Raw genomic sequence first — 115,343 nt, 5'->3', positions numbered from 1 at the left:
GTAATATTGATGATGAGGTGGATCAGACGGAAGTTCTGGTTCACCAAATTGCCCCTAACAAATATGTGATATATGGTAAAATGCCTCTTGATGAATTTAACGAGCAATTCGGCACCGATCTGGAAATGGAAGATGTTGACACTATTGCCGGCTATATGATTACAAAGTTAGGCATAATACCGGCAAAAGGTGAAAAGTTATCTGTCAAATTGGATAATGGCATGGTATTGACTACTAGAAGAATGATGCGTTCCAGATTAATGACGGTTTTGTTGACTGTGCCAGAAGAAAAACCTAAGAAGAAGGAAGAACAAAATACTTAATGAGTAACGAACTGTTGAATAAAGTAAATAAGAGAAGAACATTTGCTATCATATCGCACCCCGATGCCGGGAAAACTACGATTACGGAGCAAATGCTTCTTTTTGGTGGTGTAATTCGCAGCGCGGGGACAGTTAAAGCCCGCAAAAGTGGTCATTATGCTACTAGTGACTGGATGGAAATTGAAAAGCAACGTGGTATCTCGGTTACCAGCTCCGTCATGCAATTTGAATATCAGGGAAAAAGAATAAACATTCTTGATACCCCGGGACACGAAGATTTTTCGGAAGATACCTATCGCACTTTAATGGCAGTTGACTCAGCAGTCATGGTGATCGATTCAGCTAAAGGTATTGAACCGCAAACCAAAAAATTATTTAAGGTCGTGAAGCAAAGAGGCATTCCTATCTTTACCTTTATGAATAAATTGGACCGTGATGGTCGACCGCCACTTGATTTGATTGCTGAACTGGAAGACTTACTTGGCATCGAAGGTGTGGCTATGAATTGGCCAATTGGTTCAGGTCAAACTTTACAGGGATTATATGATATTGCTCATAATCAGGTTGAAATGTATCGCAAGGATGGTCCTGATCGCTTTTTGCCTCTAGATAAAGACGGTAAACTGCCGGCTAGTGAACCATTTAGTCAGAATCCCCAATTTCAAGATACATTAGGAGAAATTGACTTAATTAAAGAAGCTGGAAATCAATTTGACTTACAAAAAATTGCTCAAGGCGATCAGACACCAGTATTCTTTGGCTCCGCTTTAACTAATTTTGGGGTTGAAACTTTTTTGCAGAGTTTTGTTAAAATGGCTCCTGCACCAGCTGGTCATAAAGTTAACGACACTGAAGACTTAGCTCCTGATAATGAAGAATTTTCCGGTTTTGTGTTTAAAATTCAAGCTAATATGAATCCACACCACCGTGATCGGATTGCCTTTGTGCGTATTGGCAGCGGCGAGTTTAAAAAAGGACTGGATGTAACTTTGGCTCGCACTGGTAAACCAATTCGTCTCAATAATGCTACTGAATTTATGTCTAGTGAGAGAATGCAGGTTTCAGATGCGGTAGCAGGAGATATTGTTGGTTTGTATGATACTGGCAATTTCCAAATAGGTGACAGTATTTATGCTGGCAAACATAAAGTGGTTTATCCGCCACTGCCAGAATTTACTCCTGAACTCTTTGTGCGAGTTACTGCTAAGAACGTAATGAAACAGAAATCATTTCATAAAGGTATGGTTCAATTAGTTCAAGAAGGTGCAATTCAGTTATACCAGAATTATCAGACTGATGAGTATATCTTGGGTGCTGTTGGGCAACTGCAATTTGAGGTCTTTAAATTCAGAATGAAAAATGAATATAATTCTGATGTTGAAATGACTAATATTGGTCACAGAGTAGCACGCTGGATTGACCCTGAGCAGCTAGATCCGGCTATGGCTAACAGTCGAAATCTACTAGTAAAAGACCGTTACGGCCAACCGCTATTCTTGTTTGAAAATCAATTTGCAGAGCGATTTTTCAAGGATAAATATCCAGATGTTAAACTGACTGAAAAACTGTAAACAAAAAACTGGCTTTAAGCCAGTTTTTTTATTTGTCAATATGGATTTCAATTACATGCTGACTTTTATCAAATGTCAACATATATGAAGGATTTTTTTCTTTAACAAGTCGCTTAATAACAAAGTTCGTTTCATCTTTACGAACACGACGATTGTGATTTTCCAAGACAATTCCGATTGCTTTATCACTTTCGGTGTAGATAACGGAGGTATTGCCTAGAGAGTAAACTTTGACATAATTTACGTTGGTCGTATTTAGTTGACTGTGAACTAGGTCCTTATAACTATTGGTTACATCTATTAAATGCATGGATTTCACCCGTTTCTTCTAGTAGTTCTTTTTTTAATTTAAGTATACAACTAAACTAAACTTTTTTCTTTAATAAAAAGCATGATTATTATATTTTGCAATAATCATGCTTAAAAATGACGTCTTTAAATATTAGTTGTGTCATTTGCTGAATTAATAGTGTTCTCATCTTCACTGATAACAATCTTATCTTCAGAAACACTAGCCAGCAAATTCTTCACTGCAGGATGATCAAGTTTATAGTCAGCAACTTTATCTTCAATTTCTTCCTGAATGGTTCTACGCAATGGTCTTGCGCCCATATCAGGACTATATCCTTCATCAACTAATTTCTTTTTAGCATCCTCGGTAACGTTAATTTGCATTCCTTGGTTTTTAACCATGCTGTTTACATCATCAAGCATTAAATTAACAATTTTTATTAAGTCATCCTTAGTCAGTTCGTTGAATTCAATCACATCATCCAACCGGTTTAAAAACTCTGGCTTAAAGAATTGACTCATTGAACTTCTGGCGGAATCTGGTTGATCTGCAGAATTTTCAGCAGTGAAACCAACACTAGTGTTCTTAATGCCTTGACCAGCATTAGAGGTCATGATGATAATTGTATCCTTGAATGATACAGTTCTACCTTGAGAATCAGTTAAGCGGCCATCATCTAAAATCTGTAAGAAAAGATTCATAACAGCTGGATCAGCTTTTTCAATTTCATCAAGTAAAATCAAACTGTATGGGTGACGTCTTACTCGTTCTGTTAGTTGTCCGGCTTCTTCATAACCGACGTAACCAGGTGCTGAACCAATTAACTTGGAAACAGAATATGATTCCATATATTCTGACATATCGAAGCGAATTAAGGCATTTTCTGAACCAAACATTTGCCGAGCCAGTTGTTTAGCTAATTCGGTTTTACCTACACCAGTCGGTCCCACAAAGAGGAAGGAGCCGATTGGTCTACCAGATTTGTTAAAACCGATCCGGTTACGCCGAATTGCACGAGCCAGTTTATCGACTGCTTTATCTTGACCAATAACGTGTGCCTTAAGATTTGGTGCCAAGTTTTGCAACTGGTTTTCTTCTTGCTTTTGTAAGTCACCAACAGGGATGCCAGTTTTTTCTTCAACAATCTTGTTCATGATCTTGCTGGTAATAATAGGAGATTTGTCCGGATCAACCTTCTGATCCTTCATCTTGTTATATTTTTCGATTTGGTCACGGTAGTAGGCAGCTTTTTCATAATCTTCATTCTTGAGGGATTCTTGTTTTAATTTCTGAGCCGCATCAATTCGTTCCTTCATTTTTTCCTTGTCGACGTAAGGAATTGTCAGGTTCATTCTTGAACCTGCTTCATCTAACAAGTCAATGGCTTTATCAGGTAAAAAGCGGTCTTGAATGTAACGCTCAGATAATTCTGCTGCTGCCTTGATAGCATCATCAGTATAGTGAACATGGTGATAATCTTCGTAGCGCTTTTGAATACCCTTTAAAATACGGATTGTTTCTGCAACAGAAGGTTCTTTAACATCAACGGGCTGGAATCTTCTTGCCAGAGCAGAGTCTTTTTCAATTTCCCGGTATTCTTTTAATGTGGTAGCACCAACGAGTTGCAGGTCACCACGAGCAAGAGCGGGTTTAATAATGTTGCCGGCATCCATTCCACCTTCGGCATTGCCTGCACCAACGATTTCGTGAATTTCATCGATAAAGAGAATGATATCATCATGGCCTTGTACTTCTTTAAGTAGTTGCTGCATTCGTTGTTCAAATTGACCCCGAATGCCTGTACCTTGAACTAAAGAAACTACGTTTAGTGATATTATTCTTTTATCTTGCAGCTTGGCCGGGACCGAACCGTCGACAATTTGCTGGGCTAAGCCCTCAACTACAGCAGTCTTACCGACACCGGCTTCACCGATTAGGACAGGATTGTTCTTTGTTCTGCGATTCAAGATTTCAATGACACGAGCAATTTCTTTATCGCGTCCAATAACTGGGTCAATTTTACCTTTTCTTGCTAGAGCAGTAAGATCGGTTCCATACTGATCAAGCAGTGAGCGTCCGCCCCCAGCACCATTGTTGCCATTATTGACGTTTCCTGGATTCCCATTGCCCATTCTGGGGTCCCCTGGATTTCCCGCATTGCCGTTGTAATTAAACAGGTCGCTGAAATCACCAAAGAAGTCGTTATTATCATTGTTCATATTAATATTTCCTTGTTGTTTAAGTTGTTGATAACATTGTCCACATAAATTAATTTCACGACTTTGTCCGTTAACCTTCGCAAAAAGATGAATGGAAGCTGGTCGTTTTTGACAGTTTTGACAAAGCAATTGTATTACCGCCTTTCATATCAGTTTACTAAATTATATAATTAGCACTCGCAATAATCAAGTGCTAAAACCTGAATCTTATTATTTGTAAGTAACGCTAATATGATAAAATATTGGTGCAAGATCAGATGATTGCATAAATTAAATTGACTAAAAAGTGGTGATAATTTTGGATTTTCAAAAAATTCTGGTGCAATTAGCGAATGGCGAACTCGATCACTATGAAGTTGAGCCCAAAAATGCTTTTGAATTTCAAGCAGCATTGAGGTCTTTTGAAAAAAGGCAAAATATTACAGGGAAAGCATTGCGAGGTGGTAAAATAATTTACTCAAAATCAAAATCTGAAGTTTAATGATGTAAACTGTTACATTTATGTTGTCTAATTCACAAAAAAATGATAGTCTAAGTAGGCGAATAGGTATTTATTACCGGTTTGATTTTTTGAATTCAAAGGAGATATATATAATGGAAAAACGCGATTTTCATGTTGTTGCAGAAACAGGTATTCATGCTCGTCCAGCTACATTGCTAGTACAAGCTGCTTCTAAATTTGGTTCAGATATCAATTTGGAATACAATGGTAAGTCAGTTAATTTAAAGTCAATTATGGGTGTTATGTCACTTGGTGTTGGCAAAAATGCTGATGTTACTATCAGTGCTAGTGGCGACGACGAAAAAGATGCAATTAACGCTATTTCAGAGACTATGAAAAAAGAGGGCTTAGCTGAATAATGACCAAGACATTAAAAGGAATTGCTGCTAGTGATGGTATTGCTGTAGCACCAGCTTATCTCTTGGTTGAACCTGATCTTTCATTTTCAAAATCTACAGTTAGCGATGTTGAAAGTGAGTTAGCACGCTATAAGAAGGCAATTTCAGTATCAACTACTGAAGTTGAAAAAATTCGTGATAGTGCAAAGAAGAGTTTAGGTGAAGACGAAGCTCAAGTCTTTGAAGCTCACCTTATGATCTTGAACGATCCTGAATTTACTGGTGCCATTGAAAACGAAATCAAGGAACAAAAAGTTAACAGTGAAGCTGCTCTTGACGAAACTGCCCAAAAGTTTATCAGTATTTTTGAAGGAATGACTGATAACACATATATGCAGCAACGTGCAGCCGATGTGCGCGATGTTTCTAAGAGAATTATGGCTCACTTGCTGGGTAAGGAATTACCAAACCCAGCTGCCATTGATCACGAAGTTATTGTGGTTGCTCATGATTTAACTCCTAGTGATACTGCCCAACTTAATAAAAAATTTGTTAAGGGCTTTGTTACTGATATTGGCGGAAGAACAGCACACTCTGCTATCATGGCGCGTTCACTTGAATTGCCAGCAGTTGTAGGTACTGATTCAATTACCAAGGATGTTGAAAACGGCGACACGATTGCTGTTGACGGTCTAAGCGGTGATGTAGTAGTTAAGCCTACTGACAGTCAAGTTGCTGAATATCAACAAAAGAGTTCTGACTTTTTGCAGCAAAAAGCTGAATGGGAAAAATTAAAGAACGAGCCTTCAGTTACTGCAGACGGTAAAAAGTTTACAATTGCTGCTAATATTGGTACACCAAATGACATGAAGGGTGTAAACGATAATGGTGCTGAAGCTGTTGGTCTTTACAGAACCGAATTCTTATATATGGATTCAAAGGACTTCCCAACTGAGGATGAGCAATTTGAAGCCTATAAGAAAGTCATTGAAGGTATGCATGGTAAGCAGGTAATTATCAGAACCATGGATATTGGTGGTGACAAGCACCTTGATTATTGGGATTTACCAGAAGAAATGAACCCATTCTTGGGTGTGCGTGCCATTAGACTCTCACTTCAAAATGAACAGATTTTCCGGACACAGCTTCGTGCTTTATTGCGTGCATCAGCTTATGGCAAGTTAGGCATTATGTTCCCAATGATTGGTACTCTGAATGAGTTGCGCAAGGCTAAAGCAATTTTGGGTGAAGAAAAAGACAAGTTAGTTACAAAAGGCGTTGAGATTGGTTCGAACTTAGAAGTGGGAATGATGATTGAAGTTCCAGCTGCTGCAGTTTTAGCTGATCAATTTGCTAAAGAAGTTGATTTCTTCTCAATTGGTACTAATGACTTAATTCAATATACAATGGCTGCTGATAGGGGCAATGATAATGTTTCTTACCTTTATCAACCGGCAAACCCATCTGTTTTGCGTTTAATTAAGCACACGATTGATGCAGCACATGAAAACAACATTTGGTGTGGCATGTGCGGCGAAGCTGCCGGAGACAGTACCATGTTTCCAATTTTGCTTTCAATGGGCTTAGACGAGTACTCAATGAGTGCTACTTCAATTTTGCGTATTAGAAGCTTAATGAAGAAGCTCAATACTGCAGATATTAAGGAATTAGCCAATAAAGCTTGTTATGTTTCAGAAACTGCTGAAGAAAATGAGAAATTGGTTAGTGACTTAATGAAGAAAGTAAATAACTAATAATAATAAAAAAAGGATACATTAGCTAAAGATTATGTATTCTTTTTTATTTCTTTATTTTTTCTTGATAAAAAGTTCACAGAATATTCACGTTTAAAAGATACTATAATAATAAAATTAGTTGAAAAAACTACTTACAAAAAGGAAGTAGTATGATATAATTATATAGATACTAATTAAGGGAGCGTGAAATATATGGTAAATTTATATATCTCTCCAAGCTGTACATCTTGTCGTAAAGCGAAGGCCTGGTTAAAGAAGCACGACATTCCTTTTAAGGAAAGAAATATTTTTTCTGAACCGTTAACAAAAGATGAATTGTTGCAAATTTTGCGCATGACTGAAAATGGTACCGAAGAAATTATTTCAACTCGTTCAAGAGCATTTCAGCAACTTAAAGTTAATCTGGATGACATGTCAATTGATCAATTGCTTGATCTGGTAGAAAAGAATCCAAGTTTGTTAAGACGTCCTATTATTATGGATGACCGTCGTTTACAGGTTGGATATAATGAAGATGAGATTAGGCGCTTTTTACCTAGAAAAGTACGCCGTCTCGAACTTGAAGAAATGCAAAAGATAGCTGACTTATAAATCAGGTAAGTTTAAAATAAAAGCGTTGGTTTTTAAACTAACGCTTTTATTTTATGAGTAAAGTACGCTACAATAGAACAAAGCATCTGATGGAGGTGAGAACTCATGCAAGTAGATCATATAAACAAAAATACGATTCGCGTGAGAATAGGTAAACAAGAATTAGCAAATCGTGGTCTTAAAGTTTTGGATTTACTGGGTGATAAAAATAAAATCCAGCATTTCTTTTATTCAATTTTAGATGAAATTGATACGGATCATTCTTTTAGTCAAGATGCACCTGTTACTTTTCAAGTAATGCCTAATAATGGTGGGCTTGATTTACTCATCACTAAAGTTACGGCCAAAGATCAGAATAACCTGGCCCAGTTATTTGATAATGATTTTACTGACAACAGTAAAAAGAGGAATGATGCTCGTAAGTCTTTTCTCGATTTAGCACCTGAGGAAGATGAAAGCGATAAAGACGAATCAACTGGTTCTGCAATTTCTGGTCACCCCAAGGTGAAAAAAGAGTTTTGGAAACTGCAAAAAAAGCAGGCATATAGTTTTAATGACCTTAATCAGGTAGTTGAACTGGCGGATAGTCTTCAAGCAGACGATTTGGCTTCCAGTCTTTATTTTGAACGCGGCAAATTTTACTTAGAGTTAATCTTTACTGATCAAGATTACTTGGAAATAAAGCCGGCTGATGCATGGGCCATTGCAAATGAATATGGTATTAAAGTTAAAGCTAGTGAAATGGCTCGTGTGCGCATTAATGGCAAATGTTTGATAGCGCATGAAGCTTTAGAGAAGCTGCAAGATTATTTTAGTGATATTAATTAAAATGCCAGATAGCAAAATAAAAGGGGGCAGGTAAAATCCTGCCCCTTTTGCGTACTTATTATTAGGTGATGATTATGTACGCGGCATTGTTGAATAATGTTTTAGTTTTAGCTGTAGCAGAAGCTCGGATAAGTGAAAATGAAAGGAATATAGAAAGGCATTATTTTTGTCCTCAGTGTTATCGCGAAGTCCAGCTGATAAATAATAGTAAAACACCTTATTTTAAGCATATACCAAGTGAAGTTAATTTAAGTGGAGAAAATAAAGAGCATGCACAAAGTAAAAGCTTATTGACTACAGCTTTAAGAGCAGCCCATTTTAACGCACGGATGGAAGTTCAATTAGCTAATGGCCAATTACGCGCTGATATCTTAGCAAGCCCGAATTTAGCATTTGAAATTCAATGTGCTCCTCTCAACAAATCTGAATTTCGTCATCGTCATCTTTTATATAGGCAAATAGGCGTGAAAGATATCTGGATAGTGGGAAAGAGACATTTTTTAGGACAATACATCAAAAAATCGCAACTTATCTTTTTTCGAAGGAATAAAACTTGGCATGATTATTATTTGGAAATTAATCCTGATAAGCTAGTTATCAGTTTGAAATATAACGTTTTGCTTGAGCCATTGACTAATAAAATTCATTGGCAAAAACAGAATTTTACTATAAATGCCGAAGGATTAAAAAAGCTGTGGCACTTTAAACCTGCTTTACGTAAATACTATGTTGATTCGGCCAAGCAAAAACAGTATCTAAAAATGCAGCTTATGCAAAAAAGTCTCAATGGCATGAAAATTGCCAACAACTTATATAAAAGACGGCAAACCATTGATGATCTGCCGTCTTGGGTATTTAGCAATTTTCGTAAAATCAATTCTCCAGATAATGCAAGTAAGTTTTTAGATCAGGCGTAAGTGCTTAGCAGGATAATAATCTTTGTCTTCCCTGGTAATACAACCAGTATTTTTAAAAAGGCGAATCAACTTATCATGAGCCAAAATTCCTTCAAGCATTACGCCACTGTAATTGCCGCTTTCATTAAAAATAATAGTTGTAGGAATGTTACAGACATTAAACTGATGGGCAAGTTCCTTATCTTGGCGAATAGAATTGTCTACATAAGGAGCAATCCTGCGATCTGTAATCCGGTCAAAATTTAAATTTAAATCTTGAGCAACTTTTCGCGGTAATTGTTCAGAATATTTATTAAAATCACCGCTGATAGCTTGTTGCAAAGCAACTAAATAGGCTCGAGCCTTTTTGTTGCCATATTCGAACTTAATTGCATGGTAATTTCGTAAAGCTTGAAATGAAGCGATTGTGTACTGCGGGATATCTATTATTCTTTGGCCGCTCTTTTTTCTTCTGATAATATCTTCTTTTATAACTTTTGTATTTATGATAGGAACGAAGTTAAAAGAAGAATTGATATTAAGTTCGGCGATTGCATCTTGAATTAAAACTTCTGTGTTATAGCAGTAAATGCCAACGGGATTGACAAAGAGAAAAATTTCGAACATGATCAGGCTCCTCCAATACTGATTATTTAAAAATCTAATTATCTATCCTTTTTAGAAATTTACTCGTTAAACTACATTTTAGCACTATGCTTGTAAGCGCGTGCAATTTTTGCTTGATTAGTATTAGCAGAATTCTGTGTAAAGTGATATTTCTTTTTTAAGTCTAATAGAACTTGTGCAATTAATTGGGGATTAGTATTTTCAATCTCAATTTCAAAGTCCTCATAATTGTCAGGATAGGTACTATCATCAAATGTTAATTCACAATTTTCAGGCCCATTTGCTAAAATGCGCTTAGTTTTACTAAAAGTTTGCAAGTTTAGTATTAGGTGGTCTGAAAAGCGCTTGTTCAGATAGTCTCCTACGCTATATTTAAAAGAAATTGGCAAATTTTTGCTGCCATTTTTAACCATTGCTTTAGCTTCAGCTAGTTTTAGTTCATCATTAATTTCTATTGCTTCATGAAACTTGTGCTGCACGGGATCATTATTGGGAACTTTGAGTGTTTGCTCTGCATGATCAGCAAAAAGACGAATGCGACAACTGATATGATTTTGTTTTAGCAAACCATCTTTGGTATCAAAATAATAATTTTCCTGTTTAAAACAGCTTTTTGCAGCAAAATCCTGGCAAAGTTTGTGATAGATTGTCTTTGGCAGGATAATTTTTGCTTCAATTTCATTATTCTTCGACATAATAATTCCCCATCCAATTTCAGTGATAGAATTTACTTTTTATTCCATGCTACTAATTAAGAAAGTATAGTTTTTTTATTGACATATTGTCAAAATTGCTGTTTCTGCTTAAATATAAAATAGAAAAAAACTATCAAAGTATAGGCTATACTGAAATTAATAAATTTATCATAATCTTAAAAGCTTTAATATGCAAGAAAAAACTGTATCAAATAAGGGATTATATATGCTGTATAGAAAAAAGTGGCTTCTTTTATTAAAGCTATTAGCCATATGAAATTGCTATCATATAATTTATGTTAAAATGGATATGCTGTTTGAGAAAGGGTTATTTCTATGAATAATGATTGGGATAATTTTTTATGGCCTTATGAAGAGGCCGTCCGAGAATTGAAAGTGAAATTTCGTTCTTTAAGACAAAGTTTTTTAACGAAAGGGGAACATTCCCCGATAGAATTTGTAGTTGGCAGGGTTAAAACTGTCGACTCAATTAAAGAAAAAATGCAAAGGCGTGTAATCAGTTTTGATGTAATTGAAACCGATATGCAGGACATTGCAGGTATTAGGATAGTATGTCAATTTGTCGATGATATTTATAAGGTGGTAGACTTAATACATACACGTGATGATATGGAAGTCATTGAAGAACGTGATTATGTTAAAAACGCCAAACCTTCAGGCTATCGCTCCTATCATATGGTTATTTCTTACACCGTTTATTTGCCAAATGGTCCCAAAAAGTTGCTGGCTGAAATTCAAATCAGAACTTTAGCTATGAACTTTTGGGCTACTGTTGAACACACTCTTAATTATAAATATCAAGGTTCTTATCCAAAAGATATTTCCCAAAGACTAAAATCCACTGCAGAAACAGCATATAAACTTGATGAAGAAATGTCTTTAATAAAAGATGAAGTGCAGGAAGCTCAAAAGGTTTTTACCAAAAACAAGGGTAAGGAAAAATAATGAGAATTACAATTGCCCATAACACCAATCCCGAAACGCTAAAAGTTGTGGCGCACTTGCGAAAACTGTTGGAAGCTAAAGCAGGCATTGTTTTTGATGCTAAATACCCCGATGTTGTCATTACTGTCGGAGGCGATGGTACTTTAATCAATGCTTTTCACCGTTATGAAAACCAGATCAGTTCTATTCGCTTTATTGGCATCCACACTGGGCATTTAGGTTTTTACACTGATTGGCGTGGTCCAGAAGTTGATAAAATGGTAGATGCTTTATTTTTAAGGGAGCCGGAATCTGCCAGTTACCCGCTTTTGGAAGTAGAACTTTTAACCGAAGCGAATGAAAAGAAACATTTTTTGGCCTTAAATGAATCTGCAGTCAAACGGGTATCGCATACATTAGAAGCAAAAGTCTATATTGATGATCAATTATTTGAAAATTTCCGGGGAGATGGCTTATGTATATCAACTCCTACCGGTTCAACTGGTTATAATAAGTCACTTGGTGGTGCTGTGATTCACCCAAGACTTAAAGCCTTGCAAATGGCAGAAATAGCTTCAATTAATAACCGAATTTTCAGATCATTATCTTCGCCAATAGTGTTGGCACCAGAGCAGTGGATTACTGTCATACCTGATGCTGACCACTGCGTTATGACTGTTGATGGCCGTCGCATTAATGTACGCAACGCTAAACAAATTGAATATCGTATTTCTAGTAAGGAAATTCATTTTGATCGTTTTGGGCATACCCATTTTTGGTCCCGTGTTCAGAGCGCCTTTATTGGAGATAAAGATGACACCATTTAAAGTTATTGTACAAGACAAAGTTCCCAAGAAATTAGGAGCTTTTTTACTGAAAAACGGTTTTTCAAAAAGAGCAGTGAATAATGCTAAAAATTCCGGTGGGATGCTTTTAGTAAATCATAAAAGGCGCTTTACCAACTACATTTTACATCAAGGTGATGAAGTGATTTTTATTCCGGGAAAAGAGAGGGTCAATCCCTGGCTAGTCCCCTCAAAGAAGCCGCTAGCGGTTGCACGGGAAACTGCAAATTATTTGGTAGTAAATAAACCAGCTGGCATTTTGTCAATTCCATCTCGTTATGATGACAATGCTTTAGTTAACCAAGTTTTAGGTTATTTTAACAGTAAAAAAGAGGTTGACGTTAAACCGCACATAGTGACGCGACTCGATCGCGATACTTCTGGTCTGGTTCTGGTTGGGAAAAATGCTATTGCTCATGCTCGTTTTAGTCAGATCGATAAAACTCAATTTATTAAAAAATATCATGCAATAGTTCATGGCAATTTTGCGCCGGAAGAATTGACTGGAGTGATAGATCAGCCTATTGGTCGCAAAGGAACCTCAATTGTGCGCAGCATTGATTCCACTGGCAAGAATGCTAAAACTGCTTATAAAGTGATTGCTCAAAAAAGCGGAGCCAGTTTAGTAGAACTGCGCCTATATACAGGTCGAACTCACCAGATTCGCATACATATGCAATATTTGGGTCATCCTTTATTTGGCGATCCTCTATATGGCATTAATGATGAGTTTAAGCGCCAGGCACTCAATTGCTTTTATTTGGGTTTTCCTGATCCATTTACTAAAGACCAGCATACTAGTATTGAAATACCTGATGCACCGGATATGCAAAAATTATGGCATAGCCTTTAATATATCTGTAGAGAAATAAAAGAGTTGTCTTGCGTTAGACAACTCTTTTATTTGTTTTACAAAATTTATTCACTAAAAAGTACGCGAGTACCTTCGGGAACAAAAATATTTTTTTGAACTGGTGTCAAACAACCATTTTCAGCATCTCGTGTATATAAAGTGGCATTATCTGAATTTTGGTTGGTTGCTACCACATATTTTTCATCTTTGTCCCAGTTAAAATCACGAGGAAATTCACCAAAAGTTGAAATTCTTTGACGTAGTTGCAAGGTATGATCATCATTAACTGCAAAAACAGTGATGGTATCATGACCGCGATTGGAAGTGTAAATAAATTTACCATCATGGCTAATTTTTATGGCAGCTGCGCCGTTGTGGTCAGAAAAATCATCAGGAATGGTTGAATAAGTAGCAATATTTTTAAAATTCCAGTGGGCTTCATCTAAGTTAACTAAGTTAATTTTACTTGAAAGCTCACCGACAACATAAAAATAATTACCATCAGGACTAAATACAATATGGCGTGTTCCAAAACCTGGCTCGTTTTGATATTTAGCCAGGTGCTTCAGCTTATTATTTTTGAAGCTGTAAAAATCAACACAGTCGTTGCCCAGGTCACAACTCACTAAATTGCCTTGTGGTGTTTGATCGAAAAAGTGGGGATGAGGGCCATCAGCTTGTTCTGGACAGGGACCAAGAGTATCTGCCGTGTGAGTTACGGAATCTAAAAAGGTCAGTTTACCCTCATCATCATACGAAAATACACTGAGTACAGCTGTATGATAATTTGCAGTGTATAATAGTTTTTTTTCGCGGTTAATTCCAATATAGGCTGGCGAAGAACCTGGGGTTAAATAAGAGTCCTTTTCTGAATATTTGCCCTTAACTAATGCGAAAGAACTGATTCCGCCTTTTTCTCCAGCATTATTAATTGTAAAAATGAGATTGCCATCTTGAACAAAATAAGTAGGTCCACCAACTTGGATTACTTCTTTTGCTGGTCCCATTTGCATTTCCACGCCATTAGCAGCCGGAGTAAGCGGCAGCTCATAAATTCCCGTTGACTTTTTTTTGGTGTATCCGCCAATTAATAATTTCATGCTTGAAAAGCCTCCAATTTCATTTATAATTGTCTCAATAATTAGTATAGCATGACACGCAATTGTAAAAATATTGAATGACTTTATCATTTTAAAAAGTGGTAAAGTATGGTGTCGGTTTTATTAGTATAAAAACAAAAAATTTAAACAAGAGGTATGTTGGAAATGGAAGAAAATAAAATTCGAGAGCTATACGCTAAGAATGATATTTCTGAAGTTTATACTAATCTTCACTCATCTTCGGCAGGCTTAACTTCTGCAGAAGCAACCGCAAGATTGGCAAAATATGGTCGTAACGAAATTAAAAAGTCTGAAGAAGAATCCGAGTGGAAAACTTTCTTTAAGAATTTTATTAGTATGATGGCAATTTTATTGTGGATTTCAGGTGCCGTAGCCATGTTTAGTGGGACGCTTGAATTAGGAATTGCTATTTGGCTGGTCAATATCATCAACGGATTGTTCAGTTTTTGGCAGGAAAGAGCTGCTAAAAGAGCGACAGATGCTTTGAATAATATGTTGCCTACTTATGTTCAAGCAATCCGTGATGGTAAAAAAACACAGATTGATGCCAAAGAACTGGTTCCGGGAGATGTTTTTATTCTTCAGGCCGGCAATGCCATTCCAGCTGATGCCAGGCTGATTACTGCCAGTTCTATGCAGGTTGATCAAAGTGCGTTAAATGGTGAATCTGTGCCAGAATCAAAAACTACAGAATACGCTCCAGGTGAAGGCAGTTATGCGGAAGCAGACTTGGTTTATTCTGGAACAACAGTTGGATCTGGTACTGCTCGCGCTATCGCTTTTGCCACAGGGATGAATACTGAATTTGGTAAAATTGCGCAGCTGACACAAAAGCAAAATAAGGTTGATAGCCCATTGACTCAAGAATTAGATCGGCTGACGAAACAATTATCAATAATTGCAGTTTCAATTGGTGTTTTGTTCTTAATTGCGGCAATCTTTTTCGTCAAATATCCTTTTGCCAAGGCCTTTATCTTTGCGTTAGGTATGATTGTTGCCTTTATTCCTGAAGGATTGCTTCCAACTGTTACTTTAAGCTTAGCTCAAGGAGTTAAGCGCATGGCTAAAAAGCATGCCTTAGTTAAAGAATTGAATTCGGTAGAAACTTTAGGCGAAACCACAGTTATTTGTTCAGATAAAACTGGTACTTTAACTCAGAATCAGATGACTATTCATTACATTTGGACGCCGCAAAATGAATATACGGTTACGGGTAATGGCTATGTTAATAATGGTCAAATTGAACTGAATAATAAGCAGTTATGGTACGAAGAAAATCCTGACTTGCACAAGCTGGTGCAGATAGCTTCTTTAGATAATGATACTGCGGTTCAACCCAGCAAAGTCAAAGGGGGTAAACCCAAAATTTTGGGAACTCCAACTGAAGCTTGTTTAATTATTATGGCTGAAAAAGCAGGCTTTGATCGTCAGAAAGTTCTGGTTAAATATCCTCGTTTACGTGAATTGCCTTTTGACTCTAATCGTAAACGCATGTCAACTATTCATCGCTGGAATGACAGTCAGTATATTATTTTTACTAAGGGGTCTTTCAGTGACGTAATTAAGCAATGTGATCAGATTCAAGTTGACGGTAAGGTTCGCTCTATGACTGAAGATGATAAAAAGCGTGCTGAAAAATACAATGCTGAATATGCTGCCAAGGGTTTCCGCAGTATGGCAATGGCTTACCGCATTGTTGAAAAAGAAAATACTGACGTTACTAAATTAACGATCGAAACGGCTGAACAGCACTTGATATTCGTCGGCTTGACTACGATGAGCGATCCTCCTCGTCCTGAAATTTATAATGCTGTTAAACGGTGTCATCAAGCCAAGATTAAGATTATTATGGTTACCGGTGACTCTAAGCTAACGGCTAAGTCAGTGGCTGTCCAAATTGGTTTGACCTCAGACAAGGCGCGGGTCATATCTGGTGATGAGCTCGAGGATATGAGTGATGCAGATTTGCGAGAAGCGCTAAAAGGAGAAGTGATTTTCGCCCGGGTAGCTCCTGAGCAAAAATATAAGGTTGTTAAGACCTTGCAGGAAAACGGTGAGATTGTTGCCTCTACCGGTGATGGAGTTAATGATGCCCCTGCACTGAAACAAGCTGATATCGGTATTGCAATGGGTCTCACTGGCACAGACGTGGCAAAGGATGCTGCAAATATTATATTGACCGATGATAATTTTGCTTCAATTGTAGCTGCAATTGAAGAAGGACGGGCAGTATATAGCAATATTCGTAAGTTTTTGACTTATATCCTAACTTCAAATGTGCCGGAAGCCTTTCCTTCAATTTTATTCCTGTTTTCAGGAGGGATGATTCCTTTGCCAATGACGGTTATGCAGATTTTGACAGTCGATTTGGGAACGGATATGTTGCCAGCATTAGGACTTGGTGGAGAAGCAGTTGATCCGGATGTTATGAAACAGGCACCACGTAAACGCAATGAGCACTTGCTTAATAGAAGTGTAATTATCAAAGCATTTTTATGGTACGGCCTCATTTCCAGTGCTATTTCGATTGCAGCATACTTCTTCGTTAATTTCCAAAATGGTTGGCCTCACGTACCTTTAGCTGCTAACGGCCCGGTATACATGCGTGCAACCACAATGGTCTTGGGAGCAATCATTTTTACTCAGATTGCAAATGTTTTGAATTGTAGAACAAACAAAGTTTCGTTATTCAAGAAAGGCATCTTTAGTAACCGCAATATCTGGTATGGCATTATCTTTGAAATACTGCTATTTTTGGCTTTAACTGTAACTCCAGGATTGCAACAATTATTTAATACGACGAGATTATTGCCAGTTGACTGGTTATTCCTGTTCTGCTTGCCGATCCCATTAGTGATAATTGATGAAATTAAAAAATGGCTCCTTTACCATCAGAAATAAAGAAGTAACAAATAAAACCGCTTATATATTAGTTAAGCGGTTTTTGTTATGCTAAAATTAAAGCTTAAGGAGAACAAATTATGAAGTGGACAGCAACTATTACAAAAATTGGTAAACAAGCTATAGAGCCTAAGAGCAATATGGTAATTTTATTTGGTGAAAATGTTACAGCTGAACTGGTAGAAGTTTCAATTATTCAAAAATTTGACCCTGATTCGCCGCTTACTGGTTTTACTTTGAAAAAAGGGGACACAATTACAATTGATGGTCAAACATATGTAGCTGATTACGTTGGCGCCATGGTTGTCAGTGATATGAGGGCATTAGGACATGCCACACTTTTCTTTAATCAGCAAAAGTCTAAAAATCCCTTGGCAAATGCTGTGTATCTTACATTAGGTGACAAGCAAACTCTGCCTGAATTTAACGTTGGCGATGATATAATTTACGAACATATTTGATTAGGATGATTTGATGGAAGTAGAGAAAAAACATAAAAAAAGAACCATTTTTCAAAAATGGTTTTTGAATAACCGCTTTAGTATTGCATTACTAAACATTTTGTTGTTCTTCCTTGTAATCTGGTTGTTCAACAAAATTTCGTTTGTCTTAAATCCTGCTAAAGTGTTTGTAAGTGCAATCTTGCCACCACTAATGCTTGCTTTAATTCAATTTTATATCATGAATCCGCTGGTAGACATTTTAGAGCGGAAATTCAAAGTGCCAAGACTGGTTACGATCTTGGGACTATTTCTTCTTGTGGCAATTTTACTAGTGTGGATTGTTAATACTTTATTGCCAATTGTTCAAAGTCAAATTAATTCATTAATTGCACATTGGCCGCATATCTGGAAGGATGCAAGTAATGCTGTGCAGGAAGCACTGAGCAAGCCGCAGTTTCACAGTGTAAAAGGCAATATTAACGATGCTATTAATCGCGCGCAGGATATGCTTTTTAAATCAGGTCATGAAGCCATAAATGCCGCTCTGAGTAACATTTCTTCGGCGATCAGTGTAGTAACTATTATTGTTATGACTTTACTTACGGCACCGTTTATTCTCTTCTTTATGTTAAAAGATGCCCATAATTTGCGGCCCTATTTAACCCAATTTGCGCCTAAGCGCTGGCAAAAGAGTTTTGGTGAACTGCTCTATGATATTAACACCGCTTTAGCTTCGTATATCAGGGGTCAAATCACAGTTGCCTTTTGGGTAGGAATTATGTTTGCCATTGGTTACAGTATAGTAGGCTTACCGTATGGCATTGCACTTGCTGTTTTAAGTGGTTTACTTAACCTGATCCCATATTTTGGTACGTTTATTTCCTTTATTCCTGCAATTGTAATTGCGATCATGCTTTCAGTTCCAATGGTCATTAAAGTTCTGATTGTGTTTGCAATCGAGCAAACAATTGAATCAAGAATTATCAGTCCTCTCGTAATGGGTAATAAGATGGAAATGCATCCGGTAACTACAATCTTATTGTTAATTGGTTCTAGTGCAGTTTGGGGACTTTGGGGTGTCATTTTTGGTATTCCTATTTATGCAATCTTAAAAATTATCATTTTACGTGTTTATAATTATTACCGTAATGTTTCCCAAGTTTTTAGAGAAGATGAAGGCGAAGAAACTACTCAAATTGCTGCGCAAAATGGCGAAAATGCTGATTTAAAAAATAAAGAATAAGATTAGTTTGTTTAGAAGTTTGATGTTGAAGGAGAAAAAGATTGACAAATCATGTAGTGTTATATGAACCATTAATGCCGGCCAATACGGGAAATATTGCGCGAACTTGTGCTGGTACTAATACAGTTCTTGACTTAATTGAGCCCTTAGGTTTTCAAATTGATAATAAAAAAATGAAACGAGCAGGGCTTGATTATTGGGATAAAGTTGATGTGCGGCTTCATGATGATCTTAATGCCTTTTTGAAGCAGTTGGGACCACAGGATGAGCTTTATCTTATTTCTAAGTTTTCTTCCAAAAATTATGCTGAGGTAGATTACACGGATTCTTCCAAAAATTACTACTTCGTATTTGGTAAGGAAACTACTGGCTTACCTGAAACTTTTATGCGAGAATATTACGAACGTAATTTGCGCATACCTATGTCAAATAATATTCGTTGTTACAATTTAGCTAATTCAGTGGCAATAGTTTTGCTTGAAGCATTACGTCAACAAGGTTTTCCTATGCTGGAAACTTCTCATCATTACGAAAATGACAAGTTAAAAGATAACTACAATCGTCCTGAACGCTATGAAAGAAATTTGGGAGGAAATTAAAATGGATTTTGAAAAAGAAACACCGGTGATAGTAAAAAATTTTCACTATGATGTTAATGAAGAACCTGAAACTAAAGATCAAGTTAATTTTGGCCTTAAAAAAGTTGAAAAACAAAATGATGATGGCACAACAGATGCAGGGGTAGATGGTAATTATTTTGACATCACCATCATTTTTGACGTGGCACCTGCTCCCGGAGAATTCTCAGTAAGTGGGATGATTAGCCAAATCGTTCAGATCAAAAATTATTTTGGTGATGGCAGTGATCTTAGTAAGGCTGATTACAAATTGCTTAGTAGACCTTTAGTTGAGTATATTGAAACATTAACTTATCAAGTTACTCAAATTACACTGGATAAACCAGTCAACTTGAACTTCCAAGCTAATTTTTAGTTGTTAATTGGGTAGTATCATGCCAAAAAAGAAAAGGAGAAAAACCACAAAGGCTCGAAAGAAGAATCAGAATACTGGAATTACATGGGCAATTGTCGGACTTTTACAAATTGTTATCTCTGCTTTAGCATTTGCCAAATTTGGAATCCTGGGTAAACAAGTAGCAAATACTTTTCGCCTGGTCTTTGGAGATTCCTATTTGCTCGCAGCTGGTATTTGCATTGTTTTCGGCCTGGTTATGTTGATTTATAATAAGCCGATGCACTTTAACTTCAAACGCAGTTGTGGACTATTTTTTGCTATTTTGGGAATTTTATTAATTCAAAGCAGTATTTATTTTGAACGGGAATTCGTTAATAATGCTTTTATGAATGTCTTTTGGCATGAAATTTCAGCTGAATTCAGTCGCATGGCTGTTACCAAAAATATCGGTGGTGGCGTCATAGGCGCCTTATGCTATCAGATTTTTTACCCCTTACTTGGTCATATAGGACTGCGGGTAATTGCAATTTTATTGATACCGAGTGGTATTTTGATGTTTTTTGATGTTAAATTTTCAACAATTATCAAAAAATTTCAGTCTGTTAGTCAGCTTTTTATTAATAAAAACAAAGCAGCTGGTGGCAAAATCAAAGATAAATACGGCTCTTTCAAAGAGCAACGTGAGCAGAGAAAAAACCAGTTGCATAATCAGGAAGATTCCAATTCAGTGGGTACAAAAGCTCCAGTTTTTCCAGACGTGGATGATTTTACTGTGGATGATAACTCTTCTGAAAGTAACATAGATCAAAACGAAGTAACTGATTTTCCATCTGAAAAAGCAGAATACGGTGATATTCCGGAACACGCTCCTGTTGAGCCGCAAATTCAAGTTGCAAGTCAAAACAATAACGCTAAAGCGCAGCAAAACGATTCTTCTGTTTCATCATTACCTAAATCACATTCTTTTGTTGAAGAAGATAAAAAGATTAAGGAAGAATTAGGAGCAGTAGATCACGGGGAATTAAAATCAAATCAAAAAGTTAGTCCGGATTATCAAAAACCGCCCTTAACATTACTTGATAATATTAAAAATATTGACCAAAGTACTGATAAAGCTCTTATTCGCAAAAATACTCAGACGTTACAATCTACTTTCAAGAGTTTTGGCGTTAACGTTATTATCAAAAAGGCGATACTGGGTCCAACTATTACGCGCTATGAAGTTCAACCGGCTGTTGGTGTTAAAGTCAGTCGCATTGTTAATCTCGCTGACGATTTAGCTCTTGCTCTGGCTGCAAAGGATATTAGAATAGAAGCACCAATCCCAGGGAAACCATATATTGGAATAGAGGTGCCTAATAAGAACACTTCAGTAGTTGCTTTTAAAGATGTAATGCAAAATCAAGGTATCAGAGCCAAAAAAGATCCTATGCAGGTTCCTTTGGGTAAGGACGTCAGTGGACAAACTATTTCGGCTAATTTGACTAAAATGCCTCATCTTTTGATTGCTGGATCAACCGGTTCGGGTAAATCTGTAGCAATTAATACAATTTTAACCAGTATTTTAATGAAAGCATTGCCGGATCAGGTAAAGTTAATCTTGATAGACCCAAAGATGGTGGAGCTTTCTGTTTATAATGGAGTACCTCATTTATTGATACCGGTAGTTACTGATGCAAAATTGGCTGCAAATGCTTTGAGTAAAGCCGTTAAAGAAATGGAACGCCGCTATAAGTTATTTGCTGCAGCTGGGGCCCGTAACATGAGTGAATTTAACGAAAAGGTGCGGCTGAATAATCAAGATAAATCAAAAACGCCGATGAAGCCGTTACCATATATCTTAGTAGTAGTTGATGAACTTAGTGATCTAATGATGGTTGGCGGACGTGACGTTGAAGGAGCAATTGTCCGTTTGGGCCAGATGGCTCGAGCGGCTGGTATTCACATGATTTTGGCCACACAAAGACCGAGTGTTGATGTCATAACCGGTCTAATTAAAGCAAATGTTCCTTCACGGATTTCTTTTGCTGTTTCAAGTGGTATTGATTCACGGACTATTTTAGATCAAACTGGGGCCGAAAAATTACTCGGTCGCGGCGATATGCTATACATGCCTGTTGGTGCTTCAAAGCCTGAACGTATTCAGGGTGCCTATGTTTCGTCACATGAGGTTGAAAATATCATTTCCTGGGTAAAGAAACAGCAGAAACCCGAATATGATAAAGGTATGATTCCACAAAAAGGCCAAGAGAACTCTGAAAATAAAGATGATGAGCCAAAAGATGAATTCTATGATCAAGCAGTGGACTTAGTAAGGCAACAACAAACGGCCAGTGTATCACTCTTGCAAAGAAGATTTCGTATTGGTTATAATCGTGCAGCTAGGATTGTTGATGAAATGGAAGAAAAAGGTATTGTGGGCCCATCTGAAGGTTCAAAGCCTCGCCAAGTTTTATTACCGCCTAAAAAAGAGGGAGATAAAAGCTAATTTTTAAGAAAGTTTATCATGTCGTTTTATTAGTTCAAATTTGTGAAAAAATAATGGTAAAATAAAATTGAATGTGAATACATAACTTGATCTTTTTTGATGATCGATTGGTTATAAGGTCATTTTCAATATTTAAAGTAAAAATAAAATAAAAGGAATGTTTTAATTGCAGCGAGCTCTTGTATTTGGTGCTACAGGTGGCATTGGTCAAGCTATTTGTGTTGAGTTGGCTAATGCTGGTTGGTCTCTTTACATTCATTGCAGTCAAAATTGGCGAAAAGCTTATTCTTTGGCTCAAGGAATGAGTCAAAAATATCCTCAGCAGGATTTTATTCCCATCAAATTAGATTTTCTGGCTGAAAATAATGATTTAAAAGAATTTGTTAATAATTTACTGCCAGTTAACGCGGTGGTATTTGCCCAGGGAATTACCGATTATAATTTTGTTAGTAGTCAAGATACGGCCAAAATTGATGAGATTATGCGCATAAACTTGATTACCCCAATTAAGTTGACAGGACTATTTGAACCTCATTTGATAAAAAATGATTATAGTCGTATTGTTTATTTAGGATCAGTTTACGGTGGTTCAGGTAGTGCTATGGAAGCGGCATACAGTTCTTCCAAATCAGGTCTTGAAGGGTTTGCACAAGCATATGCCCGCGAAGTTGCTTCAGCTAACCTGACGGTTAATGTTGTTGCACCCGGTGCTGTCAATACAGCAATGAATTCCGTGCTTGGCCCTGAAACGATGGAAGAAGTTAAGGGTGAAATACCTGTTGGTCGTTTAGCAGAGGGTAAGGACATTTCTTATTGGGTTAAAACTTTACTTGACGTTCAGTCTGGGTATCTAACTGGTCAGACCATTTATGTTAGTGGCGGCTGGCTTATTTAAATGTAATAATTATATGTAGTATATGTTATACTCAAAGAGTAAATTTAGAATTTGAAGAGGTAACTATGGCAGATATCGGAGATAAATTACGCAGTGCCAGAGAGGCTAAGGGACTTTCAATTGAAGACATTGAAAAAACAACCAAGATTCAAGGTAGATATCTGACTGCAATCGAGCAAAACGATTTTGAAAAACTTCCTGGTGATTTTTACGTTAGAGCCTTCATTAGACAATATGCACAGATAGTTGGTTTAGATGGCAAAAAGTTGCTAAGTGAATACCACGAAGACATACCTAAAGCCGAACCTGAAGAATTTGTCGAAGACTCGATTGACAATAAAAGTGAGGAAGTACGTAAAACTACCAGTAATAAGAAAAAGATTTGGCAGGATTACCTGCCACGAATCATTGTCGGTTTGGGGATAGTTGCAGTAATTTTGGTATGCTACGTTGTATTTGCTCATTTTTCTTCTAGTCGCAATGAAAATAACAACGAAGCTAATGATGTTTCTGTTTCTTCGGATAGTGGTAAACGACACCGCAAAGTTAAGAAAGTTAAAAAGAAGAGAGTCAAGATTAAGGAATTGGCTGCGAATCAGTTTCAGATTATCGGCCTTAAAAATAACCGCAATTTAGTTGTTAGAGCCGGTGATCAAGCAACTACAGTTTCTATTGCAATGAATGGCGTAACTCAAAGTGGTCAGACTTTAACAGCTGGTCAAAAGCATACTTTACGAATTCCAGAAACTGCGCAATCTGTCGTCGTTACATTTAGCAACGCTCTAGGAACATCAGTAACGATTGGTGGCAGAAAAGTACCATATACAGCTCAAAATTCGAGTCTTTCTTTAACCTTTTATATTGGCAAACATCGGAATACTCAAAATACTCAAAGCAACCAACCACATCAAAGTCAAAATAATTCCGGAACTACGAATAATAATTCAGGACAGAGTAATTCGAACCAGCAAAATCAAGAACATAGCCAAACCAATAATTCTAATGGTAATAATGGTGCAAGTTCGAGTACAAATAATGGTCAACAAAATACTCAAAATAATCAAAATTCCCAGAACAATGGTCAATCAAATCATGATAACAATCAATCAAATAACACTGATCATAATAATGATTCTGGCCATTCCGGAGGTACTTCCTCTAGTGGAAATGATGATAAAAAATAGTAACTATTTTTGGAGGAAAAGTTAAGAATGAATTTGCCTAATAAGTTAACGGTTTTTAGAATATTATTGATTCCGGTTTTCATGTTAATTGTTATTTTTGGTGGTGATGCCAGTTTTAAAGTTGCTGGTACTACTGTATATTGGAGATTGGTAATAGCTGCGATTGTATTTGCAGTTGCTTCTGCAACTGATTGGTTTGATGGTCATATTGCCAGATCACGCAACTTGGTTACAAATTTTGGAAAGTTTGCGGACCCTTTGGCTGACAAAATGCTTACTATGACTGCATTTATAATGTTAATTTCTTTAAAACTTGCTCCAGCATGGGTTGTAGCAATAATTGTTTGTCGTGAATTGGCTGTAACTGGATTGCGTTTGATTTTGGCTGAGAATAAAGGGCAAGTTATGGCTGCAGCTATGCCTGGTAAAATCAAAACGACATGTCAAATGCTTTCAATTATCTTTTTGTTAATTGGTGACTTTTATCATATAGGCACCATCTTACTTTATATTGCACTGATTTTTACTATCTATTCTGGCTGGGATTATTTCCACAGTTCATGGGATGTTTTTGAAGGTTCGATGTAAATTAAAGAAAAATTTAGTTTTATTAAAAAGCACTGTAAGGTAGTGCTTTTTTTGTGCTTCTTTTTAATACAAAAAAGAGCATAAAATGGTCAATTGTTGATTATGCTTCATTTACTTGTTAGGATTAAATTAAGGAAATATTGAAAAGGAGGAAAATTTATGGGAGAAAAAATACCAATGGTTGAGTTCAAAGATGTATCCAAGATATATCCTAAAATGAAGAATCCGGCTGTTAACCATATCAGTTTTGAAATAGATAAAGGTGATTTTTGCTGCCTAATTGGCACCTCCGGTTCAGGAAAGACTACCTTAATGCGAATGATTAATCGCATGAACAGCGTAACTAAAGGCGAGGTGCTGGTTAATGGTAAAAACGTTAAAAGTTTTAATCCCGTCAACTTGAGACGTCATATTGGGTATGTTATTCAAAATAATGGTTTGATGCCTCATATGACTATTAGAGAAAACATTATTTTGGTACCCAAGCTATTAAAATGGCCTAAGGAAAAATTAGCTGGTGAAGCGCAAAAGTTAATTCAAATGGCTGAATTGCCGGAATCATATTTAGACAGGTATCCGACTGAGCTATCTGGCGGTCAACAACAAAGAATTGGAGTTGTACGCGCACTGGCAGCAAACCAAAATCTAATATTAATGGATGAGCCTTTTGGTGCATTAGATCCGATAACTCGTGAAAGTTTACAGAATTTGGTACAAAACTTACAAGTGCGATTAGGCAAAACAATTGTTTTTGTCACTCATGACATGGATGAGGCATTAAAGCTTGCAACTAAAGTAGTTGTTTTGCATGATGGGCAGTTGATTCAAGTAGGAACGCCTGAGGAAATTTTACATCATCCCGCAAATGACTATGTTAAAAGTTTGATCGGTGAAGAGCGCCTGTCCGAAGCAAAATATGAAACCGTAAAAGTTAAAAACGTGATGCTAACTAATCCGATTAAGATTGACTTGGGTGCTTCTTTATCTGATGCCTTAACCATGATGAAGGAAAACCGTGTTGATACCCTTTTAGTGGTTGATAACAGCGATCACCTGAAAGGCTATATTTCAATTGATGATTTGCAACGAAATTATTCTAAGGCAAGCAGCGTTAGTGATATCTTGATTACTAAAGTAAGCACAGTTGGTCCGGATGAATATTTACGTGATAACTTTAGTCGTATTATGAGCCGTAACAAGAGTTATATTCCGGTAATTGATTCGGATAATAAATTAGTCGGTATAGTTACTCGTGCAAGTTTGGTTAATGTCGTTTATCAAAAAATATGGGGCGATAAGGGCCACACGCAAAATAATACGGGAAAAGAGGCGAACTAAAATGTCAGCCTTTTTTGCACAACATGGCTCAGAATTATTAGTAAAAACATGGCAACAAATATATATTTCAGCTATTTCACTGGCCTTGGGAATTGTTGTAGCAGTTCCATTAAGTATCATATTAATGAAATTTCCGCGAGTGGCAAAAGTCGTGATTGCTATTGCCAGTATGTTACAGACCATACCTGCTTTGGCTCTGCTTGCGATCATGATTCCATTTTTTGGTGTTGGTAAACTGCCCGCAATTATTGCACTTTTTCTCTATAGTTTAATGCCCATTTTGCGTAACACATATGTGGGTCTGATGGGGGTAAACCCGGACACTATTGATTCAGCACGTGGCTTAGGTATGACTAATCTGCAATTAATTTTGAAAGTTGATATTCCTTTAGCAATGCCTGTAATCATGGCGGGAATAAGACTTTCTGCTATTTATGTTATTGCGTGGGCGACTCTAGCTTCTTATATAGGTGCTGGGGGCCTTGGCGACTTTATCTTTAATGGCCTTAGTTTATATCAGACTGATCTAATTTTTGGTGGTACCATTCCTGTTATCATATTGGCACTTCTAACTGATTATCTCTTGGGTAAGCTTGAACGTAAATTAACACCAAAAGGAATATAAGGAGGTATTCATCATGAAAAAGTATTTTAAAAAGATATTCCTGATGATAACAGCCTTGTTTATTATGTTAACTACTAGTGCTTGTGGCTTGCCTGGACTTTCTGATAGTCAAGGCAGTCAGGAAAATATTAGAATTACGGCACTAACAACTACTGAATCACAAATTATGGCTAATATTGTTGCCCAATTGATTGAACATGAAACTTCATACAAAACTTCAATTGTTAATAATTTGGGTTCTGCTCCTATGCAGCATCAGGCTCTAATTCGTCATGACGCCGATATTCAAGCTGCTGCTTATGATGGTGGTGAATTAACTGCAAATCTTTTATTGCCAGCTATTAAGGATTCCAAAAAGGCAAATGATACAGTCAGACGTGAAGTAAAAAAGAGATGGGATCAAACTTATTTGCATACATATGGCTTCGCTAATAATTATGCTTTTATGGTGAGAGCAAAAGACCAAAAGAAGTACCATCTGTATCAGATTTCTGATTTAAAGAAAGTTAAAGATAAATTTTCTTTCGGTGTAGCATCCGAATGGGTAAATGCTCCAGGAGTCGGTTATCCTGCTTTTCAAACAGCTTACGGATTAACCTTTTCTAAAGCACACCCAATGAATATCGGCTTAGTATATTCTGCACTGAAAAGCGGTAAGATGGATGTTATTCTAGGCTATTCTACTGATGGCCGAATTGATAGCTACAATTTGCACCTGTTGAAGGATGATAAGCATTTCTTTCCGCCATATAATTGTGGCATGCTAATTAATAACTATTTATTAAGAGAGCATCCTGAATTAAAGGCAATTCTGGAAAGATTAGTGGGTAATGTGAGTGTTCATGATATACGTAAAATGAACTTCCAAGTAGATGACAAGCTACTTGAACCCGCTACGGTTGCACGGCAATTTTTAGAAAAACATAATTACTTTAGGGGGGAGAAATAATGTCTCATTTATCTTTATGGCAGCAATTTATTTACTATTATGTCCATAATGGTAGTTATGTATTAGCACAATTTAACCGGACTTTTTTGATTTCAATCTATGGCGTTTTATTTGCAGCTATTATTGGTATACCGGTTGGAATTTTTATTTCGCGCAATGGACATTTAGGAGATTTTGTTGTAGAAATTGCGAATTTTATTCAAACGATTCCTTCGCTTGCCCTTTTGTCTATTGTAATGATTGGTTTGGGCCTAGGCGTTATGACCGTTATTGTCACCGTTACGCTTTATTCACTTTTGCCAATTATTAAGAATACATATACTGGTATGAGGAACGTTAATAAGAATGTCATTGATTCAGGAAAAGGAATGGGAATGACAAAGCTGCAACTACTTTATATGGTGAGATTACCGCTCTCAATGTCTGTTATTATAGCCGGCTTGAAAAACGCTTTGGTCATAGCTATTGGTATCACTTCAATTGGTTCGTTCGTTGGAGCAGGTGGCTTAGGAGACATAATTATTCGCGGCACCAATGCTACTAATGGCAGTGCGATTATACTAGCTGGTGCCCTTCCTACAGCATTGATGGCAATCTTGGCAGATGTGATTTTGAATTTCTTGCAAAAAGTTTTGGAACCCAAAGGCCTTAAAAAATAAATTAAAAGTTTTTTGCATTTTTTTCGTATTTAATAATGTGAATAAAAATAATAAACATTTGTTCGCCTTTTTTCTTGCAAATATACACTAAAGCAAAGTATAATTATTACGTACTAAATTAAAGAAATTTTGATAGAGGAGGACAAGAGTCTTGGCCAAGGATGAAAAACAAGCTGCACTGGAAAATGCGCTTAAGAAAATTGAAAAGAATTTTGGTAAAGGCGCTGTTATGCGTATGGGTGATAAAGCTGACACCAAAATCTCGACCGTTCCCTCAGGTTCGCTTGCTCTTGATGCAGCTCTGGGAGTTGGCGGCTATCCCCGGGGTAGAATAGTAGAAATTTACGGACCAGAATCTTCTGGTAAAACAACGGTTGCATTACATGCAGTAGCTGAAGTGCAAAAAAGAGGTGGTACAGCCGCTTATATCGATGCCGAAAATGCTATGGATCCGGCTTATGCGGAGGCATTAGGTGTTGATGTTGATTCACTTATTTTGTCTCAGCCAAATACTGGTGAAGAAGGTTTACAAATTGCTGATACGTTGATTACAAGTGGTGCAATTGATATTTTAGTTGTTGACTCTGTTGCAGCACTTGTGCCTCAAGCTGAAATTGACGGAGAAATGGGTGACAGTCATGTTGGTCTGCAAGCTCGTTTAATGAGTCAAGCTCTGCGTAAGCTTTCGGGTAACATTAATAAGACCAAAACTATTGCAATTTTTATCAATCAAATTCGTGAAAAAGTTGGAATTATGTTTGGTAATCCTGAAACTACTCCTGGTGGTCGGGCACTGAAGTTTTATGCCACTATTCGTTTGGAAATCAGAAGAGCGGAAAAGATCAAGCAAACCGGTGGAGAAATTACTGGTAACCGTGTAAAAATCAAGGTAGTTAAAAACAAAGTTGCACCGCCTTTTAAAGTTGCTGAAGTTGACATGATGTATGGCAAGGGTATTTCACAGAGTGGTGAACTGTTGGATATGGCGGCCGACAAAGACATTATAGCCAAGGCCGGCTCCTGGTATTCATATCACGATGAACGAATTGGTCAGGGCCGAGAAAATGCTAAGAAGTACCTTGAGGATCACCCTGATGTCTATGACGATGTTCAAAAGCAGGTTCGTCAAGCTTTCGGTATTGATGAAGAATCAGTTGCTGAAAGAGAAGATCCTGAAAAAATAAAAGCCAAGAGAGCCCAAAAGGCTGCTGATACAGAAAAGGAAGCTTCTGCTAAAAAAGAAGCAGACAGCAAAAGCTAATTACGAGGAAATAAACCTTGACCTGTGAAGATGGGTTAAGGTTTTTTCATGTCGTTTGACATAAGTCCCATCGTTCTTTATTATTAATATTGTGTGAATAATCTAAAAAAATAAAAAAGGCGATAGAAATCATGATAAGTAAATTTTTGATTCCCGTCGCGATAGCTATAATTTCAATTATTGTTGGCGTTGTTGTAGGATACTCTATTCGTAAAAGGATCTGGGAGAAAAGGGCTCAGAACGCTCAAAACGATGCCGACCATATTTTAACCGAAGCAAAAGCACGAGTTGACGCTGCTAAAGCTGAAGTCAATGCACAAAAGCAAGCAGCTGATGCTATTAAACAGAGTGCGCAAAACACTAAAAAAGAAAAAATTCTTGAAGCTCAAGAACAAATTCAAGACTATCGACAAAAAGTTGAAGATGAATTAAACGACAAACGTGACAAAATTGCACGCGATCAAAATCGCTTAACCCAACGAGAGGATACTCTTGATCATAAGAACTCTTTGCTAAAAGAAAAAGAGGATGATTTAACTAAAAAAGATGAACAGCTAGAGCAAAAGCAAACAGAATTAGCTGCTAAATTGCAAAAAGCTGATGAACTAGTTGAACAGACTACGCAGAAGCTATACGAAGTGGCCCATTTAGACAAAGAGCAGGCAAAAAAGCTTGTTTTAGATCAATTAGCAGATGAATTAGTTAAAGAACGGGCAGAGTTGATTAGTAATAGTAATCAAGAAGTAAAAGCTAAAGCTGACCATTATGCGCGCAAAATAATTATTGATGCAATTCAAAGTAGCTCGGCAGATACAGTAGCTGAAACAACAGTATCTGTAGTTGATTTGCCTAATGAGGAAATGAAGGGTCGAATTATTGGTCGTGAAGGACGTAATATCAGATCTTTTGAAGCTCTTACTGGAGTTGATCTTATAATTGATGACACTCCAAAAGTTGTAACTTTAAGTGGTTTTGATGCCATCAGGCGTGAAATTGCGAAAAGGGCAATGGAACGTTTGATTAAGGATGGACGCATTCATCCGGCTCGAATAGAGGAAACAGTTGATAAAGCCCGTAAAGAAGTAAACGATGATATTTACGAAGCTGGAGAAAGCGCTCTAATGGAGCTGGGAATTCATAAAATGAATCCAGAACTGGTTAAAATATTGGGTAGACTCAAATACCGGACATCTTATGGTCAAAATGTTTTGGGTCATTCAATTGAAGTTGCAAAATTAGCTGGTACAATGGCTGCAGAGCTTGGATTAAATGAAAAATTAGCCGTTCGCGCGGGATTATTACACGATATTGGAAAAGCAGTCGACCATGACATTGAAGGTTCACACGTAGAAATTGGTGTAGAACTGACAAGGAAGTATCATGAGCCGGATGTGGTTGTTAATGCAATTGCAGCACATCATGGGGATGTGCCTAAGTTATCATTTATTGCTGAATTGGTAGTTGCAGCGGATACCATTTCTTCTGCAAGACCTGGTGCTAGAAGCGAAAGTTTGGAAAATTATATCAGAAGACTTACCGACCTCGAGCAAATAGCAAATAGGTATGACGGTGTCAAACAGGCATACGCTATTCAAGCTGGTCGAGAAGTCCGCGTGATGGTTGAACCTGACAAGATTTCAGATGATCGTATTACAGTTTTAGCACGCGACATTCGCAATCAAATTGAAAAAGAACTTGATTACCCGGGTAATATTAAAATAACAGTTATTCGTGAAAAACGTGCTGTATCAATTGCAAAGTAAATAAAAGGATTGAATGCAAAATTCAATCCTTTTTTGTTTTGTAATATATCTTCAAAATATGGCGTAAATTAACATAAAAAAGCGCAAAAAAACACATTTTGGTAAAATGAAAGGGTATACAATACGGATTGAATGGAGGAACCTGCTATGAATCTAAAAATAACAACTGAATTAAAAGATTTCCTACTAGAATTAGGTTACCCATTTAATTCAATTTCTGGTTTACTTGATTCTAGCGTAATGGACAAATATCTGAATGCAAAGTGGATTAAAAATTCTCATGTATTTGAAATGTTAGACAAAGAAGCAAATGATAAACAGCTGTTGAAGTGTAGTGATGTTCGTAATTTTTACCAATTTGTTCCCCCATATTTTGCAGCTTTGTCAAGCAAAAATGGCTTACAGGCAATTTCCCGCCTAGCAGCTTACCAGCAGCTTATAGGTCCAATTGAAATGGGAACTTTTGAGGAAGGTGAAAAATTAAGAATTCATATTAAATATTTGGACAAATATCGTAAATTTTCACGTTTTAGCCTATTAGTAGATCAAATTTCTTTAGTAAGTCTGATTAGAGCAGGTACAAATAAATGTGTTATACCCGTATCTATTGGGAGCAAATATGAGTATGGATCAAGAATAAATAAATATTTAGGTATTGAAGCTCAAAATAGCTCAGACAATTATTTGGTGTTTAGAAAGCATGATTTAGAGCAGTCATTTGTAACCAAAAATGATGTAATGTGGAATTTCATGGAGCCTGGTTTGAAAAAGTACATAAAAGAATTAAATATAAATCCTCCAATTTCTGCAGTTGTACAAAACACTCTGTTTAAATTGATAGCCGGAGGTAATTTTCAGGTAAAAGACGTAGCAAATAAACTGGGTATTTCATCAAGAACATTACAAAGATGGCTGCAAAATGAAGGCACAACTTTTAAAAAACAGTTAAGTATTGTGCAGAAAATTTTGGCTCAAAATCTACTTCAAGACAGAACTTTAAATACTGCAGAAGTAAGTTTTCTAGTTGGCTTTAATAGTGTTTCTTCGTTCTATAAAGCATTTAAGAAATGGACAGGAGTGACTGTTAAAGAATATAGGCTTCAAGCAATATTAAAAACTAATAGTATAAATGCGGTAATTTAATTAGGAGGAAACAAAATGTTTTTAAAAGATAACGAATCATGGAATGCAACTTATGATGTTGTGGTAATCGGTTTTGGTGGAGCAGGTGCTACAGCAGCACGTTTCGCAGCAGATAAAGGAGCAAAAGTCCTTTTAGTAGATAGTGCACCAGAGGGACATGAAGGTGGTAATACCAGATATTGTGGACAGATTGTTGAAGCAGGTTATGATTATGAAAAGCTAAAAAAGTATTATCAAAAAATGACTGCTCCACTTGATTTAGATGAGCAGGTGCTAGAAACTTTTGTAAAAGGGATGGTAAATTTACCAGATTACTTCGAAAAGTATCTCGGTGGTAAAGCATTCAGCGTTAAAAATAACCCAGGTAACAAAAATGTTGCCATGTTGGCATACATGAGTGCTGAATATCCCGAATTTGAAGGTGCAGATACAAACGATGACTTGTTAGTGCATGATCAAATATTCGATGCTGCTCTTTGGAAGAAATTGCGCCAGAATGTTTTAGATCGCAGCGACATGATTGATGTGCTTTATTCAACGCCAGCAAAGCATTTAATTCAGGATACTGATAAGACGATAATAGGTGTACAGATTAAAAATAAAGGCAAGTTGTTCAACGTCCATGCAAAAAATGGTGTAGTTTTAGCACTTGGTGGATTTGAAAATAACGAACAAATGGTGCAGGATTATTTAGGTGAAACTAATTTATTACCATACGGTACGCTTTATAACAATGGCGATGGCATCAAAATGGCTATAGAAGTTGGTGCAGATTTGTGGCACATGAATAATTATGAACCAGGTGGAACTGTTAATTTAGCTGCTCCCAAAGGCCAAAGAGCTCATAACATTATGGCCTGGAAAGCATTATTTGCCGGTTCACTGATCACAGTTGGCGATGATGGTACACGTTATGTAGCAGAAGACGATCCAACCCGTCATGGTCATCGCTATAATCATGGTATTTGGAGAATCCCTTTAGCCCAAGTGCATCCTCATATGATTTTTGATCAGAATAAATACGATGAACTATTCTCAGCTGAGAATGATGAATTTCAAAAGGAAGCTTTAAACAAAGTGGTTAAGTCAGAAACTATCGCTGACTTAGCTCAAGAAATAAAAGTTGATCCGGCAGTTTTAGAAAATACTTTGAACACGTATAATTTCTTCGTTGATCGTGGAGTTGATTACCAATGTGGACGTAAGCCAGAGTCAATGACCAAAATTTCACTTACGGGTCCATTTTATTCGTTAGCGCAACAACACACCATGTTAAACACCCAGGGTGGCCCACGCCGAAATAAAAATGCTGAAGTATTAGATACAGATCAGAAAGTTTTGCCACACTTATATGCTGCTGGTGAACTGGGTCATATAGGTGCAAATCAATATAATGGCGGGGGTGACATGGCTGACTGCTTAATATTTGGTAAGATAGCTGGAGAAAATGCCGCCAAAATTAAAGATGATCAAGTTGTTTCAGGTGCCAGTGTTAGTGAAAATAATGCTGATACTGCATTTCCTGAATCAGATGTTAAAGAAGAAAGCTATTCAACTGCTGAAAATCAATACATTGGTAAATCTTCAAGTGGCATGGGCAATGAAATCGTAGTGCGAGTAACAGTTGACAGTGATAAGCGTCCAAGCAATATTGAAGTTTTAAAAGAAAGCGAATCACCTGACTACGGTGAAAAAGCAATTAAGGAAATGAAAACAGAAATGCTAGCTAAGAAAACAGCTAACGTAGATGCTGTTTCTGGAGCTTCTGCATCAAGTCGCGCATTTAAAGAAGCTGTAGAATCTGCTTTGAAGCAGGCATAGATTTTAACGAAAGGATAAGAAATGGCAAATTTAAAAGATGGTATTTATCAGGGAAAAGGCTCTGGTAATCGTGGTGAAGTCAAGGTTTCGGTAAAAGTCAAAGACAATAAAATTACGGATATAACAATTGATCAACAAGATGAAACTTCTGGCATAAGCACTGCTGCTTTAAAAAAAGCACCGAAGCTAATTGTTGAGCATCAGTCATATAATATTGACGCAGTCACCGGAGCAACTATTAGTTTTCAAGCTGTACAAAAAGCAGTCAAAGATGCTGTTTCAAAAGCTGGCGATCCCAGTGGTCTTGATAAAAGAGTTGATCTTAGAAATACAGTGAAAAAGGATGATGGTAAGGACTACCGTAACGTCAATCCAGATGATTTGCAATTTGAAGATCATGCTGACGTGTTGGTAATTGGTGCTGGAGCCGCTGGACTTGCAGCTTCCATTACAGCAAGGCAAAAAAGTGCTTCCGTAATATGTTTGGAATATACATCAAGCTATATGCTATCTGATATGACTCTGTCTGGAGGTTATTACAATGCTGGTGGTGGTACTAGCTTGCAAAAAGCGCAAGGTATTAAAGACTCTAAAGACAATTGGAATAATTATTTGAAAGCAGTCGGTCAAGGATACGAAGATGCGGATATGCGTGAAACAATAGTAGAACATGCTGCTGAAGATTATGAATGGCTTGCTGGAGAAGTTGGGGTCAATTTCCAAGAAGTACAAGAAATTGGCAATGAAGAAGCAATGAAAGAATATGCGACTCCGGCAGCAAGGTCTCATTTAACTGTCGAAAAAAGTGGCTATGGTCTTTCAAAGCCACTTTACAATAAGGCAAAAGCAGTTGGCACAAAATTTATTTTTAATATTACAGCTGAGAACTTAATTACTGATGAGAAAAATAATGTAGTTGGTGTACATACTAATAAAGGTAACTACAAAGCTCAAAGCGTTGTTATTGCAACTGCAGGTTTTTCACGCAATAAAGAAATGCTTAAAAGCTTTGCACCAGATTTTGCTGTAGGGGAATCATATGGTTCTATTAGGCAAATGGGTGATGGTATCACAATGGGTGCTGAAATTGGCGCCAAGTTAAAAGATATGTGGATGCCAATAGCAAACTCTATTGGAACTCAATCAGGCGATAATGTTTGTATTGGGCCTTTGTGCACAGCTTGGACAAAACCTTATATTTGGGTTGGAACAGATGCTAAAAGACACTTTAGAGAAGATATGTATTTCGAATACGCTTCTAAGAAAATAGCTGACCTAGATCATGGTTTCGTGTGGCTGATTTTTGATGAAGGAATGGCAAATGAAATGCCAGCTGCCTTTTCTGCCCCAGCTCCTTCACCGCATTTAAAACGCGAAGTAGAAGATGGCTACTTTAAAAAAGCAGATACTATCGCGGAATTAGCAGAGCAAATTAATTTAAACCCTAATGTGTTAGAGAAAACAATTGCTAAATGGAATAATGATGTAAACAATGGTCAAGATACGGAATTTGGTCGCAAAAAAGATTTAACTGCTTTTAAGGCTCCATACTATGCCGCTAAACTTGCGCCATCAACACCGGATATGGCTGGAGGATTGTGCATCAATACTAAAGCAGAAGTTTTGGATAATTTTGATAGAAAAATTAGTAATCTCTTTGCTGCTGGTAGTACGACAGGCGGATGGCGAGGAATGACCTATCCAGGTTGCGGAATGGGTATTACAAACGCTATTGTTTTTGGCAGAATTGCCGGTGAAAGTGCTGCAAAGAATGCTCAAGTAAAAACTGATACTAATTCTGGTGCTTCACAGAATTAGTTTTTGGAGTTAAATATAATTAAAACTGGATACATTTGCATCCAGTTTTTTATTTGGAAATATCTATGATAATCAACCTAATTTGTGCATTTTTGCTCTACCCTGTATAATTAAGACAACTTTAAATGAAAGTAGCCGACTATGTTTAAAATTATTGTTGAATTATTCTTTTTAGTGATTATACAGGCTGCGATCACACCTTTTATTAGGCGATTAGCTTTTGTATTAGGTGCTGTCGACATTCCCAATAAAAGAAGAGTAAATAAAAAACCGATGCCAACCCTAGGGGGGTTGGGTATTTTTGTCACCTTCAATATAGGAGCTTTTATTCTCCTGCGCGATCAGTTTCCAACTCATGAAGCATTTAGTATACTTTTAGGTTCTAGTGTAATTGTCTTGACTGGTATAATCGATGATATTATGGAACTGAAACCAAGACAAAAAATGCTGGGTATTTTTATTGGCGCTCTAGTAATTTATTTTCTTGCCGGTATTAAAATGAATGTTCTCAACCTGCCATTTTTGAATAAACAAATAAATCTGGGATGGTGGAGTCTGCCAATTACCATTTTTTGGATCTTAGCTTTGACTAATGCAGTTGATTTAATTGATGGGCTTGACGGATTGGCTGATGGTGTCTCTATGATTTCACTCATAACGATGGGAATTGTCGGCTATTTCTTTTTGCACACCGGCCAACTCTATATTCCGATCGGCTGTTTTATGCTGGCAGCTTGTTTACTGGGCTTTTTACCATATAACTTTCACCCGGCTAAGATATTTTTAGGCGATACCGGTGCGTTATACATCGGATTTATGATTGCCGTATTTTCTCTAAAAGGCTTGAAGAACGTAACTTTCATTTCATTGCTTGTACCAGTCACTATTCTAGGCGTGCCGATTACCGATACGCTTTATGCTATGATTCGTCGCAAACTTAATAATCGACCCGTTTCCCAAGCTGATAAGCACCATTTGCATCATCAACTAATGAGAATGGGCTTAACCCACAGACAAACGGTTTTAAGCATTTACGCAATATCACTGGTCTTTTCTTTTATTTCCCTGTTATTTTTATTGTCACCAATGTGGGGCATGTGGGTCTTAATTGCTGGTCTGGCAGTTGCACTTGAATTTTTCGTAGAGTCCATTGGACTTTTAGGTGAAAAATATAAACCCTTGCTGAATTTAACCCAAAAATTAATTAATTCACGCAGTAAAAAAGATCCAACAGTTGAGGTATGGCATTTGGGACAAGATAAACCTGAGCAATTAAAAAAGAAGAAAAAAGAATAAATTTTAAACTTGACTCACATTTCACATGTGAGTTTTTTTACTGCTCATGATAGTTGTGTTGAGTGACAGGAACTTCATTATATCTTTGGGGAAGAAGCTCAAATTCTACTTTGCCCGCCAAAATATTGATTAAGTCATTTTCAAGCTGCTTTAACTTATCTTCATCAATAAAAATGAAAATTGTGACTTTCGCTTCATAGTCGATATTATCAATGAAAATCTTTTTTTGATTAAGATAATGCTGAGTTTCGTCAAATTTTTTATAATCGACTTGAAATTTCAAGCCCTGTTGCTGCACGCGCTTAACCACTCCAATAGCTTCAACAGCCTTAGTGACACTGTTGGAATATGCACGGATTAAACCGCCAGCTCCCAGTTTTATCCCACCAAAATAGCGCGTTACTACCACGGTAACGTTTTTCAGATTCATTAATTGAAGTGCCTTTAACTCCGGGACACCTGCGGTTCCGGATGGTTCACCATTATCGCTTGCTTTAACATGCTCGTCGTTTAATCCAATAGTGTAAGCAAAAGTGTTATGGGTAGCATCACGGTATTTTTGGGTAACAGCATTAATTGCTTTTTCGGCCTCTTTAACGGTTAAAGTTCTTATAACAGTGGCAATAAAGCGACTTTTTTTAATTATTAATTCGTGGTCACCGTTTTCCTTAATGGTTAAATAATCTTCTTTTTCGTTTTCGTTCAAAAAAATCAGCCCTTTTTTGCGTATTTATCATTGGAGGACAAAATGGAAAATATTTCTCATCTTGCTGGTCGTCAATGGCTTAGTAGTCAACTGGATTTTAGCACAAAGAAAGGTATAACAAAAATCAAGGCTGTTATCAACGATCGGTGTTCACGCTGCAATGCTAAAGTTTGGGCTAAATTGCCGAATGGTAAAAGATATTGTCGCGAATGTATCGGTTTAGGAAGAGTGGTTGAAGGCGATTATCTTATTCGTAATGAGGAGAAAGTAAACTTTCCCCGCACAAAAAACGGTGGCTTAACTTGGAATGGTAAATTAACAACTCAACAAGAAAAAATTGCTCAGGATTTGGTTCAGAACTATATGAATAAGCAAAATACTTTAGTTCATGCAGTAACCGGTGCTGGTAAAACTGAGATGATGTTTCCTTTGATTGCGCACTGTTTAGCGGAAGGGAAGCGGTGCTGCATAGCCGCACCAAGAATCGATGTAGTTAATGAATTATTTCCCCGCTTGCAGGTGGCATTCACTAAAATTAGAATTGGTAAATATCATGGGCATGAATACCAAGAGCCAGGCTTAGAGCAATTAACCATCTGTACCACCCATCAATTATTAAAATTTTTTCGTGCTTTTGACCTATTGATCATTGATGAAGCTGATTCTTTTCCATATGTGCAGAACCCTGAGCTTAATTTTGCTTCAAAAAATGCGCTTAAGAATAATGGCCAGATGGTCTATCTGACAGCAACACCTACAAAAGATTTATTAAAACTGGTTAAAAAGGGCCAAATTCAGCAATTAAAGTTAAATAGACGTTTTCATGGTTATTCCTTGCCTGTACCAAAAGAAAAACTGTTTTTACGTCCATTTTTAGAAGGTAAACGAATTAATCCAAAACTTGTGCAAGAAATTAGCAAAGTAATTAAGGCTAAGCATCCACTACTTTTATTTTTGCCCAGAATTGATTTGATTAAGCCATATGTTAGCGCACTTAGAAATGAGCCTGAATTTAAGCAAATAACAATAGAGGGTGTACATGCTAATGATGTACAGAGAATTGCAAAAGTTGATAATTTCAGGCGTGGACAAATACAATTGCTTGTTACCACTACTATTTTGGAACGTGGTGTAACCTTTAATCATGTTTGGGTGATTGTAGTTCAAGCAGATGATAAAATTTATAATACTTCTAGTTTGGTCCAAATTGCGGGTAGAGTTGGTCGCTCTAAGACTGATCCAACGGGTTTAATATTATTTTGCTACCAAAAATATACTTCAAGTCTGCGTAATGCTATGAAACAAATTCGTGAGATGAATAAATGAAAAAATGCCTATTATGTGGACAATATTTTATTTCAAAAATGTCATTTTTAAATTTATTTTCCTTGCACCAAAAGGATCGAAAAAGTATTTGTGACCACTGTTTAAAAAAGTTCATTCATGTACCTGAAAAGCATTGCCCAATATGCTCAGGCAGTTCGAAGCAAAATCAGATTTGTTCAGACTGTGTGAATTGGCAAAAAATATACGGCGAAAAGTTGTTAATTAATCACTCTGTGTATTTATATAACAGAGCATTTCATGATTTAATGGTTAACTATAAGCGCTATGGTGACTACATTTTATACGCTGCACTGCAAGAATTGTGTGTTAAAGAACTATCTGAATTTAAAGCTGATGTTTATGTTCCAGTTCCAACTTCTCCTGAGCACATCGCTAAAAGACAATTCGATACAATCACTGCACTGTACGGTAGTCTTGTTCCTTTAACAAACATGCTGGGTAAGAAAGCAGGACTAGGAGCCCAAGGAGAGAAAAATCGGGCTGAAAGATTAACTAGTGAGCAAAGCTTTTTTGTTAAGGAAAACTTTACGATTAATTTTCAAAAATGCACTGTCCTCTTGCTGGATGACATATACACTACTGGCAGAACGCTTTATCATGCTCGAGATGCGCTGGCAAAAATTTTCCCTAATGCGAAAATCAGTAGTTTTACCTTATGTAGATAAAACAAAATTGTTCAGCGCTTTCATGTTTTGTTATAATTTTGCTATAATATAGATAACATAAGACTGCCTCTAGCAGTTGAAAGGAGAATCTCATATGTTAAAGTATAATGTTCGTGGTGAAAATATCGAGGTAACGGATGCTTTAAGAAGTTACGTAGAAAAGCGCCTTAAAAAATTAGAAAAATATTTCGATTTAAATCAAGATATGATTGCTCATGTTAATTTAAAGGTGTATCGTGATCACAAGGCTAAAGTCGAGGTAACTATACCACTACCATACTTAGTATTGAGAGCTGAAGAAACAACTGACGATATGTATCGCAGTATTGATTTTGTTTCTGAAAAATTGGAAAGACAAATTAGAAAATATAAGACACGTGTAAATCGTAAGAGCCGTGAAAAAGGAATTAATGATTTCTTCGTTGAAAGTGCGGAGGAAGATTCAAAAGACAAAGAAAGTAATGAATTTACAATTGTTCGTAATAAACAAATTGGGTTGAAACCAATGAGTCCTGAAGAAGCAATCTTGCAAATGAATATGCTAGAGCATGATTTCTTTGTTTTTCAAGATGGTGAAACCGGCGGTACAAGTGTGGTTTATCGCAGAAATGACGGCCGTTATGGTTTGATTGAGACCAAATAGTAATAATATTATTAAGTAAGGGCCCCACATTTAGTGTGAGGTCTTTGTTTTGTTTATTTTTCATTTAGCGCTAATCATGGTAAAATTATAATGTGTTTTTATACTTTAACTACATATAAGGATCGATTAAATGGTAAACATTTTAAAGAAACTATACAATAACGATAAAAGAGAACTGAAAAAATTTGAAAAAATTGCAGATAAAGTTGAAAGTCATGCAGACGAATACAGTCGGCTTTCAGACGAAGAATTACAGGCAAAAACACCTGAATTTCGTGATAGATTGAAAAATGGTGAAAGCTTAGATTCGCTCTTGCCGGAAGCTTTTGCAGTTTCTCGTGAAGGAGCTAAAAGAGTTTTAGGCCTATACCCATTTCATGTTCAAGTATTAGGTGGTATTGCGCTGCACTACGGTAACATTGCCGAAATGATGACTGGTGAAGGTAAGACCTTAACTGCGACTATGCCTGTTTATCTGAATGCACTAACAGGAAAAGGCGTTCACGTTGTTACCGTTAACGAATACCTGTCCAGTCGTGATGCCGAAGAAATGGGCCAGTTGTACAAATGGTTAGGCTTAACCGTTGGTCTTAATTTGAATGCTATGTCTCCTGATGAAAAGCGTGAAGCATATAATTGTGATGTTACTTATTCCACTAACTCAGAACTAGGCTTTGATTATCTGCGTGATAATATGGTCGTTTACAAGGAGCAAATGGTTCAACGTGAACTTAACTATGCTATTATCGATGAGGTTGACTCAATTTTAATTGATGAGGCCAGAACTCCATTAATTATTTCTGGCGAAGCAGAACAAGCTAATGGTGACTATATTCGTGCTGATCGCTTTGTTAAAACTCTTAAAGAAGACAAAAGTGATGATGATGCGGATGATGATAAGGACTATGGTGATTACAAAATTGACTGGCCAACTAAGACCATTTCTTTAACTAGAACTGGTATTCAAAAAGCTTGTGATCATTTTGGCCTTAAAAACTTGTATGACGTTGAAAATCAGAAATTAGTGCATCACCTTGATCAGGCTTTAAGAGCAAATTACATTATGCTTAAAGACATCGATTATGTTGTGCAAAACGGTGAAGTCCTGATCGTTGATTCTTTCACTGGTCGTGTTATGCAGGGACGGCGCTATTCTGATGGCCTGCACCAGGCTATTGAAGCTAAAGAAGGCGTTAAGATTCAAGAAGAATCCAAGACGCAGGCGACAATTACTTACCAGAACTTCTTTAGAATGTATAAAAAACTTGCCGGTATGACAGGTACTGCTAAAACTGAAGAAGAAGAATTCCGTGAAATTTACAACATGCAGGTAATTACTATCCCGACTAACCGTCCTTTGATCAGGATAGATAATCCGGATATTCTTTATCCTACTTTGTCATCCAAGTTTGCGGCAGTTGTTAATGAAATTAAAGAACGGCACTCAAAAGGTCAACCGGTATTAGTTGGTACCGTTGCGGTTGAAAGTTCTGAAAGACTGAGTAAGTTACTTGACAAAGAAGGAATTCCTCACGCCGTTTTGAATGCTAAAAACCATGCTAAGGAAGCTCAGATTATCATGAACGCCGGTCAACGCGGTGCGGTCACTATTGCGACCAACATGGCTGGCCGTGGTACCGACATTAAATTAGGGCCAGGTGTGAAAGAACTAGGTGGCCTTTCTGTTATAGGTACTGAACGTCATGAGTCTCGTAGAATTGATAACCAGCTCCGTGGACGTTCAGGTCGTCAAGGTGACCCTGGTGTTACTCGTTTCTATCTCTCACTTGAAGATGATTTGATGAAACGCTTTGGTGGCGACAGAGTCAAAGACTTCCTTGACCGTTTGTCTGACAATGATGATGACAAGGTAATTGAGAGTCGCTTGATCACTAGACAAGTTGAGTCTGCTCAAAAACGTGTTGAAGGTAATAACTATGATACCCGTAAGCAAACATTGCAGTATGATGATGTTATGCGTATTCAACGTGAGATTATTTATGGTGAACGGATGCAGGTTATTGGTGAAGAAAAGTCACTTAAGGATGTTTTAATCCCAATGATTCGCCGTACTATTAATAGTCAAGTTGATATGTTTACACAGGGTGATCGTAGTAAATGGCGGCTTGATTCACTGCGTGACTTCATTTCTTCAAGTTTGACGAACGAAGAAGAAACTGATGCAATTGACTTCAAGACAATTACGGTTCCTGACTTAAAGCAAAAGCTGTATGATATCGTTGAAGCCAACTATGAAGAAAAAGAAGCGATTTTGGCTGATCCTTCAGAAATGCTTGAATTTGAAAAAGTAGTTATCTTGCGGGTAGTTGACGATCGCTGGACTGATCATATAGATGCTATGGACCAATTACGGCAATCAATCAGTTTACGTGGCTACGGTCAACTTAATCCGCTGGTAGAATACCAGGATTCTGGCTACAACATGTTTGAAGAAATGGTATCAAATATTGAATTTGACGTGACTCGTTTATTTATGAAAGCTGAAATTAGACAAAATCTTAGTCGTTAATAGTTAAGATGGGAGGAGAAAGCAGCTGCTTTCTCCTTTTTACTGAAATTTTATTAAAAATAAAGGAGCTATTGTAAAATATGGAAATAAGTGACATTCAAAATGAATTGGATAGTTTGAAAAAGCGGTTAGACCACTTTAGGGGGTCTCTTTGACTTAGATTCAATAAACGAAAGTATCATTGTTAATGAAAATAAGATGCAAGAGCCGACTTTTTGGGATGATCAGGAAAAAGCACAAGGTTTGATTAGTGAGACAAATGTGTTGAAAGAAAAACGTGATTCTTTTGTCAAGTTGGAAAAGGATTATCAAAATGAAATAACAGCACTAGAATTACTGCGTGAAGAAGCAGATCAAGATTTACAAAAAGAAGTTGAAACCGATCTGCAAAAATTGCAAACTGAGTTTCATGATTATGAGCTAGATTTACTCTTATCTGGCAAATATGATGATCACAATGCGTTGATTGAAATTCATCCGGGAGCAGGTGGCACTGAGGCGATGGACTGGGGCCAAATGCTCTTGCGGATGTACCAGAGATATGCCGATATTCGCGGCTTTAAATTTGAAATTAGTAATTATGAACCTGGAGAAGAAGCTGGTCTTAAAAGCGTTAGTGCCAAGATTACTGGTAAAAATACCTACGGCCTGATGAAATCGGAAAATGGTGTTCACCGCTTGGTGAGAATTTCTCCCTTCGATTCGGCCAAGAGGAGACATACATCTTTTGCTTCGGTTGAAGTTATTCCGGAAATTGATGAGAGTATTAAGGTGGATATCGATCCTAAAGATCTCCGTGTTGACGTTTACCGGTCGAGTGGTGCAGGCGGCCAGCATATTAATAAAACATCAAGCGCTGTCAGAATCACTCATTTACCGACAGGAATCGTAACTACGTCTCAGGCGCAGCGTTCACAGTTGCAGAATCGGGAAACCGCAATGAATGAACTGCGAGCAAAATTATTTCACCTGGAAGAAGAAAAGAAACGTAAACACAAGCAGGAGCTTAAAGGTGACCAAAAAGAAATTGGCTGGGGCTCACAAATTAGATCTTATGTTTTTCATCCTTATAATTTGGTTAAAGATCTGCGCACAGGCTATGAAACTTCCGATACAAGTGGTGTAATGGATGGCAAGCTGCAACCGTTTGTTTATGCATATTTACAATGGCTTTTGAGCCAGGAAAATCCAGAGTAGGTGATTAGATGAGTTTTTGGGGAATTGTTGGTTTAGTATTATTGGCAGTTGTTATTTTAAGTATTATTTTTGCCATATTTCACATCTTTTTCATGATATTACCGGCAGCCTTAGTAATTATTGGTATTATCTGGTTAATCAATCATTTTACCAAAAATGATGATAATAATGCTGGACACTCTGATCTTAATTCTGGTTCTTATAGCTGGGACAATTGGAATGAAAATAATCAAACTAAACCAAAACGGAAAAAAGTACGCGATGCTAAAACCAAAGATGTCGACAAATAATAAAGGGGCATTTTGAAATGACAAACGCTGTTAAATTAAGAAATTTAATTCGTGATAATAAAATTGTTCATGTTGTGCAGGGAAAACAATATATCAATAATAAGGAGATTGTTGTATCTGATATTTATAGGCCAGGACTGGAGTTAACAGGCTACTTTGACTTTTACCCCCGCCAGCGTATTCAGTTACTTGGGCGTACAGAAATTTCTTATGCCGCTAGACTAGACCACGATAGTTTAGTGCAGGTTTTTAAAAAACTTTGTACCCCTGATACGCCCTGCTTTTTTGTATCGCGTTCTCTGCGAATACCACCGGAACTAGCTCAAGCTGCTGATGAGGCGGAGATTCCTATTCTTTCTTCACCAGAGTCAACTACCTATGTTTCCAGTATTTTGACGGAATATTTAAGAGAGCGACTAGCTGTCCGTGATACGATTCACGGCGTCTTAGTTGAAGTTAAAGGTATGGGCGTGTTACTGACTGGTGATTCAGGTGTTGGGAAATCTGAAACTGCTTTAGGCTTAATTCATCGTGGTCACCGTTTAATAGCTGATGATCGAGTTGATGTTTATCAAAAAGATGTGGAAACCGTGATGGGTGAAGCTCCGGAAATATTAAAACACCTAATGGAAATTCGTGGTATTGGTATCATTAATGTTATGGATCTGTTCGGTGTTGGAGCTGTTAAAAACCGTGAAAGCATCCAGCTGGTTATCAAACTTGTCAATTGGGATAAGAAAGCTAATTATGATCGTTTAGGTTTTGAGGAAAGCAAACGAGATATTTGTAATGTTGAAGTTCCCCAAATCACTATTCCTGTTAAAGTCGGTCGTAACATGGAAGATATTATTGAAATTGCTACTATGAATTTCCGCGCCAAGAGAAGCGGCTATAATGCTACCAAAACTTTTGACAGTAATTTAACGAAATTAATTAAGAAAAACTCTCAAGCAGACACAGCAAAGGATAAGAATAAATGATATTGACCATCAATCCTGTAGCATTTAAATTAGGAAACCTAAGTGTCAAGTGGTATGGCATTATTATGGCTGTCGCAATTATTTTAGCTGTCTCAATGGCAATCTTTGAAGGACGTAAACGTCAAATTGAAAGTGATGACTTCATGGATTTGCTGTTATGGGCTGTTCCTCTTGGATATGTGGGTGCACGCATTTACTATGTTATTTTTGAATGGAATTATTATTCTCAGCACCTTGACGAGATAATTGCTATTTGGAATGGTGGGATAGCTATCTATGGCGGCTTACTGGCCGGATTGGCAGTTTTACTGGTATTTTGTTATAAGAGAATGTTGCCACCATTTCTGATGCTGGACATCATTACGCCAGGAGTAATGGCTGCTCAAATATTAGGCCGCTGGGGTAATTTTATTAATCAAGAAGCTCATGGTGGGCCCACAACCTTGGCGTTTTTACAAAGCTTACACTTACCTGATTTTATTATTAATCAGATGAAAATTGGTGGAGTATACTATCAGCCAACTTTTCTATATGAATCTTTTTTTAATTTGATTGGTTTACTGATAATATTGTTATTAAGACACAGAAAGCATCTGTTTAAACAAGGCGAAATATTTATGCTCTATTTGGCATGGTATTCTGTCGTACGTTTTTTCGTAGAAGGCATGCGGACAGATAGTCTTTACCTTTGGGGATCGATTCGGGTTTCGCAAATGCTTAGTGTAATATTGCTGATAGTGGTTATAGTATTATTTATTTATCGCAGGCGAATTGTTAAACCCAAATGGTATTTAGACGGCAGTGGCTTGAAATACCCTTATAGTCGAGATTAATAATTATTTTAGTGAAAGAGAGTAAAAAATGACAAAAATTGCAGTTTTAGGAGCAGGTTCATGGGGTACGGTTTTAGGATCAATGCTTGCTGATAAAGGATATAATATCGTTCTGTATGGTAATAACGAAAAAGTTAATGACGAAATTAACCAGAATCATACTAATGAGCACTACATGAAAAATTGGCAGGTAAATAAAACGGCTGTTGCGACAGGTGACTTAAATGAAGCTTTAACGGAAGCCGAAATTGTATTATTTGTTTTACCTACTCAAGCTATTCGCAGTGTTGCTCAGAATGTAAGTAAAATTTTAAGACAAACTAATTCAAAGCCGCTTATAGTCACTGCTACGAAAGGTATTGAACCGGGTTCCAAAAAACTGATATCGGAAATTTTAACTGAAGAAATCTATCCGGATGATGAGGATAAAATTGTAGCTATTTCAGGACCTAGCCATGCTGAAAGTGTTGCTCAAAAAGATTTGACTGCCATTTCATGTGCTTCAAGCAGCATGGAAAATGCACAAAAAGTGCAGCGGTTATTTTCAAATGACTATTTCCGTTTATATACCAATAGCGACTTGATTGGTGTTGAAGTAGCTGGTGCGGTTAAAAATGTTATTGCAATCGCGGCTGGGATTTTAGTTGGTAAGCACTATGGTGACGATGCTAAGGCGGCTTTAATGACCCGAGGCTTAGCAGAGATTACACGCCTAGGAGTTAATTATTTTGGTGCCGACCCAATGACTTTTAGTGGTCTTGCAGGAATAGGTGATTTAATTGTTACTTGTACATCAGTCAATTCTCGTAATTGGCGCTGTGGTAAGCAATTAGGTGAGGGCAAGAGTCTTGACTATGTCTTGCAAAATATGGGTCAGGTTGTTGAAGGTGCTACAACAGTAAAGGCTGTGCACGAATTATGCGCAGAAAAGCATATTGATATGCCGATTAGTGAAGCTATCTACCGTGTTTTATACCAAAATTCTAATGTAGATGATGAAATTACCCAGATGATGGGTAGAAGTCCTAAACAGGAGATTAGACTTTAATATGCAAATCGTTGTAATATTTACTTACGAAAAATAAGAAAGTACTGGGGGTAAAACTATGACGGAAAAATATGACGTAATCATTATCGGAGCAGGACCTGGTGGCTTAACTGCTGCTCTTTATGCTTCTCGTGCAAATCTTTCAGTGTTAATGCTTGATCGTGGTTTGTATGGTGGGCAAATGAATAACACCGATGCAATTGATAACTATCCCGGCTTTAGTGAAATTAAAGGACCAGAGTTGGGCGAAAAAATGTACAATTCTGTTATGAAGTTTGGTGCCAAATTTGAATATGGTGATGTTCAAACAGTAACCACTGATGGTGACCTAAAAATAGTTAAAACAGATACTGGCGAGTACAGTGCACCTGCCTTAATTATTGCTACCGGAGCGGATCATCGTCATTTAGGTGTTCCTGGTGAAGATGAATATTCCGGTAAGGGTGTTTCTTATTGCGCGGTTTGTGATGCTGCCTTTTTTAAAGATGAAGATATTGCGGTTATAGGTGGCGGCGACTCGGCTATTGAAGAGGGAATTTACTTAGCACAAAGTGCTAAGTCGGTTACGGTTATTCACCGGCGTGATCAACTACGCGCTCAACCAACTCTGCAAAAACGTGCTTTTGCCAATCCTAAAATGCATTTTATTTGGAATGGCTTAACTCAATCTATTGATGGTGACGGCAATAAGGTTACTGGCGTTACGTATAAAGATAAAGAGACCGGTGAAGAAAAACACTTAAAGACTCGCGGTGTTTTTATTTACGTTGGCGTTATTCCTCAAACTGCTCCTTTTAAAGATTTGGGTGTAACTGATGAGAATGGTTGGATTCCAACAGATGAGCATATGAGAACTAAGGTTGATGGTATTTTTGCCCTGGGTGATGTAAGGGCAAAAGACTTACGCCAAATTGCTAATGCAGTTGGTGACGGCAGTATTGCTGGCCAACAGGCATACAATTATTTGCAAGATTTAAATGATCGGAAAATATAAGGATTACAAAAAGAATTCAGCTTAAATGAATTCTTTTTTTATTTTTACAGATAGCAATAGTGATAAATGCTAGAATATAATTTATGAAAACGAATTAAATGCTAGAAAAAGAGGAACTTTACTGAAATGAAAGCAAGAGAAACATTTCAAAAATGGCAACAGACACAAAATTTGCCCGCTTATTTAAAAGATCAACTGTCTGAACTTGGTCAAAATCCAAATTGGGTTGAAGATGCGTTTGGGCAAGATATTAATTTTGGTACTGCCGGTATGAGAGGCAGGCTAGAGCCGGGAACTAATCGCATCAATTTGTACACTGTTGGCCGTGTAACAGAAGGTTTAGCTCGGTTGATTGATGAAAAAGGTGAGCAAGCTCAAAATAAAGGGGTGGTAATTTCTTTTGATTCACGTTATCACTCTCGTGAATTTGCGGAACATGCGGCGAGAATTTTAGGAAACCATAATATCCATGTTTATCTGTTTGATGATTTAAGACCAACTCCCGAATTGTCATTTGCTGTTAGGTACTTACACGCTGCAGCCGGAATTAATATTACTGCTTCTCATAATGCCAAACAATATAATGGTTACAAGGTTTATGGTGCCGATGGCGCCCAAATGGGTCCTGAAGATGCAGAGCGAGTTTTTGAGTATTCTCAAAGAGTAACAGATATTTTTAACGTTCAAGCAGCGCCAGTAGTGCAACTCCGTGCACGAAAAACTTTACAGCTGATTGGTGAAGACATTGATGAAGCATATTTAGCAGCATTAAAAACAGTAAATGTTAGCCCCGACCTTATCCGGCAAAATGCCGACAAATTAACCATTATTTATACCCCATTGCATGGTACAGGTAAAATGATTTATGATCGCGCATTCAGGCAAGGAGGTTTTACTAATGTAATTCCGGTTCCCAGCCAGGCAATCATTGATCCGGAATTTCCAACAACTAAAAAACCAAATCCGGAATACCGTGATGTTTTTGATCCGGGAATAAAATTAGCAAATGAAAAACAGGCAGACTTAATCATTGCCACGGATCCTGATGCTGATCGAATGGGTGCATGCGTGCGCACTAAAAACGGTGATTTTCAGGTACTAACTGGTAACCAAATTGCCACGCTGATGATTTATTATTTGCTGGTCAATTTAAAAAATAATGGTCAATTAGCCAGCGATTATGAATTAATTACCTCGGTAGTTTCCAGTAGCATGCCGTTTAAAATTGCTCAAGATTTTGGTATTAAAACCAAGTATGTTTTGACGGGTTTCAAGTTTATTGGCGAAGAAATCGATCGCATGAGTAAGATGCATGATGGCAAATTCTTGATGGGCTTTGAAGAAAGCTACGGCTATCTTTTTAAGCCTTTTGCGCGAGATAAAGACGCTATGCAGGGTGCACTAATGTTTGCTGAAGTAGCTTCTTATTATGCTTCGCGCAACATGACTGTACTAGATGGACTCAATGAAATTTGGCAAAAATATGGCACTTCATACGAAATAACCAAAGCTATTGAAATGCCGGGTATTGGTGGACAAAAGAAAATGGCGCTTTTGATGTCAAAATTACGTTCAGAGCATTTAGAAGAAATAAATGGGGTTAAGGTTAACAAAATCCAAGACTTTTTAAAGCAGCAAGAAATTACCGAGAATGGTGTTCAACCATTAGCAGGGCTACCTAAATCCAATGTATTAAAATATTATTTAGCAGATGAAACCTGGCTGGCCTTAAGACCATCTGGTACAGAACCAGTAATTAAAGCCTACGTCGGAGTTAATAAGCCCGATATTGCAACTGCTCATGAGGCGGCTGAAAGTTATCAAAAGGCAATGGCAAAACTGTTAAAATAAGACAAAAAGGATGCGAAAATACGTTCGAGAGAGTAAAATATAATAAGTCAAATAAGAGTTGGGCAATTTTGTCCAACTTTTTCTACGAGGAGTCTTTCGATGATTAAACGACAAGAAGAACGTAAATTTGAACTTGTTTCTAAATTTAATCCAGCAGGCGATCAGCAACAAGCCATTGATAAATTGGCTGCTGGCTTTAAAAAAGGGTATAAAGAACAGATTTTGGAAGGTGCTACCGGTACTGGTAAAACTTTCACTATGGCCAATATTATTGCTAAGTTAAATAAACCCACTTTAGTCATTTCGCATAATAAGACTTTGGTGGGACAGCTATACGGAGAATTTAAAGAGTTTTTCCCACATAATGCCGTTGACTATTTTGTGTCATACTATGATTATTACCAACCTGAAGCATATGTGCCGCAATCAGATACATATATTGAAAAGGACTCAGCAATTAATGATGAAATTGACCAATTACGTCACCAAGCTACCAGTGACTTAATGGAACGAAACGATGTTATTGTCGTAGCGTCAGTTTCGTGCATTTACGGCTTAGGTGACCCGAAAGAATATGCTGCGAGTGTGATTACGGTTCATGAGGGTGAAGAATACAACAGAAACACTTTACTGCGTGATCTAGTCAATATTCAATATGACCGCAATGATATTGACTTTCAACGTGGTCGTTTTCGCGTTCGTGGAGATGTTGTAGAAGTTTTTCCTGCAGGCAACTCTAACCACGCTTATCGGATTGAATTTTTCGGTGATGAAATTGACAGAATTGTAGAAGTTGATGCCTTAACTGGTGAAGTTATTGGTGAAAGAGAGAGTATTTCACTTTTCCCAGCAACGCACTTCATGACCAATGAAGAGCAAATGAGACGGGCTCTTAAGGCCATTTCACAAGAAATGAAAATTCAAGTGAAAAAGTTTGAAGGCGAGGGAAAGTTGCTGGAAGCTGAACGTATTAAGCAACGGACCACTTTTGATATGGAAATGATGGGTGAAGTTGGCTATACCAATGGTATTGAAAACTATTCTCGCCATATGGAAGGAAGAAAAGAAGGAGAACCACCATATACTTTACTTGACTTTTTCCCCGATGATTTTCTCATTCTAATTGATGAGTCTCACGCAACTATGCCGGAAATTAGGGCAATGTACAACGGAGACCGCAACCGTAAAAAGACTTTGATTGATTATGGCTTTCGTTTACCTTCTGCGCTTGACAACAGACCCTTGAAACTGGCTGAATTTGAAAAACACGTTAACCAAATATTATATGTTTCAGCAACCCCGGGAGATTATGAGCTCGAACGGACAAATCATAAGGTCGAACAAATCATCAGACCAACTGGTTTGCTTGATCCTAAAATTGAGGTTAAACCGGTTGAGGGTCAAATTGATGATCTAGTTGCTGAAATTAACGAGCGCATTGAGAAGAATGAACGTGTTTTCGTTACTACATTAACGAAAAAAATGGCTGAGGACTTAACAGATTATTTGAAAGATCTCGGGATTAAAGTGCAATATTTACACTCTGACGTGAAGACACTGGAACGGATGCAAATATTACGTGACTTGCGTACTGGCAAGTATGACGTTTTAATTGGTATTAACTTATTGCGTGAGGGTATTGATGTACCGGAAGTTTCACTTGTTGCAATTCTTGATGCTGATAAAGAAGGCTTTTTACGTGCATACCGGCCGCTAGTGCAAACAATGGGGCGTGCTTCTAGAAACGCTGATGGGGCTGTAATTATGTATGCCGATACAATCACAGATTCAATGCGGGAAGCGATTGATGCTACGCAGAGAAGACGTCAATTACAGATTAAGTTTAATGAAGAGCACGGTATGAAACCAAAAACTATTGTTAAACCGATCAGGGATGTTATTTCTGCCACAAAAGTGGCTGATGAAGATACGCAAACTGATAGTTTTGCTGATTTGAATTTTGACGAATTAACCGTTAAACAAAAGAGAACCATGATTAAAGACTTGCGCAAGCAAATGCAGGAAGCTGCTAAGAAGCTTGATTTCGAAGGCGCTGCAACCTTGCGGGATGCTATCATGGAACTGGAAAGTTCAACTAGAAGTCCAATTAAGAAAAAAGGGAAAGCATTAAATGGTAAATGATAAAATTGTTATTCGGGGTGCGCGTGAACACAATTTAAAAGACATTAACCTGTCAATACCTAAGGATAAATTAGTTGTTATTACCGGCCTGTCGGGTTCTGGCAAAAGTTCTTTGGCTTTTGATACTTTGTATGCCGAAGGGCGTAGAAGATATGTCCAATCACTGTCAAGCTATGCGCGCCAATTTTTAGGACAAATGGATAAGCCAGATGTTGATTCAATCGATGGCTTAAATCCAGCAATCTCAATTGATCAAAAAACGACATCGCATAATCCCAGATCAACTGTGGGCACAGTTACTGAAATAAATGATTATCTCAGACTTTTGTGGGCTCGAGTTGGGCACCCAGTTTGTCCTAACGATGGTACTTTAATTGAAAGACAGTCGGTTGAGCAAATGGTTAACCGCATTTTGGCTTTGCCTGAACGTAGCCGTATTCAAATTTTGGCACCAGTAATTAGAGCTAAAAGAGGAGCACATAAAGAAGTCTTTAAACGGGTACAAAGAGCAGGCTATGTGCGTGTTATTGTTGATGGCGATATGCATGAAATTGGTGAAAAATTTGATTTAGAAAAAAATAAGCGCCATTCAATTGATATCGTGGTTGACCGTTTGATTGTTAAAGAAGGTATTCGGTCACGCCTTTTTGATTCCGTGGAGGCAGCTCTGCGCTTATCGGACGGCTATATGAATGTTGATGTGATCGGCGCAGAAACGATCAACTTTTCAGAATACTATGCTTGTCCTAAATGCGGCTTTACTGTAGGAGAAATGGAACCACGGCTTTTCTCTTTTAATGCACCGTTTGGTGCTTGTCCTGATTGTGACGGCTTAGGCGTTAAGTTATCAGTTGATGAGGACTTGGTTGTTCCGGATCAAAGCAAAACTTTAGCCGAAGGAGCAGTTGCACCTTGGAAAAATTCCAAGTACTACGGGGAAATGCTTGAACAGGCATGTACGGCTTTGAAAATTCCGCTTGATAAACCATTTTCTAAGTTGACTAAGAAGCAAAAAGAGACAATTTTACACGGCTCAACTAAAAAAATTAAGTTTCATGTTACCGGTGATTTCGGAGTTAATGATACGACAGCGCCTTTTGAAGGCGCTATGGAGAATGTTGAAAGACGTTATTATCATCCGATGTCCAAATTCATGCGTGATGTGATGGGCAAATATATGACAGAACTTACTTGCTCAACTTGTCATGGTAAAAGATTAAATCGTAAAGCATTAGCGGTTAAAGTTAATGGCAAGGATATCGCTGAGGCATCGGATTTGGCAATCAGTCATGCCCTTAAATTTTTCAATAATATCAAACTTGATGAGCAGGAATCTGTCATTGCTAAGCCAATACTAAAGGAGGTGCGTGACAGGCTCACTTTCTTAAATAGTGTGGGCCTAGATTATTTGACCTTGTCACGTTCTGCTAATACTCTTTCTGGTGGGGAAGCTCAGAGAATCCGACTTGCGACCCAAATTGGTTCTAATCTTTCTGGGGTCATGTATGTTTTGGATGAGCCGTCAATTGGTTTACATCAGCGTGATAATGACCGGCTGATAGCTGCTTTGAAGCGCATGCGTGATTTAGGTAATTCCTTAATTGTAGTTGAACATGATGACGAGACTATGAGACAAGCCGATTACCTGATCGATATGGGTCCGGGTGCTGGGACTTATGGCGGTGAAGTCATGGCTGCCGGTACGCCTGAAGAAGTTGAACAGAATGAAAAATCTCTAACTGGACAATATATGGCAGGTAAAAAATTTGTACCTGTTCCGTTAAAAAGGCGTAAAGGTAATGGTAAAAAAATTACAATTACCGGTGCAACTGAAAATAATCTCAAGAATTTAAAGGTTGAATTTCCTTTAGGTAAATTAATTGTGGTTACTGGGGTTTCAGGTTCAGGTAAATCAACCTTGGTAAATATGATATTAAAACGTGCTTTAGCACAAAAATTGAATCGAAATCAAACTAAACCTGGCAAATATAAAACTATCAGTGGCTACCAAAACATTGAAAAGATCATTGATATTGATCAAAGTCCGATCGGCCGTACTCCTCGAAGTAATCCCGCTACTTATACCAGTGTTTTTGATGATATTAGAGCTTTATTTGCCCAAACAAATGAAGCCAAACTTCGTGGTTACACTAAGGCGCGCTTTTCTTTTAATGTTAAAGGCGGCCGTTGTGAAGCCTGCCATGGCGATGGCATTATTAAAATAGAAATGAATTTTTTACCGGACGTATATGTTCCGTGTGAAGTTTGTCATGGCAGTCGTTATAATTCTGAAACTCTCGAAGTAACCTATCGCAAGAAAAATATTGCACAGGTTTTAGATATGACAATTAGTGAGGCTTGCTTGTTCTTTAAAAATATTCCTAAAATTGCGCGCAAATTACAAACAATTGTGGATGTCGGTTTAGGTTATGTCAAACTAGGTCAGTCTGCTACTACCTTATCCGGTGGTGAAGCGCAAAGGATGAAGCTTGCTGCGGAGTTGCAGAAGTTATCAACAGGTAAGAACTTTTACATTTTAGATGAGCCGACAACTGGTTTGCATACAGATGATATCAAGCGTTTACTGGAAGTGCTGCAAAGACTCGTTGATCAAGGTAATACAGTTTTGATAATCGAACACAATTTGGATGTGATTAAAAATGCTGATTGGTTAATTGACCTAGGTCCTGAAGGAGGAGAAGGTGGTGGCCAAATAGTTGCCACTGGCACACCAGAGCAGGTAGCACAGGTTAAGGAAAGTTATACCGGTCAGTATTTAAAGCCGGTTCTTATGCGTGACACGTCACTAACAAAAAAGGCTAGTGCAAAAAGTAATTAAATAGTATTAATTGTTTGTGATAAAGTGTAAAATATAGCGCAAGGAGGAATAAAAATGGATAATTTTTCTAGTTACGGACAAAATCGTGGTTTTAATTGGGCCGCATTTATTTCTGGTATTTTAATGGTAATTGCCGGGTTATTTCTATTGCGGCACCCTGGTAAAGCACTACACGCATTTGTCTTGCTGTTTGCTATTGTCTCTATTGTCCAGGGATTTGTTTGGCTGGTATTTTACAGCCGTTTTCGGTATTTTATCCCTTCTAGCTGGTGGTCAATTGTTTCAGGAGTATTGGACATTATCGTTGGAATTTTGTTTCTTTACTCATACGACGCTGCTGGATTAACAATTGCCTACCTTTTTGCTTTTTGGTTCTTATTTGATTCGATTACCGGTATAATTTTTTCATGGCAGATGAGAAGAATTTCTAATTTCTTCTTTTGGCTAAACCTAATATTAAATATACTAGGATTATTGATAGCAATCAGCCTGATGTTTAATCCGGCATTGTCTGCTTTAACACTAATTTGGTTAGTGTCATTCTGGTTATTAATTTTTGGAATTAATCAAATTATTGCAGCTTTTGTTAATCGCTAATAAATAAAAAGTTCATTAGAACTTTTTTTTTACTCAAAAAAGTTAGGAAAAACCTGGTATGGTATAATTTTATTAATAGGGGGGTAGTTTGAAAATGGCTGAGCACAAAAAGCAACTACTGATTATTACAGGAATGAGTGGTGCGGGCAAAACCGTGGCTTCTCATGCTTTGGAAGATATGGGCTATTTTATAGTTGATAATTTGCCTCCATCGCTTTTACCTAGTTTTTGGGAATTAATTGTCAGGTCGGATGATTTTACTAAAGTAGCAGTGGTAATTGATTTACGAGTTAGACGGTTTTATAAAGACTTAGATAATGAGATCAATTCGCTTGAAGATAATGGCAACGCTCAAACTAGAATTGTATTTCTGGATGCTTCCGATAACACTTTAGTAGCCCGTTACAAAGAGACAAGGCGTGTGCCACCATTGGCAAGCAATGGTCGTCTGCTTGACGGTATTTTAGAAGAAAGACGAATTTTAACAGGTATAAAGAATCGAGCTAATGACATTATAGATACCTCTAATTTGTCACCTAAGGAACTAAAGCAGGAGCTGATTAATAGATTTAGTAAACAGCATAAACAGCCATTTTCCATTGAAGTATTATCTTTCGGCTTCAAATACGGTATGCCAATTGATGCAGATATTGTGATGGATGTCAGGTTTTTGCCTAACCCATTTTATATACCTGAATTAAGGCCATTTACGGGACTCGATAAACGGGTTTTTAATTATGTAATGGATAAAAAACAAACCCAAACTTTTTATCAAAAATTTTTAGACTTATTAAAAGTTGCTTTGCCGGGGTATATTAATGAAGGCAAAAGCAAATTAACTATTGCAATTGGGTGTACGGGTGGCCAGCATCGCAGCGTTGCAATTGCACAGCAATTGGCACAGGACTTGGCTGAAGACTATACAGTTGATATTACGCACCGCGAAATTAGTCGTTACACTAGAAAAAGGTGATTTTCATGACATATGCTGAAAAAGTGATTCGTGTAACTAGAAGTAGAAGACCACAGATTGTGGTCATTGGTGGTGGAACTGGGTTGCCAGTTGTTTTGAATGCGCTTAAAGAACAGGAAGCTGAAATAACCGCCATTGTGACGGTATCAGATGATGGTGGTTCTTCAGGATCAATTCGCAACTTTATCAATGTCGTTCCACCAGGTGATATTCGCAATGTGCTGGTTTCTTTAAGTGGAATTTCACAGGAAGAAAAAGATATTTTTCAATATCGGTTTGATTCCTCCGATTCATTTTTTTCAGGGCATGCTATCGGAAACTTAATCATTGCTGCTTTGAATGAGATGCATGGCAATATTTTTGATGCTGTCCAGTCTTTGTCTAAAATGATGCACGTAGATGGACACGTGTATCCTGCCTCTAACGAGCCCTTAACACTTAATGCTGAGTTTGTTGATGGGACCATTCAAGCAGGAGAAAAGGAAATCACTGATAAGGATAAGAGGATAAAACGAGTTTGGGTTACCAATACAAACTCAAATTCTGAACCAAAAGCCGTGTCTAAAGTGCTAAATGCTATTAAAAATGCTGATGCAGTAGTGTTAGGACCCGGAAGCTTGTTTACTTCAATCTTACCTAACCTGATGATACCTAATTTAGGCGAAGCTGTTAGGAAAACTAGTGCAGAAGTAATATATATTTGCAATATTATGACGCAGCTTGGCGAAACCGATCATTTTTCAGACTGTGATCACGTTAAAGTAATTAACGCACATCTTGGTGGTCATTATATTAATACTGCTTTAGTTAATGGTGCCAAAATTGACATGTCTAAGTTTAATCCTAGTGATTACGATGCGTATATTGAGCCGGTAAAAAGAGACTTTAACGGACTGCGCGAGCAGGGCTGTCGGGTGATTACCGATGATTTTATTGACCAGCGTAGCGGATTGGTTTTTCATGACGGTAAGAAGGTAGCAAAAGAGATCATCAACCTGGCATTTGCCGCAATGGCTCGCAGGAAGGAATAACAAATAATGGCCAGCTATGCTAGTAACGTAAAAAAAGAGTTGACTTCGCTGCCTATTCACCAAGAACATGCCAAAGCAGAATTGGCTGCTTTCCTGCGTATGAATGGCGTTTTGAATTTTCATGAGCATAAATTTAGTCTTGATATCACTACTGAAAATCCTGCCATAGCTAGACGTATTTTTTCATTGATAAAAACTGCATATAAGGTTGAACCACAACTGATAGTCTCTCGCAAAATGAAGCTTAAAAAAAATAATCAGTATTTGGTGAGATTACAAAATCACGTGAAAGAAATACTGAATAATTTGGAAATTTTGACCCCAAGCTTGAATTTAATTACTAGCATTCCTAAAAGAATAATGAATTCACGGGAAGGGTCGATGTCATATTTGCGTGGTGCTTTTTTAGCCAGCGGCAGTGTGAATAATCCTAATACGAGTCGGTATCATTTGGAAATTTATTCTATTTATAAAGACCATAATGACGATTTGCTTCATATTATGAATGACCGCTTTAATCTGAATGCTAAAAGTACACCAAGAAGGCGTGGCTATATTGTTTATTTAAAAGAAGCCGAAAAAATTGGTGACTTTTTACATATTGTCGGAGCATTAAGTGCAATGTTGTCTTTTGAAGATTTGCGCATTATGCGGGATATGCGTAATTCTGTTAACAGGTTGGTCAATTGTGATACAGCTAATTTAAAAAAGACGGCTAATGCAGCAGCCAAGCAGGTTGAAGATATTGAGTTGATTGAACGTAAAATTGGGCTAGAAAACATTCCTGAAAAATTGCAGGGATTAGCACGATTGCGACTTGAAGAGCCTGAATTGTCTTTAAAAGAAATAGCGCAACAGGTGCCGGATGGTCCGATTTCAAAATCTGGCGTCAATCATCGTTTTAAAAAAATTCACGATATTGCTGCAAGTTTAGAGCAATAAAAAAGAAACTCATCAATGATGGGTTTCTTTTTTATTGCAGTTTATTGTTACTATTTCTTTTGATTAACCATAATTTCATCGATTAAACCATAGTCTTTAGCTTGCTGTGCGGTCATGTAATTGTCCCGTTCAGTGTCCTTTTGAATCTTTTCTAAAGGCTGACCAGTAGTTTCATGTAAGATCCGGTTAATTTTTTCACGGCTCTTTAAAATTTCATTGGCTGCAATTTGAATATCGGTTTGCTGACCCTGTGCACCACCTAAAGGTTGATGAATCAAAACAGTTGAGTTAGGTAATGCAAAACGTTTACCTTTTGCTCCGCTAGTCAGTAAAATGGAAGCCATAGAAGCTGCCATGCCGATGGCAATAGTTGAAACATCTGATTTAATAAAGTTCATGGTATCCATGATTGCCAAACCAGAAGTAATCACACCACCCGGTGAATTAATGTAAAGTGAAATATCCTTGGTGTTGTCTTGAGCATCAAGAAATAGTAATTGTGCAATAATTGAATTGGCCATATCATCGTTAATTTCGCCGCTAAGCATGATGATTCTGTCTTTCAATAAACGTGAATATATATCATATGCGCGTTCGCCACGTGCAGTTTGTTCAATAACTGTAGGTACAAGCATCTTTCTACCTCCTAAATATAATTAGCACTCTATCAAGTACAGTGCTAATTAAATCACTTACATTACTTGCTGTCAATGAAAGTGTATTAATTTTGTATTCTTTTTAGTGAGAGTTTTATTATATAATTTAAAGGTAAACTAAATATTGGAGGATATATTTTGAAGCTTTATAAGAAAAAATTACCATATTTACTGACATTGGTTGTCGGATTACTAGTTTGTACCGGCTTGTCAACTACATCAGTTGCGGCAGATTCGAATAGCGCTCAACCGCCAGTTCAAGATGACAGCAACAAGTCATCAAGCAACTCAACTGATGTAAATAATGATAATAATGCCACTAATGATCAAACAGGTAAATCTGATCAAACTGGGACAGACGACACCAATACTAAAAAACCTAAGCCTAAGCAAATTGTTACTGGTTTTTCTATGATGACCAAAGTTGCGGGCAACAAAAATTATAAGGTCTGGAAAGAAGTAAATAACGGAAAAGTTAGCACCAAAGTAGCTGACGGCATTAACTTTCGTTATAGTCATATTCAATCGGATCAGTTGATTGAAACTAAAAAGTATCGTTATTGGCGCATTTATGTTAATGGCAGACAAGTAGGGTATGTTAATGAACGTTACTTTGCCAGAAATCAAATTGCGGTTCCTAAGACTATATCTCTAGTGCGCAATGAGTTCTACAACTTCCCTACCAGAGATGCTATTTCTTATATAACTAACAGCATGGGTACAGTAATTGACAACAGTCAAGTAACTGTATCAAAAGATAGCATTAATTGCGGGACTCCTAAGACATATAAAGTTAAATATACTTATGGAGATGCAACTGCTACAGTTAAAATAACTGTTAGAAAGAGTAAAAAAGAAGGGGTGGTCGATGCGAATACCGTTGCCTCCTTCCCAGCGCAACCTGGTACAAATGATTATCAGGCTTGGAAAACTCATTACGGTTCATCATTAAATTATATTAGCCCTACAGAATACACGCCTGAAACCAATAAACATACTTTGACTAGTGGTGATTTGACCTTAAAGACACGGTTATATCAACCAGTCTTATTAAGTGTAGCTGATCCATCAGACGATAATATTAACCGTGTTGGTCACATTCCAGAAGGCGTTACTGTTTCTAAGGGTTGGGCTTATACCAGTCTTTTAAGCCACACAAATTTGGTATCTGGTCACATTGTTGGTTATGATCTGAATACTTTAACTGACCCGTTTGATGCGCAACATTTACTTGATATGTCGCAAAAGAAGTTTAACAATTATGTTAAAAATATCAAGGTAAGTCCCTATATTCCAATTGGCCATGGTCAGGCATTGGGCGCAAGTGATAAATATATTTATGTGTTAAATAATGACAATACATTAAATGACACTAACGACTCTGAAGAATTACTTCAAATTCGTAAGAGTGATTTACAAATTAACAAGATTTGGACAATTAAAACTTGGATTGATGATGGCAAGAGTAATCGCTATTTCCAAAATGGTGTAATAGTATCGGATAAGGATATGTACACTGTTTACCATGACACTGAAAATAATTGTTATGAATACTGGGAATTCACTCGTACTGGAGATAATTGGTATCCAAAATTAGTCGGTAAAACTGATGGCAACTTTGTAAACAATAATTCACCTGTTCAAGGTTTTACTTATGATACCAAGAATAAAAACTTTTACTTGGCATTCAATGACTTAATCTTTAAGATTGGCCGCGATGGCAAATTAAAAGATACTTATTCTTTTGATACCGGTCGTGAAATTGAAGGCTTATCAGTTAGTGATAATAAATTGTATGTAAACCTTGCACAAAGAGCTGAATTATTGGTAAGCATGAATATTAAATAAAATAAATATTTTTAGATGAGAGCTGAAAAGCTCTTATTTTTTTGGTTTAGGAAATGTCGTAAAAAACCTGAAAGTTATCTATTTTAGGAATTTTGCCATATTGTGATTGAGATATTTATTAAAAAAGTAACATAAAAAGACTAACCTAAATCAAATATTGAAAGTTAGTCCATAATTAGAATTTGATTGCTGTCTGAATTTTAAAATTTACATTTATTAGTCTTTTTTTCTTTGTTTTGACAGTTAGGACAAAGGCCGTAGATTTCAACGTGGCTTGATGAAGTGACAAAACCCGTTTGTTTGTCTGCCTCAGTTCTCATCTGCTCTTCAATTCTCCCAAAGTCAGGATAATAAACATCGGCAATTTTACCGCACTTTTTACAGATAATATGAAAGTGTGGTTTTACAAAATAGTCATAGTGCAGAGAATCATCACCATTTTTTATTTCAGTTACGATCCCCGCGTCTACTAATTTGTTGAGATTGTTATAAACAGTTGCACGATAAGCTGGCTCATCTCCACTAATTGCTGTAAAAATTGTGGAAGCAGTGGGATGATTATGATGCGCCATTAAGTATTCAAGTATTTTTAAACGCGGTTTAGTTACTTTTAAGTGATGGCTGCGTAGCAGACTTCCTGCTTCATCAGAAAAATTAGGCATGATTCTCATCTCCTCAATTAATTATAGTGTAGCATTTTTTATGTAAAAAAACCGCCTATTGCTAGGCGGTTAAGTATTATTTAGCTTATTTTTTCTTCTTGTTTTCGTCTGATTGTTGGCATAATTAAACCAAGTAGGAATAATACCACTGGAGTGGCAATATTTAAACAAAGTGTGAATGGATCATTTGAATACATTCCCATTAAACAACAAGCAACTGTAACGGCTAATCCCCAAATTCCGGCAGTATAGGCTAACCACTGATGCTTAGTCATTTGATAGTTATCAGTACCGTTATGGAATTTTTCATGTTGTTTACGCAAAGCTAAGTAGGCAATGAAAACCCATAAATAACGCATTGGCATCACTATCGAATTTAGTTTAACTAATTGTGCCATCACAGTTTGTGCATCAGGCATAACGGCTTGCAATGCAATGATACCGCCAGAAAGAATGACAATCATCCAGATACCGTTAATATAAGCTCCATGTTTATTGACTTTTAATAACTTTTTCGGGATAAAGTCTTTTGCTTCTTTGCCTCCTAAAAGCATTCTCAAAGGAGCATCAATACTAATAACCAGTGCGGAAAATTGTCCAATGACGTTGCACCAGGCATAAATATAGAGGAATAATCCGCCAACGCCATAATATTCACCTAATTTTTGAAAAGCAATGTACGGACCATTTGAAATGTATTCATTCAAATTACCATTAACTACTTTAGGATCAAACATTAATGCTAAAGCAATGGTACCTAAGATGGCAGAAATCATAACCATTCCCGCTAATCCTAGCATAGCTTTAGGGAAATTTTTTGCAGGCTTTTTTAATTTGTTAACGTATGGTGAAATCTTTTCAGCTCCACCTATAGCAAATACCAAAATTGAAAGTGAAGTAAAATACTTTGTATTAAAATCTGGCATAAAGTTTTGCCAATTCCAGTTTATGCTGTTAAAACTAGCATGCGGATTAATCATCGGTGCGGCAAACATCATGATAATAAATAAAATTGACATAATAAACATTGAAGTACCAGCAATTGTTGATAAAGTTTTAATTACCGGAATTCCTCGGCTGGCTACCCAGCAAAAGAACAAAAATACTGCTAGCGTGGCTAGTTGCGTCCAGGCAGTTGGCAAACTATCATACCATTTAGTATTACCAAAAATGCCCCAAGCCATGCCTCTTAAGCCCGTTGTACCTTTACTGGAAATATAAACCACATGTACTGCCCAGAATGTCCAACCAGCATAATAGGCCCATTTAGGTCCGATAGTGGCGTTAATCCAGGAAGCAACGCCACCCTCTGAATCTTTAAAAACTGATCCAAGTTCACCGACCATCAAGGCGTAAGGAATAAAGAAAAGCAGGAAAATAATAATCCAGCTGAAAATTACCTTGGTACCATCAAAGTATATGAATCCGTTAACAACGTTGCCAAAGCTCCACACAATAGAGAAAGCCATAGTGGCCAGCGTTGTCCACATCATCTTTTTAGAATTGTTTGGTGTTTCACCCATGAAACTTCTCCCTTATATAAAAATAACAATTTTTTATTTTAACTTAAATGTTTTTAAAAATCTAATAATAAGTCACTTGAAATTAATAACAAAAATAATTATTGATATATGAATTAAAAAAGTGTAAAACTATTATTATATAGTAGAAGAAGGGGTTGTAAGTTTAATGAAAAGAAAATTTAAAAGTAAGCTGCTGGTTGCTGGGACAATAGCTGCACTTGGCTTATTTGTTGGGAGTAATAATTCTTATATTTCTGCAAAAACTTACCACAAAGCTGTTACTAAAATAGCCGGTAATGGTAATTATGCAGTTTATCATTATGCTTCAAAAATGGGACCATCTGGCAAGTTTACGTCGACTAAATATTTTAAGCACGCACAGATTCAATCTAAACAGTCAATTGCCACTAAGAAAGGCAAGTTTTGGAAGATAATTGTTGACGGGCGTACGGTCGGCTGGGTTAACCAGAACTTTTTTGCCAGAAACAAGATTTCTGTTGCGCAGAACGTAAGTTTAGTGCAAAACAATCAATATTCGTTTAATACTAAAGATGCCATTAATTATGTGACTAATAGTGCTGGTACTGCTGTAGATACCAGCAAGGTAACAGTTTCTAAGTCAAAAATTAGTTCGGGCACTCCTGGTAAGACCACGGTTGACTATAGTTATGGCAAGGCTAAGGCAACAGTCAATGTTACTGTTCGTTCAGAAAAGAATGAGGGTATAGCAAGAGCTGATAAAAAGCCTATGAATGGACCAAAGGAAGTCTCAACTTGGAAAGGTAGTTCCAAATCTTCTTCAAGAAACTGGAACGCAGCGCATCATTATACTTCCGAAACTAGATCTAATACATTTAAGGCTAACGGTTTAACTTTAAAAACCAAGTTGTTCCAACCTCGTTTTGTCAGTCTTGGTTACAATCAATCTGGTGATAAGATGGGACAAGTAGGTGTAATTCCTGAGGGCATTACCGTGAATGGTTCAAACTTTACAGTTGCTCTATTTAATTCAAGTAGTGCACAAAAGGGTCATTTAGTTTCTTATAATTTAAAGCATATTAATAAATTTAAGGCACAAAATTTACAAACATTGAGCTGGTCAACCTTCAAGAAATATGCTTCACATATTAAAGTTAGTCCTTATATCAAATTAGGTCATGGTCAGGCTATCGGCTCATCAGCTAATTACATTTATGTAATTGCTAATAACAACACCTCTAGCAATTCAAGTGCTTCTGAAGAAATTTTACAAATACGTAAGTCAGACATGAAGATCAATCAAATCTGGACCTTTAGAATTTCTAACTATGGTAGTCCTAGATACATTCATAATGCCACCTTTGCCGGTGACAACACAATGTACTGTTTATTTCATAATGGTGGAAACGGCTTTTATGAATACTGGAAAGTAACACGCAACGGTGATTCCTGGACTCCCGTTGAGGTAGGAGCTACTAAAGGTAACTTTGTAAGTAATGGTTCTCCAGTTCAAGGGTTTACCTACGATCAAAGTCATAACCAATTTTATATTGGATTTAATGACTATATCTTCAAGGTTGGTGAAGACGGAACTTATAAGAGCACACACCACCTTCACGTAAGACGCGAAATTGAAGGTTTGTCTGCATCTGGTAATAAACTCTACGTTGAATTTGCACAGCGCGGAGAATTAACAGCCGGTAATACATATTAAAATAATAATGTAAGTCATTGAAATATTTTTCAGTGGCTTTTTTTATTTATAGTAGAAGTTTAATGGCTAAAATAGTTAAGACTTTCTATATTTGAATGTAATTGTTTTTCAAATAAACTTAGTTTCTGTATTATGGTAGGCGATAAGAAAAGTAAAGAATACAAAAAGGAGGATTTTTTGGTTAAAAAAGACTTTATTGATACTTGTACCTTTTCAAAAAATGAAATGCAATACCTGGCTGATTTAGGTCTAAAAATTAAGGAGACTATCAACCATGGCTATTACCCTCAGCTTTTAAAAGGCAAAAGCTTAGGTATGATCTTTGATCAAGTATCTACTAGAACGCGCTGCTCTGCTGAAACAGCAATGACTGAATTAGGAGGACATGCTTTGTATTTAGCTCCAGGGCAGATACAACTAGGAGAAAATGGTCATGAGGGTTTGGCTGATACCAGTCACGCTTTAGGTGACTTAGTTGATATCATTGGAGTGCGAACGGCTAGTCAAGAAGATATTGTGGAAATTGCCCAAAATTCGCATGCACCTGTAGTTAACTTCATGAGCGATGATGACCATCCTACTCAGGCACTGGGAGATTTGATTACCATTAAAGAATTTTTACCGCAAGGTAAAAAATTATCTGATATTAAGCTGGTCTTTGTAGGGGATGCAACGCAAATTACTGTTTCTGCATTATTTTTATGCGCTCAAATGGGAATGCAATTTGTGCAATACGGTCCTAAAGAAAAGCAATTATCTCCAAAATTATTGCGCAAAGCAGAAAAAATTGCGCAGGAAAACGGTGGCACAATTACTCTATCTGATGATGAAAAAGTCTTAGAAAATGCTGATTTTATTTATACTGATGTTTGGTATGGTCTATATGATCAAGAGCTTGATCAAACAGAGTATATGAAAATATTTTATCCTAAGTACCAGGTTAACGCAGAGATGCTAACTAAAACAAACAATTCTGCGGTTAAATTTATGCATTGTTTACCTGCAAACAGAGGGGAAGAAGTGACAGCCTCTGTGCTTAACGGTGAAAAATCAATTGTTTGGCAACAGGCTGCGAACAAAAAGACGGCAATGAGAGCAATATTTACTTATTTACTTAAAGATAAATTAGCTAAAGAAGATTTTTCGAACCAGATTGATAATGAGCTTCAAAGAGATTTAAAAAACATGCTTGAAAAGTAAAATAAAAGAGTAGCTACTGCTAGATTGCGACAGCTACTCTTTTTAAATTAATTCAATGGGTCCCCTGAGAGTCGAACTCAGATTTTAAGAACCGGAATCTTACGTGCGATCCATTACACTAAGGACCCGAATTTGCACAACAACAAGTATAACAGAAAAGAAACAAAAATTGAATTGTTTTTTATTGATACTGACAAAAGAGCTGCAGTTTTGCATGTTTTAGTATCAATATCGACTAATTTATTAAGACTTTCTAATTGCGGCAATTTAACTTGAATTATTTTTGGAGTGTTGCTATACTGTATTTGTCGATTGAGGAATGGCTAAATTGATTAATGTCAATTTACGTTTCTCATATATTTTTAGACAATCTGGGACACCTAATGACAACAAATGGGTCAATTTGGTCCCAGAAGAAGGAGAGAAATTAATGTACTCGGAATTTCCTGTGCTTGAAGCTCTCGTTCCTGACATCTTAAAAGTTTTTCGGCAAAGATATCTTGTTCTTGAGCAAATATCGCTTAATGCACCTGTAGGTCGCAGAAGCGTAGCTCAGTCTTTAGGACTATCTGAAAGAAACGTGCGAACAGAAACTGAGTATCTGCGTGATCGAGGTTTGATTGAGATCAAAAGCTTTGGCATGTTTATGACAGAGAAGGGCAAAAAGATATTGCAAGAGGCGGCACCTCTGATAGATCGGTTGTTTAACGCACGCAAAACAGAAATTGATTTAGCGCGTAAACTCGGTATCGAGCGCACAATTATTGTGCCAGGCGATAGTGATTTACAAGAACTGGTATATGAGAGAATGGGTGAAGAGCTTAATGCAGCTCTTGATTTACTGTTACCCCTAGGACATTCAATTATTACTGTTTTGGGTGGTGAAGCTCTTGCAAAATCGACTAGGAATTTGTCTAAAAGTTTAAGTAAAAATCGACAACTGGAATTTGTGCCAGGTCGTGGGGCTCTGGGTGAAAATGTTGCTATTCAAAGCAATACTATTGTGCAGAAAATGGCTGCTGAAACTGGTGGTAAATATAAAACATTGTATTTACCGGAGCAGATTTCTCAAGCAGCTTACAATTCTTTGATTCGTGAATCTACTTTTACTGACGTGCTGGAAGATATTTCTCAGACGGATGTAGTAATTCATGGAATTGGACTAGCTCACGACATGGCAAGACGCAGAGGATACGATTCAATTCGCTTATCTGAATTGCGTGAAAAAAAAGTAGTCACCGAATGTTTCGGGTGTTTCTTCGATGGCGAAGGGAAGATTGTCGACCGCGTACATCAGGTTGGTTTGCAGTTTGAGAATCTAAATAAAATACCTCACATATTTGCATTTGCTTGTGGTGGCCGCAAGGCTAAAGCAATCAAGGCTTATATGCCAAATGCTCCGCATCAAACCTGGTTAATTACTGATGAAGGAGCCTCAGAGAAGATTTTAAAGGAGAAGTAATTCTCATTTAAAATAAATTGATGTTTACAGTTCTTACATAGTTCTTAAGGAGGACTTTAGAATATGACAGTTAAAATTGGTATTAACGGCTTTGGCCGTATTGGTCGTTTGGCATTCCGTCGGATCATGGATTTAGGCGAAAAGTCAAAGGATATTGAAGTTGTTGCTATTAACGACTTGACTACCCCAGCACTTTTGGCACACTTGCTAAAATATGACTCAACTCATGGTACTTTTGACCACGAAGTTTCAGCTACTGAAGATTCAATCGTTGTAGATGGTAAGAAATACCGCGTATACGCTGAACCACAAGCTCAAAACATTCCTTGGGTTAAGAATGACGGTGTTGACTTTGTTCTTGAATGTACTGGTTTCTACACCAGCAAGGCTAAGTCACAAGCTCACCTTGACGCAGGTGCCAAGAGAGTCTTGATTTCAGCTCCTGCAGGCAATGACTTGAAGACTATTGTTTACTCAGTAAACGATGATACTTTAGATGCAAACGACAAGATCGTTTCAGCTGGTTCATGTACTACTAACTCATTAGCACCAATGGTTGACGCTTTGCAAAAAGAATTTGGCATCAAGGTAGCTACTATGACTACTATCCACGCTTACACTTCAACCCAAATGCTTTTGGACGGACCTGTTCGTGGTGGTAACAAGCGTGCCGCTCGTGCTGCTGCTGTTAACATTATTCCTCACTCAACTGGTGCTGCTAAGGCTATTGGTCTTGTTGTTCCAGAATTGAACGGTAAAGTTAACGGTCACGCACAACGTGTTCCAGTTACTGATGGTTCATTAACTGAATTAGTTTCAATCCTTGACAAGAAAGTTACTGCTGACGAAGTTAACTCAGCATTGAAGAAGTACGAAAGCCCATCATTTGCTTACAACGATGACGAAATCGTTTCAAGTGATGTAGTTGGTATGACAGCTGGTTCAATCTTTGACCCAACTCAAACTATGGTAACTACTGCCGGTGACAATCAATTAGTTAAGACTGTTGCTTGGTATGACAATGAATACTCATTTACTTGCCAAATGGTTCGTACTTTGTTGAAATTTGCTACTCTTTAATCTGTAATATTTGATTACTGTTAAGTGGTGAAAGAGAAGGCGGAGGGAAATTCTTCCTTCCGCCTTTTTTTCAAAATAAAAATAATTAAATTTTCGGAGGATATAGATGGCTAAATTAATTGTTTCTGACCTTGATGTAAAGGGCAAAAAGGTTTTAGTTCGTGTTGATTTTAACGTGCCAATTAAAGATGGTGTGATCGGAGATGACAACAGAATTGTTGCTGCACTTCCTACTATTAACTACATCATTGAAAATGGTGGTAAGGCAATTTTACTCAGTCACTTGGGACGTGTAAAGTCAGATGATGATAAGAAAGAATTGTCATTAAAACCAGTTGCTGACCGTTTAAGCGAACTTTTAAAGAAACCAGTTACCTTTGTTCCAGCTAACGAAGGTAAAGAAGTTGAAGATGCCGTTGCCAAGATGCAAGACGGTGACGTTGCTGTTCTTGAAAACACTCGTTTCCAAGATATTGACAATGACTTTGGCAAACGTGAAAGCAAGAATGATCCTAAGTTAGGTGAATACTGGGCTTCATTAGGTGACATGTATGTTAACGATGCCTTTGGTACTGCTCACAGAAGTCACGCATCCAATGTTGGTATCGCTGAAGCTATGAAGAAAGATGGCAAGCCTGTTGCTGCTGGTTTCTTAATGGAAAAGGAAATCAAGTTTTTAGGTGATGCTGTTGCTAATCCTGTACACCCATTTGTTACCATCTTAGGTGGTGCTAAGGTTTCAGACAAGATCGATGTTATTACTAACCTCATTCCAAAATCTGACCACATTTTAATTGGTGGTGGTATGGCTTATACTTTCTTAGCTGCCCAAGGTCATGAAATTGGTAAATCTTTGTTTGAACCAGATAAAGTTGACCTTGCTAAAAAATTGTTAAAAGACGCTGATGGCAAGATTGTATTACCTGTTGACAATGTCGCAGCAACAGAATTTTCAAACGATGCCGCCCGTAAAGTTGTGGACGATGACATTCCAGAAAACATGATGGGTCTTGATATCGGTCCTAAGACTGTTGCCAAGTTCAAGGATGTTTTAAAAGATGCCAAGACTGTTGTTTGGAATGGACCAATGGGTGCCTTTGAAATGTCCAACTTTGCTGAAGGTACTCTAGAAGTTGGTAAGGCTCTTGCTGATTTAACTGATGCTACTACTATTATCGGTGGTGGTGACTCAACTGCAGCCGCTAAACAACTTGGTATCGCTCCAAAGATCACCCACATTTCAACTGGTGGTGGTGCTTCCTTGCAATATCTTGAGGGTAAAGAATTACCAGGAATTGCCTGCATTTCAGACAAGTAAACTTTAAGAAAGGACATTATTTACATGCGTACACCAATTATTGCTGGTAACTGGAAATTACATATGAATCCTAAGCAAACAACTGAATTTGTTGCTGCTGTAAAGGATAAATTGCCAGAAGCAAGTAAGGTTGAAGCACTAATTTGTGCTCCTGCCGTCGATCTTGAAAGTTTAGCGAACGCAGCTGCTGGCACAAACCTGCGCGTCGGTGCAGAAAATGCTTATTTTGAAGATGAAGGTGCCTTCACTGGTGAAACTTCACCTAAAGTTTTAAAAGAAATGGGCATGAACTATTGTATTATTGGTCACTCCGAACGCCGTGGCTATTTTCACGAAACAGACGAAGACATTAATAAGAAAGCTAAGGCTTTATTTGCTAATGGCGTTACTCCAATTATTTGCTGTGGTGAATCACTTGAGACACGTGAAGCTAACAAGCAAGAAGATTGGGTAGTTAGTCAAATTAAGGCTGCACTTTCCGGTTTGTCAGCTGATCAAGTTGCTAGTTTAGTTATTGCTTATGAACCTATCTGGGCTATTGGTACCGGTAAGACTGCCAGTTCTGACCAGGCTGAAGAAATGTGCAAGACTATTCGTGATACTGTTAAAGATCTGTACAACGAAGAAACTGCTGAGAATGTTAGAATTCAATATGGTGGTTCAGTAAATCCAGGTAATGTTAAGGAATTAATGGCTAAACCTGATATTGATGGTGGTTTAGTCGGTGGTGCTTCACTTAAACCTGATTCATTCTTAGAATTAGTAAATTACCAAGATTAATTTTTAACTGTATATAATAAAAGAGTCTCTGATTTTTCAGAGACTTTTTTTGTTTAATATTTCCACTATCGCTTGCTTTTATCATAATGCGTGTCCATAATAGGGTGAAATAATTCCAATATGGGAGGTAAAGTTTATGAAATTACGTAAAACAATTACTTGGGCAGTTGTTGTGGCTGCTATAGCTGCAGCAAGTGGAATTAGTGTTAATCAGACGAATTTGGTTCAAGCGGCAAATACTGCAAAAAATGCCAAAATTTCTACTAACAAAACAAAATATGGTTTTAAGAGAGACTTTAAGTTTCCTAAATCGTGGCGTGGCAAATGGTATAGTAATACTCATGATAAATTAAGCAAAATGACCGTTAAAAAGAACGGTTTCAATACGCCTTGGACAGGAGAATATGTTGAACTGGTTTCAGCAGGTAAAGTAAAAGGCACCAATAAATACTTGTGGCAAATGCCTCAAAGTTGGTTTACCAAGCATGACAAGATTTTCAAACATTTGGGTAGAATAACCACTAATAAGATTAGCAACAAAAAATGGGTTGTCTTTAGTCCAATAGATGAAAACAATATTGAAATTGGCTTCGCTTTTAGATTAAGGAATGAAAAAGTTGCTGGTAAAACTCAAAAAGTAATATTTGAAGCTAATCCTAAAACCGGTGAAATCGTTGACCAGTTCTTCCGTTCACCAAAATTAGCGCAAAAATATCAACACTATAATTTTAAGGGTGAAACTTATGCACCTTCATTTAATCAATATTAGGTAAAGTAAATATCAGATTTTAAAACTAATTCTCAATTAAGGAATTAGTTTTTTTAATAAATTGAATTACTTTATACAACCAACCAGTTTATAATTATTACTATAAATAAAAACACAATATTATTTTACAGGAGAGAAAAATGGCTAAAAAAATTATTACTATATTTGCATTAGCAGGCTTAGCTATACCTATGACAGTGCCACTTGCAAGTGTTCAACCGAAAACAGTGCAAGCTAAGAAAACCAATAAAAACAAATATGGTTTTGCAAAACAATTTAAATTTCCCAAAACCTGGCGTGGCAAATGGTATAGCAATAACAATTTTACCCCCAATCCAATGAGTATTCATGCGTCTGCGATCAATATGCCTCTAACTAATGATTATTTTAAAGTAATAAAAGTCGGAATGGTCAAAGGCACAAAGAAATATCCTTGGGAAATGCCTTCAGCTTGGCAAGAGGAAAATCAGAGCGTTTTAGGAAAATATTTACGAGTGTCCAGTAAAAAAATGCATGGGAGTAAGTGGATCGTACTAAGTCCGGTACAGGAAAAGACAACTAAAAACGGAAATGCTTTCACAGTTAAGACTGAAAAAATAGCTGGTAAAAAACATAAAGTTTTATTTCAAAGTAATCCAGAAGATGGTTTAGTAACTAACCAATTTTTTAAAACAAAATCTATAACAAATAAGTATAGTGCATTTGAATTTAAAGATATGAAATATAGTAAAGTTAACCCACGTTAATTATTGAAACTGTAGTCGCAACTAATTGTGATTACAGTTTTTAGTTTTAAAAAGGAGAAAAAGTGAAACTATTATTAACAGGAGATAGCATTATTGCTCGCAAAGAAGGTTTAAAACTACCTCGTATTAATAATGCAATAAAAGCAAAAATATCAGATGTTGAGATTGTCAATACTGCAGTTTCTGGAGTAAATTCGGGAGCCTTTTATGCATTACTGCCAGATTTGATCCTAAAAGTTGAACGTTGCAATAAATTGGTATTGCTTTTGGGAACAAACGATATAGCAAAACACAAGCGGGTATCTATCGCTCAATTCAAGAGAAACATGGCTCTTATTATATCTAGCATAATTTGTTTATATTATCCTCAAAATGTAATTTTAATTTCCCCGCCTGCTGTTGATCAAAATAGGCAAAATAAGCGGACCAACCGTGAAATTGCTGTTTATACTGCTGAGCTGATTAAGTTAGCAGAAACTTACAATTTAAATTTTATTAATCTATTCCAAGCTATGATTGATCATGGCAATTTAACAACACTCTGTAAAGGGCAATTGGATGACGGCTTACATTTTGGAAAAGAAGGATATAACCTATTAGCAAATTTAATAGTTAAAAAACTGCAAGAATAGGAATCAAGCTCAGTATTAGAAAAATCCTTGCTATGGAGCTAACTCTAAGGTATACACTTTATTACAAATTAATAAAGGAGTACCAAAATGATAGAAACAACACTAAATAATGGTATATCAATGCCTACTCTAGGTATAGGCGTTTTTCAAATAACTGACCTGACTATGGCTGAAAATGTAGTTGAGGATGCAATCCGAATAGGATATCGTCTAATTGACACAGCTTCATCATATGGTAATGAAGAGGCTGTAGGAAAGGCCATTAAAAACAGTGGAGTTGATAGAACCGATTTGTTTATCACCACTAAATTGTGGGTATCTGATACAGGTTATGATGCAACCAAACGGGCAATTACCACTTCTCTAAGAAAATTACAGCTTGATTATTTAGATCTGTATCTAATATACCAGCCTTATGGTGATGTTTATGGTTCCTGGCGTGCAATGGAAGAAGCATATAAGGCCGGAATTATCAGAGCAATTGGAGTTTCTAATTTTTCACCAGACCGTGTTCTCGATTTAAGTTTGTATAATGATATCCGTCCTGTTGTTGACCAAATTGAAATTAATCCTTGGATGCAAGAAGCAAAAGAAGTTTCTTTCCTCCAAGAAAATAAAATTCAACCCGAAGCTTGGGCACCTTTCGCGGAAGGAAAGCATCATATGTTTACTAATTCACTAATTCGGCAAATAGCTGCAGATCATCATAAAACAACTGGTCAAGTTATCTTACGCTGGTTAGTTCAAAGAGGAATAGTAGTCATTCCAAAATCAATTCATCACGATCGCTTGGTAGAAAACAGTAAAATTTTTGACTTTGAATTAAATCAAACAGAAATGGCACAAATAAAAAATCTGGATAAAAATGAAAGTCAGTTTTTTGATCATCGTGATCCAGCATCAGTGAAAAATATTCATGATTTAATTAGAAACGTAGATTAAAGGAAAACGAATTTTGACAATAAACGAAATCAGTAAAAAATTTAGCTTATCTAAAGATACCTTACGTTACTGGGGAAAAGAAAAGCTGATACCTACTGTTAAAAGAGACAAAAATGGCTATCGCGTGTATGACACAAAAGAGCAAAACTGGGTTTTTTACATTATGGTTTTACGTAAAGCAGGTATGTCTATCAAAAAATTAAAAAAGTTTGTCAATTTATATATGAAAGACTCTTCAACTGCAGAAATACGGAAACATTTGCTAGTTGTGCAACGAAGCCAGCTGAATAAGGAAATTATAAATATTAAAAAAACAGTTAATTATCTTGATTATAAAATTGATCATTTTGATGATCAATTGTTAAGTTTTGAAAAAGAAAAACTGGCATATGAAAAACGCATTTAAGCCTTGCCACGATAAACGCTCTTAAAACTAATTAGTAATTTTAGGAGCGTTTTTGTTATTGATTAGAAGTTAAATTTGGAACAATTACAATTATATCTTGTTTAGCATAATTTAATTTGTTAATATTACTAATAAATTAAAAAATAATTAAAGCTTTTGCTGAAATTATTTTACTGCCATGTGAACTAATAAAGGAGGGCCAAAATGTATCATTATCTCAAAAAACATGCATTTGCAGTTATAACATCTTGTCTATTACTTTTAGTAAATTCTGTATTGCAAGTTTTGGCTGCTACCAAAATGGCCGTACTGGCAAATTATTTAATTGCCAGCAAAATTAGGCCTTTTGTGAGCATGTTGGTAGTGATCTTTTTACTTTGGTTTCTCACGTTTCTTATTTCTTTTCTGGAAAGTTATATTCAAGAAACAGTTATACAAGATATTCTTAGCAATATTCGCAATGACATTGTTACTAGTCTAATTAAACTTTCTCAAAATGAATTTAAACAAAATCCAGTGGATTATTATGAGTCTTACCTGCAAAATGATGTCAATTTAATTCAAAAAGAAGGTCTGAATACCTTTTTTCTAATAGTACGTTTTAGTGGTAATGAAATTTTTGCGTTAATAGCTTTATACCTTTATAGCAATATTCTATTTCTTGCAGCTATTTTATTAGTTTTAGTGATTATATTAGTCCCGCGTTTCTGCAAAAGATTTCTGACAGCAGGGGTTACTAAAATTTCTCAGGCTAACGAAAATTTTTTAAAATTTACTAGTAGCGGTTTACACGGCTATGATACTCTATACGCTTTTAACGCTTTGGGTGAAATCAAGAAGTTAGTCGCGACGGGATCACAAAGTTTAAAGAAGGCAAATGTACATAACACTGTCAGACGTTCCGCTGTGGATATTATTACAGGTGTAATCAATATTGGTAGTCAACTTCTTATTCTAGGTATTACAGGACTTCTTCATTTTCAAGGAAAAATTAGTGCAGGTGCTATTTTGTCCACTGCTGAATTAGCTACTAAGGTTTTTGACTCTGCCGGAATTATTAATCGTTACTTTGCACAATTGCTTTCTACTTCCAGTATTTTTGCTAAATTTAATGAGCTGAAAGGACAAGAGAAAAGTGAAAATGACAATTTTGTTAAAACTAATTTTTCAATGGAGTTTCAGTCACTGGAATTTAAAAATGTCACCTTTTCATATCCTAATGCAAAAGAAAAAATTCTGCATAACTTTTCTTATGTCTTTAAAAAAGGTAATTTTTATAAATTAAATGGGATTTCTGGCCGGGGTAAATCCACGTTACTTAAATTGGCAACGGGTCAACTTACTCCTACTAAAGGCGAAATTTTACTGAATGGGATCAATATTACTGTTATACCCCGTAACGTAATAAACTCAATAATTATCTATCTGCCCCAGACAGTGACAGTGTTTCCTCGCAGTATTAATTATAATATCTTGCTGGGACGAAACTATAATAAAGCAAGTCTAGATAGGGTAAAACAAGATTTTGAAGTTAATGAAAATTGGCATTATAATTCCTTATCTGGCGGTCAAACTCAACGTATTGCGTTAGCTAGACTAATCGATACTAAGGGTAAATTAATTTTACTGGATGAGAGCTTTTCCAGTATTGACTTGAAAACAGCACAAAATTTATTGCAAAAATTATTAAATAGGGTGGAAAGCGTAATTGTTGTTTCACATCGAAGTGCAGAAGTTGCTAACTTTTCCTTCAAAAATTTGCTATTAAAATAATATTTTGTAAACTAGCCTAAAAAAAGCGTTACTAGCAGTTTAGCTAAGCTATCATGCAAGTAGCGCCTTTTTAATTAAAATTAACATTATATTTACGACCAACGGGTGGAAAAGTTGGCAGTCGTAGCGGAGTAGTGTGCCACTGAGTAAAAAGCGTGGCGCATAATAATATAAAGGGTACGTCTTCAGGACGATCAATATCGCAAATTAAAACGACACCCTCATTGCGAATAACAGTCTTAACAGTAGCAACTTTTTTTAGCCCAAAAAGAAATTTATAACTTCCTTTTTTTATACTGCCAGTAACTATGTAGTTTAAGCGAGTAACATAGAAAAGGTTAGCTACCTTATTGTTTAACCGTTTAACTTTGACCAAAGAATGATTAACCACATCAATGGTGTAAGAAGAGATAATGCCATTACCATCAGTGTACAGCCGTCCTATTTCTTTGCCGGTAAACCTTTTTAAGTACAGGGTATGATTAGGATTATCTAAATTACCTTGAATAATATATTCAATTTGGTCTTCTTCATTTGCGACAGGTATTTGACCATATTCCTGTTTCTGAGTTAATTCCAATAAGTAGCGCATTTAAGCACCTCTATTCTTTTGCGTTATTTTTAATAAATTTCCTTAAAATATAAGCAACTCCATTATCATTGTTTGATTTAGTCCGGACTTGTGCTAATTTCTTAATAGCGGGTACTGCATTTGCCATAGCTACTCCTACGCCGGCATCCCTAATCATACTGGCATCATTGAGATTATCCCCAATTGCGGCTACTTCCTCTCTTTTAATACCCTTTTTTCTGGCATAATCTAAAAGGGCAGGGCCTTTCTGTGCTTTAATATCATTAATCTCAATGTTAGCTGCAGAGCTTGATGTCACAACAACACCGTCTACACCCTTGATTTCTTTTTTAACTTTGGTAAAAGCAGCAGGTCCGTGTGCATCAAAGGCAATTATTTTCATAATTTCGGTTTTAGGGTTAGTTAACAATTTGTCAAAGTTTTTTTCCAAGGTCATGCTAAACATAGCATTACTACCAGCCGCTGTTGCAACTGCTTTTTTAAAAGTTACTCCTGGATTCAGGGTCATTAATGCACGAGCCAAGTTAACCACACGTTTACTGATATCACTTGAATATATTTGTTCAGCGGTAACCAATTCAAAATAAATATTGTTTTGTTCAAGAATGTTTGCGATTATACGTGCCTTCTCATTAGTTAATTTATGCTTAATCTGCAAATCATCATTCGCGTCATATACTAATGCACCATTGATATTAATAAAACCCGTTTTTAAGCCATAATCTCTAATAGTTTTCCGTGATTGCCGTGGTGCACGCCCCGTAGCTACTAAAAATTCAATTCCATTTCTTTGTGCTGCACGAATTGCAGACACGTTTTCGTCTGAAATTCTTATATCGCTGTTAAACAGGGTTCCGTCTAAATCACAAGCTACTAATTTAATCACAGATAATTAACTCCTCCTAGTTACAGATCATTTCTTTATCTACCATATTACCATATATGAAGAAATTATTACTTTTTAATTTTAGATGATAAAAAGAGCTAAAATGTATTAAATTTCACCACATCGATAATTAATTTCATGATACCATAAAAGTTAGTGAAAGAGAGGCCTGTTGAAGTAATGAAAAAGTTTATTGGTAACGACTGGGATGAAATATTGGCTCCCATTTTTGCAAGCAAAGAATATCAGCAATTACATGAATTTTTAAAAACAGAATATGCTACAAAGAAAATTTATCCTGATATGTATCATATTTTTACTGCTTTCAAACTAACCTCGTTTGCAAATACAAAAGTTGTGATTTTAGGACAAGATCCATATCACAATCCTGGTCAGGCAACTGGAATGAGTTTTGCGGTTAATCCGGGAGTGAAATTGCCTCCTTCCCTTCAAAATATTTATAAAGAATTATATGATGATGTTGGTTGCCGTCCAGTTAATCACGGTTACTTAAAAAAATGGGCAGATCAGGGAGTATTATTGTTAAATGCTGTTTTGACAGTTCCTTATGGTCATGCTAATGGTCATCAGGGAAAGGGTTGGGAAGCTGTGACCGATGCCGCAATTAAAGCTTTGAGCGATCGTGGTAAAGTAGTCTTTATTTTGTGGGGGCGCTTTGCTCAAAACAAAATCGTTTTAATTGACCAAGACAAAAATTTTGTGATTAAATCAGCTCATCCAAGTCCATATTCAGCTGATAGGGGATTCTTTGGTTCAAGACCGTTTTCGCGTTGCAATGAAGCGCTGAAAAATTTCGAAGAAACCCCAATTGATTGGCAATTACCGGCAAAGGTTACGCAAGCAGATTTAGCATAGGTAGGAGATAAATGAGCGTTTTTGATCTATTAAAAAATAAGGTGCAAAATTCGAAAAAAGTATATCAAATAGTTTTTCCGGAGGGAAACGACTTACGTATTTTAAAAGCAACCAGTCAGTTATCCCTGGCAAATATTATTAAACCTATTTTATTAGGTAATGCCGGAGTAATAACTAATACAATCCGCAAAAACAATTTAGCTTTTAACGAATTAGCAATAGTTGATCCGATTCACTATAAAAGCAAAAAGGCGATGGTCCAGAGCTTTGTAAAGGCACGTAGAAAAAATGTCCCGCAGGCTGATATTGCTGAAATATTAAATGAGCCCAATTATTTTGGTACTATGTTGGTGGAAATGGGTCTGGCCGATGGCATGGTATCTGGAGCAACTCATTCAACCGCTGAAACGGTTAGACCTGCTCTACAATTGATTCATACAACTGAAGGGATGAAACGCGTTTCTGGGAGTTTCATTATGGAACGCCAAGATGAGAAATATATTTTTGCAGACTGTGCTATCAATTTAGAGCCAGATAGTGAAACATTGGCGGAAATTGCCTACCAATCAGTTCAAACCGCCAAAATGATTGATATAAATCCTAAAGTTGCATTTTTGAGTTTTTCAACTAAAGGCTCAGCTAAAGGCGATATGGTTACCAAAGTTAAGAAAGCCGCTGCGCTTTTTCATAAAGAACATCCTGAAATTTCAGCAGATGGTGAACTGCAATTCGATGCCGCTTTTGTGCCGGCTGTGGCGGCTAAAAAGGCTCCTGATTCCGCAATAAAGGGCCAAGCAAATATCTTCATATTTCCTGAACTGCAATCTGGTAATATTTCCTATAAAATTGCTCAGCGTTTGGGCAATTTTGCAGCTATTGGTCCTATTTTGCAGGGATTACAGAAACCTGTTAACGACCTGTCACGCGGTGCCAGTACACAGGACGTTTATAATATCGCAATTTTAACTGCTGCGCAGGCGTTATTAAGGGATGAAAACAATGAAGCTTAGTATTGATTCTGCTCAGAAAATGCAGGAGCTTGGTGCAGCCATTGCTCAGACTGCCCAGGCACATGACTTATTATTGCTAAATGGCGATCTCGGAGCTGGTAAAACGACTTTAACTCAAGGAATTGGCAGGGCTCTAGGAATTAAACGCCCAGTAAAAAGTCCCACTTTTACTATTGTGAGGGAATATCCTGAAGCCAAGCTGCCATTATTTCATATGGATTTTTATCGCTTAGAAAATGATGATTTATCTTCCATCGATTTGACTAACTATTTGTCTGAACCGGGAATAGTGGTAATTGAATGGCCAGACGTAATTCAAAAAGAACTTCCTGAGCAATTTTTACAACTGACCATTAAAAGAGTAGATGATAGCTGGTCTTCAACTAAACGAGTAGTTGAATTTAAGGCAAAGGGTGAAAGATATAAACAATGGGTCAAAAATATTTTGCGGCTTCTAACTTAAAAAGTAGGGTTTTTAAACCCTGCTTTTTTGCTTATATTTGGTAGACCAAACCTTTAAGAGCTTCGTCTCCATACTTTTCATTTTGCGCTATCAAAATACCTGCACAGGCTTCACTATCGCTAAGAGCATTATGATGGTGCCATAATTCCACATTAAGAGCTTTAGAAACTGTATCCAGTTTGTGATTAGGTAGCTTGGGTTCAAATAATTTGCTGGTCTGCAAGGTATCGATGACGAAATAATGCGGTTCAGGAATATCATAGCGAGCTAAGCTTTGACGCATTACATTAGTATCGAACCGAGCATTGTGCGCTGTAACCAACATCCCAGGCTGATAAAGTGCCTTAATTTTAGGCCAGACTTCAGCCATAGTCGGGGCATCCTTAACGTCTTCTGCAGTGATATCGTGGATTTGAATATTGCGTGCATCAAAAGGCATTTGCGGATTAATTACCGTATAAAAGCGATCTACAATTTGGTTGTTGCGAACCATTACCAAGGCCAAAGAGCAGGCACTTTCAGGATGTCTGTTGGCCGTTTCGAAATCCATCGCAATAAAATTCATGTTATCTCCTTTAAATTTTAATTTTAGTATAACATATGATGAAGCTCTTAACTGAATGAGGTAAAATAGAAAAAGATTAGATAAAAGGGGATTTTGGTTTTGAAGTTATCAGATTTAACCAAAAAAGGTTTAGAAATAAAAAAACAGGTTCCACTTAGTAAATACACATTTACGAAAACAGGAGGTCCAGCTGAATTACTTGCTTTTCCTCACAGTGAAAGTGAATTAAGAGATTTAGTAATTACTGCTTATGATAACCAGATTCCCTTAACTGTAATAGGCAATGCTTCTAACTTAATAATACGTGATGGTGGTATTTCAGGTCTGGTTTTAATATTAACCGCGATGAACCAAATTAAGGTTGAAGGTAATCAAGTTGTTGCTCAAGCAGGAGCCACTATTGTGGATACGGCTTTTACAGCTGCACATCATGGCCTAAGTGGGTTAGAATTCGCAGCTGGGATACCAGGAAGTGTTGGTGGTGCAGTTTTCATGAACGCTGGTGCTTATGGAGGTGAAACTAGTAACGTTATTCAAAGTGTCAAGGTGATGACGCGGAAGGGAAAAATAAAGCAATATTCTTTGTCTGAAATGAATTTTTCTTATAGACATTCATTAGTCCAGGATAATGGTGATATCGTTATAGAGGCTGTTTTTGCATTAAAAAGATCTGCCAAAAGTCGTATTTTAGCAGAAATGAATTATCTTAATGCTTTGCGTAAATATAAACAGCCGCTTGAATACCCCTCATGTGGCAGTGTTTTTAAACGACCGGCCGGTCACTATGTTGGTCCAATGATTATTAAGGCAGGATTACAAGGTAAGCAAATTGGTGGCGCTCAAGATTCCACCAAGCACGCCGGATTTATTGTAAATAAGGGTAATGCTACTGCGACTGATTACCTCAATTTAATTCATCTGATACAGGCAAAAATTAAGTCTCAATTTGGTTTGGATTTGCAAACTGAAGTTAGAATAATTGGCGAACCTGATGAATAAACTGCTACAATTATTATGTTCACACATTAGAGAAAGGAGTATTTATGCAAACTAGCGGAGCACATATTTTTACTTGGGGCAACTTATCTACGATTCTTGATGTCCTGATTATCTGGTTTGTAGTTTATCACTTAGTTATTTTAATCAGGGGAACTAAGGCTGTCCAACTAGCCAAGGGAATTGTGCTGATTTTTATCGTGCGTATTATTGCAGGGATACTGCAACTACATACCACGACTTGGCTGATTGACCAAATTGTTTCTTGGTCTGTAGTTGGAATTATTGTGATTTTTCAACCAGAAATTAGACGTGGTCTCGAACATTTAGGACGCCTGCCAATTTTTGGCGGTCGCGAGGACAGTGCTCGAAGCGAATCAATTAAGTTTATTAATGAAATTGACAAAGCTATTCAATATATGTCAAAAAGAAGAATTGGGGCACTCATTACTATCCAGCAAGAAACTGGCCTGGAAGATTATATTGAAACTGGGATCAAGCTTAACGCCGATGTTACAGGAGAATTATTAATTAACATTTTTATTCCTAATACTCCATTACACGATGGTGCCGTGATTATTAACAAGGATCACAAAATTGCAGTGGCAGCAGCTTATTTACCACTTTCAGATAATAGTATGATTCCTAAAAGATTGGGAACCCGTCACCGGGCTGCTGTAGGTATTTCCGAAGTGACAGATGCAATTACCGTCGTTGTCTCCGAGGAAACAGGTGGGGTAACAATTACCCGTAACGGTCGCTTTATGGTCGATATGACTCGGGATGAATATCTAAAATATCTTACTGCTGAATTGGTACCAAAGAAAAATGATAATGATAAATGGTATCAAAAAATTATCCGTAAAATATGGAAATGGGGTGCTGACCGATGAAAGAGTTTTGGAAAAAATCTTGGTTTATCAGGCTGGTTTCCCTTTTAATTGCAGTTTTATTAGTTATTTATGTCAATTCCACCCAAGAAGGATTTTTATCTCAGGGACAAACTGAAAAGACAAAGCAAACTGCTAATAAGACTGAAACTATCAAAGTACCTTTGCAGGTTTCAGTTGATACGGATAAGTATTACGTTGTAGGCTATCCCGAAAGAGTTAGTGTTACTTTGGAAGGGTCTACGGCACTTGTTACTTCTACGATCAATACCCAAAATTTTAGAGCTTACATTGACTTGACGAAAAAAAGCATTGGTAAACATAATGTCAAAATTCATATTAATGGCATTAATAAGCAAATTTCTTATTCAGTCAAGCCGCGAAATATTACTGTTGACATTCAGCGACGTAAGTCAACTACAATGCCTGTACAAATAGAGTATAATAAGGGTGCTGTAGCCCCTGGTTATCAGAGAGGTCATTCAAGTGTTTATCCACAACAGGTGGAGGTAACTGGGGCTCGCTCAGAAGTTGATCAAATCGATCAGATTGTTGCCAGGGTGGTTTTACCTAATGGTATTGATCACACTTATGAGCGCCAGGTAAACCTGATTGCAGTAGATAATAAGGGCAGACAGTTGAATGTAATAATTGATCCTGCAACTGCTAAAGTAACAATACCTATTACAACGGCAAAAAAAGTAGTAAAAGTTCAGCTTGAGCCTGAACATGAAAAAACAAGTAAAATTTACTCATTGACTGCTAAAACTAAATATGTAACTTTATATGGCAATGAAGATGCTCTGGCGAAAGTTAAGCGCTTGAAAGTTCCCATTGATTTAGGTTCTGTTAATGTTTCTGCTACCAAAACTATTACTTTCAATTTACCTGACGGTGTAGTTAAATCGAATCCAAGGCAAATCAATGTTGATATAAAGGTAGAAAATACAAAAGACACACAAAATGTTGATAAATAAGAAAGAAAGGTTGTTTAGTAATGTTAAAATATTTTGGCACTGATGGTGTTCGTGGGGTGGCTAATCAAGATTTATCTTCTGAATTGGCATTTAAACTAGGGCGAGACGGTGGTTACGTCTTAACTAAAAACAAGTCTAAAGAAGAACAGGCCAAAGTTTTGGTTTCTCGTGATACCAGGATTTCTGGCCAGATGTTGGAATATGCCTTAATATCGGGACTTCTTTCTGTTGGAATTGAGGTCTTGGAGGTAGGTGTAATTACTACACCGGGATTATCGTATCTAGTTCGTGCTCAAGGCGCTGATGCAGGTGTTCAAATCTCTGCTTCCCATAATCCTGTGGAAGACAATGGTATTAAGTTCTTTGGCAGCGATGGTTTGAAATTGTCGGACGAAATGGAAGGCGAAATTGAAAAATTGATTGATGCTCCTGAAGATAGTTTACCTCGACCTTCTGCCAAAGGATTGGGTTCTGTTACCGATTTTCATGAAGGTAGTGCCAAATATTTACAGTTTATTGAAAATACTATTCCCGAAGACCTTAGTGGCATTAAGGTTGTGATTGATGGTGCTAATGGTGCCGCCAGCAGCCTAATTTCACGGTTATTTGCTGATTGTGGTGTTGACTTCACTACTATTGCTATTCATCCCGATGGCCTTAACATTAATGATCACGTTGGAGCCACTCATACTGAAAAACTGCAGGAAGAAGTAGTGAAACAGGGCGCACAACTTGGTCTTGCATTTGACGGTGATGCTGATCGTTGTATCGCTGTCGATGAAAATGGTCACGAGGTTGATGGTGACCACATTATGTATATACTCGGCAGCTATATGGAAGATGGTGGTCGTTTGAAAAAAGATACAATCGTTACCACTGTAATGAGTAATCTGGGATTTACTAAAGCTTTGCAAAGGCGTGGCATTAAAAATGTCCGGACTCAGGTAGGCGACCGCTATGTTTCAGAAGAAATGCGTGCGCATGGCTATAATTTAGGTGGAGAACAATCGGGTCACGTGATTATGAGTGATTATCATAATACCGGTGACGGAATGCTAACAGGTTTACATTTGATGTTAGTGATGAAAAGAACTGGCAAAACTCTAACTGAGTTACTAACTGATTTTAAAGAATATCCACAGTGTCTGGTAAATGTTCCGGTAAAAGATAAGAATTCCTGGAAAGAACATCAACCTATTTTAGATATAATAAAAGAGGTTGAAAACGATATGGGTGACGATGGTAGAGTATTAGTGCGACCTTCCGGAACACAGTCACTTTTGCGTGTAATGGCTGAAGGACCAACCCAAGAGGAAACTGATGCCTATGTGAAGAGAATAACTGATGTAGTTGAAAAGGAAATGGGCGTGTAAGTAAAATAAACCCATTGCATTTTTGAGTTAAAAAGCAGGTAAATAATAATAAGACCCCAAAATTGACTTCAATTTTGGGGTCTTATTATACAAACTTTACTCAAAAATATTTGTATTATTCTTTTACGACTTTTTCTGTGTTGGCTGACGTGACATCAGCTGCTGTATTCACTGGCTTTAAATGTTTACCAAAAATATATTTAGCAGTAGAAACTTTTACAAAGTTACAGTTTAACACTGATGAAGGTGAATCTAAAACTTCATAAAACAGCTCTGCTTTTTTATCTTCTGGAACCCATATATATCTTAAACTTGTAACCGAAACCGTATCACCAGGTCTAAATCTTGATTCGTCTCCCAATTCTCCTTTTGTATTATAAAGATATGCGTCATTCACAAATTTTACAGTCATAATATTGGTATACGGTATTAGACTTTGACGAGGCGGTGTTTTAAGGTCGTCTCTTAAAACAAACAAGTTTTTATTGTTTTTTATGCGGTATACTTCTAGAACTACACCATTATCAAGCATATCAATTTTATTCGTACCCGCTAACTCTTCTCTATTACTAAAACGATCAACTACCAGTTTCGTTCCTTTTTTAACATATTTATCGGTAAATTCACCTTTATTATTAACAAGTCTGGCTTTTGTAAAATCTTTATCAGAAGAAAACGGCCAGGAAGCTATTGTAACAGTAACATAATTAGTAACTAGTCTATTTCCATTGATACTGTCAACATTCACAGCTTTAATATACCCACCATGACCGATATTGTAGTATTGCTTCCCCTTAATTGTCTTATATGGTAGATAATACCAGTTCATATCTTCGTCACTAAACGAATAACGCTTAGTATTTGGATCAGATAAGGCTTTAATTTTGCCAACGTATCTTACTAAAGCACCCTTTTTTAGCAGCCCATTCGTTTTAAGATAAGAATATTTTTTCTTACCCTTTTTGTTATAAACACGAGTCTTATGATTTAAGGTTAGCTTGCCTTGCTCAGAATTTACATTTGACGTAGTAGTTTGAGCTTGATCAATATTAGTCGTAGTAGCTGCTATTGATGCTATTGTCAATATTCCAGCTACTAAGCTAATAAACAATTTTTTGTTAATTTTCATTGTAATTACCCCTTTTATCCTTAAATTCTAATAGCTAGCTATTAAATTGTCTATTAAGAATGATAACTTTACGTAAAACAAAAAAGATAGCAAGAAGCCCGCTTTTTTTTGAATAATACTTAAATATCACTTTTGCATTTTACACAACAGCTTAAGCATATGCTTATTTAAATGTATAACTGTTTAACTGGCCTCCATTTAAGATTTTCATCACTTATTTGGGCAAACTTTTGTGTTAGTAATAGTAATTTTACATTATTGTATAGACCAATTTTTAAAATATTGCTTGACCAATTTATTAAAAAAGGCTAATATTCCATACGTAAGTTGAATTAACTAATTAATCCAAATTAATTATTTTTACTAGACCAAAGGAGAAGAATATGTGTGGAATTGTTGGCATAGTTGGAAAGTCTGCTAGAGAAATTGTTTTAAATGGATTATCTAAGCTTGAGTATCGCGGATATGATTCTGCAGGAATTTACCTCAATGATTTGGCAGGAAAAGAATATTTAACTAAAACTGCTGGTCGTATTGAGGACTTGAAGAACAAAATGACTCCAGAAGAGCAGGGTATGATTGGAATTGGTCATACTCGTTGGGCAACACATGGTAAGCCCACTGAAACTAATGCTCATCCCCAATTTGATGAAACTGAACGCTTTTATCTGGTTCATAATGGCGTAATTGAAAATTACCAAGAAATAAAAAAGCAATACTTAAATGATGTTACCTTTAAGTCTGACACTGATACCGAGGTAATAGTTCAATTAGTTAGTAAATTTGCTCGTGAAAAAAATGAAGATGCATTTACGGCTCTAAAACAGACTCTACAAGTGATTAAGGGATCATATGCTCTTTTATTAGTTGACAATCAAAATCCAGATCATATTTTTATTGCTAAAAATAAATCTCCTTTGATGCTGGGACTGGGTAATGGCTTTAATGTTATCGCATCTGATGCCTTATCAGTATTGGATCAAACCAAAACTTTCGTTGATCTACAAGATGGTGAAGTCGGAGACATTACGCAAGATGGGTATCGGCTTGAAACTGTTGCTGGTCAAAAGGTTGATCATCAGCACTATGAGTTAAATATTGATGAAAATGCTGCTTCTAAGGGTACTTATGAATTTTACATGCTTAAAGAAATTTGTGAACAGCCGAGTGTTTTACGGCACTTAGATCAACATTATCTTGATCAAAATGGTGACCCTAAAGTAGATGCTAAAATTATTAATGCTCTATCTCAGACAGATAGACTGTATATCTTTGCTGCTGGTACCAGTTATCATGCGGGCTTAATTGGTAAACAACTTTTTGAAAAGCTGACTAAGATTCCAACTGAAGTAGGATTTGCATCTGAAGCAGGTTACCATTTTCCAATGATGTCAAAACACCCATTCTTTATTTTCTTATCGCAATCAGGTGAAACGGCTGATTCACGCGTTGTCTTGCAACAAGCGATTAGACGTGGTATTCCTAGTCTAACTTTGACGAATGTTCCCAATTCTACTTTAGCGCGCGAAGCTAATTATGCCATGTCACTTGAAGCTGGGCCCGAAATTGCTGTAGCTTCAACTAAAGCTTATACTGCCCAAGTTGCCGTTCAAGCTATAGTTGCCAAGGCATTAGGAGAAAAATTAGGTGTTAAAGATGCTGCAGCTTTTGATTTGAAAAAGAATTTCGCTTTAGCTGCAGAAGGAATTGAACAAGTGATTTCCAGTCAAGCCAAAATAGAGCAACTAGCACAAAAAAATTTAATACCTAGTCGCAATGCATTTTATATTGGCAGGGGTATTGATTATCCGGTCGCTTTGGAAGCTGCCCTTAAACTTAAAGAAGTGTCATATATTCAAACAGAAGGTTTTGCAGCAGCGGAATTAAAGCATGGCACAATTTCATTGATTGAAAAAGGCACACCTGTAATCGCTTTGATTAATGACCCTGTTACGGCAGATTTGATGCGGGGAAACATTCAGGAGGTAATTGCACGTGGAGCAACTGTTATTACTATTGCGCGTAAATCATTAGCTAAACCTAACGATGATATTGTTTTACCTGAAGTTAATTATTATCTTTCGCCACTTGTTAGTGTAGTAGCAGCACAATTATTTGCATATTTTGCGGCTAAAGATAAAGGACTAGATGTTGATAAGCCGCGTAATTTGGCGAAAAGCGTTACTGTAGAATAAACTTTTTGAGTTTCTGTTTTGTTTTAAAAGAGAATATTTTTTGAAAAAGTCGTAAGTAATTACGACTTTTTGTATAATAAAGAAGATAGTGAAAAAGTGTAGGAGGATATTATTTTGGCAATAAAATTGATTGCGGTTGATTTAGATGGTACTTTACTTACCACCTCTAAACAGATTTCACCGGAAACTGAAAGGGTACTGAAACAAGCTGACAGTCAGGGCATTAAGGTGGTTTTAGCCACAGGTCGACCATTGTCTGGTACAATTGAATTTAATAAACAATTAGGTTTACAAGGCGCAAGACAATATGACATTGTTTTCAATGGTGCAGTAATTCAGGATCTGGCGGGAAATATTTTAATGAATGAAGAAATGAACTACCGTGATTTCTCTAATATGCGTCGCTTGCAAAGATTAGCCCATATCAACCTTCATTTTGAAACTCCTGAGTGTTACTGGACATGTGATCGTGATATAGGAGTAAATTTAGCTAGAAATGCTATCTATAATAAAAATGTGATTAAAGTGAGGAAAGCAGAAGAAATACCACAAGATTTTACTTTTAATAAAGTGGGGCTTAGTGTTCTTGATGATGAACGTGAAGTTGATAAATTGTGGAATAATATCCCTCAATGGGCCTTTGCCAAGTATGATATTGTCCGCAGCTTTTCTTCTATTGTTGAAATTAACATTAAAGATGCTTCTAAGGGTAATGCAGTCCAGCAATTAGCCGAGAGACTGAAAATTAAGTCAAGTCAAGTTATGGTTTTTGGCGATCAGGGCAACGATATTTCGATGTTTACTAATCCTGATTTCAAAAAAGTAGCCATGGGTAATGCTGTGGGAATGATCAAAGACAATGCAGATTATGTGACTGCAGATAATGACAATGATGGAATTGCCAAAGCACTAAAAAAGTTTGTTCTGTAGTAAAATAAAACTAGGTTGATTATTATGGTAGAAAAAAATAAAGAACATAATATTTCCGAAGCTGAGTGGGAAGTTATGAGAATAGTGTGGACTTTAGGAGAAATTCACACTGGTGATGTGATTCAGCAACTGCAAGCAAAAAAGGATTGGTCTGAGTCAACTATTAAAACTCTGATGGGTCGCTTAGTCAAAAAGGGTCTGCTAAAAACCCGTAAGGACGGTCGCCGTTTTGTATACTCCGCTACTGTTACGCAGATAGAGATGATGATTCAAGTCACTAATGAAATGATGTGCCACATGTGTGATATGCATAAAGGTAAGGTAATGATAGCAATTCTGAAGGATATGCCTCTTTCTCAAGGTGATATTACCCAGATTGAAAAAGAACTTGCTCTAAAAAAGGAGCATGCTCCTGAAATGGTTAATTGTAACTGTCTGGCTTCGGGTCAACATGTCTGTTAGATTAAACAGTTAATATTTTTTAGGAGGTTAATTAAATGAGAAAATTCGCTAGTATTTTGTTACGGCTAATTTTTGTTGCAGCGGTTGGTGTTTCCGGTTTTCTAATGATAGAGTCCCCGATAACAGTGAATGTGCAAAATGTTCGTGGTCTGGCTCAAACAGTGATCAAAAAGAGTGTTAACAATACAGGTGATTCAAGACTAAAGAGTACATTGAAATTGGCTAAGGACTTTGGTGTTGAAGACAAAATTCTCGAACAATTACCTAAAAAATATCATCATGATATGTCTTATACCAGTTTGTACAATTTAGGTGCAAGTTACCAGGAAAATGGTGAAGTGACGGCTAAAAGTTTATCTTTTCCAGAGAATAATGATGTGCAAAAAGCAGTTAGCAAATTGTTACTAAACAAAATTAACGACGGTTTGAAAGAAAACCAGAATCAGGTTAATCAAAGTATCACTATTTTCCATTATTGCTTTTTTGCCGCAATACTAATTTTTATCCTATCCGCTTTGTTAATATTATTTGGTAAATATTGGGCTGCAATTATTTTGTTAATTGCATCTGTGGGATCCTTTGGAGCATTACAATTCTTAGCTAACCAATTAGTACAATGGCTGGAAAGTAATGTTGCTCAAGGAATTTCGTTAACTGTTTCTCCAGTGCTGTGGGCAGGATTGGCAGTAGGTGTGATAACAGCATTGATTTGGCCATTAGTTTTAAAGCTAACAAAAAAAGAATAAAATATTAATTTTAAAATTAAGCATTACCTAAAAAATTAGGTTAATGCTTATTTATTTTAACGTAACGTAAATACTTATTAAATGTGTGCTAAAATTAATAGTGATTCAAATGTATAAATAAAGGACAAATTAATGTACTACTTTTTAAACAATAGATTAGACGCAAATAGTTCAGGTATAGAGCACGCAGAAGTAAAAAGATTAAAGTTATTTAAACGTAATCATGTTAAAGCAAAGATTGTTATGTCGGAGTTTAATCGCTTTGCACATCGTAATTTACCTTTGTATGGCATGACTGATGATGATTATGTCAATATGTTTGACTTCTTTGCCGGTACGGTAAAGTTTGCTAGTCACGTTGTCACGATAAAAGATTTACCGATACCAAACTTTAATAAGGTGAAAAAAATCAATAATGGTTATGAAGTGTACGAAGATAATCGTAAAACCATGACTATTAATATGTTGCCTAATGGTAGTGTGGACACGATTAAATATTATAACGGAGATGTCAACTGCATTAAGCAGGACTTTTATGATACTCGTGGGTTTAAAAGCCTAACACAAATTTATGATACAGTGGATGGACATTTAGTCTGTGAATTGTTTTTCCGTCCCGACAATACCATATATTACGAGATTTCATATGAAAAAAGACCGAATTCATATCCAGCAACTAACATTCAATTGACTGATATTCAAGGTGTTGTACACTCACTTATGAATAGTGGTCAAGCCTTTACTATTATGCTTGATGAATTAAACCAGCAGGATGGGGATGAAAGGTCAACCTTTATCTCTGATCGCAGTAATATTACCAACGTGCCAATGATTAATATGAAAACGCCTGCCAGAAAAATCGAACATTTTCATAATATTCACTTCAGAGACTACTGGGATCCTACTTCACCTCTTACTTACAACTCAATTTCTAATAACGAATTACTCAGTAAAACCGACTTAGTAGTCACTCCTGGAAAACATCAAGCGGATGACATGCGTGAAAGACTAAGAACGCAAGTGCCGATAGTAGCTATACCTGTGGGAATAGTACCAGATGAGCAGTTACATGCAGAGCATATCCCAATGAGTGAGCGTATAAAAGGGAAAATAATAATTGTAGCTCGTTTATTCCATGAAAAACGAATTGATGACGCGATCAAAGCCTTTAATCAAGCTTATCAAAATAATGATACGCTTACTCTAGATATTTATGGTTATGGCAATGGCGCGGATAATTTCAAAGAAGAAAACATGCTAAAGAAGCTGGTGCGAGATCTCAAGTTGGAAAATGTAGTTCACTTTATGGGTTACACCCAAGATATGGATTATGTCTATGACAATGCTCAACTTTCAATTCTTTCTTCAAGATACGAAGGAGCCCCGCTTTCAATAGTTGAAGCTCAATCACACGGCGTTCCGGTATTTGCATATGATATCAATTATGGTCCAGCAGACTTGATTGCTGATGGTCAGAGCGGTTTTGTCGTGCCAAGTGGTCATATAGATGACTTAGCAGCTAAAATTAGTGAATTCTTTGCTAGTCCAAAATTACGCAGGAAAATGAATGAGGGTGCTTATCAAAATGCTAAGCGCTTTTCCAGTGATAATGTTTGGCGTTACTGGAAAAAATATGTGATTAATACAGATAAATAAATAGCATTTAAAAAGTCACTTTGAAATTCAAGGTGGTTTTTCTTTGCTTTTAATTTATTGCATTTCAAAAAAATGTGAGTTACTATGGTTATTTAGTTAGCTTGCTAACTAAATAACCAGGAGGAATTCGAATGGAAAGAAAATTAGATGCAAAATTAATTTGTTCAATTTTCGCAGCTGGACTGATGTCATTTTCAGGTGTGCTAATTGAAACGGCAGGGAACGTTACTTTTCAAGTTTTAATGAATGATTTTCATGTTAATATGGCCACAGTACAATGGATGACAACGGGCTATTTACTGGTTGCTTCCATTATTATGCCGCTATCGGCATATTTAAAAAGAAACTTTAGTTCGAAAAAGCTGTTTGTAACAGCCGCTTCTTTATTTATTTGCGGATTGGTGATCGACGCAGTTGCTAACCAATTTATTTTTTTAGTTATTGGTCGCGTAATTCAGGGCGCGGGCGCAGGAATAGCTATTCCCTTAATGTTTAATATCATTTTGGAAAGGACACCGCTTGATAAACTCGGCCTCCTTATGGGAATAGGAACAATGATTACTGCTGTAGCTCCAGCTTTAGGACCAAGTTTTGGCGGGTTGGTTGTTAATAATTTAGGCTGGCGTTATATTTTTATCTTTATTATCCCCGTGATGGTAATATCTTTGATCATGGGCTTAACTTCAATAACAAGTCAAACCGAGAGCATTAAGCATACTAGGCTTGATACTACCGGCTTTCTGAGCATTGCTTTAACATTTATTGGTTTAATTTTTGCTTTTAGCAACTTGTCTACAATTTTACAAAAACCGTTCATGTTTGTTTTACCTTTAGCATTAGGAATAATCAGTTTAATCATTTTTATTAGACACTCATTGAATACTACTAATCCACTGATTAATATTCGTGTTTTTAAAAACATCAGATTCACTCAAGGAATTACAGCCTACTTTATTTTCCAGGTAAATACCTTGGGTTTGTCGTTCATCTTGCCTAATTACGTCCAAATTGTCAACCATTCTACTGCGATGACTGCGGGTCTGTTATTACTAATCGGTGGGCTCGTAGGAGCAATTATGTCACCAATTAGTGGCAGGTTGCTTGATAACTATGGACCAAAAAAGCCAATTATGACTGGAGCTGTTTTTGAAATAATTGGTGGCATATTATATTGTTTATTTGCTTCATCGTTAACCTCTGGCAAGATAATCTTGTTTTATACCATTACGATGCTGGGAATAGGTTTAGTAATGGGTGATACTATGACAGCTTCTATTGGTCAACTTGACGAAAAAGAAAGTACTGATGGTAACGGTCTGTTCAATATGGCACAGCAATTTGCTGGTGCGGTTGGCACTGCAGTTATTTCAGCCATCATGCAATTCGTAGAGCAGATGAGTAGTCAAAATTCTACTTCTGGAAAATACATTGATGCCGCACAAGTCGGTCTAATTTTTATTCTAATTATTGTCCTTATTGGTGTATACTTACTTTATCAGGCTACAAAACCAGTAAAAGCAAAGGAATGAAATAATGAAAAGATTAGGATTGGCATTGGAGAGAGTACAAAATACGTTTAACCGCAACGCTGATCACTATGCCAGAAAAATAGGTCTAACTGGAACGCAAATGTTGATTATCGAATACTTATCTTCCTTTGCCCAAAATAAGCCAATTTATCAAAAAGACATTGAGCATGAATTCAATATTAGAAAGTCAACGGCTACCAATGTTTTACATTTAATGGCAGAAAAAGACCTAATTACGAAAAAAGTCGATCCACATGACACTCGATTAAAAGCAATCATCCTAACCCCTAAAGCTGTTAATTTAGAAGAAAAAATTTCTAACTATGTTTTTCAGTCTGAGAATAGTTACGCTGCAATTCTTGGAACTGAAACTAAAAATGAGTTAGTAGAGAATTTACAGAAACTGAATGACGCTATTTCGGAAAAATAGGATAAATTAAAAACTAGTTATTGTTTTGAGGCAATAACTAGTTTTTTCTTAATTTTTATTATCTTTCGTAATTAGGTGCTTTCTTGGTAATTTGCACGTCATGTGGGTGAGATTCTCGTAAACCAGCATTAGTAATTTTGACAAATTGTGCATTTTCTCGTAAGTCAGCAATTGTAGCGGCACCGACATAACCCATGCCTGAGCGCAGACCGCCAATAATCTGGAAGACAATATCAGAAACATCACCTTTATATTCAACGCGTGCTTCTACGCCTTCAGGTACTAACTTGTTAGCCTCGTTTACTCCGCCTTGGAAATATCTGTCTGAAGAGCCATGAGCTTGGGCCATTGCACCGACAGAACCCATTCCGCGATAAGTCTTAAATTTGTGACCGTCACTTTCGAAAATTTCGCCCGGTGCCTCAGTAGTCCCTGAAAGCATGCTACCAAGCATAACAGCATTACCACCAGCAGCTAGAGCCTTAACAATATCACCGGAATACTTCATACCGCCATCGGCAATTATTGGTTTGTGGTATTCTCTAGCAGCTGTAGCCGCATCATAAATTGCAGTAATTTGTGGGACTCCAACACCAGCTACGACACGTGTGGTGCAAATAGAACCCGGCCCAATTCCAACTTTGACAATATCAACACCAGCATCGAAGAGTGCTCTAGCAGCATCACCAGTAGCGATATTGCCGGCAATAAGGGTAATATCAGGGAAATGTGCTCTAATTTCTTTTATCTTACGTAAAACTCCAGCTGAATGACCATGTGCAGTGTCAATGACAATTGCGTCTGCTCCCTTTTCTATAAGTGCTTCAGCCCGTTCAAATGTATCACTGGTAACGCCAATAGCAGCTGCAACCAATAAGTGGTTGTGATCATCAACAGCGGCTTTCGTAATATTACTTGGGACAACAACATTTTTGACATTTGCTACTTCTCCAGCTTGAGCGGTGATTGACATATTTTTATGGATCACTCCTAAGCCGCCTTGCAGTGCAATAGCTATGGCCATTGCACCTTCAGTCACAGTGTCCATTCCCGCACTTATTATAGGAATATTTAGTTTAAGATTAGGTGCCAGTTGAGTATGTAAATCTACTTCATTGGGTAATACGTGGCTTTCGGCTGGAATTAATAAAACATCATCAAAAGTTAGACCTTCTTTAACAAATTTTGTTGTCCAATTTGACATTTAATGCACTCTCCTTTTTAAAATTATTAAAGTTAAATTGATTACACTTTACTAGTGATTTTGATCTTGGTCAAGTTAAAATCAAAAACTATATTGATAAAAGTATAATATTACTTTGAATCTATTTCAACCTTAAAGGCGAACAAATATACCATATTAGTTTATATTGTAAGTAATCAAAACTAATATTCTGTTTATTAACACTTTACATTATTTTATTGGTAGGCATTAGGTATAGAAAATCTTTTTTAAATATCTTGATATTGTTCGGGTTTACAACAAAATCAATAAATAAATTAAATATTATTTAAAAACAATTAAGACTGTGCTAAAATTGAATCTAATGCTGTTGATTAAATATCTATCTAATAATGAGGTTAAACCAATGGCATTGGCAAAGTATGGTGATTTTGTTCAATAAGAGCAATTATTAAAGGACACTTTCCTTTGGTAATTGCCTTTTTGTGCCGGATTTGATAAAAAAATGGAGTTTGAAACATGGTCGAAAATGCAATTGAAGTACATGATCTGTCAAAAAAATATGCGGTGGCCACCAGAGGCGAGACTTGGCATGCTATAGCAAAAAATATTTTTAAGCCAGAAAGAACGGTTGTTAATGCCGTTAAATCCTTAAACTTTAACATTAAACCAGGAGAGAAAGTAGGTTTTATTGGACAAAATGGTGCAGGTAAAACTACTACTATAAAGATGTTAACCGGTACTCTTTTTCCATCTTCAGGTTACTGCAGGGTCAATGGCTTTGATCCTACCAAAAGGACTAATGATTTTAAAAAATCAATTTCGGTAGTGATGGGAAACAGGTCACAACTTTTTCCCGATTTAACTCCCAGAGATTATTTAAAGCTCTTGCAATCAATGTATGATATTTCTGAAACATCTTTTCAAGAAACAGTTAATAATCTAGCTCGAGTATTAAACGTTACAAGAAAGTTAGATACTCAAACACGTAAATTATCACTGGGAGAGAGGATGAAAATTGAATTTTTAGCAGGTGTAGCTACTAGACCCAAGGTGCTCTTTCTAGATGAGCCCACAATAGGGCTTGATGTTTTGGCAAAAAGAGATATCCGTAAATTTCTTTTGCAACTAAATAAAGAAGAAAAACTGACCGTCTTCTTGACTTCCCATGATATGGAAGATATTGCGACTATCTGCGACCGCTTAATAATTGTTAATCACGGAGAAATTATGTGGAATGGTCAAAAACAGGATCTACTAGATAAATTCAGTAGTAATAAGTACATCACATTTGATAAATCAGAAAGTTTTGCTGAGAAGAATATTGAGGGCAAAATAATCAATCAGGATGATTTAACAATTACCATCAAAGTTCCAAATGAAGAAGTTGATGATATGATTGCATTCCTTGCCAAAAACAAACAGGGTTCAAATTATCAAATAAATGAACTGAAACTGGAAGACATTATCTTAGAATTATTTGCCGAGGAGAATCAAAAATGTTAAAAACATACCGTGCAGTAAGTAAAATTTCCCTCAAGTCTATTTTAGCGAATAAAAGCAGTGTGGTGATTTTGCTACTGCAAGCTCTTGTGCCAAGTATAGTAATGTTTTATCTGTGGTCTTTAATATTAAATCACGGGCAAACAGTGGGCGGATTTACTAAAAATCAAATTGTTATTTATTACATTGGCGTTAACTTTATCAATTCCTTTGTCTGGTATGCAATTGATTGGGAATTAAATGATGATATTCATTCGGGTGAATTGTCAAACATTGTTCATCGACCAATAGCAATTGAAAAATATTATTTCGCTAAAATGGTTGGCGACCGATTAGCAAATCTACTTCTGCTGGCTCCAATACTGATAATTGGAATATTATATATTCTAGTAAAAAATTTATTGCAGATATCACTGATAGTGCTGTTGGAATTTGCCTTTAGCATTATTATGTCAGCGGTGCTTTGGTTTCTTTTCTCTTACATCATAGGTAGTGTTGCTTATTGGTTTGATAACCTCTTCTTTGTTTTACTAGTAAAAGAAGTGTTGGTAAACTTGCTGGCTGGTTTTTATTTTCCCTTAGAAATCTTGCCGCCTTTTTTGGTAAAAATAACCAAATGCTTACCTTTTCAGTATTTTAGTTCTTTTCCCATAGATACTTTGGTAAAAGGGCTCTCCCTACAATCTTGGCTTAAAAATACTGGAATTGAGATTGCTTGGGCAGTTATCTTTTATGTAATTGTACAAATAGTTAATAGAAAAGGGCTTCAGAGATATTCTGATGTAATGGGTTAGATATGAAAAATAAATTTAAACTGATCGGTTCTTTAATCAAGATAGCCTTTTTAGAGACTATTAGTTTTAGGCTGGATACTGTATTTGGTATTATTTCCTCAGTACTTTGGTTGGGTATCCCAATTGCTTTCTTTAAAGTAATTTATTTAAATGTTGACACTGTTGGAGGCTGGAGTTTTAAGGAATGCCTCTTATTAGTTGGGGTTTATACTATGCTAGATGGCTTCCTGATGGCCTTCTTAGTCAAATCGATGCCTAAAATGGAAGCTGATATTAGAGAGGGTACGCTTGATTCGGTGCTCCTAAAGCCAATTAATACTAAACTATTTTATTTTTTTAGTTCCATTGAATTTACTCAACTAATAAATTCCGTTTTGGGACTGGTAGTAATTATTTATGCGTGTCAAGGAATAAAAATTAGTCTTATCCAACTAGTTTGTTTCTTATTTTCCTGTGTATTAGGCTGCATATTGTATTATTCATTGTGGTATCTCTGGACAATTTCAGCTTTTTGGTTTCCAACTAATTTTGGCAGAAATGATTTATTTTTAAGTATGATACAAATGAGTCGTTATCCTGCAAGTATTTATCGTGGCCTGGGCAATATAATATTTAATTTTATTTTGCCTTTTGGCCTAGTTGCATGCCCCGCAACAATTATTCTATTAAGGCCAGAAGAATGGCATATTTTGCTACTACAGCTTTTAGTTGCTTTAATATTTGTAGTACTGGATCATGTAATCTGGAATTTAGGCCTCAAGAAGTATGATGGAGCTGGTAGATAGCTAAGTAAACTGTTTTCCATAAAGCTTGCACAGCCGTATAAATTTTTTTAGAATATTCCTGTCAGTTTTTATTTTAAAATATGGGAAAAGGGATAAGCGGTGAAAGACGAACTAGTTACAGTTAGTTTAGATAATGCAGTAGTAAAAAATGCTAAGTTTAATTTGGAAAAATATGGTATTTCAGTTGGTAAATATCTCCAGTTAATGATGCTACTGGCTGCGGAAAATAAAACAGAACTTAAGCAAATAATGCTAGATAAAAATGACCTCACTCAATGGTTAAAGCGATTAGATGCCGATTGATAGTGCTGAAACTTACTGATGTTCTCAGTAAGTTTTTTTTGAGCATTTATGTTTACATTTGTAGATACATAATTTATACTAAATTTAGTTTACAAATGTAGACATTAATAATAAGCTTCATTGGGGAGGAATTATCATGAATAGGATTATTATTTTATGCTTAGGACTCGCACTTATTGCCTTTATCGCATGGTGGTTCTTTGGTAAGCACCAAGTAGTAACAGAAAATGCGTCTGTTAGTTCGAATAAGCAAAGTGTTGATATTGAGGTCAAAGGCGGATATTCTCCAGAAAAAGTTATCTTAAAAAGAGGAATACCGGCTACCTTAAACTTTAAAAGAACTGATTCTTCCAGTTGTTTAGATCATGTTATCTTCTCAGATTTTGGTATAAATCAAAAATTGCCTCAAGGTAAAACAGAGCCGATCAAAATAGATACATCAAAACCTGGCGAATACGAGTGGGCATGCAGTATGAATATGTTTCATGGTAAGGTTATTGTCAAATAGTTAGGGTAAAACAATGAAGATCACAACACGTTTTTGGACGTCGCTAATATTATCACTACCAATGCTAATTGAAATGATCATCCATCCTTTTACTGGCTGGATGTTGCCTGGCGGTGAATGGACCATGTTAATTTTTACTACGATTATTATGGTGATTTCAGCTGGTCCATTTGTTTCCAGTGCCTGGTCTGCGTTTAAAAAACACCATTCAAACATGGACACTCTGGTTGCTTTAGGGACATCAATAACTTATCTTTATAGCATTTATGCCATGTCCACCGGTAAACCCGTATTTTTCGAAAGTGCGGCTTTAGTCATTACTTTTGTTTTACTAGGGCAGGTTTTAGAAGAAAAAATGCGGTCTACTGCTTCAAATGCTATGGGAAAGTTACTTAATTTAGGCGCAAAAGATGCTCTGGTTAAAAAAGGTGATCATTTTGTCAGTACTCCCATCACTCAGGTAGTTAAGGGCGACTTAATTCAAGTGATGCCTGGACAAAAAGTTCCAGTAGATGGCAAAATTGTTTCCGGCAATTCCAGTGTTGACGAATCTATGGTAACTGGTGAAAGCATGCCGGTTAAAAAGATTAGTGGCGACCAAGTTATTGGGGCAACAATTAATCAAACAGGTTCATTTGTAATGGAAGCTCAAAAAGTTGGCAATGATACCATGTTGGCTCAAATAGTGGCTATAGTAAAAAAGGCGCAGAACAGTCATGCGCCAATTCAAAAATTAACCGATAAAGTTGCCAATATTTTTGTTCCTACTGTTTTGATTATTGCAATTCTAACTTTTTTAGTTTGGTATATTTTTCTCGGTAAAAATATTGCAACTGCTTTAGTTTTTGCTGTTGCAGTAATGGTGATTGCCTGTCCTTGTGCTTTGGGTCTGGCTACCCCAACAGCCTTAATGGTAGGAACTGGTCGTGGTGCCAAAATGGGCATTTTAATCAAAAACGGCGAAATTTTAGAGGCTGCAAACAGCATTGATACTATAGTTTTTGATAAAACGGGAACGATTACCAAAGGTCAACCACAAGTAACAGATATTGTTGGTGATAGAAAAATTGTTTTACAATTGGCAGCCAGTTTAGAAAAATTTTCTGAACATCCTCTTGCTCCAGCTGTTTTGGCTGCTGCTAAAAAAGAAAAATTTGCTTTTCTACCAGTGGAAGATTTTAAAGTTAATGAAGGACAAGGTATTAGCGGTATTGTTAACGGAAAAAATATTTTGGTAGGTAGCCCTAAAAATAGGGATGCAGTTCTTATTTCACCAGAGTTCAAATCTAAAGTTGCAGCTTTGACGAATGCCGCTAAAACTGTAGTATCAGTCGTTTTAGATAATAAGGTAATAGGTCTAATTGCAATTCAAGATGCACCTAAAGAAAACGCCAAAAAAGCAATTTCCGATTTACATCAATTAGGACTTAAAACGGTTATGCTCACCGGTGATAATCAGCAGGTAGCTGCCGCGATTGCAAAGCAGGTTGGTATTGATCAGGTAATAGCTGAAGTTTTACCAGTTGATAAAGCTGATACCATTAAAAAGCTGCAGAAAAAGCATCATGTGGCTTTTGTGGGTGATGGGATCAACGATGCGCCAGCTCTAACCCAAGCAGACGTAGGAATTGCCATGGGTTCCGGTACCGATGTCGCCATCGATGCAGGTGGCATCGTATTAATTAAAAACGATTTGGAAGATGTTGTCCGGGCTTTAAAGCTAAGCCGCAAGACTTTTAATAGGATAAAGTTAAATCTGTTCTGGGCTTTCATTTATAATGTACTGGGGATTCCAGTAGCCGCTGGTTTATTTGCAGGTGTGGGTCTCACACTTAGTCCGGAAATAGCAGGATTAGCTATGGCCTTTAGTTCACTATCAGTTGTTATCAGTTCGGTTTTATTAGGAAAAGCCAAAATATAGTATTTTAAAAGTAAAAGGGCAGTTGAATTACATTCAACCGCTCTTTTTTACTGTGTGAACTTTAATAATGATGTTTTCCTTTGGCTAAAACAGGCTTGATTTGAATAATATAAGCAAAAATGCCAATAATAAGCCAAATGAAGGTAATAAATATGCTGTAAATAAGATTCGCATGACCAGTTTTAATATAAGTAACAGGTTCTGCAAAAGGAAATAGTAAAGCAATTGCTTTTAACCAATCAGGATAAGCTGAAATTACCACTAACACTCCTGATATTAATTGGGCTAAACTGCTAAAAATATTCTCCAAAAAATAGGGATCATTCATTTGCCAGGAAATAGCCCAAGATACAAAACCTAAAGCGCAGCCATAAATACATGAAAGTGGTAGCATAAGTAAAGCGCGCTTAATAATGACTAATGGAGCTCCTACCAAGTACAATAGAAAAAGGTTAATTAGTGCTAAAGTGCAGCCTATAATAATGGCAACAAAGCATTTTGTAAGCCAATATCTGAAACTAAAAGGCTTTTTGGCAATTAATTCAAAGTCAATCTTTAAATTTGCATCGGTAATCACAGCAGAACAAAATGTTTCAAGTGCAAGTACTGCCGCATCCATTGCAATGGAGCTAATGGCAACATCCCAATTAAATTGATTAGAATACTGCATATTAATTAATACTAACAGGGCTAGATTAATCATTGGCGTGATGAAAAAGTAGGTCAGCTTTGTCCGCCAATTATTCAGAAATGAAAGGCTCGAGAACTGTGTAGCAAACATTAGATAATTTTCAGAGCTCCTTTCCTTCTTACCAGGTCGTTAATTTTTCTGACAATAACCACAATTAATACAATCCAAAGAAGTAAACTGCAGAAATAAGAAGACCAGTTGAGGCTTTTATTATGGGATAAAGCAGCAATTGGTGACGTGATTGGGATAAACCATTGTGACACATTGGTTAATGGCCCTAAAACGGTATCATTGCCGAATAATCCTGCTAATAGTAATATCGGAGTTCCGATTAAACTCTCATAGACCATTGCGTTTGGTGACAGAGTTAGAAAAGATGAAATTAAGATGCCCATTACTGCACAACCGACCCACATTAGCAAAATTAATAAAATAATGTAGAGAGAAACTGTACCAGTAGCTGCTCCTAAAATTTTTGCCAGAATAAATGCAATCGGAAACGAAAATAGGCCATAGCTGGATGCAGGCAAAAGCAAGGTAATTAACGAAGCTCTTTCATCATACTGGCTGTTTAATAAATAAGGCAGCGTTCCTTTGTAACGTTCAAAACTGATGCAACCGGCAACGGTTGTACAAGAAGTCCACATGCCAAAAATACCGCTTTGGAGCCATATTTGTGTATTATCCAAATTATGTGTAGCGTACGCCATAATATATTGCATTAAGAAGATAGAAGTAGTACTTGTGATCGTCAACCAGACAAAATATTGATCTGAAAGATAATCTTTAACATGAAAGAGGAAGAGACGAATAAAACGCATTTTTATTTCCTCCTTAATTTAGGTGCTAAAGCTAAGTAGGCTTCTTCTAAATTTTTTGGTTTTTGGTTTATCTCTTTTTCAGCTAAGCCAAAAACAGCATTGATGGTGCCGGTAAAAAATACTTTCCCTGCACCTAAAATGACTATCCGTTTAGCCAATTTTTCAACTTCGGACATTGTATGACTGGTTAATAAAATACTTATACCCGAGTCAGACAAATTTTTAATTGTCTTCTGCACACTTTGTGCAATTTCAACATCAAGACCACTTGTGGGTTCATCCAAGAGTAATAAATTAGGATTATTGAGCAAAGAGCGTGCTATATGCAGTCTTTGCGTCATTCCTTTAGAAAATTCTCCCACTTTTTTATTGGCAACATTCAGAAGGTCAACAATTGACAGAACACGTTCGATTTCTTTGTTCTGCTTGCGGAAGGGAACCTTTGCCAAGTCCGCAAAAAATTGCAAATTTTGCTTGGCTGTAGCGTTACGGTAAAAACCTAAATCACCACCAAAAGAAACGCCAATGTTTGGTCTCTTTCGTGCAGTGGTAATATCTTGACCATTTAAAATCACATGGCCGGAAGTAGGGATTAAATAACCGCCAATGATTGAGACAATAGTAGTTTTTCCAGCACCATTAGGACCTAAAAGCGCCAGTATCTCTCCTTGGTCAATTGTAAAAGAAACATCATCTAAAGCTTGAAATTCCTGCTTTTTATCCTTATAGGTTTCTTTTAAATGTTTAACTTGTAAAATATTATTCAATTTTTTCTCCAAAATTAATTTGTAGTAACTTTATCATTTAAAAAGGAAGGATGATAAATATTTCGTATACAGGTTAATTTGAAGATCTTTTCATGAACATTAAATCTAATAAGAAAAGTATAGCACAACTTTATTTATTTTTTAATTTTTTACGAATAAAAACCTGCTCATTGCGAGCAGGTTATAATTAATCAACCGATTTTAAAGCTTCTAACATATCGAGGTCTTTTAACTTTTTATTAACGATAAAACCTAAAATGATAGTGATCACACCAATTACACCTAATGGCCACAGAAAACTTGGAGCAGATAATGCCGGATTAAACATAACATTGTCAGGTGGAACAACATAAAGAATGTAGCGATAGAGCAAATCACCAGTTAAATAGCCAACCAATATACCAATGCCTGTTAAAAGAATGGTTTCGCGATAAATATACATTGTTACTTCATTATCATAGAATCCTAAAACTTTGATTGTTGAAAGTTCCCGTATTCTTTCAGCAATATTAATATTAGTAAGGTTATATTGAATTACGATTGCCAAAAGTCCAGCAACTACTATCAACACCAGCATAATCAAATTTAAGGATTGAACCACGACATCCAGCTCTTGACTAACAGCCGTGTTTTGTACAACACCAGCCACTCCGGATAGAGCCATAAATTGGGCGGCTATATTTCTAGTGTTTTTGCGACTAGGATTGTTTAAGTTAACTAAATAGGCGTTAGATTTAAAATTGCGCTTAAAGATATCCTGATATTGAGTTTTATTCATGAAGACAAAGTGTCCCATGTACATTTCTGTTATACCAGCTACTTTCATTCTTCTAGACTTATTATCTTTGTCCGTGAGCGTTAGATATCCGCCTTTGCTTACTTTAAGCAGAGTTGCCAACCGTTCCGATATGATAACTCCATTATTAGTTAAATGCAGAGTCTGCTTGGTTTTCCGATTAGTCAAATGAACGTAATCTTTTAATACCTTGTCAGAAGACGGTGCAATTAACGTAATGTCTTGGGTGTCACCGGTTTTACCAGCAATTTTAGACATAGATTCGTAATAAATTGGAGTCTCCGATTTAATATTGTTTTCGTTTAACTTATTATTTAGAGTCTTTTGCTGGTTAACTGAAATACCAGGCTTTTGGGCGACAATCATGTTGTAATGAATTAGATCGTTGAACTGCCTGTTATTCATGTTAGTAATTGAATTTTTGACAGCGAAACCTGCAAAAAGCATAGTAGCAGCACCACAAACGCCAAAGATGGTCATCAGCATGCGTTTTTTATAACGAAAAATATTACGTGCTGTAACTTTATGGGTAAAACTAAGATGATTCCAAATAAAGGGAATTTTTTCCAAAAGAATCGTAGATCCGGCTGCCGGAGCTTTTGGTAACAATAGGGCAGCTGGCTTTTCTCTAAATTCATTCTTCGCAGTTAAATATGCCGGTAAAACTGAACTAATCCAAGATAACAGGAGAGCTACCAGACTGATCTGCCAGTGAAAGTGTAATTCAATTGGTGGAATCGTTAATGACTTGTAATATGCATGATAAACAATCTGCGGCATCAAAGTATGGCCTAAATAAACTCCTAAAATGGTACCGATGGTACCTGAGATGAAACCATAGGCGAGAAACTTATTGATAATGACATAATCATCATAACCGAGTGCTTTCATTGTGCCGGAATTAATTCTCTCTTCGTCAATAAAACGATTCATGGTGGTAAATGTAACTAGAGCGGCAACAAAATAGAGAAAAATCGGGAATACTTTTGCTAAATCTTCAACTACTTGTGCCACAGTTGTATAAACTAAATTACCTTCACCACCAGGAACTTCTCGCCGGTTATAAACACTATAACTGGGAAGAGCTAACTTATTTAATTGCCTTTTCGCCTTGTTAATTTGCTCTTTGCCAGTTTTTATCTTTTTGGTTGTATCACGCGATTTTTGCGCAAATACTTTTTGCTCTTGCTGAAGTTTTTGCTCACCAGCAGCTATTTCTCGTTCAGCTCGCTCTAATTGAGCCTGGGCAGATGGTGGCAAATTTATACCAGCAGCTTTAGCTTGAGCTACTTTTGCATTTAATTTTTCTTTTTGACTGGCTAATTGTTTTGCGGCAGCGTTAATTTGCTGACTGGCAGCTTTTAATTTTTGTTCAGCTTCACGGATCTTCTTTTCTTGCGGCTCAAGTTTTTTGCCAGCAGCAGAAAGAATCCTTGCTTTTCTTTGATGGGCAGTATTTTTTAAATCATCCTGTAAAACTCTTTTATGATTCTTAACCTTGCTGGTATAAGTCTTGCCATAAGAATCAAGCCTCCTCAAATCTTTATATCTTAAGTTGGCAGTCGTATAAACAGTATGGTTAAAAGCGTTAGGATCGACAACGGCATAACCTTTCAATTCCCCTGTGCCGCTATTACTTTGGCCTAAATTGACATTGGATAAAATTTGACTAGAGCGCACAAAGCCCACAATTTTAAAACTTTTTCGTTTTAATAGAGTCGTACCCAAAACATTTTTCTTTTCAGTAAAAGTGATTTTTTGACCAATTTGATATTTATCAGAATAATGGTCTGCTAAAGCAATTTCGTTTGACTTAGTGGGCAGGTGACCTTTCCGAACTTCATATTTGCCCACAGAATTGGGCTTAGAAAAAATGCGAAAACTTTCCTGACTGTTTTTGATTACAGTATCTGTCATATAACCAAATTCAACAGCCTGCAGGCCCTTAGTTTTCTTGATTTTTTGCGTATCTTTATGATCTAAGCCGTAATTACAAATAACCGTTAAATCAGCAGTATTGAGCTTTTGTGCATAATGATTGCCAGTATCGCGCATATCTGGGCCAGTAACCATTAAACCAACTAAAGCAAAGGCACCGATCATCATGAGTCCCATGATAGAAATAAATTGGCCCTTGGTATGCTTAATTGATTGCCAAAAATCTTTTAGAATAACTTTATTCATGATTAGCCTTTTCTACCATTTAACATTTGCAACACTATCTGGATGTGAATTTTCTTCAATTTGCGTGACCTTACCATCATGGAAATGAATTACCCGGTTAGCAAGAGGAGCCAGAGCACTATTATGTGTAACTATAACTACTGTAGTTCCGTTATTGCGGCTCATATTAATAATCGTTTGTAAAACACTTTTTCCCGTTTGGTAATCAAGTGCACCAGTGGGCTCATCGCAAAGTAAAATTTTAGGATTCTTGGCAATAGCGCGAGCGATTGCTACTCTTTGCTGTTCACCACCAGATAATTCTGCCGGAAAATTATTAATGCGGTTTTTGAGACCAACATCAACCAAAGTTTTTACCGGATCAAGTGCGTCAGGAACGATTTCTGATGCCAGCTCAACGTTTTCTCTTGCTGTGAGGTTTTGAATTAAGTTATAAAATTGAAATACAAAGCCAATATCAGTCCGGCGGTAACTTGTCAGCTGCCGCTTATTATATTTAGCAATATTATTACCATCGATAATGACATCACCGGAACTGTTGGTATCCATTCCACCTAAAATATTTAGAATAGTTGACTTACCAGCACCGGATGCACCCAAAATAATGGCCAGTTCACCTTTTTCAACAGTAAAACTAACATCATTATTAGCTAATATTTCTGTATCTCCTGTATGGTAACGCTTAAAGTTGTGTCGTACGTCAATATAACTCATGAAAATTTGTCCTTATCATTTTTAAAACAATATTCATATTCTTATTCTAATCTAAATAGCTCTCTAATACTTGCAATACGCCCATTTCGTTATTAGACGGTGCCTCATATTTAGCAATTTTTTTAAGGTCTTCATGTCCATTTTTCATTGCATAACTATATCCCGCTAATTCGATCATTTCTTGATCGTTTAAACCATCGCCAAAAGCAATTAATTCTTCAGGTTTTACGTTAAAGTAACGCAGAAAATATTTTAAACCCTGTCCCTTATTAACGCCATTCGGCATTACATCTATATTATTAAAACCACTGGTAGTACAATGAATTCTTTCTGGATTCGTCTGATTGAATTTTAGTTCTAATTCATGCGCAAGTTCAGCAGAGCACTCTAAGGTCAATTTGGTTAGGCTATCACTTGTTGGAATATTAATAAGATCACCAATTTCACAGGCGTTAGGATAAAAATAATGCATCAAATTTTTAAAGTTACTTAATGCCTTTTTACTCAGATATGAGTTGTTCAAGCCACTGGCAGCAATTTGAACATAAGGATAATTGGTTTGAATAAAATTAATTAATTTTATGCCAGTTTTATAAGTAAACACATGGCGAACTATAATTTGATTGTCTTTCGTTAAAATTGAACCATTATCAGCGACAATATCAATCCGATCTAAAAATTCATAAAAATCTTGACGTAAACGTGATAATGGTCTGCCACTGGAGACGATAAAGTGGATGTGTCTTTGACGCAATTTAGTTAAGACTTTTTCGAAGCGCTCATGATCAAACTGTTTTTCATCATTTTCAAAGGTTCCATCCATGTCAACGGCTACAGCTTTAAAGGGAATATTTTTCATTTAGATCTCCTTAATTTATTTCAGTCACTACTATTATATAGTAGATATTTGGATATTTTAACCAATGTGGGAGAAATAATATTGAGTACTGCTATTTTAGAAAGCATTTTTAACTGAATTTTTCTGATATATAAAAACTCCGAAACCAAAATAGTTTCGGAGAATAGCGTTAAATTAAAATTTAGTTGCTCACCTGAGTAGGTTTTCTTCTGCCGACAAGCCAACAAACTAGGATTGCCAAAATTGTTTCAATAATAATCATGACAATATTTAACCCAATTTTAATTTGACCAAAATTAATTGCGGCATTGTGAAATAGTGTATTTTTCTCACCAAGGTATAGATCAAAAATAATAGAACCGATTATCAAAACAAAAATAGTAGTCCATTGCTTCTTGTTAAATGCAATACCGTATTCTTCTTCACGCCTTCTGATACTTGGTAAAATAGCACCTAAGCCGATTAATACAATGATAGCAACAATATTGATTATTAGTTCATACCACCAGTAGCCACTAAATTTTTTAATGTCCTGAGGTACGATTCCTAAAATAGTTGCTGCAGCAGTCACTATTAGTAAGAATAAACCAGCCAGATATCCCAGCTTATCGTTCTTAATAAAAACGTAGTCAGAGGTAAACTTTTGCGAGTTTTTCCTGATCTGCATGAAAGAGAAGAAGATCCAGCAGGTTACTCCAGGAGAAATAATTCCATTCAAATTCAGCAGCCAATTAAAGATATCGTTCATATCTGGTAGGAAGATACCTAACAGCATAATAAACGCTGACAAAGAAACAGTTAAAATGTAGCCATTAATAGGTAGACCGTTTTTGTCTTTTTTCTGTAAAAACTGAGGCATATACTTATCGCCAGTATCAGAAATGAGCATCCTAGTCATGGCATCAAGAAGAACAGCTAATAAAGCGGCATTATAAAAGACAGAAGTCCAGGCCCAAACGTAGAGCAAAGTTTTACCTAAGCCATATTGGTGTCCTACCATGTCAAAAACGTAATAAGCGCCGTTCATTTTTAAATCATTTGGAATATGGTAGCTATTAAAATATATCCCCAAAGCAAAAGAGCCAAAGACTGTTAGGAAAATAGTCATTAATGCCAAGGCAATCATTGCTTTAGGAAAATCAGACTTAGGCTTTTTCATCTTAGTCACATAGGGTGCCACCAGTTCACAACCATTCAGTGCGTAAATAAGCATTGCAATAGTTGTCCAATAATGCATGTCAAACTTGGGAATAAGTGTCCGCCAGGTAAACGGTTGTGTTGCCATGTGACCACCGGATTTTGCTAGTCCCAAGAAAGCCAAGAAAACAAACATCAAGGTCATGATGAGCATTAATCCACCACCAATAGTAGAAAGAACTTCCATTGAGTGAGAAAAGTAATGTTCAACAATAATGAAAATAATGAACATCGCAAAGGTCATCAAAGCGAATTTGGTATTAGAAATTTGACTTTGAAACTTTTCAGAACCGGTCAAAGCCCAGCCAATATCAACGATTATTTCGTTAGCTGAATCAACGGCATAAGGAATTGACGCTGCCCAGTATGTCCAGGCAGTAAAATAGCCGAGAAATTCTCCGTTAGTTCCACGAACCCAGGATGATAAGCCGCCACCCTCATTATTAAAAACAGATCCCAGTTGGCCCACCATTAATGAATAGGGAATGACGTAAAACAAACACATGATAATCCATGACGTTACCACTGGCATTCCCTGATTTTGAAAGTTGTACATAATATCGTCCAGCCCGATCACGGTACAAAAAGCCATCAGGGTTAAGACTGGCCAAGATATATACTTCTTGTTTGAATTTATTTCCTCCACTAAAACTCTCTCCTTTGAAAACAATTAATGTTTTTATTTTACTAATTAAATAAAAAATTGACCAGAGTCAAGGTAAACTTATTTTAATGAAAGCGCATTAAATTATGCTAAAAAGTTGAGCTAAATAATTGCTAGTATTGAAATTTATGGTGCTATGCGGTAAGATAATATCGTTAATACGCTAGCAAAAGAAAGAAGGATTCTTAAATGTCAGGACATTCAAAATGGCACAATATTCAAGGCCGCAAGAATGCGCAAGACGCAAAGAGGGGTAAAATTTTCCAAAAATTATCTCGTGAAATATATATGGCTGCAAAGAATGGTGGTCCTGATCCTTCCGGGAATCCTAATTTGCGTATGGTAATGGATAAGGCTCATGCCAACAACATGCCTAAATCAAATATTGACCGGGCTATTAAAAAGGCTGAAGGCAATTCAGAAGAACATTACGATGAAATTACTTATGAAGGTTATGCACCTGGTGGTGTAGCTATCTTTGTTGAGGCGTTAACTGATAATAAGAACCGAACAGCTTCTGCTGTTAGAGTTGCTTTTACCAGAAATGGCGGCTCTCTTGGTGCTACAGGTTCTGTTGCATATATGTTCAATCGTAGGGGTTACATTGTTATTGACCGCTCAACAACTGATGCTGATGAAGATCAAATGTTACTTGATGTAATGGATGCTGGCGGTGATGACTTGCAAACCAGCGATGATGCATATGAAATTTATACAGACCCTAAGCAATTTGCTCAAGTACGCGATGCACTTGAAAAAGCGGGCTATAAGTTAGCCAATGCAGAATTGACAATGATACCTGAAACAACCACTCCAGTTCCAGATGATAAAAAAGAACAATTCGACCATTTGGTAGATGCTCTGGAAGATGATGATGATGTTCAGAATGTCTATACAGCAGCTGCAGATGAGGACTAGAATGTATTTATTTTAAATAACCAAAGTAAGAGGCATATAAAAGTATGAGTATACTTTTATATGCCTCTTCTTTTTTGCTTAAAATCCAACAAAAGCATAGAGAAAAAAAGAATCACTTTTTTAATCTTTAGCCATTTCTGCTTGATCTTCTTCCATAATAAAGCGAAGCATCTTAATATATTTTTCTGGCACATTTTGCCCATGATACAGCAGTTGAATATTTTCATCAGCTATATCTATGCAGTAATTACTATCACTTTCTTCTTGACCTAATAAATAGTCAGTCGTAACATGCAGCTGTTGAGCTACTTTCGTTAATGATTGAATTGAGGGCTTAATGGTTTTCCAACGGTAAATACTATTTTCTCCAATTTCGGCTTTTCTTGCCAATTCTTTAACGGACATTCCATGTTTTTTGGCAGTATCAAAAATACGGGAGTAAACATTCATTTTTAATTCTTCCTTCAAAAAGTATCATAAATGATTGCTTTTTGTACTTGACCGCTACCATATCTGGTAATATAATAAAATTGTTCACGTAGTGGACAGCACAAAAATTTCATTATTGTGTAAGTTAATTAAGTAGCCGAAGTGTGAAGTCTGACTACTTTTTTAGCTTACATAAATAGTATCACTTGTGGTAGTTGAAAAAGCAAACAAATTACCAAATAAAGTAGGATAGTGACTATTTTGAAGGTCAGAGGCCGGATAATAGACACGAAAACTGGGCAACAGATTTAATTTGTTTCAGACCAATTTGCCTCTAATCTACCTTATTTAAAAGAAAATTGGATTGTTATATTTTTTGAAAAGAAACCAAAAAATTCACTTTATACTCTGCCGTTTGGATGAATAATAAAGCTTTACAATTGTTATTTATATATTAGAGAAGCGAGAATATATGAAAAAATCAAAAAAATTCTATAAAAAAGGAAAAAAGTTTTTGATGAGTGGTGCTACTGTGGCCGCTCTGGATTTTTTGGCTGTAAACAATCCAGAAGTAATTCATGCAGCTAAAGTACCAAGTGGACAGATTAAAGTAACTAAACGTGCAAAAACTACTCCTAAGTCTAATACAGTAAAATTAAAGAAAAGATGTAGAATTGTAAGACATTCTACTCAATCTAAAAAAATCAAAAAGCAACATACTGCAATAAAACAGAAACCAATAAATTCTCAGTCTGATTTACTAAAGAAGGGTACTAAAGTTGGAAGTTCTTCTTTAAACGCTAAAAAGCAACGTAATACAACAAAGAAGAAACCAATAAATTCTCAGTTTGATTCACTGAAGAAGGGTACTAAAGTTAGAAGTTCTTCTTTAAAGGCTAAAAAAATCAAAAAGCAACGTAATACAACAAAACAAAAACCAATAAATTCTCAGTCTGATCTACTGAAGAAGGGTACCAAAACTGGTAGTGGTACATTTAATTCTAAAATCATGAAAAAGCAAGAGGTTAATACTGAATATAGTAATTCGACTCTGGATCAAAAAGATTTAAAGAGAGAGAGTAGCTATGACGTTAACCAAGAAAATTACACAAAAGACAATCAGCTTAATGCTGAAACTACTCAGACTGACAATTTTAGTGCTAATAATTTTATTGCTGATCAGTCAAATGATGGGAATCAAACTATAAGTACAAGGAGTGCAAATAGTATTCATGTAGACCCGAATAATTATTTAAACTATTTTCAACAAAATGGTAGTGCAGCTACAGCGGGAAATTATACTATTTCCACGGATGGTGACGGAAAACCAGTTGGTAATCAAATTTTAACAAGTGACAGTTGGCAAGCAGGTAATATCACCTTCAAGGATCCGATTGACTTAACTAGGAACTTTACCCTTTCCGGATATATGAACTTTGGAACAACAACGAAAGCTGATAATGCTTCCGGTATTGCTGATGGTATTGGATTTGCCTTTTATACTGGAGAAAAAAACCAAGTCGGCAAAACTGGTGGAAATTTAGGTATTAATGGCATTCCTAATGCTATAGGTTGGAAGTTCGATACTTGGCATAATTATTCAACTGACACTCCTAAGTTACTTGGTCCAGAGGATGACGGAATTGCGCCAAAAGATTGTGCATATGGAGCATTTGTTACTACTGATACCACTGGATTTGGCAGTATTGATACTAGCAAAAATAGTCTCTTTACTGTTCCCTACACTTATATTAATCAAGGAAAGGACAATTTTTTTACATTAAACTATACAGCAAGTAATAAGACACTTACAGTAAAGATTACAATTAATGGACAAACCTATACTTCATCTAAACAAATCCAATTTAATGGTGCTAACCAATACCTTTACTTTACAATTTCTGCTTCAACTGGAACTTTACCGACTAAGCATATATTTAAGTTCAAAAGTTTTGATTATGCGAGTAAACCACAAGCTATAATTGAATACCACGATCTTGATGCCAACAATAAGTTGTTGAATTCTAATACTGAAATCGGTACTGCAGGAGATAAAATTTCACGTAGTAAACATGATGAAATTATCGCTACTTTAAATAAAAACAACTATGAAGTAGTTTTTGATGGCTTTACTAGTGGCGGGGACAAAGTATTTAATGACGACTCGCAAAAGTTTATTGTTAATTTAAAACACAAAACACAAAGATACATTCAGGGGCAAAACAACCCGGCAACTGGGCAAAATGATGACGCGAACCTCATTAAAGAAGTTAAGCAGACCATCAAGTATGTCGGCACGCCAACATCGGTGCCTGATAACGTACAAATGCTTAAATTTACCCGTGAGGGAATAGTAGATCTCGTAACTAAGGAGACCACTTATGGTCCGTGGAATCCAATAAGTCAAATTTTTAAGGATGTTAATTCACCGGAATTTCCAGGGTATAAACCTGACACCAGTATAGTAAAAGGAACCCAGGTAAAGTCAACTGATCAAGATATTACGATCACGGTTAAGTACAGTAGATCAAGTCAAAAGACAGTTATTGAGTATTATGACCTTGATAGTAATAGTGATCAGTCTGGTAGTAAAATGATCGCTTCCGATACTGTATATGGTAATGAGGGTCAAAAGATCCCTCGTGATCAGCATGATAAAACTATCACTACTTTAAACCAACAGGGCTATCAAGTAGTTTTTGATGGCTTTACCAATGGCGGGGATAAAGTATTTAGTGACGACTCGCAAAAATTTATTGTTAATTTAAAACACTTTAAGCAGACCTATCTACCAGGGGAAAACAATCCGGCGACTGGAAAAAATGATGATGCGAACCTCATTAAAGAAGTTAAACAGACTATCAAGTATGTTGGCACGCCAACACCACTGTCTGATAACGTACAAACAGTCAAGTTTACCCGTGAGGGTACAGTAGATCACGTTACCAAGGAGACCACTTATGGTCCGTGGAGTCCGGCAAGTAATACTTTTAATTATGTTAGTTCACCTAACATTCCGGGGTATGAACCAGATACTGAAATAGTAAAAGGAGCACAGGTAAAGTCAACTGATCAAGACATCACGATCACGGTTAAATATACCAAGATAAATAATAAGCAATCGGTTATTGAATACCAAGACGTTGACGATAACAACAAGGTGATTGCTTCTAATAATCTTGCAGGCAAGGAGGGTCAAAAGATCCCTCATGATGAGCACGACAAGACTATTAATGACTTAATCAATGCGGGCTATGAAGTAGCTTCTGATGGTTTTACTGATGGTGGAGATAAAGTATTTAATGACGCTTCGCAAAAGTTCGTCGTTAAGATGAAGCACAAGAAACAGACCTATCTACCAGGTCAAAACAATCCGCTGACAGGTAAAAATGATGACGCGAACCTCATTAAAGAAGTTAAACAGACCATCAAGTATGTCGGTACGCCAACACCACTGTCTGATAACGTACAAACAGTCAAGTTTACCCGTGAGGGTACAGTAGACTTCGTAACCAAGAAGACCGATTATGGTCCGTGGGGTCCGGCAAGTGCTGCCTTTAAAGATGTCAACTCACCAGAAGTAACTGGGTATGAAGCTGATACCAAAGTAGTAAAAGGGACCCAGGTGAAGTCAACTGATCAAGACATCACGATCACGGTTAAATATACCAAGATAAATAATAAGCAATCGGTTATTGAATACCAAGACG

The 115,343-nt window shown here is 36.6% G+C and carries 104 protein-coding genes (1 of these 104 running past the window's edge); 82 read left to right on the top strand and 22 right to left on the bottom strand.

Annotated elements, in window-relative coordinates:
* Positions 1-323 carry the 3' end of a hemolysin family protein gene (locus ACFQ32_RS04625; protein ID WP_046324568.1) on the top strand. It extends 550 nt beyond the left edge of the window, so only the last 323 of its 873 coding nucleotides appear in the window; the start codon falls outside the window, past its left edge; it ends in the stop codon at positions 321-323.
* Positions 323-1,894: a peptide chain release factor 3 gene (locus ACFQ32_RS04620; protein ID WP_046324569.1), complete on the top strand. Its 1,572-nt coding sequence runs from the start codon at positions 323-325 to the stop codon at positions 1,892-1,894. Before ACFQ32_RS04625 ends, ACFQ32_RS04620 begins: the two co-directional genes overlap by 1 nt.
* 28 nt (positions 1,895-1,922) lie before the next feature.
* Here ACFQ32_RS04620 and ACFQ32_RS04615 read toward each other — a convergent pair whose 3' ends face one another.
* Both ACFQ32_RS04615 and ACFQ32_RS04610 read right to left on the bottom strand, forming a co-directional pair.
* A complete protein-coding gene (locus ACFQ32_RS04615; RefSeq protein ID WP_046324570.1) occupies positions 1,923-2,204 on the bottom strand; it encodes a DUF1827 family protein in 282 nt (93 codons plus the stop codon).
* Between the two features lie 125 nt (positions 2,205-2,329).
* Positions 2,330-4,534, bottom strand: a complete 2,205-nt coding sequence (locus ACFQ32_RS04610) for an ATP-dependent Clp protease ATP-binding subunit (RefSeq protein WP_046324571.1) — start codon at positions 4,532-4,534, stop codon at positions 2,330-2,332.
* Between the two features lie 169 nt (positions 4,535-4,703).
* Between ACFQ32_RS04610 and ACFQ32_RS04605 the strand changes: the two genes are divergently transcribed.
* From ACFQ32_RS04605 to ACFQ32_RS04580, 6 genes are all read left to right on the top strand, one after another.
* Positions 4,704-4,886: a hypothetical protein gene (locus ACFQ32_RS04605; RefSeq protein WP_046324572.1), complete on the top strand. Its 183-nt coding sequence runs from the start codon at positions 4,704-4,706 to the stop codon at positions 4,884-4,886.
* Positions 4,887-4,999: 113 nt separating this feature from the next.
* The gene (locus ACFQ32_RS04600; RefSeq protein WP_046324573.1) at positions 5,000-5,266 is read left to right on the top strand and encodes a phosphocarrier protein HPr; all 267 of its coding nucleotides are present in this window, start codon (positions 5,000-5,002) and stop codon (positions 5,264-5,266) included.
* Entirely contained in the window at positions 5,266-6,999 is a 1,734-nt protein-coding gene (gene ptsP / locus ACFQ32_RS04595; protein ID WP_046324574.1) for a phosphoenolpyruvate--protein phosphotransferase, read from the top strand. Before ACFQ32_RS04600 ends, ptsP begins: the two co-directional genes overlap by 1 nt.
* 195 nt (positions 7,000-7,194) lie before the next feature.
* Positions 7,195-7,593 carry a transcriptional regulator SpxA gene (spxA, locus tag ACFQ32_RS04590; protein WP_046324575.1) on the top strand — a complete coding sequence of 133 codons (399 nt, stop codon included), beginning with the start codon at positions 7,195-7,197 and terminating at the stop codon, positions 7,591-7,593.
* 105 nt (positions 7,594-7,698) lie between these two features.
* Complete coding sequence (locus ACFQ32_RS04585; protein ID WP_046324576.1) at positions 7,699-8,421, top strand: adaptor protein MecA; 723 nt, start codon at positions 7,699-7,701, stop codon at positions 8,419-8,421.
* A 74-nt stretch (positions 8,422-8,495) separates the two neighbouring features.
* Positions 8,496-9,338 (top strand): competence protein CoiA, encoded by an 843-nt coding sequence (locus ACFQ32_RS04580; RefSeq protein ID WP_046324577.1) that lies wholly within the window; start codon positions 8,496-8,498, stop codon positions 9,336-9,338.
* Here ACFQ32_RS04580 and ACFQ32_RS04575 read toward each other — a convergent pair.
* The gene (locus ACFQ32_RS04575; protein ID WP_046324578.1) at positions 9,324-9,944 is read right to left on the bottom strand and encodes a DsbA family protein; all 621 of its coding nucleotides are present in this window, start codon (positions 9,942-9,944) and stop codon (positions 9,324-9,326) included. The genes ACFQ32_RS04580 and ACFQ32_RS04575 overlap by 15 nt on opposite strands.
* Positions 9,945-10,015: 71 nt before the next feature.
* The gene (locus ACFQ32_RS04570) at positions 10,016-10,639 is read right to left on the bottom strand and encodes a CYTH domain-containing protein (RefSeq protein ID WP_046324579.1); all 624 of its coding nucleotides are present in this window, start codon (positions 10,637-10,639) and stop codon (positions 10,016-10,018) included.
* 336 nt (positions 10,640-10,975) lie between these two features.
* On the opposite strand from ACFQ32_RS04570, the gene ACFQ32_RS04565 reads away from it, so the two are divergent.
* From ACFQ32_RS04565 to ACFQ32_RS04555, 3 genes are read left to right on the top strand one after another with little or no spacing between them, the layout of a single operon-like run.
* On the top strand, positions 10,976-11,605 hold the full coding sequence (locus ACFQ32_RS04565) for a GTP pyrophosphokinase (RefSeq protein WP_046324580.1): 630 nt from the start codon (positions 10,976-10,978) through the stop codon (positions 11,603-11,605).
* Positions 11,605-12,411 (top strand): NAD kinase, encoded by an 807-nt coding sequence (locus ACFQ32_RS04560; RefSeq protein WP_046324581.1) that lies wholly within the window; start codon positions 11,605-11,607, stop codon positions 12,409-12,411. Before ACFQ32_RS04565 ends, ACFQ32_RS04560 begins: the two co-directional genes overlap by 1 nt.
* The gene (locus ACFQ32_RS04555) at positions 12,398-13,282 is read left to right on the top strand and encodes an RluA family pseudouridine synthase (protein ID WP_046324582.1); all 885 of its coding nucleotides are present in this window, start codon (positions 12,398-12,400) and stop codon (positions 13,280-13,282) included. The genes ACFQ32_RS04560 and ACFQ32_RS04555 overlap by 14 nt, the downstream gene beginning before the upstream one ends.
* A gap of 65 nt (positions 13,283-13,347) precedes the next feature.
* Here the strand turns inward: ACFQ32_RS04555 and ACFQ32_RS04550 are convergent, their stop codons facing one another.
* The gene (locus tag ACFQ32_RS04550) at positions 13,348-14,382 is read right to left on the bottom strand and encodes a lactonase family protein (RefSeq protein WP_046324583.1); all 1,035 of its coding nucleotides are present in this window, start codon (positions 14,380-14,382) and stop codon (positions 13,348-13,350) included.
* A 165-nt stretch (positions 14,383-14,547) separates the two neighbouring features.
* On the opposite strand from ACFQ32_RS04550, the gene ACFQ32_RS04545 reads away from it, so the two are divergent.
* The 19 genes from ACFQ32_RS04545 to ACFQ32_RS04455 all read left to right on the top strand — a co-directional run bounded on the left by ACFQ32_RS04545 (position 14,548) and on the right by ACFQ32_RS04455 (position 37,793).
* Complete coding sequence (locus tag ACFQ32_RS04545; RefSeq protein ID WP_046324584.1) at positions 14,548-17,304, top strand: cation-translocating P-type ATPase; 2,757 nt, start codon at positions 14,548-14,550, stop codon at positions 17,302-17,304.
* Between the two features lie 80 nt (positions 17,305-17,384).
* Positions 17,385-17,765: a PTS glucitol/sorbitol transporter subunit IIA gene (locus ACFQ32_RS04540; protein ID WP_046324585.1), complete on the top strand. Its 381-nt coding sequence runs from the start codon at positions 17,385-17,387 to the stop codon at positions 17,763-17,765.
* Positions 17,766-17,778: 13 nt separating this feature from the next.
* Positions 17,779-18,990: an AI-2E family transporter gene (locus ACFQ32_RS04535; RefSeq protein WP_046324586.1), complete on the top strand. Its 1,212-nt coding sequence runs from the start codon at positions 17,779-17,781 to the stop codon at positions 18,988-18,990.
* Between the two features lie 41 nt (positions 18,991-19,031).
* Entirely contained in the window at positions 19,032-19,589 is a 558-nt protein-coding gene (locus tag ACFQ32_RS04530) for a tRNA (cytidine(34)-2'-O)-methyltransferase (RefSeq protein WP_046324587.1), read from the top strand.
* Between the two features lies 1 nt (position 19,590).
* A complete protein-coding gene (locus ACFQ32_RS04525; RefSeq protein WP_046324588.1) occupies positions 19,591-19,983 on the top strand; it encodes a DUF1149 family protein in 393 nt (130 codons plus the stop codon).
* A gap of 19 nt (positions 19,984-20,002) precedes the next feature.
* Positions 20,003-22,453 carry an FtsK/SpoIIIE family DNA translocase gene (locus tag ACFQ32_RS04520; protein WP_046324589.1) on the top strand — a complete coding sequence of 817 codons (2,451 nt, stop codon included), beginning with the start codon at positions 20,003-20,005 and terminating at the stop codon, positions 22,451-22,453.
* Positions 22,454-22,619: 166 nt separating this feature from the next.
* Positions 22,620-23,348 (top strand): elongation factor P 5-aminopentanone reductase, encoded by a 729-nt coding sequence (gene ymfI, locus ACFQ32_RS04515; RefSeq protein ID WP_046324590.1) that lies wholly within the window; start codon positions 22,620-22,622, stop codon positions 23,346-23,348.
* Positions 23,349-23,413: 65 nt separating this feature from the next.
* Positions 23,414-24,532 carry a helix-turn-helix domain-containing protein gene (locus ACFQ32_RS04510; protein ID WP_046324591.1) on the top strand — a complete coding sequence of 373 codons (1,119 nt, stop codon included), beginning with the start codon at positions 23,414-23,416 and terminating at the stop codon, positions 24,530-24,532.
* A gap of 27 nt (positions 24,533-24,559) precedes the next feature.
* Positions 24,560-25,120, top strand: coding sequence for a CDP-diacylglycerol--glycerol-3-phosphate 3-phosphatidyltransferase (pgsA, locus tag ACFQ32_RS04505; RefSeq protein ID WP_046324592.1), 561 nt, complete (start codon positions 24,560-24,562; stop codon positions 25,118-25,120).
* Between the two features lie 159 nt (positions 25,121-25,279).
* A complete protein-coding gene (locus ACFQ32_RS04500) occupies positions 25,280-26,458 on the top strand; it encodes a betaine/proline/choline family ABC transporter ATP-binding protein (protein WP_046324593.1) in 1,179 nt (392 codons plus the stop codon).
* Between the two features lies 1 nt (position 26,459).
* Entirely contained in the window at positions 26,460-27,083 is a 624-nt protein-coding gene (locus tag ACFQ32_RS04495; protein ID WP_046324594.1) for an ABC transporter permease, read from the top strand.
* 13 nt (positions 27,084-27,096) lie between these two features.
* Complete coding sequence (locus ACFQ32_RS04490; protein ID WP_046324595.1) at positions 27,097-28,032, top strand: osmoprotectant ABC transporter substrate-binding protein; 936 nt, start codon at positions 27,097-27,099, stop codon at positions 28,030-28,032.
* Positions 28,032-28,691: an ABC transporter permease gene (locus ACFQ32_RS04485; RefSeq protein ID WP_046324596.1), complete on the top strand. Its 660-nt coding sequence runs from the start codon at positions 28,032-28,034 to the stop codon at positions 28,689-28,691. Before ACFQ32_RS04490 ends, ACFQ32_RS04485 begins: the two co-directional genes overlap by 1 nt.
* 151 nt (positions 28,692-28,842) lie before the next feature.
* Positions 28,843-29,952 carry a recombinase RecA gene (recA, locus tag ACFQ32_RS04480; RefSeq protein ID WP_046324597.1) on the top strand — a complete coding sequence of 370 codons (1,110 nt, stop codon included), beginning with the start codon at positions 28,843-28,845 and terminating at the stop codon, positions 29,950-29,952.
* Positions 29,953-30,083: 131 nt separating this feature from the next.
* Positions 30,084-31,715 carry a ribonuclease Y gene (rny, locus tag ACFQ32_RS04475; protein WP_046324598.1) on the top strand — a complete coding sequence of 544 codons (1,632 nt, stop codon included), beginning with the start codon at positions 30,084-30,086 and terminating at the stop codon, positions 31,713-31,715.
* A gap of 147 nt (positions 31,716-31,862) precedes the next feature.
* On the top strand, positions 31,863-32,858 hold the full coding sequence (locus ACFQ32_RS04470) for a helix-turn-helix transcriptional regulator (RefSeq protein ID WP_052724633.1): 996 nt from the start codon (positions 31,863-31,865) through the stop codon (positions 32,856-32,858).
* A 15-nt stretch (positions 32,859-32,873) separates the two neighbouring features.
* Positions 32,874-34,679: an FAD-dependent oxidoreductase gene (locus tag ACFQ32_RS04465; protein WP_046324599.1), complete on the top strand. Its 1,806-nt coding sequence runs from the start codon at positions 32,874-32,876 to the stop codon at positions 34,677-34,679.
* A gap of 21 nt (positions 34,680-34,700) precedes the next feature.
* Positions 34,701-36,497: an FAD-binding protein gene (locus ACFQ32_RS04460; protein ID WP_046324600.1), complete on the top strand. Its 1,797-nt coding sequence runs from the start codon at positions 34,701-34,703 to the stop codon at positions 36,495-36,497.
* Positions 36,498-36,638: 141 nt separating this feature from the next.
* A complete protein-coding gene (locus tag ACFQ32_RS04455) occupies positions 36,639-37,793 on the top strand; it encodes a glycosyltransferase family 4 protein (RefSeq protein ID WP_046324601.1) in 1,155 nt (384 codons plus the stop codon).
* Positions 37,794-37,830: 37 nt separating this feature from the next.
* Here ACFQ32_RS04455 and ACFQ32_RS04450 read toward each other — a convergent pair whose 3' ends face one another.
* Positions 37,831-38,499 carry a YigZ family protein gene (locus tag ACFQ32_RS04450; protein ID WP_046324602.1) on the bottom strand — a complete coding sequence of 223 codons (669 nt, stop codon included), beginning with the start codon at positions 38,497-38,499 and terminating at the stop codon, positions 37,831-37,833.
* 42 nt (positions 38,500-38,541) lie between these two features.
* On the opposite strand from ACFQ32_RS04450, the gene ACFQ32_RS04445 reads away from it, so the two are divergent.
* The 17 genes from ACFQ32_RS04445 to whiA all read left to right on the top strand — a co-directional run bounded on the left by ACFQ32_RS04445 (position 38,542) and on the right by whiA (position 59,401).
* Entirely contained in the window at positions 38,542-39,825 is a 1,284-nt protein-coding gene (locus tag ACFQ32_RS04445) for a DEAD/DEAH box helicase (protein WP_046324603.1), read from the top strand.
* On the top strand, positions 39,822-40,511 hold the full coding sequence (locus ACFQ32_RS04440; protein WP_046324604.1) for a ComF family protein: 690 nt from the start codon (positions 39,822-39,824) through the stop codon (positions 40,509-40,511). The genes ACFQ32_RS04445 and ACFQ32_RS04440 overlap by 4 nt, the downstream gene beginning before the upstream one ends.
* Positions 40,512-40,605: 94 nt before the next feature.
* Positions 40,606-41,154, top strand: coding sequence for a ribosome hibernation-promoting factor, HPF/YfiA family (gene hpf / locus ACFQ32_RS04435; protein WP_046324605.1), 549 nt, complete (start codon positions 40,606-40,608; stop codon positions 41,152-41,154).
* Positions 41,155-41,284: 130 nt separating this feature from the next.
* Positions 41,285-43,684, top strand: a complete 2,400-nt coding sequence (gene secA / locus ACFQ32_RS04430) for a preprotein translocase subunit SecA (protein WP_046324606.1) — start codon at positions 41,285-41,287, stop codon at positions 43,682-43,684.
* Positions 43,685-43,764: 80 nt separating this feature from the next.
* Positions 43,765-44,881, top strand: a protein-coding gene (prfB, locus tag ACFQ32_RS04425; RefSeq protein ID WP_167334236.1) for a peptide chain release factor 2 whose coding sequence is annotated in 2 segments (ribosomal slippage) — positions 43,765-43,836 and positions 43,838-44,881 — 1,116 coding nt in all. Because the reading frame shifts where the segments join, the coding sequence is not laid out codon by codon here.
* Positions 44,882-44,889: 8 nt separating this feature from the next.
* On the top strand, positions 44,890-45,171 hold the full coding sequence (locus ACFQ32_RS04420; RefSeq protein ID WP_046324608.1) for a hypothetical protein: 282 nt from the start codon (positions 44,890-44,892) through the stop codon (positions 45,169-45,171).
* A 17-nt stretch (positions 45,172-45,188) separates the two neighbouring features.
* Positions 45,189-46,151: an HPr(Ser) kinase/phosphatase gene (hprK, locus tag ACFQ32_RS04415; RefSeq protein ID WP_046324609.1), complete on the top strand. Its 963-nt coding sequence runs from the start codon at positions 45,189-45,191 to the stop codon at positions 46,149-46,151.
* Positions 46,148-46,984 carry a prolipoprotein diacylglyceryl transferase gene (lgt, locus tag ACFQ32_RS04410; RefSeq protein WP_046324610.1) on the top strand — a complete coding sequence of 279 codons (837 nt, stop codon included), beginning with the start codon at positions 46,148-46,150 and terminating at the stop codon, positions 46,982-46,984. Before hprK ends, lgt begins: the two co-directional genes overlap by 4 nt.
* A gap of 28 nt (positions 46,985-47,012) precedes the next feature.
* Positions 47,013-48,032 carry an NAD(P)H-dependent glycerol-3-phosphate dehydrogenase gene (locus tag ACFQ32_RS04405; protein ID WP_046324611.1) on the top strand — a complete coding sequence of 340 codons (1,020 nt, stop codon included), beginning with the start codon at positions 47,013-47,015 and terminating at the stop codon, positions 48,030-48,032.
* A gap of 58 nt (positions 48,033-48,090) precedes the next feature.
* The gene (gene trxB, locus ACFQ32_RS04400) at positions 48,091-49,026 is read left to right on the top strand and encodes a thioredoxin-disulfide reductase (RefSeq protein ID WP_046324612.1); all 936 of its coding nucleotides are present in this window, start codon (positions 48,091-48,093) and stop codon (positions 49,024-49,026) included.
* 126 nt (positions 49,027-49,152) lie between these two features.
* The gene (locus tag ACFQ32_RS04395) at positions 49,153-50,877 is read left to right on the top strand and encodes a phospho-sugar mutase (RefSeq protein ID WP_046324613.1); all 1,725 of its coding nucleotides are present in this window, start codon (positions 49,153-49,155) and stop codon (positions 50,875-50,877) included.
* A 99-nt stretch (positions 50,878-50,976) separates the two neighbouring features.
* Positions 50,977-53,019: an excinuclease ABC subunit UvrB gene (gene uvrB / locus ACFQ32_RS04390; RefSeq protein WP_046324614.1), complete on the top strand. Its 2,043-nt coding sequence runs from the start codon at positions 50,977-50,979 to the stop codon at positions 53,017-53,019.
* Positions 53,009-55,858 (top strand): excinuclease ABC subunit UvrA, encoded by a 2,850-nt coding sequence (uvrA, locus tag ACFQ32_RS04385; protein ID WP_046324615.1) that lies wholly within the window; start codon positions 53,009-53,011, stop codon positions 55,856-55,858. The genes uvrB and uvrA overlap by 11 nt, the downstream gene beginning before the upstream one ends.
* Positions 55,859-55,912: 54 nt before the next feature.
* On the top strand, positions 55,913-56,455 hold the full coding sequence (locus ACFQ32_RS04380; protein WP_046324616.1) for an HdeD family acid-resistance protein: 543 nt from the start codon (positions 55,913-55,915) through the stop codon (positions 56,453-56,455).
* A gap of 94 nt (positions 56,456-56,549) precedes the next feature.
* Positions 56,550-57,428 (top strand): RNase adapter RapZ, encoded by an 879-nt coding sequence (gene rapZ, locus ACFQ32_RS04375; RefSeq protein ID WP_046324617.1) that lies wholly within the window; start codon positions 56,550-56,552, stop codon positions 57,426-57,428.
* Between the two features lie 5 nt (positions 57,429-57,433).
* Positions 57,434-58,459 carry a gluconeogenesis factor YvcK family protein gene (locus ACFQ32_RS04370; RefSeq protein ID WP_046324618.1) on the top strand — a complete coding sequence of 342 codons (1,026 nt, stop codon included), beginning with the start codon at positions 57,434-57,436 and terminating at the stop codon, positions 58,457-58,459.
* A 6-nt stretch (positions 58,460-58,465) separates the two neighbouring features.
* Positions 58,466-59,401 carry a DNA-binding protein WhiA gene (gene whiA, locus ACFQ32_RS04365; protein WP_046324619.1) on the top strand — a complete coding sequence of 312 codons (936 nt, stop codon included), beginning with the start codon at positions 58,466-58,468 and terminating at the stop codon, positions 59,399-59,401.
* Between the two features lie 50 nt (positions 59,402-59,451).
* Here the strand turns inward: whiA and clpP are convergent, their stop codons facing one another.
* Positions 59,452-60,036 carry an ATP-dependent Clp endopeptidase proteolytic subunit ClpP gene (clpP, locus tag ACFQ32_RS04360; protein ID WP_034977497.1) on the bottom strand — a complete coding sequence of 195 codons (585 nt, stop codon included), beginning with the start codon at positions 60,034-60,036 and terminating at the stop codon, positions 59,452-59,454.
* Between the two features lie 159 nt (positions 60,037-60,195).
* Here clpP and ACFQ32_RS04355 point away from each other — a divergent pair, with 159 nt between their 5' ends.
* Positions 60,196-61,905 carry an SH3-like domain-containing protein gene (locus tag ACFQ32_RS04355; RefSeq protein ID WP_052724634.1) on the top strand — a complete coding sequence of 570 codons (1,710 nt, stop codon included), beginning with the start codon at positions 60,196-60,198 and terminating at the stop codon, positions 61,903-61,905.
* A gap of 200 nt (positions 61,906-62,105) precedes the next feature.
* Here ACFQ32_RS04355 and ACFQ32_RS04350 read toward each other — a convergent pair whose 3' ends face one another.
* Both ACFQ32_RS04350 and ACFQ32_RS04345 read right to left on the bottom strand, forming a co-directional pair.
* Positions 62,106-62,567: a Fur family transcriptional regulator gene (locus tag ACFQ32_RS04350; protein WP_209423813.1), complete on the bottom strand. Its 462-nt coding sequence runs from the start codon at positions 62,565-62,567 to the stop codon at positions 62,106-62,108.
* An 80-nt stretch (positions 62,568-62,647) separates the two neighbouring features.
* Positions 62,648-64,090, bottom strand: coding sequence for an APC family permease (locus ACFQ32_RS04345; RefSeq protein WP_046324621.1), 1,443 nt, complete (start codon positions 64,088-64,090; stop codon positions 62,648-62,650).
* A 166-nt stretch (positions 64,091-64,256) separates the two neighbouring features.
* On the opposite strand from ACFQ32_RS04345, the gene ACFQ32_RS04340 reads away from it, so the two are divergent.
* The 12 genes from ACFQ32_RS04340 (at position 64,257) to ACFQ32_RS04285 (ending at position 76,891) form a co-directional block, all read left to right on the top strand.
* The gene (locus tag ACFQ32_RS04340; protein WP_046324622.1) at positions 64,257-65,783 is read left to right on the top strand and encodes an LBA0864 family S-layer associated protein; all 1,527 of its coding nucleotides are present in this window, start codon (positions 64,257-64,259) and stop codon (positions 65,781-65,783) included.
* 177 nt (positions 65,784-65,960) lie between these two features.
* The gene (gene argF / locus ACFQ32_RS04335) at positions 65,961-66,983 is read left to right on the top strand and encodes an ornithine carbamoyltransferase (RefSeq protein WP_046324623.1); all 1,023 of its coding nucleotides are present in this window, start codon (positions 65,961-65,963) and stop codon (positions 66,981-66,983) included.
* A gap of 430 nt (positions 66,984-67,413) precedes the next feature.
* The gene (locus ACFQ32_RS04330) at positions 67,414-68,445 is read left to right on the top strand and encodes a sugar-binding transcriptional regulator (protein WP_046324624.1); all 1,032 of its coding nucleotides are present in this window, start codon (positions 67,414-67,416) and stop codon (positions 68,443-68,445) included.
* Between the two features lie 63 nt (positions 68,446-68,508).
* Complete coding sequence (gene gap / locus ACFQ32_RS04325; RefSeq protein ID WP_046324625.1) at positions 68,509-69,525, top strand: type I glyceraldehyde-3-phosphate dehydrogenase; 1,017 nt, start codon at positions 68,509-68,511, stop codon at positions 69,523-69,525.
* 106 nt (positions 69,526-69,631) lie between these two features.
* Positions 69,632-70,843 (top strand): phosphoglycerate kinase, encoded by a 1,212-nt coding sequence (locus ACFQ32_RS04320; RefSeq protein WP_046324626.1) that lies wholly within the window; start codon positions 69,632-69,634, stop codon positions 70,841-70,843.
* Positions 70,844-70,867: 24 nt separating this feature from the next.
* Positions 70,868-71,623: a triose-phosphate isomerase gene (gene tpiA / locus ACFQ32_RS04315; RefSeq protein WP_046324627.1), complete on the top strand. Its 756-nt coding sequence runs from the start codon at positions 70,868-70,870 to the stop codon at positions 71,621-71,623.
* A gap of 136 nt (positions 71,624-71,759) precedes the next feature.
* Positions 71,760-72,392, top strand: a complete 633-nt coding sequence (locus ACFQ32_RS04310; RefSeq protein WP_046324628.1) for a hypothetical protein — start codon at positions 71,760-71,762, stop codon at positions 72,390-72,392.
* A gap of 140 nt (positions 72,393-72,532) precedes the next feature.
* Positions 72,533-73,138 (top strand): hypothetical protein, encoded by a 606-nt coding sequence (locus ACFQ32_RS04305; protein WP_046324629.1) that lies wholly within the window; start codon positions 72,533-72,535, stop codon positions 73,136-73,138.
* Between the two features lie 62 nt (positions 73,139-73,200).
* Positions 73,201-73,770: a GDSL-type esterase/lipase family protein gene (locus ACFQ32_RS04300; protein ID WP_046324630.1), complete on the top strand. Its 570-nt coding sequence runs from the start codon at positions 73,201-73,203 to the stop codon at positions 73,768-73,770.
* Positions 73,771-73,857: 87 nt separating this feature from the next.
* Positions 73,858-74,712: an aldo/keto reductase gene (locus tag ACFQ32_RS04295; RefSeq protein ID WP_046324631.1), complete on the top strand. Its 855-nt coding sequence runs from the start codon at positions 73,858-73,860 to the stop codon at positions 74,710-74,712.
* 13 nt (positions 74,713-74,725) lie between these two features.
* The gene (locus ACFQ32_RS04290) at positions 74,726-75,118 is read left to right on the top strand and encodes a MerR family transcriptional regulator (protein ID WP_084619531.1); all 393 of its coding nucleotides are present in this window, start codon (positions 74,726-74,728) and stop codon (positions 75,116-75,118) included.
* 204 nt (positions 75,119-75,322) lie between these two features.
* Complete coding sequence (locus ACFQ32_RS04285; protein WP_046324633.1) at positions 75,323-76,891, top strand: ATP-binding cassette domain-containing protein; 1,569 nt, start codon at positions 75,323-75,325, stop codon at positions 76,889-76,891.
* Positions 76,892-76,961: 70 nt separating this feature from the next.
* On the opposite strand, the gene ACFQ32_RS04280 is transcribed toward ACFQ32_RS04285, so the two are convergent.
* Both ACFQ32_RS04280 and ACFQ32_RS04275 read right to left on the bottom strand, forming a co-directional pair.
* Positions 76,962-77,483, bottom strand: coding sequence for a hypothetical protein (locus tag ACFQ32_RS04280; RefSeq protein ID WP_046324634.1), 522 nt, complete (start codon positions 77,481-77,483; stop codon positions 76,962-76,964).
* A 10-nt stretch (positions 77,484-77,493) separates the two neighbouring features.
* Positions 77,494-78,369, bottom strand: coding sequence for a Cof-type HAD-IIB family hydrolase (locus ACFQ32_RS04275; protein WP_046324635.1), 876 nt, complete (start codon positions 78,367-78,369; stop codon positions 77,494-77,496).
* A gap of 180 nt (positions 78,370-78,549) precedes the next feature.
* Between ACFQ32_RS04275 and ACFQ32_RS04270 the strand changes: the two genes are divergently transcribed.
* From ACFQ32_RS04270 to tsaE, 3 genes are read left to right on the top strand one after another with little or no spacing between them, the layout of a single operon-like run.
* Entirely contained in the window at positions 78,550-79,245 is a 696-nt protein-coding gene (locus ACFQ32_RS04270; RefSeq protein WP_046324636.1) for a uracil-DNA glycosylase, read from the top strand.
* An 11-nt stretch (positions 79,246-79,256) separates the two neighbouring features.
* Entirely contained in the window at positions 79,257-80,255 is a 999-nt protein-coding gene (pta, locus tag ACFQ32_RS04265; RefSeq protein WP_046324637.1) for a phosphate acetyltransferase, read from the top strand.
* Positions 80,245-80,718: a tRNA (adenosine(37)-N6)-threonylcarbamoyltransferase complex ATPase subunit type 1 TsaE gene (tsaE, locus tag ACFQ32_RS04260; RefSeq protein WP_046324638.1), complete on the top strand. Its 474-nt coding sequence runs from the start codon at positions 80,245-80,247 to the stop codon at positions 80,716-80,718. The genes pta and tsaE overlap by 11 nt, the downstream gene beginning before the upstream one ends.
* Positions 80,719-80,749: 31 nt before the next feature.
* Here tsaE and ACFQ32_RS04255 read toward each other — a convergent pair whose 3' ends face one another.
* Entirely contained in the window at positions 80,750-81,283 is a 534-nt protein-coding gene (locus ACFQ32_RS04255) for a 3'-5' exonuclease (protein ID WP_046324639.1), read from the bottom strand.
* 99 nt (positions 81,284-81,382) lie between these two features.
* Between ACFQ32_RS04255 and murB the strand changes: the two genes are divergently transcribed.
* From murB to glmM, 4 genes are read left to right on the top strand one after another with little or no spacing between them, the layout of a single operon-like run.
* Positions 81,383-82,282 (top strand): UDP-N-acetylmuramate dehydrogenase, encoded by a 900-nt coding sequence (gene murB / locus ACFQ32_RS04250; RefSeq protein WP_046324640.1) that lies wholly within the window; start codon positions 81,383-81,385, stop codon positions 82,280-82,282.
* Positions 82,283-82,326: 44 nt separating this feature from the next.
* Positions 82,327-83,172, top strand: coding sequence for a diadenylate cyclase CdaA (gene cdaA, locus ACFQ32_RS04245; protein WP_046324641.1), 846 nt, complete (start codon positions 82,327-82,329; stop codon positions 83,170-83,172).
* A complete protein-coding gene (locus tag ACFQ32_RS04240; RefSeq protein ID WP_046324642.1) occupies positions 83,169-84,146 on the top strand; it encodes a CdaR family protein in 978 nt (325 codons plus the stop codon). The genes cdaA and ACFQ32_RS04240 overlap by 4 nt, the downstream gene beginning before the upstream one ends.
* A gap of 20 nt (positions 84,147-84,166) precedes the next feature.
* A complete protein-coding gene (gene glmM, locus ACFQ32_RS04235) occupies positions 84,167-85,519 on the top strand; it encodes a phosphoglucosamine mutase (RefSeq protein ID WP_046324643.1) in 1,353 nt (450 codons plus the stop codon).
* A gap of 115 nt (positions 85,520-85,634) precedes the next feature.
* On the opposite strand, the gene ACFQ32_RS04230 is transcribed toward glmM, so the two are convergent.
* Positions 85,635-86,648: an SLAP domain-containing protein gene (locus tag ACFQ32_RS04230; protein WP_052724635.1), complete on the bottom strand. Its 1,014-nt coding sequence runs from the start codon at positions 86,646-86,648 to the stop codon at positions 85,635-85,637.
* A 383-nt stretch (positions 86,649-87,031) separates the two neighbouring features.
* Between ACFQ32_RS04230 and glmS the strand changes: the two genes are divergently transcribed.
* From glmS to ACFQ32_RS04195, 7 genes are all read left to right on the top strand, one after another.
* Positions 87,032-88,843: a glutamine--fructose-6-phosphate transaminase (isomerizing) gene (glmS, locus tag ACFQ32_RS04225; protein ID WP_046324644.1), complete on the top strand. Its 1,812-nt coding sequence runs from the start codon at positions 87,032-87,034 to the stop codon at positions 88,841-88,843.
* A gap of 114 nt (positions 88,844-88,957) precedes the next feature.
* Positions 88,958-89,773 carry a Cof-type HAD-IIB family hydrolase gene (locus ACFQ32_RS04220; RefSeq protein WP_046324645.1) on the top strand — a complete coding sequence of 272 codons (816 nt, stop codon included), beginning with the start codon at positions 88,958-88,960 and terminating at the stop codon, positions 89,771-89,773.
* A gap of 24 nt (positions 89,774-89,797) precedes the next feature.
* Positions 89,798-90,235, top strand: a complete 438-nt coding sequence (locus ACFQ32_RS04215) for a CopY/TcrY family copper transport repressor (protein ID WP_046324646.1) — start codon at positions 89,798-89,800, stop codon at positions 90,233-90,235.
* 35 nt (positions 90,236-90,270) lie between these two features.
* Positions 90,271-90,981: a hypothetical protein gene (locus tag ACFQ32_RS04210; RefSeq protein WP_046324647.1), complete on the top strand. Its 711-nt coding sequence runs from the start codon at positions 90,271-90,273 to the stop codon at positions 90,979-90,981.
* Between the two features lie 132 nt (positions 90,982-91,113).
* Entirely contained in the window at positions 91,114-92,637 is a 1,524-nt protein-coding gene (locus ACFQ32_RS04205; RefSeq protein ID WP_046324648.1) for a glycosyltransferase, read from the top strand.
* A 131-nt stretch (positions 92,638-92,768) separates the two neighbouring features.
* On the top strand, positions 92,769-94,166 hold the full coding sequence (locus ACFQ32_RS04200) for a DHA2 family efflux MFS transporter permease subunit (protein WP_046324649.1): 1,398 nt from the start codon (positions 92,769-92,771) through the stop codon (positions 94,164-94,166).
* A gap of 4 nt (positions 94,167-94,170) precedes the next feature.
* Complete coding sequence (locus ACFQ32_RS04195) at positions 94,171-94,596, top strand: MarR family winged helix-turn-helix transcriptional regulator (RefSeq protein ID WP_046324650.1); 426 nt, start codon at positions 94,171-94,173, stop codon at positions 94,594-94,596.
* A gap of 58 nt (positions 94,597-94,654) precedes the next feature.
* Here the strand turns inward: ACFQ32_RS04195 and guaB are convergent, their stop codons facing one another.
* Complete coding sequence (guaB, locus tag ACFQ32_RS04190) at positions 94,655-95,800, bottom strand: IMP dehydrogenase (RefSeq protein WP_046324651.1); 1,146 nt, start codon at positions 95,798-95,800, stop codon at positions 94,655-94,657.
* 498 nt (positions 95,801-96,298) lie between these two features.
* Between guaB and ACFQ32_RS04185 the strand changes: the two genes are divergently transcribed.
* From ACFQ32_RS04185 to ACFQ32_RS04160, 6 genes are all read left to right on the top strand, one after another.
* Positions 96,299-97,285 (top strand): ABC transporter ATP-binding protein, encoded by a 987-nt coding sequence (locus ACFQ32_RS04185; protein WP_046324652.1) that lies wholly within the window; start codon positions 96,299-96,301, stop codon positions 97,283-97,285.
* Complete coding sequence (locus ACFQ32_RS04180; RefSeq protein WP_052724636.1) at positions 97,279-98,076, top strand: ABC transporter permease; 798 nt, start codon at positions 97,279-97,281, stop codon at positions 98,074-98,076. Before ACFQ32_RS04185 ends, ACFQ32_RS04180 begins: the two co-directional genes overlap by 7 nt.
* A gap of 2 nt (positions 98,077-98,078) precedes the next feature.
* Positions 98,079-98,861, top strand: a complete 783-nt coding sequence (locus tag ACFQ32_RS04175) for an ABC transporter permease (RefSeq protein WP_046324653.1) — start codon at positions 98,079-98,081, stop codon at positions 98,859-98,861.
* 99 nt (positions 98,862-98,960) lie between these two features.
* The gene (locus tag ACFQ32_RS04170; protein WP_046324654.1) at positions 98,961-99,164 is read left to right on the top strand and encodes a hypothetical protein; all 204 of its coding nucleotides are present in this window, start codon (positions 98,961-98,963) and stop codon (positions 99,162-99,164) included.
* A 136-nt stretch (positions 99,165-99,300) separates the two neighbouring features.
* Complete coding sequence (locus tag ACFQ32_RS04165; RefSeq protein WP_209423815.1) at positions 99,301-99,672, top strand: cupredoxin domain-containing protein; 372 nt, start codon at positions 99,301-99,303, stop codon at positions 99,670-99,672.
* Between the two features lie 13 nt (positions 99,673-99,685).
* Complete coding sequence (locus tag ACFQ32_RS04160) at positions 99,686-101,593, top strand: copper-translocating P-type ATPase (protein ID WP_046324656.1); 1,908 nt, start codon at positions 99,686-99,688, stop codon at positions 101,591-101,593.
* Positions 101,594-101,654: 61 nt separating this feature from the next.
* On the opposite strand, the gene ACFQ32_RS04155 is transcribed toward ACFQ32_RS04160, so the two are convergent.
* The 7 genes from ACFQ32_RS04155 to ACFQ32_RS04125 form a co-directional block, all read right to left on the bottom strand.
* Entirely contained in the window at positions 101,655-102,374 is a 720-nt protein-coding gene (locus ACFQ32_RS04155) for a hypothetical protein (RefSeq protein WP_046324657.1), read from the bottom strand.
* Positions 102,374-103,105, bottom strand: coding sequence for a hypothetical protein (locus tag ACFQ32_RS04150; protein ID WP_046324658.1), 732 nt, complete (start codon positions 103,103-103,105; stop codon positions 102,374-102,376). The genes ACFQ32_RS04155 and ACFQ32_RS04150 overlap by 1 nt, the downstream gene beginning before the upstream one ends.
* A 2-nt stretch (positions 103,106-103,107) precedes the next feature.
* Entirely contained in the window at positions 103,108-103,872 is a 765-nt protein-coding gene (locus tag ACFQ32_RS04145) for an ABC transporter ATP-binding protein (protein WP_046324659.1), read from the bottom strand.
* Between the two features lie 187 nt (positions 103,873-104,059).
* Positions 104,060-106,852, bottom strand: coding sequence for an FtsX-like permease family protein (locus ACFQ32_RS04140; RefSeq protein WP_046324660.1), 2,793 nt, complete (start codon positions 106,850-106,852; stop codon positions 104,060-104,062).
* 12 nt (positions 106,853-106,864) lie between these two features.
* Complete coding sequence (locus ACFQ32_RS04135) at positions 106,865-107,566, bottom strand: ABC transporter ATP-binding protein (protein WP_046324661.1); 702 nt, start codon at positions 107,564-107,566, stop codon at positions 106,865-106,867.
* A gap of 46 nt (positions 107,567-107,612) precedes the next feature.
* Positions 107,613-108,425, bottom strand: coding sequence for a Cof-type HAD-IIB family hydrolase (locus ACFQ32_RS04130; RefSeq protein ID WP_046324662.1), 813 nt, complete (start codon positions 108,423-108,425; stop codon positions 107,613-107,615).
* A gap of 181 nt (positions 108,426-108,606) precedes the next feature.
* Positions 108,607-110,214, bottom strand: a complete 1,608-nt coding sequence (locus ACFQ32_RS04125; RefSeq protein WP_379907097.1) for an APC family permease — start codon at positions 110,212-110,214, stop codon at positions 108,607-108,609.
* A gap of 261 nt (positions 110,215-110,475) precedes the next feature.
* On the opposite strand from ACFQ32_RS04125, the gene ACFQ32_RS04120 reads away from it, so the two are divergent.
* Entirely contained in the window at positions 110,476-111,204 is a 729-nt protein-coding gene (locus ACFQ32_RS04120; protein WP_046324664.1) for a YebC/PmpR family DNA-binding transcriptional regulator, read from the top strand.
* Positions 111,205-111,324: 120 nt separating this feature from the next.
* On the opposite strand, the gene ACFQ32_RS04115 is transcribed toward ACFQ32_RS04120, so the two are convergent.
* Complete coding sequence (locus tag ACFQ32_RS04115; protein WP_046324665.1) at positions 111,325-111,654, bottom strand: helix-turn-helix domain-containing protein; 330 nt, start codon at positions 111,652-111,654, stop codon at positions 111,325-111,327.
* 451 nt (positions 111,655-112,105) lie between these two features.
* Here ACFQ32_RS04115 and ACFQ32_RS04110 point away from each other — a divergent pair.
* Positions 112,106-115,343: mucin-binding protein (locus ACFQ32_RS04110; RefSeq protein ID WP_379907036.1), on the top strand; the 3,238-nt coding region annotated here is incomplete at its 3' end.

Origin of the sequence: Lactobacillus melliventris, from assembly GCF_042679465.1 — a bacterium.
GTDB classification, from domain to species: domain Bacteria; phylum Bacillota; class Bacilli; order Lactobacillales; family Lactobacillaceae; genus Lactobacillus; species Lactobacillus melliventris.
This window is presented reverse-complemented; position numbering and strand designations above follow the sequence as displayed.

Bases quoted from the DNA above. Each gene is read 5' to 3' on its own strand.
- ACFQ32_RS04230 (WP_052724635.1), bottom strand. From the start codon at position 86,648: ATGAAAATTAACAAAAAATTGTTTATTAGCTTAGTAGCTGGAATATTG.
- pgsA (WP_046324592.1), top strand. From the start codon at position 24,560: ATGAATTTGCCTAATAAGTTAACGGTTTTTAGAATATTATTGATTCCG.
- ACFQ32_RS04580 (WP_046324577.1), top strand. From the start codon at position 8,496: ATGTACGCGGCATTGTTGAATAATGTTTTAGTTTTAGCTGTAGCAGAA.
- hpf (WP_046324605.1), top strand. From the start codon at position 40,606: ATGTTAAAGTATAATGTTCGTGGTGAAAATATCGAGGTAACGGATGCT.
- ACFQ32_RS04345 (WP_046324621.1), bottom strand. From the start codon at position 64,090: ATGGGTGAAACACCAAACAATTCTAAAAAGATGATGTGGACAACGCTG.
- ACFQ32_RS04130 (WP_046324662.1), bottom strand. From the start codon at position 108,425: ATGAAAAATATTCCCTTTAAAGCTGTAGCCGTTGACATGGATGGAACC.
- ACFQ32_RS04215 (WP_046324646.1), top strand. From the start codon at position 89,798: ATGGTAGAAAAAAATAAAGAACATAATATTTCCGAAGCTGAGTGGGAA.
- ACFQ32_RS04270 (WP_046324636.1), top strand. From the start codon at position 78,550: ATGAAAAAGTTTATTGGTAACGACTGGGATGAAATATTGGCTCCCATT.
- uvrB (WP_046324614.1), top strand. From the start codon at position 50,977: ATGATTAAACGACAAGAAGAACGTAAATTTGAACTTGTTTCTAAATTT.
- ACFQ32_RS04565 (WP_046324580.1), top strand. From the start codon at position 10,976: ATGAATAATGATTGGGATAATTTTTTATGGCCTTATGAAGAGGCCGTC.
- ACFQ32_RS04125 (WP_379907097.1), bottom strand. From the start codon at position 110,214: ATGGCTTTTTGTACCGTGATCGGGCTGGACGATATTATGTACAACTTT.
- pta (WP_046324637.1), top strand. From the start codon at position 79,257: ATGAGCGTTTTTGATCTATTAAAAAATAAGGTGCAAAATTCGAAAAAA.
- cdaA (WP_046324641.1), top strand. From the start codon at position 82,327: ATGCAAACTAGCGGAGCACATATTTTTACTTGGGGCAACTTATCTACG.
- ACFQ32_RS04295 (WP_046324631.1), top strand. From the start codon at position 73,858: ATGATAGAAACAACACTAAATAATGGTATATCAATGCCTACTCTAGGT.
- ACFQ32_RS04535 (WP_046324586.1), top strand. From the start codon at position 17,779: ATGGAAGTAGAGAAAAAACATAAAAAAAGAACCATTTTTCAAAAATGG.
- ACFQ32_RS04310 (WP_046324628.1), top strand. From the start codon at position 71,760: ATGAAATTACGTAAAACAATTACTTGGGCAGTTGTTGTGGCTGCTATA.
- ACFQ32_RS04330 (WP_046324624.1), top strand. From the start codon at position 67,414: ATGTACTCGGAATTTCCTGTGCTTGAAGCTCTCGTTCCTGACATCTTA.
- ACFQ32_RS04460 (WP_046324600.1), top strand. From the start codon at position 34,701: ATGGCAAATTTAAAAGATGGTATTTATCAGGGAAAAGGCTCTGGTAAT.
- ACFQ32_RS04200 (WP_046324649.1), top strand. From the start codon at position 92,769: ATGGAAAGAAAATTAGATGCAAAATTAATTTGTTCAATTTTCGCAGCT.
- ACFQ32_RS04140 (WP_046324660.1), bottom strand. From the start codon at position 106,852: ATGAATAAAGTTATTCTAAAAGATTTTTGGCAATCAATTAAGCATACC.
- hprK (WP_046324609.1), top strand. From the start codon at position 45,189: ATGACAAACGCTGTTAAATTAAGAAATTTAATTCGTGATAATAAAATT.
- ACFQ32_RS04520 (WP_046324589.1), top strand. From the start codon at position 20,003: ATGCCAAAAAAGAAAAGGAGAAAAACCACAAAGGCTCGAAAGAAGAAT.
- rapZ (WP_046324617.1), top strand. From the start codon at position 56,550: ATGGCTGAGCACAAAAAGCAACTACTGATTATTACAGGAATGAGTGGT.
- ACFQ32_RS04495 (WP_046324594.1), top strand. From the start codon at position 26,460: ATGTCAGCCTTTTTTGCACAACATGGCTCAGAATTATTAGTAAAAACA.
- whiA (WP_046324619.1), top strand. From the start codon at position 58,466: ATGGCCAGCTATGCTAGTAACGTAAAAAAAGAGTTGACTTCGCTGCCT.
- ACFQ32_RS04615 (WP_046324570.1), bottom strand. From the start codon at position 2,204: ATGCATTTAATAGATGTAACCAATAGTTATAAGGACCTAGTTCACAGT.
- ACFQ32_RS04445 (WP_046324603.1), top strand. From the start codon at position 38,542: ATGGAAAATATTTCTCATCTTGCTGGTCGTCAATGGCTTAGTAGTCAA.
- ACFQ32_RS04115 (WP_046324665.1), bottom strand. From the start codon at position 111,654: ATGAATGTTTACTCCCGTATTTTTGATACTGCCAAAAAACATGGAATG.
- ptsP (WP_046324574.1), top strand. From the start codon at position 5,266: ATGACCAAGACATTAAAAGGAATTGCTGCTAGTGATGGTATTGCTGTA.
- ACFQ32_RS04540 (WP_046324585.1), top strand. From the start codon at position 17,385: ATGAAGTGGACAGCAACTATTACAAAAATTGGTAAACAAGCTATAGAG.
- trxB (WP_046324612.1), top strand. From the start codon at position 48,091: ATGACGGAAAAATATGACGTAATCATTATCGGAGCAGGACCTGGTGGC.
- ACFQ32_RS04620 (WP_046324569.1), top strand. From the start codon at position 323: ATGAGTAACGAACTGTTGAATAAAGTAAATAAGAGAAGAACATTTGCT.
- ACFQ32_RS04560 (WP_046324581.1), top strand. From the start codon at position 11,605: ATGAGAATTACAATTGCCCATAACACCAATCCCGAAACGCTAAAAGTT.
- ACFQ32_RS04175 (WP_046324653.1), top strand. From the start codon at position 98,079: ATGAAAAATAAATTTAAACTGATCGGTTCTTTAATCAAGATAGCCTTT.
- ACFQ32_RS04555 (WP_046324582.1), top strand. From the start codon at position 12,398: ATGACACCATTTAAAGTTATTGTACAAGACAAAGTTCCCAAGAAATTA.
- ACFQ32_RS04600 (WP_046324573.1), top strand. From the start codon at position 5,000: ATGGAAAAACGCGATTTTCATGTTGTTGCAGAAACAGGTATTCATGCT.
- ACFQ32_RS04395 (WP_046324613.1), top strand. From the start codon at position 49,153: ATGAAAGCAAGAGAAACATTTCAAAAATGGCAACAGACACAAAATTTG.
- ACFQ32_RS04305 (WP_046324629.1), top strand. From the start codon at position 72,533: ATGGCTAAAAAAATTATTACTATATTTGCATTAGCAGGCTTAGCTATA.
- ACFQ32_RS04205 (WP_046324648.1), top strand. From the start codon at position 91,114: ATGTACTACTTTTTAAACAATAGATTAGACGCAAATAGTTCAGGTATA.
- ACFQ32_RS04240 (WP_046324642.1), top strand. From the start codon at position 83,169: ATGAAAGAGTTTTGGAAAAAATCTTGGTTTATCAGGCTGGTTTCCCTT.
- ACFQ32_RS04440 (WP_046324604.1), top strand. From the start codon at position 39,822: ATGAAAAAATGCCTATTATGTGGACAATATTTTATTTCAAAAATGTCA.
- ACFQ32_RS04455 (WP_046324601.1), top strand. From the start codon at position 36,639: ATGTTTAAAATTATTGTTGAATTATTCTTTTTAGTGATTATACAGGCT.
- ACFQ32_RS04575 (WP_046324578.1), bottom strand. From the start codon at position 9,944: ATGTTCGAAATTTTTCTCTTTGTCAATCCCGTTGGCATTTACTGCTAT.
- tpiA (WP_046324627.1), top strand. From the start codon at position 70,868: ATGCGTACACCAATTATTGCTGGTAACTGGAAATTACATATGAATCCT.
- ACFQ32_RS04160 (WP_046324656.1), top strand. From the start codon at position 99,686: ATGAAGATCACAACACGTTTTTGGACGTCGCTAATATTATCACTACCA.
- ACFQ32_RS04350 (WP_209423813.1), bottom strand. From the start codon at position 62,567: ATGCCTAATTTTTCTGATGAAGCAGGAAGTCTGCTACGCAGCCATCAC.
- ACFQ32_RS04545 (WP_046324584.1), top strand. From the start codon at position 14,548: ATGGAAGAAAATAAAATTCGAGAGCTATACGCTAAGAATGATATTTCT.
- glmS (WP_046324644.1), top strand. From the start codon at position 87,032: ATGTGTGGAATTGTTGGCATAGTTGGAAAGTCTGCTAGAGAAATTGTT.
- ACFQ32_RS04255 (WP_046324639.1), bottom strand. From the start codon at position 81,283: ATGAATTTTATTGCGATGGATTTCGAAACGGCCAACAGACATCCTGAA.
- gap (WP_046324625.1), top strand. From the start codon at position 68,509: ATGACAGTTAAAATTGGTATTAACGGCTTTGGCCGTATTGGTCGTTTG.
- ACFQ32_RS04420 (WP_046324608.1), top strand. From the start codon at position 44,890: ATGAGTTTTTGGGGAATTGTTGGTTTAGTATTATTGGCAGTTGTTATT.
- ACFQ32_RS04490 (WP_046324595.1), top strand. From the start codon at position 27,097: ATGAAAAAGTATTTTAAAAAGATATTCCTGATGATAACAGCCTTGTTT.
- ACFQ32_RS04320 (WP_046324626.1), top strand. From the start codon at position 69,632: ATGGCTAAATTAATTGTTTCTGACCTTGATGTAAAGGGCAAAAAGGTT.
- ACFQ32_RS04585 (WP_046324576.1), top strand. From the start codon at position 7,699: ATGCAAGTAGATCATATAAACAAAAATACGATTCGCGTGAGAATAGGT.
- ACFQ32_RS04570 (WP_046324579.1), bottom strand. From the start codon at position 10,639: ATGTCGAAGAATAATGAAATTGAAGCAAAAATTATCCTGCCAAAGACA.
- ACFQ32_RS04185 (WP_046324652.1), top strand. From the start codon at position 96,299: ATGGTCGAAAATGCAATTGAAGTACATGATCTGTCAAAAAAATATGCG.
- ACFQ32_RS04485 (WP_046324596.1), top strand. From the start codon at position 28,032: ATGTCTCATTTATCTTTATGGCAGCAATTTATTTACTATTATGTCCAT.
- ACFQ32_RS04340 (WP_046324622.1), top strand. From the start codon at position 64,257: ATGAAAAGAAAATTTAAAAGTAAGCTGCTGGTTGCTGGGACAATAGCT.
- ACFQ32_RS04180 (WP_052724636.1), top strand. From the start codon at position 97,279: ATGTTAAAAACATACCGTGCAGTAAGTAAAATTTCCCTCAAGTCTATT.
- ACFQ32_RS04120 (WP_046324664.1), top strand. From the start codon at position 110,476: ATGTCAGGACATTCAAAATGGCACAATATTCAAGGCCGCAAGAATGCG.
- ACFQ32_RS04510 (WP_046324591.1), top strand. From the start codon at position 23,414: ATGGCAGATATCGGAGATAAATTACGCAGTGCCAGAGAGGCTAAGGGA.
- ACFQ32_RS04165 (WP_209423815.1), top strand. From the start codon at position 99,301: ATGAATAGGATTATTATTTTATGCTTAGGACTCGCACTTATTGCCTTT.
- lgt (WP_046324610.1), top strand. From the start codon at position 46,148: ATGATATTGACCATCAATCCTGTAGCATTTAAATTAGGAAACCTAAGT.
- ACFQ32_RS04465 (WP_046324599.1), top strand. From the start codon at position 32,874: ATGTTTTTAAAAGATAACGAATCATGGAATGCAACTTATGATGTTGTG.
- tsaE (WP_046324638.1), top strand. From the start codon at position 80,245: ATGAAGCTTAGTATTGATTCTGCTCAGAAAATGCAGGAGCTTGGTGCA.
- glmM (WP_046324643.1), top strand. From the start codon at position 84,167: ATGTTAAAATATTTTGGCACTGATGGTGTTCGTGGGGTGGCTAATCAA.
- ACFQ32_RS04370 (WP_046324618.1), top strand. From the start codon at position 57,434: ATGACATATGCTGAAAAAGTGATTCGTGTAACTAGAAGTAGAAGACCA.
- rny (WP_046324598.1), top strand. From the start codon at position 30,084: ATGATAAGTAAATTTTTGATTCCCGTCGCGATAGCTATAATTTCAATT.
- ACFQ32_RS04150 (WP_046324658.1), bottom strand. From the start codon at position 103,105: ATGCGTTTTATTCGTCTCTTCCTCTTTCATGTTAAAGATTATCTTTCA.
- ACFQ32_RS04380 (WP_046324616.1), top strand. From the start codon at position 55,913: ATGGATAATTTTTCTAGTTACGGACAAAATCGTGGTTTTAATTGGGCC.
- ACFQ32_RS04285 (WP_046324633.1), top strand. From the start codon at position 75,323: ATGTATCATTATCTCAAAAAACATGCATTTGCAGTTATAACATCTTGT.
- ACFQ32_RS04405 (WP_046324611.1), top strand. From the start codon at position 47,013: ATGACAAAAATTGCAGTTTTAGGAGCAGGTTCATGGGGTACGGTTTTA.
- ACFQ32_RS04195 (WP_046324650.1), top strand. From the start codon at position 94,171: ATGAAAAGATTAGGATTGGCATTGGAGAGAGTACAAAATACGTTTAAC.
- ACFQ32_RS04500 (WP_046324593.1), top strand. From the start codon at position 25,280: ATGGGAGAAAAAATACCAATGGTTGAGTTCAAAGATGTATCCAAGATA.
- clpP (WP_034977497.1), bottom strand. From the start codon at position 60,036: ATGCTTGTACCTACAGTTATTGAACAAACTGCACGTGGCGAACGCGCA.
- ACFQ32_RS04280 (WP_046324634.1), bottom strand. From the start codon at position 77,483: ATGCGCTACTTATTGGAATTAACTCAGAAACAGGAATATGGTCAAATA.
- ACFQ32_RS04155 (WP_046324657.1), bottom strand. From the start codon at position 102,374: ATGTTTGCTACACAGTTCTCGAGCCTTTCATTTCTGAATAATTGGCGG.
- secA (WP_046324606.1), top strand. From the start codon at position 41,285: ATGGTAAACATTTTAAAGAAACTATACAATAACGATAAAAGAGAACTG.
- ACFQ32_RS04135 (WP_046324661.1), bottom strand. From the start codon at position 107,566: ATGAGTTATATTGACGTACGACACAACTTTAAGCGTTACCATACAGGA.
- ACFQ32_RS04210 (WP_046324647.1), top strand. From the start codon at position 90,271: ATGAGAAAATTCGCTAGTATTTTGTTACGGCTAATTTTTGTTGCAGCG.
- uvrA (WP_046324615.1), top strand. From the start codon at position 53,009: ATGGTAAATGATAAAATTGTTATTCGGGGTGCGCGTGAACACAATTTA.
- spxA (WP_046324575.1), top strand. From the start codon at position 7,195: ATGGTAAATTTATATATCTCTCCAAGCTGTACATCTTGTCGTAAAGCG.
- guaB (WP_046324651.1), bottom strand. From the start codon at position 95,800: ATGTCAAATTGGACAACAAAATTTGTTAAAGAAGGTCTAACTTTTGAT.
- ACFQ32_RS04525 (WP_046324588.1), top strand. From the start codon at position 19,591: ATGGATTTTGAAAAAGAAACACCGGTGATAGTAAAAAATTTTCACTAT.
- ACFQ32_RS04470 (WP_052724633.1), top strand. From the start codon at position 31,863: ATGAATCTAAAAATAACAACTGAATTAAAAGATTTCCTACTAGAATTA.
- ACFQ32_RS04550 (WP_046324583.1), bottom strand. From the start codon at position 14,382: ATGAAATTATTAATTGGCGGATACACCAAAAAAAAGTCAACGGGAATT.